The following is a 113,758-nucleotide window of genomic DNA, read 5'->3' as shown; positions in this document are numbered from 1 at the left end:
TAGCGCAGATGCGCGCGCTGCGGTCCCTTCAGGTCGAACTCCTGCAACATCACGCGCGCTTCCTCGCCGAGCTTCATGAGTGTGAGCCCCGCGTCGAGATAGAGCGGAAGCGCGTCGGCGCGTACCTGGTAGAACGCCGCGCGTCCGCCGTGCGCATGGGCGAGCGTGACGAATTCGCGGATCAGCGCGGGCCACTCTTCGCGCGGGCCGACCGGATCGTGCAGCGCGGCCCACGTGCGCCCGCGCTTCGCATACATCAGGAAGGCTTTGCGCGAGGCGGAGAAGAGGAAGCTCTTGTCGCCCATCAGCGCGAGGCCCGCGTCGCTGCGTTCCTGCGCGCGCACGATGAGCGCGGCCTGTTCGAGGTCTTCGCTCGCGGGCATGACGAAGCGGCCCGCGGCGGGGCGCAGCAGTTGCCACAACGCGAGCGCGGCGGCGAACACCCCTGCGCCGAGCGTGGCGCGCAGCGCGCGCGGGGCGCGGCTGTGGAAGGCGAATTGCCACCACAGATGCTGCGAATATTGCACGTCGCGGAACGCGAACAGCAGCATCCACACGGCGAGCGCGATCACGCAGCCGACCGAGGCGAGCCAGGCGGGCGTGAAGCGTTCGGCAAAGAGCGACGAGTGGCGGTTGAAGCGCTTGCGCGTGGCGATGAGCAGCACGATCAGCACGCAGAGCACGCCTGCTTCGACGAAGGCGAGGCCCTTGGCGAGCGAGAGCGCGAGGTTGGCCACGGCGATCACGAGCGCGAGCCACCACGCGGCGTCCAGCCGCCGCAGCAGGCCGCGCGCGACGAACAGCAGCAGCACGCCGAACAGGCTCCCCATCAACTGCGAGCTTTCGAGCACCCAGAGCGGCAGGAAGGTTTGCAGCAGCGCGATGCGCTTGGAGAACGCGGGTGTCGCGCCCGAGATCACGAGCATGCTGCCCGTGACGAACGTGACGATGGCGAGAAAGAGCGGCGCGAGCTGCGAAACGCCGTCCGCGCCGCGCTTTGCGAAGCGCGCGCCGAGCGGCGTCTTGAGCGCGCGGCCTTCGAACACGGCGAGCACGGCCGCCGCGAGCGCGAGCGGCGCGCCGAAGTAGATCGCGCGATAGGCGAGCAGCGCGGCCAGCACCTTCGAGGTGGGCACGCTCGGGCCGAGCGCGTAGACCATGGCGGCTTCGAACACGCCGATGCCGCCCGGCGTATGGCCGATCAGGCCGAGCAGCATGGCGGCGCTGTAGACGGTCAGGAAATCGGTGAAGCCGATCTGCGCGTGCGGCATCACCGACCAGAGCGCGAGGCCCGCGCCGACCACGTCGAGTGCGGCGAGCAGCAACTGCGCGACGAGGTCGCGCCGCGCGGGCAGCGAAAAGCGCAGCCAGGCGCGCCCGAACGGCTCGATCTCGCGCGCGCTGGCGGGGCACAGCGCGACAAGGACGGCACCGCAGCCAAGCAGCGCGCCGCCGATCACGCGCAGCGCGTCGGGCGGCAGGTGCAGCAGGCCGGCGAGCGTGCCGGCGGCGCCGACCATGCCGAGCGCGGTCATGAACACGAGCGCGAGGGCGAGCGTGACGCTCGTGAACACGGTCATGCGGCCGACCTGCGCGGCGGTGACGCCCGCGCCGCCATACACGCGGCAGCGCACGGCGCCGCCCGTGAGCGCGCCGAAGCCGGTGACGTTGCCGAGCGCCGAGCCGGCGATCGCGCCCGCCCACAGTGCGCCGCGCGAGACGCGCACGCCGAGGTAGCGCAGGCCCACGGCGTCGCGCCCGACGAGCGCGAGGAAGCTCACGGCCGTGGCGGCGAGTGCGCCACTCCACTGCGCGGGCGTGAGCGTCCAGAGCTGGCGGATCACCGAGTGGTAGTCGACCGAGCTGGAGAGATGCTGGAATACGAGCAGCAGCAGCGCGCAGATGCCGAGTGCGAGCACCGGCGCGACGAAGCGCTGCGGGCGCCACGCGCCGGCACGGCGGCGCAGTGCCCCGAGGGCACGCGCCGCGCGCGAAGAATGCGATTGAGACATGGATCGGCCTGGTGACTCTCTGCGGTGTCGCCGTAGCTGTTACAGCTTCCCCGGCGGTGACATCGCGTCTATTCGTTATGTACTTTCGAAGCGGCTGCGCACACCTGGCGCGCCGATCCCGGAATTCGAGCCAAAACGTAAACGTTTGGTAAAGGGCTGGTAAAACTCAGGAAACGCATAGGACTCGCCAGCGGTTGACGCCCCAAGGCAAGAATCTGTTATTGGGTAAGGATGGGTGCGCATGCGCGCGGCGGGTTTGCGGGGAGGAAGTTCGCGGATTCCAGCGGCGGAAAATGTTCCGACGATTGATGTTTGCAAAGCGGATTGTAAAGCACCATTCGCTGAGGCATTGAAACGCGAGTCCGCCGCGGCGTCCCGAATCATGGTCGTTGCAGCAACGCCGCCCGCAAGCGCCCGCGCGCTACAAGCCTTATAGAACGGACGATTGCCGCCGATGCTGCGCGCATTGTTTCACTCCGGGAGCGAAAGCTCGGGGGCGGCTGAATGCGGTTTCAGAAATCGCTGTTACTAATTCGAGACATCTCGTTTAATCCTTTTACAAGCCTCGAACGGAGAGTTAGTCTGCTTTGGTCAAGAGTTGTTTTACTGCGCCAGGAGAATGACGTGAAAAGACTCGCCTTGACTTCCCTTTCGCTTGCCGCGCTCGGGGCTGCCGGCCTGGCTCAGGCACAGACCAGCGTGACGCTCTACGGCACCATCGACACCTCGATCACGTACGTCAACCACGCCAACGACAACAAGAACCTCTGGACGCTCGGCAACAGCAGCTATGGCAATCTCTCCGGCTCGCGCTGGGGTTTGAAGGGTGCCGAAGACCTCGGCGGCGGCCTCAAGGCGATTTTCCAGTTGGAAAACGGCTTCAACCCGTCCACGGGCTCGCTCGGGCAGGGCGGCAAGCTGTTCGGCCGCCAGGCCTATGTGGGGCTGACCGCCGAGCAGTACGGCTCGCTCACGCTCGGCCGGCAGTATGACCCGCTCATCGACCTCGTGCAGGGCATCACGGCCGACAACTATTTCGGTTCCGTGTTCGCGACGGCGGGCGACGTCGACAACTACGACAACAGCTTCCGCGTGAACAACGCCGTCAAGTACACCACGCCCGTGTGGAGCGGCTTGCAGGTGGCGGCGATGTACTCGTTTGGCGGGGTGGCGGGCTCGACGGGCGCGGAGCAGTCGTATTCGGCGGCGATCAACTACACCAACGGTCCGCTCGCGCTGGCGGGCGGTTACTTCTACGCGACCAACAGCCAGGCCACGAACGCCATTCGTACCGACGGCTGGTCGAGCACCTCGGACGGCACGTTCGACGGCCCGATCAACTCCGGCTATACCACGGCGCACTCGCTGGCGATCGCGCGCGCGGCGGCGCAGTACCAGCTCGGCCAGTTCACGTTTGGTCTGGGCTACAGCAATGCGCGCTACGCGCCCGACGGCAGTTCGGTGTTCCGCGATACGCAGAAGTACAACACCGGGCAGGGCTTCATGAACTATCAGTTGAGCCCGGCGCTGCTGCTCGGCCTGGGTTACAGCTACACGCACGCCAACGGCGATACGACGGCGAGCTACCACCAGGTCTCGCTCGGCGCGGACTACAGCTTGTCGAAGCGCACCGACCTCTACATGACGGCGGCGTGGCAGCACGCGAGCGGCGACACCGGCGACGGCGCAGGCGGCTCGATGCCGGCCGAGGCCTCGATCGGTTCGTATGGCTACGCAGGCACCTCGAACCAGACGATCGTCAACCTCGGGTTGCGGCACAAGTTCTGAATCTGTGCGGGCTCCGTACAGCGCCGGATGCGCCAGTTGGTGCATCCGGCGTTTTGCCGTTTACTGGCCGGCGCGCGCCGGTTTCCTGCCCGACCTTATGTCTGGCTTGCGCGCCGCAGCGTGAGCAATGCAAGCCAGGCGCCCATGCGCTCGATGCCGCGCCGCACGCCCGCATACGGCGGACGCCACGCGCTGGTGACGCTCACGCGAGCCGGCACGGCAGCCTCGGTGCTGAGCCAGATGCGCTCGCCGCGTTCGAGCCGCAGCGTCTCCCCCGGTTGTAGCCAGTGGTCGTACGGCGAGCACGCGCGCGTGACCCAGACGTGAGCGGCATGGATGCGCAGCGTGGCCGGCGCGTTCACACGCCATGTGAGCGTGCGCATGGGCGGCACGGCGAAATGGATCGATTGCGTGGGCAACGGGTCGTCGAAGCGGCTGGCTTCGTCGGCGAAATGAGCGAGCGTGGCGCGGGCCGCCTGTGAGGCGGATTGTGAAGCGTCATCCATCGTTTTCTCCAGTTTTTGGAGCCGACGAACGGAGCGCTATTACCCAGAAATGCAAAAAGCCCCGTCGATGCCGGCGGGGCTTTTGATTTGCGTGACGACAGACTGCTAGTACGCACACCATCCCCGAGGATCGCCCGTATGGGTTTTCCACGGATGATTCATCGCGTTGGCGACGATGAGGAGGGTGTAGGAGGTGTGCATGGGTCGAGTGTGCGGGGCGCCGGCTTGCACTGTCAACCGGAAATGATTTGAAGTGCTGTCTGTGCATGCTTTGTGTTGCGCGCAAGGCGCACTCGCGATATTGCATGACACGATCGTGCCCTTCGACGCTATTGCCACTTGCCGACAGCACCGGTTTCTCACTAGCATTGGTTGTTTTCAAGGCAGACCAGCCCGTAGTTCCATCGGCGTGTTGTGCGGGAACGACTATATCTGATATATCACATACAGAATATTGCTTTTTGTCGCGACGCAACATATGATTGAGTCATTCGATGACTCAATCTTGCGGAGCTTCAAATGGATTTCGTTTCTCTCGCACTCTTCGGGGCGGCAGTCGTGGCTCTGGGCGCCGCCGCTACGGTCCTGATCGCCAGGTGGCTGCCGCAGTCGGCTATTGAACAGGCTGCGCGGCATGGCCGGTACGCAGGTTTGGGCGAGGCGCCGCGCGTTGCGACGGCGCGGCGCGCGAAACCTGGTGCACAATTCGGTCCGCGAATCCGGCCGCAGGTCGGAAAAGAGGCAATCAATGTCGTCAGAACACACTGAAGAAGCGGTAGCAACCCGGGACGCGGCGCCCCTGAAACTGGCGCTGCAACCCATCAACGCAACGCTGAGCCTGCGCGATCAGGCTTATGCGATGCTGCGCCAGGCCATTGCCGACGCCGACATCTACCAGTCGCGCGAGGAAATCCGGCTCGACGAGCGCGTGCTGAGCGAGACGCTCGGCGTGAGCCGTACGCCGGTGCGCGAGGCCATGACGCTGCTGGAACAGGAAGGTTTTCTGCGCATGGTGCCGCGCCGCGGCATCTATATCGTGCGCAAGAGCAAGCGCGAAATCGTCGAAATGATCCAGATGTGGGGGGCGCTGGAAAGCATGGCAGCGCGCCTCGCCACGATCCACGCCACCGACGAGGAAATCGCGCGGCTGCGTCACATGTTCGACGACTTCCGCGACAGCACGCCCGCGGAGCATATCGCCGAGTATTCGGACGCCAACATTGCGTTTCACCAGGCGATTGTCGAGCTCTCCAGGTCTCAGATCATCCTCGACACGATCAAGAACATCTTCGTGCATGTGCGCGCCATCCGCCGCATGACGATCTCGCAGAGCGACCGCGCCTCGCGCTCGATCGTCGACCACCTGCGCATTATCGAAGCGCTGGAAAAGCGCGATACCGAACTGGCCGAAAAGCTCGTACGCCAGCATTCGCTCGATCTCGCGGTGTACGTCGAAAAGAACTGCGACTTCCTCGACTGAGGCGGGCGGCAACCGCCCCGGCCACAGCAAAACGGGAGACCTCAGGGTCTCCCGTTTTGCGTTTACCGGCTCACGGCCGGCGGCCGAAGCCCTCGCGGCGTCCGACTTTATGCGCATCAACCCCTGGCATCCCTGACGAATTAGTCGGCCGAAACCGGCAACCATTGCCGCCATCCTTCACACGGAATCTGGCATATCAGACCCGCTGCGCGCTCGGTGTTTTCCCTTGTGTGCGCCGCATCAAAGCCTGCGAAATCACAGCAAAGCCACGCGGCGTAAGGCTTTGGCGCATTTCTAAAGGCATTCCCGATGGGCAAATCCCCTCTTGCTTCACTGTGATATATCACATACCGTATTGCTCAAGGACGCAGATGACTCGCCTCTGCCCACGCAACCCCACCGATTTCTGAAAACTCGCCCGGCCACGACGATTAAACAAGGAGACATGACATGGGCAAGGCATTGAACGGCGTGCGTATCCTCGATTTCACGCACGTGCAGTCGGGACCCACCTGCACGCAACTGCTCGCCTGGTTTGGCGCGGATGTGATCAAGGTAGAACGCGTAGGCGGCGGCGACATCACGCGCGAGCAGTTGCGTGACCTGCCGGACGCGGACAGCCTCTACTTCACGATGCTCAACGGCAACAAGCGTTCGCTCACGCTCGACACGAAGAACCCGCAAGGCAAGCGCGTGCTGGAGCGGCTCATTCGCGACTGCGACGTGCTCGTGGAGAACTTCGCGCCCGGCGCGCTGGAGCGCATGGGTTTTAGCTGGGAGCATATCCAGACGCTGAACCCGCGCATGATCGTCGCTTCGGTGAAGGGCTTCGGCGCGGGGCCCTATGAGGACTGCAAGGTCTACGAGAACGTGGCGCAGTGCGTGGGCGGCGCGGCTTCCACGACGGGCTTCGACGACGGGCCGCCCGTGGTTTCCGGCGCGCAGATCGGCGACAGCGGCACGGGCCTGCATCTCGCGCTCGGCATCGTCACGGCGCTCTATCAGCGCACGCATACGGGGCGCGGCCAGAAGGTGCTCGCGGCCATGCAGGACGGCGTGCTCAACCTGTGCCGCGTGAAACTGCGCGATCAGCAGCGCCTCGAGCGCACCGGCGCCATGAAGGAGTATCCGCAGTACCCGAACGACGGTTTCGGCGAAGCCGTGCCGCGCGCCGGGAATGCGTCCGGCGGCGGCCAGCCGGGCTGGATCCTCAAGTGCAAGGGTTGGGAGACTGATCCGAACGCGTATATCTACTTCATCGCGCAGGCCCCTGTGTGGGACCGCATCTGCAAGCTGATCGGGCGCGAGGAGTGGATCGACGATCCGGACTATGCGACGCCGAACGCGCGCCTGCCGCGCCTGAAGGCAATCTTCGGCGAGATCGAGCACTGGACCATGCATCGCACGAAGTTCGAGGCGATGGCCGTGCTCAACCGCTACGACATTCCGTGCGGCCCCATTCTCTCGATGAAGGAGATCGCCGGCGACGAGTCGCTGCGCGCGAGCGGCACGATCGTCGAGGTGGAGCACCCGGTGCGCGGCAAGTACCTCACGGTTGGCAACCCGATCAAGCTCTCCGACAGCCCGACCGACGTCACGCGCTCGCCGCTGCTCGGCGAGCACACGGACGAGGTGCTCGCGGAATTCGGCTACACGAAAGACGAGATTCAATCGCTGCGTGCTTCTGGCGCCGTCTGACACGAAAGGAGCGAAGCATGGAAACGTGGATGCGTTTAATGGCGAGCGACGGCAGCATTGTGTTCGGTCGCGTCGAGAACGGTTACCTGCACGAATACGAAGGACTGGATCAGCCCGTTCCGACTGGCGCGGTGTTGTCGCTGCGCGCGCTCACGCCGCTTGCGCCCTGTGCGCCCGGCAAGGTCGTGGCGCTCTGGAACAACTTTCACGCGCTCGCCGCGAAGCTGGAAAAGCCGGTGCCCGCGCACCCGCTTTTTCTCATCAAGCCGGCGGCTTCGGTGATCGGGTCGTCGGAATCGATTCGGCGTCCTGCCCACTATGCGGGAAAAATCGTGTTCGAAGGCGAGCTTGGGATCGTGATCGGCAAGCGCTGCCGCGACGTGAGCGTGGAAGAGGCCGAGGCCTCGATCTTCGGCTACACGGTCGTCAACGACGTCACGGCGGCGGGCCTCATCACCGAGAATCCGCACTTCCCGCAATGGTGCCGCGCCAAAGGTTTCGATACGTTCTGTTGTCTGGGCCCGGCCATCGTTTCGGGCTTCGACTGGCGGCGCGCGCGCGTTGTCACGCAACTTGACGGCGTGGAGCGGCAGAATTATCCGCTTGACGACATGGTGTTTTCGCCGGCGCAGCAGGTGAGCCTCATTTCGCAGGATCTGACGCTCGAACCCGGCGATGTGATTGCGTGCGGCACCTCGCTCGGCGTAGGCTCGATCGTTGATGGCGCAACCGTCGAGGTCACGATCGAAGGCATTGGCACGTTGAGCAATACGCTGGCCGCCGCACGCGGCGAAACGCAGCCGCTAGCCGCCGTAGAGGGCGCGGCCTGAGCGAGTGAACCGGAAACGCGCGCGGCTCGCATGCCGCGCGCGAGGAGGAGAGATGCCGGACCTACTGGCTGGCGACCTGGCATGGCTGGGCGCCGGCGCGCTGTTCGCATGGCTCGGCTGTGCATTTGCACAACTGGCGGCGCTCGCACCGGTGCGCTCGCGCCGCTCGCCCGCCGCGCCGCGCTGTGCGCAGCGTGCGGGTGCGCCACACAAGCGTCGCTTCGGTTTCGCAATTTCGTTCGCATTGCTACTTACCGTGCCGCCGGGTGTGCTGGCGGCCGGCTGCTCGCACGCAACCCAGGCGGCGGTGGCCGTCGAAGCCGGCGTGCTGGCCGGGCTTTACGTTGCGGGTCGGCGCGATCTCACGCGGCGGGCGCGCACGGCCGCGCTGGCGGGCGGCGCGTTGGGCGCGGCGGCGCTGACCGGCGGCTTCGCGAGCTGCCTGCTCGAGCCCGGTCGCGCGCCTTTCGAACGTGCCGCGCTGTTCATCGCAGTGGTGACAGGCGCGCTGCTGGTTGGCGGCGCGTTGAGCCTCCTTGGCCGCGGCCCGGTGCGCAGGCGCGTGCCTTTCGGGCGCGGCGATCGTGCGATTCATCTCCTGGCGCTGCTGCTCGGCGTCGCGCTCGGCTATGGCTTCGTGAGCGCGCGCGCCTCAGCCGATTTCGAGCTTTCCGTGCTGGTGGCCGCGAGCGTTCTGGCTGCGGCTCTGGGCGCCCGGTTGATGAGCGGCGCCCGCAAGCCTCGGCCCGCGCGCACGGGTGCGCAGCCTCGTGAATCGCTTGAGCCCTTTGGCGCGACATTCAACGCGAGCTTCGCGGGCGTGCCGGACGAATTACTGGTCGCGGCCTGCGGCAGCGGTGCGTTCGAGCCCGCGTGGCTCGCGCCGGGCGACACGTCACCCGGCGGGGCGGGGCGCTCGGGCCAGCACGCGTCGCAGGACTTGCCGCGTCGGCGGCGCAGTCGGCATGGCGCGTTGCGGCAGCGGCAAGGGCCGCACTGAGATCGCGCTGAGTCCGCACCGAGGCCGCACGCCGATGCGCTGTGCCCGCCATTCGCGGGCGCGAGTCATGCGCGAAACGGACGAACGATTAGCTATCCTTGAAGGTAAGGTGCGTATCCATAGCACCTTACTTATGGAGGCTCGCTTCTGACACCCGTGTAATGTTCTCGATGAGCGGCGCGCCTTCCTCCATGAGGAAGCGCTTGAACGCGAGCGCGACGGGGGGCAGCCGCTTGTTTTTGCGGTGCACGACGTACCAGTTGAGCATGACCGGGAAGCCTTCGACATCGAGCACCGTGAGGTGGCCGACCTGCAATTCGAGGCTGATGGTGTGCGCCGAAAGAAACGCGATGCCCATGCCCGCAATCACGGCCTGCTTGATCGTCTCCGTGCTCTGGATCTCCATGGCGATCTTGAGGTTCGTGATCTTGCCCGCGAAGCCTTCTTCCATTGAATTCCACGTGTCCGAGCCGCGCTCGCGCACGATGAACGCCTCGTTGGCGAGCGTGCTGAGCTTGATGCCGCGCTTGTTCGCGAGCGGGTGCGTGGGCGCGGCGACGATCACGTAAGGGTGCGGCGCGAACGGCTCGTTGATGGCGTCGGTCGCGTGCGGCGGCCGCACCATGACGGCGAGATCGGTCTGGTTGCTGGCGAGCTGGTGGAGCAACTGCTCGCGGTTGTGCACGGAGAGATTGAGCGAGACGCCCTTGTAGCGGCGCGTGAATTCGGCCAGCAGGCGCGGAAAGAAGTAGTCGCCCGCGCTGATCACGGCGACGTTGAGCTTGCCGCCCGAGACGCCCTTCAACTGGCTCATCGCCTCGTCGACTTCATGGAACTGCTGGATGATCGCGCGGCTGTAGTGAAGCATCTCCGTGCCCGCGGGCGTGAGATAGATCTTCTTGCCGAGCTGCTCGAAGAGCGGCAAGCCCGCGTGGTCTTCGAGCTGCCGAACCTGCGTGGAGACGGCCGGCTGTGTGAGATGCAGCTCCTCCGCGGCCCGCGAAAAACTGAGGTGACGCGCCACGGTCTCGAAGACCTTGAGCTGGCGCAGCGTGGCGTTTCGCATCGTCATGGCCGAACCATAAAGGATACTGAATCCACATAATAACAAACTTTAATTGTGAGTAATTCAGCAATCACCCTAGCATGAGTTGAAAGGAGTCCGAATGCCGCGTGGAATGCCCGAAACGATGTCCGGGTTAACGCTCGGAAATACGATTTCATAAGGGGTAACGCGTAGAAAAACCCTTGTTTAACGATGCTTTAAGGGATGTGACGTAGGAGTCGGGTGAACGGGGATTGGCGAATTTCCATTCGCATTTTTCATTCATCCGGCGAATAAAAGACAGAGTGCAGCGCAGCAAAATTTAAAGACCATAAGTTGATATTTATGCAGACCGGCAATCAGGCAGGCTGCAATGAATAGATAGCGGAGACAAGCGAGATGAATGCAATCAGTCAGAGGAGCGAGGGCGGTCCGTTCTGGACGAACCGCTGGTTTCAACTGGTGGTGGGCATGCTATGCATGGCGCTCGTTGCCAACCTGCAATACGCATGGACGCTGTTCGTCGCACCGATGAACGCGCGGCACCACTGGGGCCAGGCCGAGATTCAACTGGCGTTCTCGATCTTCATTCTGACCGAAACCTGGCTCGTGCCGGTGGAAGGCTGGCTCGTCGACAAGTTCGGTCCGCGTCCGGTCGTGGCGGGCGGCGCGGTTTGCGCGGGTCTTGCCTGGGTGATGAACGCGTACATCACGACGCTGCCGATGCTCTATGTCTCGGCGGTGATCGCGGGCATTGGTGCGGGCGGCGTGTACGGCACCTGCGTGGGCAACGCGCTCAAGTGGTTCCCGGACCGCCGCGGCCTCGCCGCCGGCCTCACGGCCGCGGGCTTCGGCGCCGGTGCCGCCGTCACGGTGATTCCGATTGCGAACATGATCACGCGCTCGGGCTATGAGCACACGTTCTTTTTCTTCGGCATCCTCCAGGGCGTGTCGATTCTCGTGCTCTCGTTCCTGCTCGTGAAGCCCGTGCCGCGCGCCGTCGCCGCGGCTGGCCGCCGTCTCGTCTCGCGCGTCGACTACACGCCGGGGCAGATGGTCAAGCAGCCGGTGTTCTGGGTGATCTACGTCTGCTTCGTCGCGGTGGCCGCCGGCGGCCTGATGGCAACGGCGCAAATCGGGCCGATCGCGAAGGACTGGGGCCTCGCCACCATTCCGATGACGGTGTTCGGCGCGACGCTGCCGCTCCTCACGCTCACGCTCTCGATCGACAACATCTGCAACGGCTTCACGCGTCCGCTGTGCGGCTTCATTTCCGACAAGATCGGCCGTGAAAACGCCATGTTCATCATCTTCGTGGGCGAAGGGCTCGCGCTGCTCGGCATGATGCAGTTCGGCACCAACCCGTATGCGTTCATGACGTTCGCCGCGCTCATCTTCCTGTTCTGGGGTGAGATCTTCTCGATCTTCCCGGCGATCTGCGCGGACACCTTCGGCAGCAAGTACGCCGCATCGAACGCCGGCACGCTGTACACCGCCAAGGGCACCGCTGCCCTGCTCGTACCGGTAGCGTCCGTACTCTCGGCCACGGGCGGGTGGAGCGCCGTGTTCATCGCGGCGGCGGTCATCACGATCGCGGCGGGCGTGAGCGCCAAGTTCATCGTCGCGCCCATGCGCAAGCGCTTGATCGAGCAGAGCGCCGAGGAGAGCAACGAGCCTTCCGTCACGCTCGCCACCAGCACGGGCCCGGGCTTGCAGCCGTGGTCCAACCCGCGCGGCGAATGAGGCGCGCGAGCCCGCCATGTCGATGAACGTATCCCTCCAGCAACTCAAGGTGTTCGTCGCAGTGGCGCGGGCGCGCAGCTTCACGCGCGCCGCGCGCGAGTTCGGTCTCACGCAGTCGGCGGTGAGCCGCTGCGTGCGCGAACTGGAAGAAGCGGTCGAGCTGAAGCTGTTCGATCGCACCACGCGCCAGGTCGAACTCACGCTTGCGGGCAGCGGCTTCGAGCGGCGCATCGGGCGCCTGCTCGACGAGATCGAGATGGCGCTCAGCGAAGGCCGCGACGCGCACCAGGCGCATAGCGGCGTGGTGCTCGTGGCGAGCAATCCGGTGCTTTCGTCCACCTGGGTGCCCGCCGCGCTCGCGCGCTGCGCAGCGGCTTTTCCGTCACTCACGCTGCAATTGCAGGACTTGCCGCAAGCGGCCGTGCTTCAGGCGGTCGAGCAGGGCGAGGCCGACTTCGGCGTGATCGCCGAAACCGTGCCGTTCGCGAGCGGCAATCTCGACGTGCAGCCGCTTTCGGCCACGCCGCTTTGCGCGCTGTTGCCCGCGCACCATCCGCTGGCGCTACAGGGGGCGCTGCGATGGGACGATCTCGCGCGCGAGCCGCTTGTCACGCTCAATCGCGACGCGGGTTGCAGGGGCGCGGTGATGCGCGCGCTGGACGGCTTGCGGCCCGAGGGGAGGCCGCTGCAAGAGTTCGCGCACGTCGCGGGCGTGGCGCGCATGGCGCAGCTCGGCATGGGCATCGGCGTGCTGCCGGTGTGCGTGGACGGCGCGCACGCCGCGTGTCACTGGCCCGCGCCTGCGGGCCCGCTCGTCACGCGCTTGCTGCATCCGGTCGTCAACGTCACGACGATGCTCGTGCGGCGTCGTCATCGCTCGCTGCGGCCGAGCGCTCAGGCAGCGTGGTCGCAGTTCATGCCGGACGGCTCGGTCGCGCACGACACGGCACCGGAATCTTCACTCGATGGCTCGTCCGCGCGCAACACGCATGGCGCGCCCATGCGCGTCACCTTGCGCGATGGCTCCGCGCCCACGCTCCAGACCACGCACACCCACGCGCGCATTGAATAGCGCGCGCTGCGCACATCATCGTTTCATCGCCAGAAAAGCAAAACGGATCGCCCTCGCGCGATCCGTTTTGTCTTCCATCCATTCAGGGCGGCCTGCGCGCCGCCCTTAGTCCTGCCGCCCTTCGCCCTGCATTACGCCGGTTGCATCGCCATGCGTTCACGCTGCTTCACCAGCGCGAGCACCGTGTCGATCGTCGGGGTGGGCTCGCCCACCAGCGCGCCCATTTCCTGCACGACGGTGAGCAGCGGATCGATCTCCATCGGCCGACCGGTTTCGAGGTCGACGAGCATCGAGGTCTTGTGCGCGCCCACTGCGCCCGCGCCGTCGATGCGACGCTCCACATCCACGCGGAAGTTCACGCCGAACCGCTCGGCAATGCGCTTGCCTTCCAGCATCATCGTGCGCGCAACGGCGCGCGTGGCCGGGTCGCCGGTGATGACGTCGAGCGTGGCGTGCGTGAGCGCGCTGATCGGGTTGAAGCAGAGATTGCCCCACAGTTTCAGCCAGATTTCGTCGCGGATATTCTCGCGGATCGGCGCGTCGAACCCGGCCGCCTGCATGATTTCGTGCAGCGCGACGATGCGCGGCGTGCGCTCGCCCGAAGGCTCGCCAATGGGAAACTTTTTGCCGTACACGTGGCGGATCACGCCGGGCGCGTCGATTTCGGCGGCCGGATAGAGCACGCAGCCAATCGCGCGCTCCGGCGTGAGGCGGGTCCATTGCGAGCCGTCCGGGTCGATGCTTTCGAGCCGCGTGCCCGCGAACTTGCCGCCGTGCTGGTAGAAGTACCAGTAGGGAATGCCGTTGGTGCCCGTGACGATGGCGGTGTGCTTGCCGATGAGCGGCTGCATCGCGTCGATCACGCCCGCCACCGAATGCGCCTTGAGCGTGACGATGATGACATCCTGCACGCCCAGCTCGCGCGGGTCGGACGTGCAGCGGACCTTCGCCACATACTCCTCACCGTCCATCAAGAGGCGCGCGCCGTTCTCGCGCATGGCGGCCAGATGCGGGCCGCGTGCGATGAAGCTCACGTCGGCGCCCGCGCGCGCGAGTTGCACGCCCATCATGCCTCCGATAGCGCCCGCTCCATAGATGCAGATCTTCATGTTGAAACCCCAATGACGTTGAAAACCGCGTGTCCCTGGCGGCGCGTTTCATGATCGTGTGCGAGCGTTGGGGAAAAGCAGCCCGCTCGCCGCGGCGCCGGACGATGGTTTGAGCATAGGGGGTGCTGTCGATTAACGACAGTTAAAGTTTCTCGTGAAAATCATCAAGAGAAGCTTATGGATTCGACCCGCAGTGCAGCACTTTTTGCAGCACGATCAAGCGCGCCGCACGAGCAGAAAACTCACGCCGATCAGGCCGAGAAATGCGCCACAGGTGCGATTGAACCAGCGGCGCACCGTGGCGCGCGTGAGCCAGCGGCCAAGGTACATGCCCGCGAGCGAATAGAGCGCGATGGCCACGCATTCGAGCACGAGAAAGCTCGCGCCGAGCACGCCGAACTGCGGCGCGATGGGTCTTGCGACATCGACGAATTGCGGCAGGAACGCCGTGAACACGAGAATCGCCTTGGGGTTGCCCGCCGCCACGAGGCACTCGCGCCACGCAATGCGCGCAAGCGAGGCGTCGGCGTCGAGCGTCATGCCCACCGGGTTGGCGTCGCTGCGCCAGAGCTGCACGGCGAGCCATACGAGGTACGCGGCGCCCGCGAGTTTGATGACGAAGAACACGGCTTCGGACGCGCGCAGCACGACGGCGAGGCCCGTGGCCGCGAGCGCGATCATCGCGGCAAACGAGACCAGCCGTCCCGTGCCGCCGAGGAACGCGCGCAAAAAGCCGTGACGTGCGGCCACGTTGATGGACAACAGGTTGTTCGGCCCCGGCGCCATGTTCAGCGCGAAGCAGGCGGGCAGGAAAAAGAGCCAGGCGGTGAAGGACATGATGACGCTCGAAGGTTTGCGCCCCGCGAAGACGCTCAATGAATCCGCGGTGAATCGCGTCATTCTAGCGCGACTGGCGCGCGCCGCCTGGCGCGCCCATCTGTGGCGTTTTCTAGTGAAATATCGGCAACGCGAGAAAGAGCTTGATGACGATGGCGTTGGCAATGTCGATGAAGAAGGCGGCCACCATCGGCACGACGAGAAACGCGAGATGCGAATGGCCGAAGCGCGCCGTCACGGCCTGCATGTTCGCGATCGCCGTGGGCGTCGCGCCAAGGCCGAAGCCGCAGTGCCCCGCCGAGAGCACGACGGCGTCGTAGTTCGATCCCATCACGCGAAACGTGACGAAAATCGCATAGACCACCATGAGCACGGTTTGCGCGGCGAGGATCGTGAACACGGGCAGTGCGAGCGAGGCGAGGTCCCACAGGCGCAGCGTCATGAGCGCCATGGCGAGAAAGAGCGCGAGGCTCACGTTGCCGATGAGCGCGACGGCGTGCTCGGCCACGGGGCGTCCCGCGAAGGCAAGCCCATTGGCGAGCAGCACGGCCACGAACAGCACGCACACGAACGTGGGCAGCTCGAACGCGGTCCCGGCGATGAGTTCGGAGAGCACGTCGCCCACCGCGAGGCTGATGGCGATGAGCGTGAGCGTGTTGATGAACGCGCCCGGCGTGGTCGGCTGCTCGGCCTTGGGTTCTTCGAACGCGTAAGGGTCGGGGGCGCTTTGCGGGACAGCCGTGCCCGAGGTATCGCCGCGCGCGCCGAGGCGCTTCATGAGATGCTGCGCGACCGGGCCGCCGAGTATGCCGCCCATGATGAGACCGAACGTGGCGCACGCAATGGCCGCCTCGGTGGCCGACTGCAAGCCGTGATGCTCGGTGAACACCGCGCCCCATGCCGCGCCCGTGCCGTGCCCGCCAGCGAGCGACACCGACCCGCCGAGCAGGCCGAACAGCGGATCGACCCCGAACGCCAGCGAGAGCGCGATCCCCAGCACGTTTTGCAGCACGAGCAAGCCGATCACCAGGGCGAGAAAGCGCACGAGCACCGGGCCGCCGTGCTTCAGGTTGGCGATGTTCGCGTTCAGGCCGATGGTGGCGAAAAACGCGAGCATGAGCGGCGCTTGCAGCGAGGTGTCGAAGACCACGTCCACGTGCGCGTAGCTGTGCAGGCCGAACACGATCAGCGCCGCGACGATGCCGCCCGCCACGGGCTCCGGAATCGTCCACTTGCGCAGCAGCGGCACTGCGGCGACGAGCCACTGGCCGACCAGCAGCACGAGCGAAGCGACAACGAGCGTTCCATAGACTTTGACGTTCATGACCGAGGTCTCATTCGAGGTCTCGCAGGGCGGCAGCGGAACGCGTTGGGCTGCCGGGGGCTGCGCCTGCAATAGCGGGGACGCATCTCCGCGTCACGGTACACCAGGCGCGCGGGCGTTGCGCTCATGGTGCGCAATCGGGTGCCTGATGGTGTGCCTTCGGGCGCAATCGTCCGCCGCCGCCGGCCACGTTGCTTGCACGAAACGGGGCCGCACGCTTAAATACGCAGGCTGCGGCCACGGCGCGCGAGGCCGCCGCGTATGCAGAACGAATTTCCCCGTATTCCCCGCGATGCACGTTGCCACGAGGCAGGTGCGAGACCGTACAAGAACCGGAGAAGGTCATGAATGGGAGCACCGTTGCTGAACGCGAGGCGGCCGGGCGTGCCGCGCGCGAGCGCTCGAAACGTTCGAGCCACAAGGAAGTGGGCGAGATCCGGCGCGACCCGCTCGAACTGCTGCGCCTGAGCAGCGAAGGCCGGGTGCCCAACCTCGTGCAGTTGCGCTATGGGCGCATGATCGTCTCGCCCTTCACGTTCTTTCGCGGCAGCGCGATTCTCCAGGCGCACGATCTCGCGGGCGTGCCGAACACCGGCATGACGATGGAGATCTGCGGCGACGCGCATCTGCTGAACTTCGGCGCCTTCGCCACGCCCGAGCGCCAGCTCGTGTTCGATCTGAACGACTTCGACGAGGTGGCGCCCGGTCCGTGGGAGTGGGACCTCAAGCGCCTCGTGGCGAGCTTCGTCGTGGCGGCGCGGCACATGCGCTATTCGCGCGGCGTGGCCGAAGAACTCGTGATGACCGCCGTGACGCACTATCGCGACCGGCTGCGCCAGTATGCGGAGTACGGCGCCCTCGATCTCTGGTACGACAAGATCACCTTCGACCGCATGGTCGAGACGGCGCTCACGCCCGAAGGCCGCCGGCTGATCCGGCGCGGCATGGAAAAGGCCGCCAACCGCACGCACGAAAACCTGCTCGAAAAGCTCGCCGAGCGCCACAGCGACCACTGGACGATCCGCGACGCGCCGCCCGCGCTCTTTCACGTTCACGGCGTGAACACGCTGTTCGAACCCGAGGACGACTGGTTCACGCTCGGCGACTGGCGCACGCTGATCGAGCCGATGTACGCGGCCTATGCGAAAACGCTCGCGCCCGACCGGCGCGAACTGCTCGACCACTTCGCCATCCAGGATCTCGTGTTCAAGGTGGTGGGCGTGGGCAGCGTGGGCACGCGCTGCCTCGTGATGCTGCTCGTCGACCATCACGAGAAGCCGCTGTTCCTTCAGGTGAAAGAGGCACGGCGTTCAGTTATTTCGCAGTACTTCAAGTCGCAATCGCCGAAACACGAGGGCGAACGGGTCGTGCGTGGCCAGCGGCTGCTGCAAGCCGCGAGCGATATCTTTCTTGGCTGGACCACGGGCCCTTCCGGCCGCAACTTCTACGTGCGCCAGTTGCGCGACATGAAACTCTCGGTCGACCTCCAGTTGCTCGACAGCACGCTGCTTATCGGCTATGCGCGCCTTTGCGGTTGGGCGCTTGCGCGCGCGCATGCAAAGTCGGGCAGCGCGGCCATCGAAATTTCCTCGTATATTGGCCGCAACGACCAGTTCGGGGAGGCATTGACGAGCTACGCGTTCGCCTACGCCGACCAGGTGGAGCGCGACTACGACGTGTTCGTGAAGGCGGCGCGCAGCGGCGCGATCATGGCGCGTAGCGACGAGGACATGGCGGCGGACTTCCGCGTGTGACGTGTGGTGACGGGGGGCGACGGATGGTGACGAGCGCGAGGCGCGGCCAATGCGCCGCGCCGAACGCGCTATGCTTGCGCTTTTGTTTCGCCGCGCATGAGCGAGCTACGCCTGCGCGGCACGCGACCTTATGCGTCTACGTCACATCGAAGTCTTTCACGCGATCATGCGCACCGGCTCGCTTTCGAAGGCGGCCGAGCTGCTGTGCGTTTCGCAGCCGGCGGTCAGCAAGGTGCTCGCGCACGCGGAGCGCAGCGCGGGCCTGAAGCTTTTCAGCCGTGCGCACGGCCGCCTGCAACCCACGCGCGAGGCCGAGCTGCTGTTCGCCGAAACGCAGAAACTTCAGTCGAACCTGGACGGCATTCGCGACCTCGCGCGCAATCTCGCGCTGCGCCCGCAAGGGCTGCTGCGTATCGGCTGTCTGCCGAGCCTCGGCATGAGCCTGATGCCGCCCGCCGTGCAGGCGTTTCGCGCGAGCTATCCCGAGGTCTCGCTGAAGATCCAGACGCGCCACACCACCGAACTCCTCAACGCATTGCTCACGCGCGAGCTCGATCTCGCCGTCGCGCTCAATCCGCCTGCGCGGCCCGGCATCGCCGCGCACGAACTGGCGCGCACCGCCGTGGTCTGCGTCGCGCCGCCCGACGAGCCCTCGCCTGAACATGAGGCGCTTGCGCTGCGCGATTTCGTCGATGGCGAATGGATCAGCATCGGCAACGTCGACCCGCTTGGCGAGGCGATCGGCAACCTGCTGGAGGCCGAGGGCGTGGACGACCGTCTCGCGGCCGTCGAAGCGCAAACGTGGCACGTGGCGCGCGCGCTCGCGGCGCGTGGCATCGGCCGTGTGCTGCTCGACGAGATCACCGCGTGCAGCGCGGGCGAGCCGGTCGCGATACGGCGCGTGGAACCCGCGCTCACGATCGGCGTGTTCGCCATGTGGCGCGAAGGCGGCATGGACTCGCAGGCGGGCAATGCGTTCGTCGACGTGCTGCGCGGCTGCCTCGCCGAAACGTGCCAGGCGTGAGCGCGTCGGGCATCGGATCCGGCGCGGGCCGCCGGTACAATCGGGCGCAGGGGAGGCTTCGCCGCGTGCGTGCTTCATGCAATCGGGAAACGGGATGGAGACTGTGTTGAAGTGCTTTGGCATCGCGGGACGTTCGCGTCATCATGCGCGCGCCGCGAGGGCCGCGCGTTCGTTGTCGGTCACGTTGGGCGGCGCGCTTGCCTGCGCCTGCATCCTGGCGGGCGCGGCCCACGCGCAGGAACTGGAAAGCCCCACGCTGCGCAAGATCCGCGACACCGGCACGATCGTGATCGGCGTGCGCGAAGCGGCGGTGCCGTTCTCGTACATGGCGGGCGGCGCGCACGCCACGGGCTACTCGTACGAGATCGCGCAGCGCATCGCCGGGGCCGTGCGCGACTCGCTCCAGCTTCCTGCATTGCGGGTGCGAGAGCTCATCGTCACGCCGCAAAACCGCATCACGCTCGTGCAGAACGGCACCGTCGATCTCGAATGCAGCACCGCGACGCACACGCACGAGCGCGAGAGCGACGTGACGTTCTCGGACAGTATTTTCGTGTTCGGCGTGCGCATGCTCGTGAAGCGCGGCTCGCCGGTGCGCGACTTCGACGATCTCGCGGGCCGCACCGTGGTCACGACGGCGGGCACGTCGGAGGAACGCATGCTGCGGCGCTGGAACGTCGAGCACGCGATGAACATGCACATCGTCGTGGCCAAAACGCACGGCGATTCGGTCGAAGCCGTGCGTTCCGGCCGCGCCGCGGCCTTCGTGATGGACGAGCCGCTCCTGCACGCCGCGCTCGCCACCGGCTACGTGGCGAGCGAAACGCCGGGCTCGGCCGTCGCGCAAAGCGCGCGCAACATGAACGGCGCGCAGGCGTTCGCGATTGTCGGCGGCGCGGCGCGGCCCGCGGTGTACGGCTGCATGTTCCGGCGCGGCGACGTGGCCTTCAAGCGCATTGCCGACGACACCATCGCGAAAATGGAGCGCTCGGGCGAAGCGTGTGCGCTCTACCGGCGCTGGTTCGAAATGCCGATCCCGCCGGCGGGCGTGAACCTGGACTATCCGATGTCGGCGCAGATGAAGGCGCTTTTTGCAAACCCCAACGACCAGCCGCTCGATTGAACGCGCCCGAAAACGGTCGCAAGCGATCAAGCGGCGCAACGCATGGAGAGACCTAACGATGAGTGAAACGCAAGAACGCGCAGTGACACCCGACGCAAACACGCCCGCTCGCAAGATCGCGCTCGTCACGGGCGCGGGCAGCGGCATCGGCCGGGCGTGCGCGCGCAGACTGCTCGCGAACGGCTTTGCCGTCGTGCTGACGGGCCGTCGCGCCGAGCCGCTCGAAGCGCTTGCGCAGGAAGCCCGCACGCGCGGCGAAGAGGCGCTGGCCGTGCCTTGCGACGTGACCGACGCGGCAGCCGTCGAGGCGCTCTTCGAGACGATCCGCGCGCGTTACGGCCGGCTCGACCTCCTCTTCAACAACGCGGGCCGCAACGCGCCGGGCGTGGACATCGACGAGCTTTCCGTCGACGACTGGCGCGCCGTGGTCGATACCAACCTGACGGGCGTGTTCCTGTGCACGCGCGCGGCGTTCGGGCTGATGAAGCGGCAAACGCCGCGCGGCGGCCGCATCATCAACAACGGCTCGATTTCGGCGCACGCGCCGCGGCCTTCCAGCATCGCCTATACGGCGACGAAGCACGCCATCACGGGGCTGACCAAATCGGTGTCGCTCGACGGGCGGCGCTACGACATCGCGTGCGGGCAGATCGATATCGGCAACGCGGCGACGGAGATGGCCGAGCGCATGGCGCGCGGCGTGCCGCAGGCGAACGGCGAGATCGCCATCGAGCCGCTGATGGATGTCGAACTCGTGGCCGACGCGCTCCTGCACATGGCGCAACTGCCGCTGGAAGCGAACGTGCAGTTCATGACGATCATGGCGACGAAGATGCCGTTCGTGGGGCGCGGCTGAACGGGGCGGCCCGGGCGCAAGACCGGGCACTGGACGGGACACAGCGGCGGGGGCGCGCAGACGCTGGCGCACGCGAGCGCGCCGCCTCCCGTATACTGGCCGCTGAACCATCACGACGCCCGAGCGCCCATGCCTGCACACCCGCGTCCGGACGACGATCCGCGCCCCCAGCCGCCCGAATGCCCCAATAACGACGACTGCTGCCATAGCGGCTGCGACCCCTGCATCTTCGATCTGTACGACGAGGAGTACGGCCGGTATCGCACCGCGCTGGCCGCGTGGGAAGCGCGCGAAGCCGAGCGGCAGACGCAGGCGGCGGCCAAGCCGGCCGCCGGTTCGGCCGAACCGCCGCACGGCAAGACCTCACGCCAGTCGCACTGACCGGGCCGAACCGCACCGAATGCACTGAACCGCACCGAAGCGCGCCGAAGCGTATTGCCCCTCCGCCATGACCGAATCCGCTCTCGTACCCAACGCCCCCGTTCTCGACGCCGCCGTGCTCGACGCGCTGCAAGCTTTCGTCGAGCGTCACCCGCGCCTCTTCGTTCTGACCGGCGCGGGCATCAGCACGGACTCGGGCATTCCCGGCTATCGCGATGAGAACGGCGCCTGGAAGCGCTCGCCGCCCATCACGTTGCAGGAGTTCCTCGGCTCCGAGGGCATGCGGCGGCGCTACTGGGCGCGCAGCCTGATCGGCTGGCCCACGGTGGGGCTTGCGCAGCCCAACGGCGCGCATCGCGCCCTCGCGCGCCTGGGCGCGGCGGGCTACGCGCGCGCGCTCGTCACGCAGAACGTGGACGGACTGCACCAGCGCGCGGGCAGCCACGACGTGATCGAGTTGCACGGCAGCATCGCGCACGTGCATTGCCTCGACTGCGGCGCGCAGTATTCGCGCGAGTCGATCCAGCCGGAACTCGTCGCGCGCAACCCCGCCGTTGCGGCGGCAAGCGCGGAGCCCGCCGCCGACGGCGACGCCCATCTCGACTTCGACGGCGCCAACGCCTTCCATGTGCCCGCGTGCGCGGCGTGCGGCGGCATGCTCAAGCCATCGGTGGTGTTTTTCGGCGAGAACGTGCCGCGCGAGCGCGTGGCGGCCGCTTCGAACGCGCTCGATGAAGCCGACGCGGTGCTCGTGGTCGGCTCCTCGCTGATGGTGTATTCGGGCTATCGCTTCTGCGCCTGGGCGCAGCAGCGCGGCAAGCCCGTGGCCGCCATCAACATGGGCAAGACGCGCGCCGACCCGCTGCTCGCGCTGAAGCTGGAAGCGCCATGCGCGGCCGTGCTCGACGCGCTCGACGCCCGGCTATGCGCCTGATCTCCCGACTCGCCATTCGCCATTCAACGGAACCGACGCCATGCTGAACACGCTAGCCGACCTCGAAGCGCACTACGGCACGCCGCACGAGCGCGCGTTGCGCAAGGAAATCGATCACGTCAACGCGGACTACCGTCGCTTTATCGAAAGCTCGCCGTTCGTCGTGCTGGCCACGGGTAGCGCCGACGGGCTCGACTGCTCGCCGCGCGGCGACGCGCCGGGTTTCGTGCGCATTCTCGACGAGCGCACGCTCGCGCTGCCCGACCGGCCCGGCAACAACCGCGTGGACAGCCTGCGCAACGTGGTGGCCTCGTCCCAGGTGGGCCTGCTGTTCATGGTGCCCGGCGTGGGCGAGATGCTGCGCGTGAACGGACGCGCCCGCGTAAGCACCGAAGCGTCGCTGCTCGCGAGCTTCGCCGTGGACGGCAAGCCGCCGCGCTCGGTGCTCGTGATCGACGTGCAAAGCGTGTACTTCCACTGCTCGAAGGCCATCGTGCGCTCGAAGCTGTGGGACCCGTCGCGCCATGTCGAGCGCTCGCAACTGCCCAGCGCGGGCGACATGCTGCGCCGCGTGAACGAGGAGCAATATGACGAGACGTTCGACAGCGAGACTTACGAAGCCGGTCTCGCCGAACGCATCAAGCACACCCTGTACTGACCGAACGTTGAAAGAACGCAAGACGATGAACGACCCGCAAGCCGCCCAGCGCCTCAGCGCGCCCGCCGCCGAGCGCAATGCCGCGCCGATCCTCGACGTGCTGCGCGCCGCGTTGCCCTCTCATGGCACCGTGCTCGAAATCGCGAGCGGCACCGGCCAGCATGCCGTACACTTCGCGGCCGCGTTGCCGGACATCACCTGGCAGCCGAGCGACGCCGACGCGCGCTCGCGCGCCTCGATTTGCGCATGGCGCGCCCACACGGGCCTCGCGAACCTGCGCGAGCCGCTCGATCTCGACGTGCGCCGCGAGCCCTGGCCGATCGGCGCGGTGGACGCCATCGTCTGCATCAACATGATTCACATTGCGCCGTGGGAAGCGGCACAGGCGCTCATGAAAGGCGCGGGCGCGCGCGTTGCTTCAGGGGGAGCGCTCGTGCTCTACGGGCCGTACCGGCGCGAAGGCGCACACACGGCGCCGAGCAACGAGGCCTTCGACGCCGACTTGCGCGCGCGCGACGCCGCATGGGGCGTGCGCGACATGGAGGACGTGGAGGCGCTGGCGTTGGCGCAGGGCTTCGTATGCGAGGCGCGCGTGCCGATGCCGGCCAACAATTTCAGCCTGGTGTTCCGCAAACGCTAACGCAGGCGGGGGGCGGTCAGCCGCGCGTGCGCGCGTTCGCGCAGCGCCCGGACGTTTCCCTTATGCTTGCACGGTTGGCGCCTCTTGCGGCGCCGTCTATGAATGAAGTGGAGAATCAACATGAGCAAACAGCCAATCGGCGTTGTGGGTCTGGCCGTGATGGGTAGCAATCTGGCGCTCAACATCGAGAGCCGCGGTCATGCGGTTTCGGTGTTCAATCGCAGCCGCGCGAGAACCGACGAGCTGATCGCTGAGTATCCGGATCGCAAGCTCGTGCCGGCTTACACGCTCGAAGAGTTCGTGGATTCGCTCGAAAAGCCGCGCCGCATTCTCATGATGGTGAAGGCCGGCGCGCCCACCGACGACACCATTGCCGCGCTCAAGCCGCTGCTGGAAAAGGGCGACATCCTGATCGACGGCGGCAATACGCACTTCACCGACACGATCCGCCGCAACCAGGAACTCGCCAAGTCGGGCCTGCACTTCATCGGCACGGGCGTGTCGGGCGGCGAAGAGGGCGCGTTGAAGGGCCCGTCGATCATGCCGGGCGGCCAGCGCGATGCTTACGATCTGGTTGCGCCGATCCTCACCGAAATCGCCGCGAAGGCGCCGGACGGCGAGCCGTGCGTAGCCTACATGGGCCCGGACGGCGCGGGTCACTTCGTGAAGATGGTGCACAACGGCATCGAATACGGCGACATGCAACTGATCGCCGAAAGCTATGCGGTGCTCAAGCAGGTGCTCGGCCTCTCGAACGAGGAACTGGGCCAGGTCTACACCGAGTGGAACGAAGGCGAGCTCGACAGCTACCTCATCGAAATCACCTCGAAGATCTTCGCCAAGAAGGACGAGGAAACGGGCAAGGATCTCGTCGACGTGATTCTCGACCGCGCCGCGCAAAAGGGCACCGGCAAGTGGACGAGCCAGAACGCGCTGGATCTCGGCGCGCCGCTGCCGCTCATCACGGAAGCCGTGTTCGCGCGCGTGCTCTCGTCGCTCAAGACGCAGCGCGTGGCCGCGAGCAAGGTGCTTGCGGGCCCGGACGCGAAGCCGTTCTCGGGCGACCGGAAGGCGTTCATCGAGTCGGTGCGCCGCGCGCTGTACTTCTCGAAGGTCATTTCGTACGCGCAAGGCTTCGCGCAACTGCGCGCCGCCTCCGACGAGTACAAGTGGGATCTGCAATACGGCACGATCGCCAAGATCTTCCGCGCGGGCTGCATCATCCGTGCGCGCTTCCTCCAGAAGATCATGGACGCCTATGCGAAGAATCCGCAGCTCGACAATCTGTTGCTCGATCCCTATTTCCGTGACATCGCGGCCAATTATCAGTCGGCGTTGCGCGACGTGGTGATCCAGGCGGTGAGCGCGGGCGTGCCGGTGCCGGCGTTCTCGTCGGCGGTCGCTTACTTCGACGGCTACCGCTCGGAGCGTGTGCCCGCCAATCTGGTGCAGGCGCAGCGCGACTTCTTCGGCGCTCACACGTTCGAGCGCATCGACAAGCCGGGCAGCTTCCACGCCGACTGGTCGTAAGGAAATCGCAAGTCAAAAGGCCGCACTGTCGTTACGGTCTTTGTTGGAATCGAAAGGTGAGTCCCGTGGACTCACCTTTTTTTGTTGCTGGATTTGCAACGGTGTTTTTATGAATTAGGGTTTTCCCTATGGGCGTCGGGCTACTACACTGTAATCAATCGCTGACGAACACCGTGTTCCGAAGCGGAAATAAAACAGATGGAGGTCCGATCATGAACAAGCTTATCCCCGCAGTTGTTGTTGCCGCCGCTCTTGCCATCCCGGCAATCTCGTTTGCCCAGTCGAGCCAGCAAGGCCTGACCCGCGCCCAGGTGCGTGCGGAACTGGTCGAACTCGAGCACGCCGGTTACAACCCGTCGGCTGACCATGTGAACTACCCGGAAAACCTGCAAGCCGCGCAAGCCCGCGTGACCCAGGAAAAGCTGGCCGCAGGCGACACCAGCGGCTACGGCGCACCGGCCGTGGGTACGTCGCAGTCGGGCGCAGCAGTGCAACCCGCACACCTCGCGCCGCACCAGCAGGTTTATTTCGGTCACTAAGCGGTGACCGGCCGGGGCCGCCACAAGTGGCTCCGGCGCCCCAACCCCTGTAGTTGATGTTGCAGTTCGTTGTTGCAGCAAATCCTCGCAGTTTGAAGGTGTTGTGAGTTCTCGCAGTCGGTAGTGAGCTGTTGCACCAGGCCGTTGCAGTACGCAGTGTGTAGTTGTCGTGGAAGTTGCAGCACGCAGTACGCAGTGAGTTGTTGCAGTTGAAGTTGCAGGAGCCGTACCGCAGCACGCAGTGAGTTATTGCAGTTGAAGTTGCAGGAGCCGTACCCGCAGCACGCAGTGAGTTATTGCAGTTGAAGTTGCAGGAGCCGTACCGCAGCACGCAGTGAGTTGTTGCAGTCGAGAAGTTGCAGTGAGCGTTGTGAGTTGTTGCAGTACGCAGTAGAAGCACGCAGAGAGCAGTAGATGGATGTAGTTGGCTGGCGCAGTGAGAGGTGCAGCCTTGCAGTAGCAGTACGCAGTTGTTGCAGGCAGTAACGCAGTAGGCAGTCCAGCACGGGCCGGTTCTCCACCGGCCCGTACTTATTTGTGCGCCGCGTTCGCGCTTTCAGCGGCCACGCAGATGAGGCACGCCCTCGCTCGTCGCGACCTTGAGCTGATGCAGCGACCTGTGCGCCTTGTTCAGTTGCGCCTGGGCGGCAATGCGCTGCGCCTCCAGTTGCGCCACTTCCTTGCGCACCTGATGCTGGCGGCCCGTCACGGTCTGTTCCTGATCCGCGTGCCGTTGCAGGTCCACGCGCAGCCGTTCGGCCTGTGCTTCCGATTCCTCGATCAGCCGTGTGAGCTCCGCATTCTGCGCGATGAGCTGTGCGCGGCGCGCTTCGCCGTCCGCAAGGCGCGTGGCTTGCTCCTGCATGAGATGAAACGCCGAGCCGGCCGCGTCGAGGTCGTTGGCCTTGAGCGCGCGCCAGAGGATGCTTTCCTGATGGAGCGCGACGTAGTAGCCGAGCGTGGGCGGGTGGAAAAACAGGCTTACGCTATAGGCGAAGCAGCGGTAGACGCGAAACGTCATCAGTTCCTCACCGGCTGCGAGCGCTTCGAACGCGGCGCCGTCGGCGATCTGCACCGGGCGGCCGTTCAGGTGCGCGGGCATGACCGGCACCGCATGCAGCGTGGACACCGGGCGCGGGCCGCCATCGGCCGGCATGGCAGCACTTGCGGACGGTTCCGTGCGAGACTCGATGTCGACCACGGACTCGGCGGGCGCATGGGCGGCGTTGGCGGGATCGGCATCGGCGGTGGCGGCGTCGCGCGAGAGCGCGCGTTGTGCGGCCGCGTCGTGCGCCACGGCGAGCAGGCGCGACGGACCGCCGGACAATGCGGCGCTACGGCGGTTCAAAATGGATTTCACGGCGGTTCCCCCAGATTGGCGCGCCAAAGCCCACACGGTCCGCGCGAGACGGCGTGGACCTTTGCGCAGGCGCGCAGGCAAAAAGGGGCGGGCGATGCGAGGCGGGCGCCGTCCGCTCCGGGTTGGCTTCCTAGTGCAGCAGGCGGGGCCGGCGCGCGATATCGTCGAAGAGCGCACGGCCGGGTTCGAGCGCGAACAGCCAGGTTTCGTCATAGCCGCTCAGCGTGTCGAGCGCATCGCGCAAACGCTCGATCACCACGGCGGGAATTTCCACGCTTGCCCGCGTCGCGCCCGAAAGGCGTGCGATGCTGGCATGCTGCACCAGTTCGTCCGCGGCTTCGGCCACGTCGGCCGCGAAGATGAGATGGTTGTTCAACAATTCGACGAGGCCGGGCGACGCCGCGACGTCTTCGACATTGAGCTGCAACGAAAGGAAGGTGGCTTTGTTCATTCTCGGATCCCTCAGGGCCATGGGACTGAAGCGAGAGGCCTTTCATCTGATTATCGGGTCACGCGTGAACCAGTATAGGCGTTGCCCCGCGCAAACGTAGGCGGGGCGCGCATGACGCCGAAAAAAGGCCGACGGGGCATGAACGATATAATGGGGGCCGTTCGCCAATTCCGGCTTAATCCGCGGAATGTGGCGCGCAAGCGAACGCCTGCGGCCCGCCGCGCATCCAATATGCGTATTTCCGACGTACGCGAGGACCAAGCGAGGAACAGCAACATGAATCGACAACGGCGAAATCCGGGCGCATATGCGGCGCTGGCCGCCCTCACGCTCGTCTGTAGCGCCTGTAGCACCCCCTTCGCGCCTTGGGCCGAGTCCACGCCGGCGCACACCGTGTCGTCGAGCGGCGTGCCCGCAGGCTACTACCGCGTCAATCCCGGCGACACGCTCTCGCGCATCGCCTCGGCCTACGGCCAGCGCCCGCAGGACATCGCGAGCTGGAACCAGCTCTCCAGCGCCAACGCCCAGGTGTTGCCGGGCCAGGTGCTGCGCGTCGCGCCGCCGCCAAGCTATGCCACGGCCGCCCCGCAGGTGCCGGGCGGCGCGCCCGCGGCCGCCGGCGTGGCGACGCCCGCGCCGGTCGCGCCTTCCATCGCGCTCGCCTGGCCGGCGCGCGGGCCGATCCTCCAGCGCTTCGTGCCCGGCAAATCCACGGGCATCGTGATCGGCGGCACGGCCGGAGAGCAGGTCAAGGCCGCCGCCGCCGGGCGCGTGGTCTATGCGGGCACGGGCATCGAGGCCTATGGTCCGCTCGTCATCATCAAGCACAACGACCAGGTCGTGACGGCCTACGGCCACAACGGCAAGCTGCTCGTGAAGGAAGACGACGCGGTCACGCAAGGCCAGCCGATCGCGGAAATGGGCACGGACGAGCGCGGCGTTGCCGGTGTTCAGTTCGAAGTCCGTAGCGACGGCAAGCCCGTCGACCCGCTGCCGCTGCTTGCGCGTTAATCAACGCACCAACCAGAGCGCCAGGGGCGACGGCGGTTTTTTCCGCAGCCGTCGCGCCCCGGTTGCCGCCGGCCGGGCGTCCGCTCCGGCATTGCGCTGCCCCGCCGTTTGAAAATACACTCGATGGTTCTCACGCCGCGCGGCGCGCGCCCCGACAAGGCGCGCCCATTCGTCCCGCGCGAGCGCCAACCACGAGGATTTCATCGCAATGATCGACCTGCGTAGCGACACCGTCACCCGTCCGAGCGAAGCCATGCTCGCCGCCATGACCCGCGCCGAAACCGGCGACGATGTGTGGGGCGACGACCCGACCGTGCTGCGCCTGCAAGCGCGCGTGGCCGAGGAGTCGGGCAAGGAAGCGGGGCTTTTCTTCCCGAGCGGCACGCAAAGCAACCTCGCCGCGTTGATGGCGCATTGCGCGCGCGGCGACGAGTACATCGTCGGCCAGGCGGCACATACCTACAAGTACGAGGGCGGCGGCGCCGCGGTGCTCGGCAGCATCCAGCCGCAGCCGCTCGACAACGCCGAAGACGGCACGCTCCCGCTCGAGCGCATCGCCGCGGCGATCAAACCGCTCGACGACCACTTCGCGCGCACGCGCCTGCTCGCGCTCGAAAACACCATCGGCGGCAAGGTGCTGCCGGCGCAATACGTTGCCCAGGCCACGCAGCTTGCGCATGAGCGCGGTCTCTCCACGCACCTCGACGGCGCGCGCGTGTACAACGCGGTCGTCGCCTCGAACCAGTCTTTGAGCACGGTGACGGCGGGCTTCGATTCGGTCTCGATCTGCTTTTCGAAGGGGTTGGGCACGCCGGTGGGGTCGGTGCTCGTGGGCAGCCGCGCGCTCATCGACGTCGCGCATCGCTGGCGCAAGGTGCTCGGCGGCGGCATGCGCCAGTCGGGCGTGCTCGCGGCCGCGTGCCTTTACGCGCTCGATCACAACGTTGCGCGTCTCGCCGACGACCACGCGAACGCCGCGCGCCTCGCCGCCGGTCTCGCGCAGATCGATCAGGTGAAAGTGATGTCGCAGGCCACGAACATGGTGTTCGTGCAGTTCCCGCAGGAGCATTGCGCGCCGCTGGAGGCGTACCTGAAAGAGCGCGGCATCCTCACGCAAATGCTCTACGCTTCGCGTTTCGTCACGCACCTCGACGTGACCGCCGCCGATATCGATACGTTCGTGGCGGCCGTGAAGGGGTACTTCGCGCGTTAAGCGTTAGCAGTCAGGCGCAAGAAGGGCGGCAGCGCGCTGCCGCCCGCGCTTCACCCGCGCCGCACCGCCCGGTGCGACGGCGCGAACAGCCGCAGCCCGCTCGCAATGGCCGCCGCGCCCGCAAAGGCGCAGCCAAGGCCCAGCGCGAGCGCCGGGCCGCGCTGACCCACGATCCCGAAGCACAGCGCCACCAGCGCCGCCCCCGTGGTCTGCCCGAGCAGACGCGAGACGGCGATGGTGCCGCTCGCACCGCCGCTGCGCTCGGGCGGCGCGCTCGCCATGATCGCCCGCAGGTTGGGCGACTGGAAAAAGCCGAAGCCCGCGCCGCAAATCGCCATGCGCACGGTGATGTCCACAATCGACGGGTGCGCGGGCAGCAGCGCGAGCGAAGCCATGCCCGCCGAGAGAATGGCGAGGCCGATCGCGCCGAGCAGGCCTGGCGGATAGCGGTCGGAGAGCCGTCCCGCGATGGGCGCGGCAGCGGCCACGACCACGGGCCAGGGCGTCATCAGGAAGCCGGTTTCCACCTGGCTGCGCATCAGCACGGTTTCGAAATAGAACGGCAGCGAAACGAACGCCAGGCCCTGGGCCGCGAACGAGCACACGGCGGTGAGCGACGAAAGCGCGAACACCGGCCGGCGGAACAGGTCCACGGGCAACATGGGTGCGGGATGCCCGGCCTCGCGCAGGATCAGCAGCGCGCCGAACACGAGCGCCACCACGGCCGCAATGCCCACTTCGAAGCCCGGCGCGCGCTGCGCGGCCTCGCCGAGCGCGAAGATCAGCGCCGCGAACGTCACCACGTTGAGCAGCGCCGCGAGCGGGTCGAACGCGTGCTTGCCGCGCGCCGTCTGCGGCAGCGCGGGCAGGGCGAACACGAGCGCCACCACGCCGAGCGGCACGTTGATCGCAAAGAGCCACGGCCAGGTGCCCGCCGAGAGGATCAGCGAGGCCATGGTCGGACCCACGGCGAACGACACGCCCACGATCAGCGCGTTCGTGCCGAGACCGCGCCCGAGCCGGTGCGGCGGGTAGAGAAAGCGGATCAGCGCCGTGTTCACGCTCATGATGGCGCTCGCGCCCAGCCCCTGTAGCACGCGCGCACCCGCGAGCGCGGTGAGCGTGGGCGCGAGCGAGCAGGCGAGCGAGGCGACCGTGAAGATCGCAAGCCCGCTGATATAGACGCGCCGGTGGCCGATGATGTCGCCGAGCGCGGCCAGCGGCAGCAGGGTCGCGACCATCGCGAGCTGGTACGCGTTGATGATCCAGACCGAGGCGGCGGGGGCCGCGTGCAGGTCGGTGGCGATGGCGGGCAGCGCGGTGTTGGCGATGGCGGTGTCGAGCGTCGCGAGCGCGACGGCGAGCATCACCGCGCCCATGGCGCGGCGGTTCTTCGCCGTCATGGGCGCGTCGGCGTGGCCGATTTCGTGGGCCTCGCGCTGCGCGGAAGATGTTTCGGACAAGACGGTCTCGGGCGGGTAGGACGATGAAGGCCGCGGCGCGGGCCGTACGGGCGAATTCTGCGATTGTTGCAGAGCCTGCCCGGTTTTGCAGGAGACGCTTCAAAGCGTGGGGAGTCTGTAAGGCGGCAGTGAGCTTCCGACGGCGCGTATGCGCGGTCATATCGCAACTAACCGCCAAGTCTGGCACGCGTCCGCGTGCCGCCGCGCTGCGCGCGCGGAACCGTCCGCATGGCAAGGGATCGAGGCGGGCTGTGGGTTCCCGGCGCTGCGCGGGCGCGCCCGGCGTGCTCCTGACGCGCCGCCGCACGTCATTTAGAAATGCACTACTCTGCAAACTGATCTGCGCTCGCCGGCCAGCGGTGATGGTGCTTCGCGTCGCGACGCCGAGGTGCCGCCGCCGCACCTCGCCTCCCGCGACGCAGCCCCAGGAACAACCGCGCGCTTGGCACTGGTTGTTGGCGCGCCGCCATTTCCAGCGCTCTGCGTGGGACCGCACCAGGCGCTAACGCGCCCGGTGCGATCGACAGGAGTTCGTAAATGACAGCCGTTGGCCTCGAGTTCGATCAATTGCAAAGCAGCGTCGAGGCGCTGCGTCGCTCTCTCTCCAACCGTCTGATGTACGGCGTCGGCAAGGACGCCGTGACCGCGCGGCCGCAAGACTGGCTGCACGCCGCGGCGCTGGCCGTGCGCGACCGGCTCGTCGAGCGTTGGATGATCACCACGCGCCGCCAGTACGACCAGGACGTCAAACGCGTCTATTACCTTTCGATGGAGTTCCTCATCGGCCGCACGTTCTCGAACGCGCTGATCGCGCTCGGCATTCGCGAGCAGATGAAAGAGGCGCTCGCAAGCGTGGGCGTGGACATGGACGCCGTGGTCGACTACGAGCCCGACGCCGCGCTCGGCAACGGCGGCCTGGGCCGCCTCGCGGCGTGCTTTCTCGACTCGATGGCGACGCTCGGCATTCCCGGCTTCGGCTACGGCATTCGCTACGACTACGGCATGTTCCGCCAGCAGATCATGAACGGCGAGCAGGTCGAGGCGCCTGACTACTGGCTGCGCTACGGCAACCCGTGGGAGTTTCCGCGGCCCGAGGTCCAGTATCCCGTGCACTTCGGCGGGCGCACCATGCAGCGCGACGGCCACGTCGAGTGGGTCGACACGCAGCACGTGAACGCCATGGCCTACGACACCGTGATTCCCGGCTACGCCACGAGCGCGACCAATACGCTGCGCCTGTGGTCCGCGCGCGCGGACGAAGAACTCGATCTTTCCGCGTTCAACCAGGGCGACTATCAGCGCGCGGTGGAGGCACGCAATATTTCGGAGAACGTATCGCGCCTGCTGTACCCCGACGACTCGACGATGGCCGGTCGCGAACTGCGCCTGCGCCAGGAGTATTTTTTCGTCTCGGCGACGATGCAGGACCTGATTCGCCGCTACCTGCGCACGCACAGCACCTTCGGGCGATTCTCGGACAAGGTCGCGGTGCACCTGAACGACACGCACCCGGTGCTGGCCATTCCCGAGTTGATCCGCCTGCTCGTGGACGTGCATCACCTGCCCTGGGACGAGGCGATGGGTCACGTGCGCCGCGTGTTCTCGTACACGAACCACACGCTCATGCCCGAAGCGCTCGAAACCTGGGACGTCGAACTCCTGGCGCGTCTGCTGCCGCGCCACCTCGAAATCATCTTCGACATCAACGCGGCGTTCCTGCGCGAAGCGAGCGACCGTGGCGAGCACGACCTCGACCTGATCCGCCGCATCTCGCTCGTGGACGAATACGGCCAGCGCCGCGTGCGCATGGCGTATCTGGCGATCGTGGCGAGCCACAAGGTCAACGGCGTGTCGAAGTTGCACTCGCAACTCATGACGCGCGACATCTTCGCGGACTTCGCGCGCCTTTTTCCCGAGCGCTTCACGAACGTGACCAACGGCATCACGCCGCGCCGCTGGCTTGCGCAGGCGAGCCCGCCGCTCGCGCAACTCGTGGACGAAGCGATCGGGCCGCGCTGGCGCAGCGATCTATTCGAACTGGGCGCGCTGCGCAAGCTGCGCGGCGACCCGGCATTCGAAGCCGCGTTTCACGCGGCCAAGCGCAGCAACAAGGTGCGCCTCGCGCAGCGCGCGCTGGAGCGCACGGGCGTTGTGTTCAATCCCGACGCGCTGTTCGACATGCAGGTCAAGCGCATTCACGAGTACAAGCGCCAGTTGCTCAACGTGCTGCACGTCATCACGCGCTACAACCGCATTCTGGAAGCGCCCGGGCGCGACTGGGTGCCGCGCGTCGTGCTGTTCGCGGGCAAGGCCGCTTCGGCCTACCGCATGGCGAAGATGATCATTCACCTCATCAACGACGTGGCCGCGAAGATCAATCACGACCCCGTGGTGGGCGACCGGCTCAAGGTGGTGTTCGTGCCGAACTACGGCGTGAGCGTGGCCGAAGTGCTGATTCCCGCGGCGGATCTTTCCGAGCAGATTTCCACGGCGGGCACCGAGGCTTCGGGCACGGGCAACATGAAGCTCGCGCTCAACGGCGCGCTCACGATGGGCACGCTCGATGGCGCGAACATCGAGATCGGCGAGGCCGTGGGTCAGGACAACATCTTCATCTTCGGCCACACGTCCGACCAGGTGGATGCGCTGCGCGCCTCCGGCTACCGGCCGCGCCAGGTCTACGAGGAAAACGCCGAACTGCGCCGCGCGCTCGACCAGATCCGCACGGGCTTCTTCTCGCCGGGCGATACGGCGCGCTACACGGACATCTTCCACACGCTCGTGGACTGGGGCGACCACTACCTCGTGCTGGCCGACTACTCGGCTTTCGTCGCGGCCCAGGAGGCCGCCGACCAGCGGTTCGTGGACGTGCCCGCATGGACCGCGAGCGCGATCGAGAACGTGGCGGGCATGGGGAAATTCTCGTCGGACCGCGCCATCGCGGAGTACGCCCGCGATATCTGGCACGTGAAGTCGATCGAGATGGAGTGAGGCAAAAGCCGCCGCGGCGGCGTGGTGAGCTTCGGCGGCTTCAGTGGCTTCAGTGGCTTCAGTGGCCTCAGTGGCCTCAGGGCGCGGCCGGCCGCGCCTTGCCGCTTTCCGCCTGCGCGCCTTGCGCGGCCTTGGCGGCGCGCACCGCCTGCTCCACGCGATCGAGGAACGCGCGGTCGCCGCTCGTGACCGCTTCGCGCAATTCGCCGCCCGTCACGACATAGAGCCGGTGGATCGTCTCCTGCCAGATCCACGCGAGCCAGCCCACCACGATCACCATCACGCCGCACGCAAGACCTGTCGCCGAGCCCAACGCGCCGCCCACGGCGGCGCCGGCCGCGCCGAGCAGGCTGATCGCGATCGGCACCACGCGGCTGCGCCGCCCCGTGACGATGCGCACGTCCTCGATGTCGCGCAGGGGAAAGACCTGGCCCGCGGCGGTGAGCGCGCTGCGCGTGACCGAGACGGCGGCTTCGTTGAAAGGGAGTTCCATCGGTTCGATAGCTGCGAGGTGAGAGAGCGCAGCGTACCAGAAGCGGGGCCAGGGTGGGGCGACGGCGGTCATCACGTCGCAGGGCGGGCGCGCACGCAAAAAAAGCGGGGCATCCCAAAGGGATGCCCCGTCCGGTAAAGCACAGCGGGAGGCGTGAGCCGCCCGCTGCCGCTGTTGCGTAGCGTGTGCTGCTTAGAACTTGTGACGGATTGCGACGCGCACCGCGACTTGATCCTGCGAACCCGTGCCCGACGTCGGGAAGATGTTCGAGGTCGAATCGCCGATCTGTGCCTGCACGTTGGTCGTGCCGACGCGGCCCGAAGCGTCCTGGTACACGGTGAGGAAGTACACGTCGGTGCGCTTGCTCAGTGCGTAGTCAACGGCTGCGTTGATCTGGTTCCAGTGAGCCGAAGCGCTGCCCGAAGCGCGCGAGTACGTGTAGCCGAGCGCGCCCGAGAGAGCCGGCGTGAAGGCGTACTTGCCGCCTGCTTCATACGCGTTGTAGAGCGTCGACGAACCGGCGATCGGCGAGATCAGCGTGTTGGTCCACAGGGCCCACAGCGTTGCCGGACCGACGATGTAGCGGCCACCGACGCCGAACGAGCGCAGGTCGTGGATCGTCAGCGCCGTTGCCGGCAGGTTCGAGATCGAGGTCGACATCGACGGCGTGGCTGCGCCCGGGTACGTGATGTTCGTGTACGCGGCGCCGAGGCTGAACGGGCCGTAGCCGTAGTTCGCGCCGAAGCTGTATGCGCGCGACGAAGCCGTCGACGTGCCCGTCGGCGAGCCGGCGAACGAGGTCGAGTTCGAGAAGCCGTACAACGCGCCGAACGTGAGGCCCGAGAAGTTCACGCTCTGGAACTTCACCGAGTTGTTGATGCGGCTCGACGTGAGCTGGTCGACGTCGTTGAAGTGGTAAGCGTAGTTACCCGCGACGGTGTTGCCGCCGGTCGAGTAGTTCGCGCCCAGCACGTCCGTGCTGAACGAGTACTGGCGGCCGAACGTCAGCGAACCGATGTTCGACTGCGTCAGACCGACGAAGGCTTGACGGCCGAACATCGCGCCGCCCTGGCCTGCCGTGCCGTTGCCGCTGTTGAAGCCGTTTTCGAGCACGAAGATCGCCTTCAGGCCGCCGCCCAGGTCTTCCGTGCCGCGCAGGCCCCAACGGCTGCCCTGTGCAACGCCGTCGCCGTATTGCCACAGGCTGCTGCTGCCGCCCGTCGAGTTCTTGACGTTGCTGTTGTAGCTGATACCGGCGTCGATCAAGCCGTACAGGGTGACGCTGCTTTGTGCGTGTGCCACGCCCGCGATAGACGCAAGAATAGCGGTGGTCAGAATTTTCTTTTTCAACTGTTTCTCCGGGTAAAGGAAAGATGACTACCCCCGCCTCTAACGGGCAGGTGGATGCGACCGGCTGCAATTTAAGGGTCGATAACGAAAGGAATGTGACAGTAAGGCTATGTAGGGAAATTGTCGCCATTGTGTTGTGCGAATGCGACACCCGGGTTGCGCGCCCTTCGGATTTCCCGCGATGCCCGCCGCTATTGGGTTTGCGGCCGAATATGGGGGGTTATTCGGCATGCCGGATTGGAAAAAGCGGCCTTATAAAATTTTTTTCTAAGCTTCTTCTTGTTTACCGCGATTATCGATCTTTTGATTCCGGCTTCAAGCTCGGATTGATTAACACCAGCAACGCATTAACGGCCGATCAATGCGCGCTTTACATGGCTTATTAGCGTTCATTCCTGAAATCGAAAATTAGTTACCCGAAATAAATGAAATGGGGAGGAGATCCATGAAAAAGGGCTCGCGCTGGCGGCGCGAGCCCTTTTCAATACCGTGGCGTTACAGGGAGAGCAGCGAACCGGTGCGAATGGGCTTTTCACCGGCAATGCGCGCGACTTCCATGCCGGCCGTCGCGAGGCGCGCGCTGTGGCGCGCGTATACCACGCCGCTCACGCCGGCGTGCAGCGTGGTCACGGTGTCGGCGATCGGATCGACGATGTCCGCAATGGCCGCGCCGCGTTCCACCCACGTGCCGCATTCCACGCGGAACACGAGCACGCCGCTTTGGGGCGCGACGATCGGCTCCGTGCCCGCGAGCGGCGTGGCCGGGTAGGCGAGCGGCGGCAGCGGCGCGGCCGTGCCTTCGATCACGCCGCGCCCGATCAGATACTCGATGATGGCCTGGGCGTCATGTTCGGCGAATTCGTGCGACACGTCGCGCTGGCTGCGCAATTCGACCGTCACCGAAATCGAGCCGTGCGAAATGGGGTAGTGCGCGCCGAAGCGCTCGCGCAGCTCCGACCAGCAGAAGCTGTGGATCTCGTCGAACGGGTTGCCGATCGAGTTGAGCGCGAGCAGCGACGCCTTGGCGTCGAGGTAGCGCGCGAGTGGCTCGACCTCGGGCCAGAGCTCGGGGTTCGTGTAGATGTGCATGGCGGCTTCCCAGTCGCAATGCAGGTCGAGCACGATGTCGGCGTCGTACGAGAGGCGTTGCAGCGCGAGGCGCATCGAGTCGAGCTCGGTTTTCGGCTGTTGCGCGGCCAGCGCCTCGCCCATGGCGGCGCGGATCGCGGTGCGGTTCGCGGCTTCGTCGGGGCCGAGTTTCGCCTCGATGTCGGGCAGCACGAGCGCCGTGAGTTCGTGGAAATTGCGGTTGAAGTTCTGCGCCGTGTTCGATTCGAAGCGGCCGATCAGATGCCCGAGCCAATGCTGATTCAAGCCCACCGGATTGGGCACCGGCACCACGACGACTTCGCCGCGCATGCGGCCCGCGGCTTCCAGTTCCGCGAGCTTGCGCCGCAGCGCCCACGAGACGAGCATGCCCGGCAGTTCGTCGGCGTGCAGCGAGGACTGGATATAGACCTTCTGGTTGCCGCCGGGTTTGCCGTAGTGAAAGCTGGCGATTTGCCTGGCGGTGCCGAGGGCGGGCGCGATCAACGGATGGTTTCGGGTTTGCATGATGGATGCGCGAGGCGCGGGGGACCGCGAATGGCGGTCAGGTTGACGAGAGGCCCGTGAGTGGCGCTAAGCGGGCGATATGCCGATCTTAGCGGATTCGCCGTTGGCCAGGAACCCGCGTGCCCGCGCATGCCGTGGGTGCCGTGCGCGCAATCAAAACGATTCGGAATCCGGATTAAATCGCAAGAAAAAAAGCCCGGACCGAAGTCCGGGCTTGCGTACCGCGGTGCTTAGCCGCCGTAGACGTCGAAGTCGAAGTACTTGGCTTCGATCTTCTTGTACGTGCCGTCCTTGATCATGTCGGCGATCGCCTGGTCGATCTTCGCCTTCAGGTCGGCGTCTTCCTTGCGCAGGCCGATGGCCGCTGCGCCCGTCGGGATTTCCTTGCCCGCGAACTGGAAGCCCGCGCCGCGCGGGGTCTTCAGGAAGCCGAGGTCGGCTTGCACTTCGTCTTGCAGCGCGGCGTCCAGACGGCCCGAGATCAGGTCGGCGTAGACCTGGTCCTGGTTCTGGTAAGGCACGACGTTCACGCCCTTCGGCGCCCAGTTTTCCTTGGCGTAGGTTTCCTGGATCGTGCCTTGTTCGACGCCAACCGACTTGCCCTTGAGCGAATCGGCCGTCGGCTGGAAGGTCGAGCCCTTCTTGGCCACGAGGCGCGTCGGCGTGTTGAACAGCTTCGCCGAGAAGGCGATCTGCTGTTCACGCTGCGGGGTGATCGTCATCGAGGAGAGCACGCCGTCGAACTTCTTCGCCTTCAGGCCCGGGATCATGCCGTCGAAGTCCTGCTCGACCCACACGCACTTGGCGTTCAGGCGCTTGCAGATCTCGTTGCCAAGGTCGATATCGAAGCCGACCAGCTTGCCATCGGGTGCTTTGGATTCGAACGGTGCGTAGCTGGCGTCAACGCCGAAACGCACGGTGGACCAGTCCTTCGCATGAGCGACGCCGGCCGAGACGGCGAGCAGGGCGACCGTGAGGGTGGCAAGCAGTTTCTTCACTATGGGTACTCCTCGAGATGGTTCAGGGCGCGCCGCGTGCGGTTGTGCCACCGCAGCGCATTGTCCGGCGCGGCTCGCACCGGGATTTTTTTTGGACCCGCCGGCCTGCGGCCAGCGAAGCGCGGCAAGCTTACCAGGTCAAAATTGCTGCGTCGCTAGTGTAATACCGGATGGCGGGAAAGGGCGCGGATAAGTGTACGCCCGTGCGCTTGTGCGACGCGGCGCAAAGCCTTGTCCGGCAAGGCTTGCGGGGAAGCGAGCCGGGCCCGCCGCGGGGCTCGCCGGCGCGTCGTGCGATGCTCCGCCGCAACAGTCGGAGGAATGCGAAATCCCGCCGGCGCGGCGCCGGCAGGGGAATGAAGGGTGGTTGAAATCGAATCGACGGCGCGCTGTTGGCTACGCGTAAAAACGAGGGCAATTGCGGCGCGCCTTCGCTGCCGCAATGCAGCAGCGAAGGCGGCGAGAGCGGACGTTCAGACCACGCGCACGCCCGCGCGCCAGGTCGCGCGCGGCACGGGCAGCGAGTCGAGCATCGTCACGCGCACGAAGTCGGCGCGCAGGCCCGGCTCGATCGCGCCGCGATCGGTCAGGCCCGACTTGTGAGCGGGCTCCCACGAGACCGTGGCGAGCGCACGCGGCAGCGTCCAGTCGGCCTGGGTCACGAGGTCGAACGCGGCGGTCAGGAGGCTCGACGGCACGTAGTCGGACGAGAGGATGTCGAGCAGGCCGGCCTGCGCGAGTTCCAGTGCCGAGACGTTGCCCGAGTGCGAGCCGCCGCGCACCACGTTCGGCGCGCCCATGATCGTCGCGATGCCGCGCTTTTTCGCTTCCTCGGCGGCCACGCGCGTGGTCGGGAATTCGGCCAGCACGATGCCTTCGGCGGTGGCCTGCTCGACGTGTTCCACGAGGGTGTCGTCGTGGCTCGCGAGCGGGATGCCGCGCGCGCGGCAGCGCTGCACGATTTCAAGGCGGTGCGCGTCGGCGTAACGCTCCTGTTCGGTGGCCATTTCGGCGAGCATGGCGTTCGTCTGCTCGTCGGTCCATTTGCCGTGGCGCTCCTGGAAGCGCCGCCACTGCGCGCGGTCGTGCCACTGGCGCTGGCCCGGCGTGTGGTCCATCACCGAGGCGAGGCGCAGCAGCGGATGGTCGCTCAGCGTGTCGAACAATTCGATCACGTCTTCGGTGGCGATCTCGCAGCGCAGGTGCAGGAAGTGGTCGGCGCGCAGCAGCTTGCGTTCGGAAAAGCGCTTGAGCGCGGCGGCGCTGGCAAGCTGCACGTCGCGCCCGCGCACGCCCACGGCGAGACGCGTGCCGATGGCGAGCGCGTCGAATACCGTGGTGATGCCGGCTGCCGCGATCTGCGCGTCGTGAATGACGAAGGCGGCGTCGGTGTTCCAGTGCACGCCGGGGCGCGGCGCAAGGTGCTTTTCCAGGTTGTCGGTGTGCAGTTCGACGAGGCCCGGCAACAGGAAGTCGCCTTCCCAGTCCTCGGCCTCGGGCGCGGCGGTCGAGCCGCGTGAAATGTCACGGATGATGCCGTCTTCCACGCTTAGCGTGCCGGTGAAAACGTCGTCTCGCGTTACGATGCGAGCGTTTTTGATCAACATCGTCAGGCTCCCTAATCAGAAATCGCAGATATCGCAGATATCGGTTTGCGCCATTCTGGCGGTATTCAGGCCGCGGCGGTGAGCGGCGCTTGCGCGCGCGGCGCGGTGAGTTCGAGTACGCGCGTGGCGACGCGCTCGCGCGTGTCCTCGTCGTGGAACACGCCGACGATCGCAGCGCCCCGTTCGCGCGCCTCGCCGATCAGGCTCGCCACGACTTCGCGGTTTTCCGCGTCGAGCGAAGCAGTGGGCTCGTCGAGCAGCAGCACGCGATGCTGCGCGATCAGGCCCCGCGCGATGTTGACGCGCTGCTGCTCGCCGCCCGAGAAGGTGGCCGGTGCGAGCGGCCAGAGGCGGCGCGGCACGTTCAGGCGCGCGAGCAGCGTTTGCGCGCGCTCGCGGGCTTCGTCTTCCTCCACGCCGCGCGACACGAGCGGCGCGGCCACGATGTCGAGCGCGCTCACGCGCGGAATCACGCGCAGAAACTGGCTCACGTAGCCCATCACGTTGCGGCGCAGCCGCAGGATGTCGTGGGGCGCCGCGCCCGTGATTTCCAGGTGGCCAAGCGGCGCGCCTTCGTCGCGGATCGCGATCGAGCCGCCGCTCGCGAGATAGTTGCCGTACAGGCAGCGCAGGAACGTGCTCTTGCCCGCGCCCGAGGGCCCGACCAGCACGATGCATTCGCCGCGCTCCACGTCGAGCGAAACGCCCGCGAGCGCTTCGATGCCGATGCCGCCCTGGCCGTGCAGCGTGAAGGTCTTGCGCACGTCCTCGGCGCGCAGCATGAGCGCGGGGCGCTCGATGAAGGCGCGCGTGCCTTTCGTGACGGGGGCGGCCGGTGTTGAGGTGAAAGTCATGTCGATCATCCTAGACCGGCAGCACGGATGCCACCAGCGTCTGCGTATAGGGATGTTGCGGGTCGTCCAGCACCTGGTCGGTCAGGCCCGATTCGACCACCGTGCCGCCTTGCATCACCATCAGGCGATGCGCGAGCAAGCGCGCCACGCCGATGTCGTGCGTGACGATCAGCACCGAAAGATGCAGCGTGGTCGTGAGCGTGCGCAACAGGTCGAGCAGGCGCGCCTGCACGGACACGTCGAGGCCTGCCGTGGGCTCGTCCATGAATACGAGGCGCGGCCCGGTCACGAGATTGCGCGCGATTTGCAGACGTTGCTGCATGCCGCCCGAAAACGCGGAGGGCAGCTCGTCGATGCGCAGGGCGTCCAGTTCCACGCGCTGCATCCATTGCTGCGCCGTGTTGCGGATCTGTCCGTAGTGGCGTGCGCCCACGGCCATGAGCGGCTCGCCGATATTGGCCCCGGCCGAGACACCCGCGCGCAGCCCGTCGCGCGGATTCTGCTGCACGAAGCCCCATTCGGTGCGTGCAAGCAGGCGCCGGCGCGGCTCGGAAAGCGTGCGCAGGTCGAGCGTTTCGCCGTTCGCGCTCGTGTAGTGCAAGTCGCCCGAATCGGCTTCGGTGCGCAGCGCGAGCGTGTTGAGCAGCGTGGTCTTGCCCGAGCCCGATTCGCCGACGATGCACAGCACCTCGCCGGGGTACAGGTCGAAGCTCACGTCGCGGCAGCCGTTGCGGCCGCCAAACTGCTTCGTGAGCGATCTTGCGCTTAGCAGCGGCGTCATGCGTTTTCTCCGGCTTGATTCGTTGCGCGCGCATCGACGTCGTTTTCGCTTGCGTCGTCGCTTGCATCGTCGTCTGCGCGGCGCTCGTGGCAGTAGTCGCTATCCGAGCAGACGAACATGCGCTTGCCCGCGTCGTCGACGATCATCTCGTCGAGGAAGCTCTCGCGCGAGCCGCACAGCGCGCACGCGTGCTCCCAGCGCTGCACTTCGAACGGGTGATCGTCGAAGTCGAGGCTCTTGACCGGCGTGTACGGCGGGATCGCATAGATGCGGCGCTCGCGGCCCGCGCCGAACAATTGCAGCGCGGCGTTCATGTGGAGTTTCGGATTGTCGAACTTCGGAATCGGCGAAGGCGAGGTGAGGTAGCGCCCGTTCACCGTGACCGGATAATCGTAGGTCGTGGCGATGCTGCCGTGCTGCACGATGTCCTCGTAAAGCTTCACGCTGATCAGGCCGTAATCGGCGAGCGCGTGCAGCTTCTTGCATTCGGCCACGCGCGGCTCGAGACGGAACAGCGGCTCGGGCATCGGCACCTGATACACGAGGATCTGCTTGTCGGTGAGCGGCGTTTCGGGAATGCGGTGGCGCGTCTGGATGATCGACGCTTGCGTTGTGTGGCGCGTGGTGGCCACACCCGTGGTGCGTGCGAAAAAGCGGCGGATGTTCACGGCGTTCGTGGTGTCGTCCGAGCCCTGGTCGATCACCTTGAGCGTGTCGTTCGCGCCGATGATGGCCGCCGTCACCTGAATGCCGCCCGTGCCCCAGCCATACGGCAGCGGCATTTCACGCGAGGCGAACGGCACCTGGTAGCCGGGCACGGCCACGGCCTTGAGCAGCGCGCGGCGCAGCATGCGCTTGGTCTGCTCGTCCAGATAAGCGAAGTTGTAGCCGGAGGCGGCTTGTGTTTCGTGCGAGGCGACGTGCGAGGTGGGATGCGAGGTGAGATGCGAGGTGAGATGCGAAGCGGCCGGCGAAGCGGCAGCGGCCGCGCTGGCCTGCAAGGTATCGGGCGCGTTCATGCGGCCTCCTGGTTCGGCTCGCCGGCGTCTTGCTCATGCCGCGCGCGCAAGCGCCGCACGAGTTCCAGCTCGGCCTGGAAGTCCACGTAGTGCGGCAGTTTCAGATGCTGCACGAAACCCGAGGCTTCCACGTTGTCGCTGTGCGAGAGCATGAATTCGATGTCCTGGGTGGGCGAGGCGATCGTCTCGCCCAGTTCTTCGGCGCGCAGCGCGCGGTCCACCAGCGCCATCGCCATGGCCTTGCGCTCCGCATGGCCGAACGTGAGCCCGTAGCCCTGCGTGAACTTCGGCGGCACGTCTTTCGCGCCCGCGAACTGGTTGATCATCTGGCACTCGGTCAACTCGATTTCGCCGATCTCGACGGCCTCATCGAGTTCGTCCAGCACCATTTCTACGCACACCGAACCAAAGCGGATCTCGCCCGCGAACGGGTGCGAATGCGCATAGCCGCGCTGGGTGGCATAGCCCATTGCGAGCAGGAAGCCTTCGTCGCCGCGCGCGAGGTTTTGCAGGCGCAGCGTGCGATCGGCCGGGAACGCCAGCGGTTCGCGTGAGAGGTCGCCGGGCTCGCGCGCCCCGGACGCGGGCGTTTCCTGCTCGATCAGGCCTTCCTTGTCGAGCAGCGAGAGCACGCGCGGCATCGGTTCCTCGGGCGGCGTGGCGAGCGGCGCATGTGTTGCGCTGTGTTCGCCGTCGGTGCCATCGGTGCCATCGGCGAGCAACGCGAAATCGAGCAGGCGCTGCGTGTAATCGTAGGTCGCGCCGAGCACCTGGCCGCCGGGCACATCCTTGAAGGTCGCGGAAATGCGGCGCTCCACCACCATGTTTTCGGTTTCGACGGGCTCCGTATAGCCGAAACGCGGCAGCGTGGTGCGATAGGCGCGCAGCAGAAAGATCGCTTCGACGAGATCGCCCGCGGCCTGCTTGATCGCGAGGGCGGCGAGTTCTTCGTCGTAGACCGAACCTTCGGCCATCACGCGCGCCACGGCGAGGCGCATCTGCTCGCGGATCTGCGCGACGCTCAGCTCCGGCACGCCCGTGTCGCCACGGCGCGCTTCGTCGAGCAGACGCCACGACGCTTCGATCGCGCGCTCTCCCCCTTTGACGGCGACGTACATCAGTGCATCTCCACGAGAGTCGTGCGCGGCAGGCCCATCAAACGGTTGCCGCACACGAGATAGAAGTCGATGCCGCACGGGAAGTGCGGCGCAAAAGCGGCGCGTTCGCGCCAGAAGCGCTCGGGCAGGCCGACCGGCGCGATGCTGCAAGTCGTTTCGATGCCGGGGCCGCGCAGCGAGAGCGGCGCGCCGCCCGTGAACGCGCTCACGCGCACGAACACCATGGCCGCCTGTTCCGGCGACTCGGGCGTGCCGCTTGCGAAGGCTTCGAGCGGCGGCAGTTCCGCGGCGTCGTGCACGTAAGCGAACGCGGCCGTGCGAGGTTCCGGTGCAAGCGGCGCGCCCGCGTGAAAGCGCAGTGCGGCGGCAAGCGCCGCGTCGGGCTGCGCGAGCCAGACCGGTGTGGCGTAGTCGGCCAGCGCGAGCAGCGAGGCGAAGGCGGCGAGACCGGCGCGCGTGGTGGAAGCCTCGGCGGCGGCGCCCGGCAGCGGCGTTTCGATCAAGCCGATCGTGCCGGGGCGCGCGAGCGCGTCGAGCAGCGTGCGGAACACGGCCTGCGTGTCATGGACGGGGTCGCCGAAGCCGGGCGCGAGCGCCGCGAGCAAATCGGGCGTCATGGCGCCGTTGTTGGCATTGCGTTGGTCGCTCATGCGTCACCTCGAACCATCGTGAAGAACTCGACCCGCGTGCCGGCCGCTTTGGCGCGGCGCGTGTCACGTTGGGCGGCCAGGCGCGCGGCCAGCGGCTCGATCAACTGCGCATGCAGCCGCTCGTGGCGGGCGGGCAACTGGAGCAGGGCGTCGGCGAGCGCGGCCAGCTCGGCGCGGCGCTTGTCGCGGCCCAGATGGCAGGCCACGCCGACCGGGCCGGGCAGGCTTGCATCGGCGCGCCCGGCGGCTTCCGAGGCGGGTGCGGCTTCGGCGCCGACGGCACCCGAGGCGCGCAGGCGCAGCGTGGCGCGCGTGACGGTGGCCTCGCCCAGATTGAAGGCGTCGCCGGTGCCGCCAATGCGCCCGCGCACCATGGCAACGCCGGTTTGCGGCGGGCGCAGCCAGTCGAAGGCGGGCGCGGGGACGCCTGCGAGCGCCGCGCCCAGCGCCGCTTCGAGCTCGGCGCGCGGCGTGTGCGCGAGAACCACCATCCATGCGCGCCGTGCGGCGGGGGAGGACGAGGTGGAGGAAGCGTTCATCGGAGTTCCTGTGTCGTGAACGAGGGGAGAGCGGACATGGCAACTGGTTCTGTGAAGCGGGTCAATTGAACCATCTATTCATCTAAACGTCTAGACGTTTAATGGTACAGTCGTTTCACGCGGGCGGATTCGAGGTTTTCATATTTCCATCACGCCCTGCGCACTACAATGCACAAAACGCTATTGGAACCGAGAGGAATGACAGCACCATGACATCGAACGACGAGGCGCCGGCCAGCCTGCTCGAACGCGGCGCGGGCGTGGCGGTGTGGCGGCAGATCGAGCAGATCCTCGCGGCCGAGATCGCGGCGAAGGGCTTCGGCGAGGACGGCCGCCTGCCGAGCGAGGGCGAACTCGCGCGCCGTTTCGACGTGAACCGCCATACCGTGCGGCGCGCAATGCTGGGCCTTGCGGCGCTCGGCCTCGTGAGCGTGGAGCAGGGGCGCGGCACCTTCGTGCAGCCCGGCGCGATCGACTACACCATCGGCAAGCGCACGCGCTTCACCGAAAACCTGAAGCGCCATCAGCATTCGGCGGCGGGCAAGCTGCTGGCCTCGTCGCGCGTGAAGGCGGACCCCGCGGTCGCCAAGGCGCTCGGCCTGCGCGCGGGTGCGCTCGTGTACCGGCTCGAAACGCTGCACGAGTCGGACGGCGTGCCGCTCACCTACGCGCGCAGTTGGTATCCGGCCGCACGCTTCGCCGACCTGCCCGCCGTCATGGAGCGCGTGGACAGCACCTCCAAGGCGCTCGCCGAATTCGGCGTGAAGGATTATCTGCGCAAGTGGAGCCGTATCGGCAGCGTGCTGCCCGAGGCCGAGGTGGCGCGGCGCCTGAACATCAACCGGCAGCAGCCGGTGCTGTGGGTGGAAAACGTCGACGTCGATCTCGACGGCGTGCCGATCAAATATGGCGTCACCCACTTCGCGGCCGATCGCGTGCAGCTCATGGTGGAGCACGACCTATGAGCGTGCCGCAGCAGGACTGGAGCGAAGCCACGCGCTTCGCGCTTTACTATGCGCCGCCGCGCGGGTCGGTCTGGTGGCAGGCGGGTTGCGCCTGGCTTGGCCGCGATCCGGAAACGGGCGAGACGCTCGCGTCGCCGCGGATCGCGGGACTCGCGCAACCGCTCGCCGGCCTGAGCGTTGCGCCCCGCCGATATGGCTGGCACGGCACGCTCGTGCCGCCGTTCCGGCTCGCACGAGGCGTGAGCCCCGAAGCGCTGTGCGCGGCCGCCCAGCAGTGGGCGCTAGAGCAGGCGCGCTTCGAAGCCAACGTCGAGGCGGCGACGCTCGGCCGCTTCGTCGCGCTGCGTCCGGCCGACGAAGCCGGCGAAACCGCGCTGCGCGAACTCGCGGCGAGCGCCCTGCGCGCACTCGGTTCGCTGCGCGCCCCACAAACGCCCGCCGAGCTTGCGAAGCGCCTGGACGCGCCGCTCACGCCGCGTCAGCGCACCTATGTCGAAGAATGGGGCTACCCGTACGTGTTCGAAGAATTCCGCTTTCACATGACGCTATCCGATTCGCTGAACGACGCGCAAACGTGCGCGCAACTCGTCGAGGCCTGGAACACGCAGATGTGCGATGCGCGCGCGCTGCCCGTGGAGGGCGCGGCCCTCTTCGTCGAGCCGCAACCGGGCGCGCCGTTCGCGCTGTGGCGCCGTCTTGCGTTCGCGCAGGTGCGCGCATGAAGGGCGGCCTGATCTATGTAATGGGGCCTTCGGGCGCGGGCAAGGACACGCTGCTGCGCTATGCGCGCGAGCGTCTCGCCGGGGAAAGCGTGGTGTTCGCGCATCGCTACATCACGCGCGAGGACAGCGGCGGCGAGAACCACATCGCGCTCAACGAGGCCGAATTCGAAGCGCGCTCGCAGCGCGGCCTCTTCGCGCTGCAATGGCGCAGCCACGCGCTGCGCTACGGCGTGGGCGTGGAGATCGACCAGTGGATGGCGTTGGGCTGCACCGTGGTGGTGAATGGCTCGCGCGCCTACGCGGGCGAGGCATTCGAGCGCTATGCGCGCATGACGCTCGTGCATGTCGAGGCCGCGCAGCACGTGCTCGCCGCGCGCCTCGCCTCGCGGGCGCGCGAAACGCCCGAGCAGGTGGCGGCGCGCCTCGCGCGGCGCGCGCCCTTCGAAGTGCCGCAGGGCGCGGCGTTCTCGCGCATCGACAACTCGGGGCGACTGGAGGAGGCGGGCGAGGCGTTCGTCGAACTCGTGAGGCAGGTGGCGGCGGGCTAGCGCCAACGCCGGGCGGTGCGCGTACGACTTCGCCGCAACCTCGCCTTAACAGCCGCTTAAGGGCTCGCGCAGGCAGGGGGGATTTTTGGTCGAGGGCGGTTGCCATGAGAAGATGAAGGCGACTCGCGAACTCATAGAGAATGCCCTTGGACCGTTTCCAGGAGATGCAGATTTTCACGCGCATCGTCGACCGCCGCAGCTTCACGCAGGCGGCCGAGGATCTGAACCTGCCGCGCGCCACGGTCACCAACTCCATCAAGCGGCTCGAAGCACGCCTCGGCGTGCGCCTGCTCGAACGCACCACACGCCAGGTGAAGCCGACGCTCGACGGCGAAGCCTATTACCAGCGCTGCACGCGCCTGCTCGCCGACCTCGAGGAAACCGAGGAGGCCTTTCGCGACCCCGATCCGCAGGGGCGCCTGCGCGTGAACATGCAGGGCACACTCACGCAGTATTTCGTGATGCCGCGCCTGCCCGACTTTCTCGCGCGCTATCCGCGCATCGACCTCTTCATCGGCTCGGGCGATCATTTCGTCGACCTCGTGCGCGAGGGCGTGGACTGCGTGCTGCGCGCGGGCGAACTGGCCGACTCCTCGATGATCGCGCGTCGCGTGGCGCTGCTGGAGCAGGTGACTTGCGCGAGCCCCGCCTATCTCGAACGGCACGGCGACCCGGCGACGATCGAGGCGCTCGACGGCGCGGCTGCGGGCATTGCGGAGCATGAGAACAAAGGAGCAAGCGTGTCCGGCTCGGGGCATCGCGCCGTGAATTATGTTTCGTCGGCCACGGGCCGCGCGCTGCCGCTCGAATTCACGACGCCGCAGGGCGTGGCACGTGTGACGCTGCCGGGGCCGGTGGCCGTCAACGGCGCGGAGCTTTATACGGCGGGTGCGCTGGCGGGGCTGGGCATCGTGCAGGTGCCGCGCTACCGCGTTCGCGAGCACCTCGCGAGCGGCGAGCTGTGCGTCGTGTTGCCGGCGTATCCGCCGCCGCCATTGCCGGTTTCGGTGCTGTATCCGCAGAACCGCCAGTTGTCGCTGCGCGTGCGCGCTTTCGCAGACTGGCTCGTGCAGGTGTTCGCCGACGTCGCCTGAGCGTTCAGGTGCGCCGCGCGACCATGCCCGACACGCGCGCGGCCGCTTGCTGAAGCGGTTCGAGAAAGGTCTTCACCATCTGCTTGGCGGACGTGCGCTGCGCGTTGCCGCTGATGTTCATCGCGGCGATCACGCGGCCGTGGCGGTTGCGAATGGGCGCGGAGATCGAGATGAGGCCGCCTTCCAGTTCCTGATCGACGATGGCCCAGCCTTGCTGGCGCACCTGCGCGATGATCTTCTTGAGCTCGCCGATATCGGTGACGGTGCGCGGCGTGTGCGCGTAGAGCGGCGTGGAGCCGAGCGTTTCCTCGAGCGCGCCTTCGTCGAGCGAGGCGAGCAGCACGCGCCCCATCGAGGTGCAGTACGCGGGCAGGCGGCTGCCGATCGAGAGGTTGATCGTCATGATCTTGTGCGTGGGCACGCGCAGCACGTAGACGATCTCCGTGCGATCGAGCACGGCCGCCGAGCAGCTCTCGTGCACTTCCTGCGAGAGCTCCTCCATCACCGGTTCGGCGAGGTTCCAGAACGGCATCGACGTGAGGTAGGCGAAGCCGAGATCGAGAATGCGCGGCGTGAGGCGAAAAAGCCGGCCCTCGGCTTCGACGTAGCCGAGCGTCTGGAGCGTGAGCAGGATGCGGCGCGCGCCCGCGCGCGTGAGGCCGGTTGCGGCGGCGACGTCGGTCAGGGTCTGCTCGGGATGCTCGGCGTTGAACGCGCGGATCACCGAAAGCCCGCGCGCGAACGACTGCACATAGGAGTCGCCCGGCTTTTCGGGGATCTCCGGCGGTTCGGCGGAACGGCCGGGCGAGGCATTGGAAGCAGAATTCATGGGCGTGGCGGTCGGTGTGGCTGCGGCGCTTGGAGAACCTGTCAAGATAGCGCAAGCGACCGGTTTCGCCAACACGCGGCGCGCCGGGGGCGGGGCAACGGGGACGAGCGGGACGGACGTTTCCCGCGACGATCGACCGGTCTGTTGCTGCTTGCGACAAATGCGCGCATTATGCCCATTCGATTCCGTTTATTTGACTTCCATCAATTTATTTTCGCTAAATATATAGGCGGAAAATCTGAATGAATTGATTCCAATCCGGATCGCCGTGTCATTCATTTGCGAATAAAAAACGGCACAGGGATTCGAATGAATCGAAACACTTTCTGAAGATTTCGCAATTGACCCAATCACGCCTTCGTGCCCTTTGAGCGCGCGTGCGCGCAGGTCCCGCCGGGCCGGAATCAGCGCCCCACAGGGCGCCCGCAAAACCGAAAGGTTCTAGAAAGATAATTGCGGCTTTACGCCGCGCTTGCCTGAGCGAGATTTGACCCGCTCGCGAATCCTTAGCAAAGATCAAATTTCGCGATTACTCCTTTCCGTAAAATCGCGCTGCATACGATACGGGTGCATTTTGCGTGGCGATTTTGCGATGCAAATGTGTTGGGTGTTACGCGTTTTGGTGGACAACGGAAGAACAGGCAAACATGAAAGACAGAAAAGCCTTTAAAAGGTGGTTAATCCCCCTCGGCAGCGGGCTGCTCGTTTCTCTTGCGGGGTGCAGCGGCAATTTCGCCGTGCTGGACCCGAAGGGCAGCGTGGGCGCGGCCGAGAAGTCGCTCATCCTCACGGCCACGTGGGCCATGCTGCTGGTCGTGGTGCCCGTCATCATCCTGACGCTGCTGTTCGCGTGGCGTTACCGGGCTTCCAACCGCAACGCGACCTACGCGCCCAAGTGGGCCCACTCCACGGCGATCGAAGTGGTGGTCTGGGCCATTCCGGCCGCGATCATTCTGTTCCTCGCCATCCTCACGTGGCGCACCTCGCACGAACTCGATCCGTACAAGCCGCTGGAGTCGAGCGTGAAGCCCATCAACGTCGAAGTGGTCGCGCTCGACTGGAAGTGGCTCTTCATCTACCCGGACCTCGGCATCGCTTCGGTGAACCAGCTCGCCGTGCCGGTGGGCACGCCGGTCAACTTCCGCATCACGTCGGACTCGGTGATGAACTCGTTCTTCATCCCGCAACTGGGCACCCAGGTCTACGCCATGGCGGGCATGCAAACGCGCCTGCACCTGATCGCCGACGAAGCCGGCGATTTCGACGGCCTCTCGTCGAACTACAGCGGCAAGGGCTTCTCGGACATGAAGTTCCGCACGCTCGCCACGAGCCAGCAGGACTTCGACGCCTGGGTGCAGAAGGTGAAGACGTCGTCCACCCAGCTTTCGATGGACGAGTACGCATCGGTTTCGAAGCCGCAGGAGAAGGCGCCGGTCCAGTACTTCTCGACAGTCGACCCGAAGCTCTTCAACAACATCATCGCGAAGTACAACAACGGGCACGTGACGAATTTTGACCCGTCCTGCGTGACCAAGGGGTAAGCAGCATGTTCGGAAAACTCACATTAGAGGCGATCCCGTTCGATCAGCCCATCATCATGGGCGCGGCAGCGTTCATGGCGCTGCTCGTCCTCGGCGTGCTCGGTCTCGTGACCGTGACCGGCAAATGGAAGTACATCTGGACCGAGTGGCTCACGAGCGTGGACCACAAGCGCATTGGCGTGATGTACATGATCGTGGCGGTGCTCATGCTCGTGCGCGGCTTCGCCGACGCGGTCATGATGCGTATCCAGCAGGCCATGGCGTTCAATTCGCCGGGCTATCTGCCACCGCACCACTTCGACCAGATCTTCACGGCGCACGGCGTCATCATGATCTTCTTCATGGCGATGGCGCTCATGGTCGGCTTCTTCAACCTCGTGGTGCCTCTCCAGATCGGTGCGCGCGACGTGGCGTTCCCGTTCCTGAACTCGCTCTCGTTCTGGATGACGGCGATCAGCGCGATCCTCATCAACCTGTCGCTCGTGATCGGTGAATTCGCGAAGGTGGGCTGGCTTGCGTATCCGCCGCTCTCCGAGTTGCAGTTCAGTCCGGACGTGGGGGTGGACTATTACATCTGGGCGGTCCAGCTCTCGGGCGTCGGCACCTTGATTACAGGCGTGAACTTCTTCGTCACGATCATCAAGATGCGCGCGCCGGGCATGACGCTCATGAAGATGCCCGTGTTCACGTGGACGGCGCTGTGCTCGAACGTGCTGATCATGGCGACGTTCCCGATCCTCACGATCGCCGTGGCGCTGCTCGGCCTCGACCGTTACGTCGGCACGCACTTCTTCACGAATGAACTCGGCGGCAACGCCATGCTGTATCTGAACCTGATCTGGGCGTGGGGCCACCCCGAGGTGTACATCCTCGTGCTGCCTGCGTTCGGCATCTATTCGGAAGTGATGGCCACGTTCTGCAAGAAGCCGCTGTTCGGCTACAAGACGATGGTCTACGCCTCGTGCGCGATCATGGTGCTGGCGTTCCTCGTGTGGGCCCACCACTTCTTCACGATGGGCTCGGGAGCCGACGTCAACGCGTTCTTCGGTATCGCGACGATGGTCATCGCCATTCCGACCGGCGTGAAGATCTTCAACTGGCTGTTCACGATGTATCGCGGCCGTGTCCACTTCACCGCACCGGTGCTCTGGACCGTGGGCTTCATGGTGACGTTCTCGATCGCGGGCATGACCGGCGTGATGCTGGCTATTCCGGGCGCGGACTTCGTGCTGCACAACTCGCTGTTCCTGATTGCTCACTTCCACAACGCCATTATCGGCGGCGTGGTGTTCGGCTACCTCGCGGGCCTGCAATACTGGTTCCCGAAGGTGTTTGGCCTGAAGCCCAGCGAAAAGCTCGGCAAGGCGTCGTTCTGGTGCTGGTTCGTCGGCTTCTACGTGGCCTTCGTGCCGCTCTACGTGCTCGGCTTCATGGGCGCAACGCGCCGCACCAACCACTACGACGTGCCCGAATGGCATCCGTACTTCGTGATCGCCGCAGTGGGCGCCGTGATCATCGCGCTCGGCATCGTGTTCCAGGTGCTGCTATGGGTGATGGCCTTCGTGGACCGCAACAAGGCGGCGTGCAAGGACGTGACGGGCGACCCGTGGGACGGCCGTACGCTCGAATGGGCAACTTCGTCGCCGCCGGCAGTCTATAACTTCGCGGTCATTCCGCACGTGGACGACATCGACGCCTTCGCGCACATGAAGGAAACGGGCCGTGCTCCGGGACTCGCCGCGAAATACACCGACATCCATATGCCGTCCAACACGGCGGCGGGCTTCATCATCGGCATGTTCAGCCTCGTGCTGGGTTTTGCGGCCGTGTGGCACATCACGTGGCTTGCCGTGCTCGGTTTCGTCGGCGTCGTGCTGACGGTGATCATCAAGAGCTTCGGCAACAACGACGGTTATTACATCCCGGCCGCGAAGGTTCGCGAGATCGAGGAAAAGCGCTTTGGCGCCGGCGCTGCCGTGGCCAAGCGTGATCTGGTCGCCGAGGAGGCAATCTGATGTTACAGAAAACCAATGCGGCAACCCTTGCCGAACTCGATCATCACGATCACCCGGAGTCGCACTCGGTATTCGGCTTCTGGGTCTACCTGATGACCGACTGCCTGCTGTTCGCGGCGCTGTTCGCCACGTTCGGCGTGCTCGGCCACCAGTTCGCGGGCGGCCCGACGGGCAAGGACCTGTTCGATATTCCGGGCGTCGCGCTCGAAACCGCGGTGCTGCTGCTCTCGAGCATCACCTACGGCTTCGCGATGCTCGGCGCGCACCAGCGCAAGAACAGCGTCGTGCTCGGCTGGCTGGCTGTCACCTTCGTTCTGGGTGCGTCGTTCCTCGTGCTCGAACTGCGCGAGTTCTCGCACCTGATCGCTGACGGCGCCGGTCCGCAGCGCAGCGCGTTCCTCTCGTCGTTCTTCACGCTCGTCGCCACGCACGGCCTGCACGTGTTCTTCGGCCTGCTGTGGATGCTCGTGATGATGATCCAGGTGATTCGCGCGCCGCAACTGGGCGAGCAGGAAGTCCGCCGCCTCACGTGCCTGAGCCTGTTCTGGCACTTTCTGGACGTCGTGTGGATCTGCGTGTTTTCTTTTGTCTATCTGGGGAGCGTGCTCTAAATGGCTCAAGCACATACTCATGCTCAGTCCCACGGCAGCCTTGGCAGCTATGTGGCGGGCTTCATCCTCGCGGTGCTGCTGACCGCAGGCGCGTTTGGCGTCGTGCTGCACGGCACGCTCGACGCCACCACGGCCATCATTGTGATCGCGGTGCTCGCGTTCGTGCAGGTGGTCGTGCACCTGGTGTTCTTCCTGCACCTGAACGTCTCGCCGGGGCAGGGCTGGAACGTGCTCTCGCTCGCGTACACGGTGCTGGCCGCCGCGTTCCTGATCTTCGGCACGATCTGGGTCATGCATAACGTCGGCATGCTCATGATGTCGCGTTAAGCGCATTCCCTGGCGTTTGAAGGCCGCACGGACTCGTGTTCCGTGCGGCTTTTTCGTTTCTGGCGCCAGTTTCGCGTGCTTGACACCCGTCCCGCGCGACGCCTATCATGGGCGCCAAATGTTCGATTATCGATCATAGGTTCGACAGTCGAACAAAACGCACGAGGACGTGCGCGTTCGATCGCCCTTTTTTCGCCCGCGCAGTCCGTCAAGCTCAATCATCTGGAGACTCACATGACGGAAGCATTCATCTGCGACGCGATTCGCACGCCGATCGGCCGCTACGCGGGCGCCCTTGCCCAGGTTCGCGCCGACGACCTCGGGGCCGTGCCCCTCAAGGCGCTGATGGAGCGCAACAAGGACGTGGACTGGACGGCGATCGACGACGTCATCTACGGCTGCGCGAACCAGGCCGGCGAGGACAACCGCAACGTCGCACGCATGTCGTCGCTGCTGGCGGGCCTGCCGCAGGCCGTGCCGGGCTCGACCGTGAACCGTTTGTGCGGCTCCGGCATGGACGCCGTGGGTATCGCCGCGCGCGCGCTCAAGTCCGGCGAAACCGGGCTGATGATCGCGGGCGGCGTGGAAAGCATGAGCCGCGCGCCGTTCGTCATGGGCAAGTCCGCTAGCGCCTTTGCGCGCGACGCCGCGATTTACGACACGACCATCGGCTGGCGCTTCGTCAATCCGCTCATGAAGCAGCAGTATGGCGTCGATTCGATGCCGGAAACGGCCGAGAACGTCGCCGTGGACTATAACGTGAGCCGCGCCGATCAGGACGCATTCGCGGTGCGCAGCCAGCAGAAGGCAGCACGCGCACAAGCGGACGGCACGCTCGCGCAGGAAATCGTTTCGGTCACGATCGCGCAGAAGAAGGGCGACCCGATCGTCGTTTCGCGCGACGAGCATCCGCGTGAAACCAGCCTCGAAGCGCTCGCGCGCCTCAAGGGCGTGGTGCGCGCCGACGGTTCGGTCACGGCTGGCAATGCTTCGGGTGTGAACGACGGCGCTTGCGCCCTGCTGCTCGCCAATGCGGAAAACGCGAAGCGCTTCGGGCTGACGCCGCGTGCGCGTGTGCTCGGTATGGCGACGGCCGGCGTTGCGCCGCGCGTGATGGGTTTCGGACCTGCGCCGGCGACGCAAAAGCTGCTCGCGCAACTGAACATGACGATCGACCAGTTCGACGTTATCGAGCTTAACGAAGCGTTTGCTTCTCAAGGTCTTGCCGTGCTGCGTGCGCTCGGTGTCGCTGACGACGATCCTCGCGTCAATCCGAATGGCGGCGCGATTGCGCTGGGCCACCCGCTCGGAATGAGCGGCGCACGCCTCGTGACCACCGCCATGTATCAGTTGCATCGCACGCAAGGTCGCTTCGCGCTTTGCACGATGTGTATCGGGGTGGGGCAGGGGATTGCGATTGCTATCGAGCGGGTTTGAGCGCCGCTTGCGCTAGTTTCGCTTCGATAGAGGAAGCCGCGAATCGTTTGATTCGCGGCTTTTTTTACGTCTGTTTTGCGTCTCTTGGGCGGGCACGTCCTGAAGCGCACTTCATTGCGCTTAGCCCTGCCGTTACCCCGTTGTCCCCGTTAGCCCGGAACACCCATGTGGGGTTGCGCCTGCAACGACGCGCGGTCCGCCGCGCGATCCACGCCCTTGTCGCGGTCCGCGGCAACGTGGCTGTTCGTGTTGCTCAATCCTTTCTCGCTCATGTGGCTGGCTGACTTCCCGTCAGCGTGAAGCCCGTGGCCGCGTGCGTGCAGTCCTGCGCGGTCAGCCGCCCGCTCATGCCCCTTGTCGCGGTCCGCCGATACGTGGCTGTTCGTGTTGCTGAAGCCCACGCTGCTCATGTGACCCAGCGATTGGCCGTCGGAATGGCCCAAGCCCGCGTGTCCGGCTCCCATGCTCGCGCCCATCCCGGCGCCGCCACCGTTGCCACCGCCATTGCCGCCGCCGCTACCCCCGCCGCCGCCGTGTGCATAAACCGGCGCCGTCGCGCACGCCAGCAAACACGCTGCCGCCACAATCATCGTTCGTGCTGCTTTCATTGTTGTCTCCCCAAAAGAGTCGCCTTCGATGCGTCGATTGTATGAGGGCCGTCATCGGCTCGATATGGCACAGGTGTAATCGTGTGTAAGTGCTGTATCTGCTGTTGCGGAAAGTCCTCGTGCGTCGCCGCCGGCGGGCGGAAATCCATGAGGAGTTCTGACTTTCACCGTGCTTGCGTTTTGCTATCAAGGTTGAAATACATATAATTCTCAATACACCTTCGCCGCCTTTTGAAAATCATTGGCGAGTGTATTTCGCACGCACGCTCATATCGTTAATGCTTGATTCGTCATCGATATAGCGCTGAGAAGCACGGGACATTGCCATGCAAAAATCCGCCGGCGCAAACGCCGCGAACGGGCAGGCGGCACCACGCTGAGTGACGTTGGCGCCGTCACGTCGCCAGGCCTCGCACAACGGCCGTCGAACGCATGGTACTGACAGCGTGCGCCCCTCACCGCAAAGGGACGCATGAAATCAGTATTTCGTGCAACGCAACAAACTCGCGATTTGTTTCAATTCAATATCGAACGCGAATTTGCGGCCCAGCAAACCCCACTGAAATTCGCGTGATTCACCCTGAATAACTTGATCGGACTCCGGCCAGTTAGCGCCCTGTTTTTAAAAGCCGCGCGTAGAATCGGTCGCACTTCGGCGTGACAGGCACGATACGCCGATGCCATGCATCAAAAGCAAATTCGAAACTCTAGACCGGGAGAATGTGAATGAGGAAGGCAGCGATTCTGGCAGCGGCATGGGTGGTGGGCGTTGGCATTTCGCAGGCGGCGCTGGCGCAAAACGACCAGGCCGCTTCGGCACCGCAAGCACAATCGGCGCTTGCAAGCGCCGCGCAGGATATCGTCGCCAACGCGCAACCGGTGCATATTCAGGCGAAGATCGTCGGCATCGATCGCGCCGCGCGCGTGGTCACGCTGCGCGGTCCGCGCGGCAACGACGTCGATATCGCGCTCAGCCAGCAGGTCGGCAACTTCGACCAGCTCAACGTGGGCGACACCGTGGACGTGCTCTACAAGAACGCGTTGCTCGTCACGGCCGACAAGGTCACGGGCAAGGACAAGGGCATTCGCAAGCGTGTCGATACCAATGTGTATCTGCCGGCGTCGTCGGGTTATGACGCCGCGCGCCAGGTCGAAGTGCAGGCGACCGTGCAGCACATCAACGCGAAGAAGCGTGAAGTCACGCTGCGCGGCGCGTATCAGACCGTTACGCTCCAGGCCACGCCGGACGTCGATCTGAAGCATCTGAAGGTCGGCGACACGATTCACGCCGTATTCGTTTCCGCTTATGCAACGCAGGTGACGCCGGTTGGCGCCAGGCAGTAAGCGCGCATAAAAAAAGCCGGCGCGTCGCAACGAAGTCGCGAGGCGCCGGCTCACAGCGTTTCCCGAACGGGCGCCTTTTCAGGCGCCCGTCGTTCGTCTGGCTTACATGCCTGCCATGCACATGTACTTGATGACGACGTAGTCATCCACGCCGTAGTGCGAACCTTCGCGGCCGAGGCCCGACTGCTTCACGCCGCCGAACGGTGCGACTTCGTTCGAGATCAGGCCGGTGTTGATGCCCACCATGCCGTATTCGAGCGCTTCCGCCACGCGCCACACGCGGCCGATATCGCGGCTGTAGAAGTAGGCGGCGAGGCCGAATTCGGTATCGTTCGCCATCCTGATCACTTCTTCATCCGACGAGAAGCGGAACAGCGGCGCGAGCGGGCCGAACGTTTCGTCGCGCGCGACCTTCATCGCGGGTGTAACGCCGGTCAGAACGGTCGGCTCGAAAAAGCCGTGGCCGAGCGCGTGGCGCTTGCCGCCCGTGATCACCTGCGCGCCCTTCGCGAGCGCGTCTTCGATATGCGATTCCACCTTCAGCACGGCCGCTTCGTTGATGAGCGGGCCTTGCGTCACGCCCGACTCGGTGCCGAGACCGACCTTGAGCTTTTCGACCGCATCGCGCAGCTTCGTGGCGAACGCGTCGTACACGGCGTCGTGCACGTAGAAGCGGTTCGTGCACACGCAGGTCTGACCGCTGTTGCGATACTTCGAAGCGATCGCGCCGGCTACGGCTGCGTCGAGATCGGCGTCTTCGAACACGATGAACGGTGCGTTGCCGCCCAGTTCCAGCGACACCTTCTTGACAGTCGATGCGCACTGGCTCATGAGCAGGCGGCCCACCGGCGTCGAGCCCGTGAACGAGAGCTTGCGCACGGTCGGGTTGCCCGTGAGTTCGCCGCCAATCGCCTTCGGGTCGCCGGTCACGACGCTGAAGATGCCGCGCGGCACGCCCGCGCGCTCGGCCAGCACGGCCAGCGCGAGCGCCGAGAACGGCGTGGCTTCGGCGGGCTTGAGCACGATCGGGCAGCCGGCCGCGAGTGCGGGGCCGACCTTGCGGGTGATCATCGCGGCCGGGAAATTCCACGGCGTGATCGCGGCGCACACGCCCACGGGTTCCTTCGTCACGACAATGCGCTTGTCATTGGCGACAGTCGGAATCGTGTCGCCGTAAATGCGCTTGCCTTCTTCCGCGAACCATTCGAGGAACGACGCCGCGTAGCCGATCTCGCCCTTGGCTTCCGCGATCGGCTTGCCTTGCTCGGTGGTGAGGATGAGCGCGAGGTCGTCGGCGTTTTCCATCATCAGGTCGTGCCACTTGCGCAGGATGACGCTGCGCTCCTTCGCGGTCTTGGCGCGCCATGCGGGCCATGCGGCGTTAGCGGCGGCGATCGCGCGACGCGTTTCGGCCGCGCCCATGCGCGGCACCGTGCCGATCAGCGCGCCGGTGGCGGGGTTGTTCACTTCGAGCGTGGCGCCGTCTTCAGCGCCTTGCCATTCGCCGTTGATATAGGCGTTGTGTTGCAGCAGCGATGCGTCTTTCAGGTTCATGCTGGAACTCCGGACTCAATTCGAATCGTTTAGAACGACGAACGGCACAGCGGCAAGCGCCGGTGTGCCGTTTCGAGGATGGCTCGCTGCACGCGAGCCAGTCTGTGTGAAGGCTTACGCCGGCACGCCCACTGCTTCCTTGATCGACTCTTCGAGAATCGCGAGCGCTTCGTCGAACACGTTGTCCTGAATCGTGAGCGGGAACAGGAAGCGCACGACGTTCGAGTACACGCCGCACACGAGCAGCAGCAGGCCGCGATTCAGGGCTGCCGTTTGCACGCGCTTGGTGAAGTCGGCATCGGCATCGCTCGTGCCCGGCTTGCAGAACTCAACGGCGTTCATCGCGCCGGGGCCGCGCACGTCGGCGATTTGCGGCACGTCGGCCTTGAGCGCGTTGAGCTTGGCCTTGAGCTTGTCGCCGAGCTTCGTGCCGCGCTCGCACAGCTTTTCTTCTTCGATGATCTCGATCACCGCGTGCGCCGAAGCGACGGCCAGCGGGTTGCCGGCGTACGTGCCGCCGAGACCGCCAGGCGCTGCCGCGTCCATCACTTCCGCGCGGCCCACCACGCCCGAGAGGGGCATGCCGCCCGCCAGGCTCTTGGCGATCGTCATGAGGTCGGGCGTGACGTCGTAGTGTTCCATCGCGAACAGCTTGCCGGTGCGCGCGAAGCCCGTTTGCACTTCGTCGGCGATCAGCAGGATGCCGTGCGTGTCGCAAATCTTGCGCAGGCCGCGCACGAAGTCAGCCGGCGCCTGGTAGAAGCCGCCTTCGCCCTGAACCGGTTCGAAGATGATCGCGGCAACGCGCTTCGGATCGATGTCGGCCTTGAACAGCATCTCGATGTGCTTGAGCGAATCGGCCGTGCTGATGCCGTGCACCGAGTTGGGATACGGCGCGTGGTACACGTCGGCCGGGAACGGGCCGAACGCGAGCTTGTACGGGGCAACCTTGCCCGTGAGCGCCATGCCCATCATCGTGCGGCCGTGGAAGCCGCCCGCGAAGGCGATCACGCCCGGACGGCCGGTGTGGGCGCGAGCGATCTTGACGGCGTTTTCAACCGCTTCGGCGCCCGTCGTGAAGAAGGCGGCCTTCTTCGCGAAGCTGCCCGGCGCGCGCTGGGCGACCTTCTCGGCCAGCGAGACATACGACTCGTAGGGGACGATCTGGTAGGCCGTGTGCGTGAACTGGTCGAGCTGCGCCTTGATGGCGGCGACGATCTTCGGATGGCGGTGGCCCGTGTTGCACACGGCGATACCGGCCGCGAAGTCGATGAAGCGGCGGCCTTCCACGTCCCACAGCTCGGCGTTCTCGGCGCGCTCGGCGTAGAAGTCGCACATCACGCCCACGCCACGCGGGGTAATGGCGTTCTTGCGGCTTTGCAGATCGGCGTTCTTGCTCACGTTCATCTCCTTCGGAATCAGTGTCAGTTCTGAGGTTGGCAGGCGGACCAGACATCAGGTCCATGCCGCGACTATACTCACGTTTGGCTCTAAATTTCAGAGCCATTCAGTGCAATCTTTAGGAGCCAATTTCGATGCGCGCGAGTGTCCTGTCCGACTGGCTGGCCCAACGGCTCGATCGCGGAAGCGCCCAGCCGGTCTACCGTCAACTGCACAAGCTGCTCCAGCAGGCGATCCTCTCCCGGGAACTGCCGGCGGGCGCGCGGGTGCCGTCGTCGCGGCTGCTGGCGGCGGAGCTTGGCATTGCGCGCAATACCGTGACGCAGGTCTACGAACAATTGGTGCTCGAAGGCTATGTGACGTCGGCAACGGGGCGCGGCACCTTCGTGGCCGATACGTCGCCTGACGAGATCGTCGGAGCCGCGGAAATTGGCTCCATGGAAGCGGTGAAAAAAACGAGCAATTCAGGAGCCGTCGCCGTCGAAAATGCGATCGCAACTAACAGCCCAAGTTTGGGCGGTACGGGAGTGCACGCTATCGCGGCGGGCGGCCCGGCAGTGGGCGCAGTTGGCGCCCAGCCGCCGCGCGCAGCGGCTCGGGCGCTCTCCACACGCGGCGCGCGCCTGGTTGCGGGCGCGGGCGTTTCCAAGCGCCAGGGCGGCGCGTTCATGCCCGGCGTGCCCGACGTCTCGCGCTTCCCCGCGCGCATCTGGACGCGCCTGCACAACAAGTACTGGCGCAGCCTGCGTCCGGACCTGCTGACCTACGCGCCCGGCGGCGGCCTCGCGCTCCTGCGCCACGTGCTCGCCGACTATCTGCGCACCTCGCGCTCGGTGCGCTGCTCGCCCGAGCAGATCATCATCACGACGGGCATCCACCAGTCGGTGGACCTGGCCGTGCGCCTGCTCTCCGACCCCGGCGACACCATCTGGACCGAAGACCCGTGCTACTGGGGCGTGCGCAGCGTGCTGCACGTTTCGGGCCTCAGCGCGCGGCCCATCGCCGTGGACAGCGAAGGTCTCAATCCCTCGCCCGCCGACTTTGCCGCGCCGCCGCCCAAGCTCATGCTCGTCACGCCCTCGCATCAGTACCCGCTTGGCATGGTGATGAGCCTCGCGCGCCGCCGCATGCTGCTGGAGTACGCGCGCCAGCATCAGTGCTGGATCATCGAGGACGATTACGACAGCGAGTTCCGTTACGGCAGCCGCCCGCTCGCGTCGTTGCAGGGGCTCGATACGGCGGGGCAGGTGATCTACGTGGGGAGCTTCGGCAAGACGTTGTTTCCCGGCTTGCGCGTGGGCTATCTCGTCGCGCCGCAAGCACTCGCGGAAAGCTTCGCGACCGCGAGCGCCGAGCTGTATCGCGAGGGGCAGTTGATCCAGCAGGCCGTGCTCGCCGAATTCATCGCCGAGGGGCATTTCACGTCGCATATCCGCAAGATGCGCGCGCTCTACGGCCAGCGCCGCCAGGTGCTGCTCGACGCCGTGTCGCGCCGCTACGGCGACGCCTTGCCCGCCATGGGCGGCGACGCGGGCCTGCACGTCGTCATGCAGTTGCCCGAAGGCAGCGACGACCGCGCCGTGGCCGAAGCCGCGCTTGCGCGCAATATCGTCGTGCGGCCGCTTTCGGGGTACTACTCGGCGCGCGAGCGCGCGGCGTCGGGTTTGCTGATCGGCTACGCGTGCGTGCCCGACGAGGAGATCGCGCCGGCGTTCGAGACGCTGGCCGAGGCGATCGATACGACCTTGCCCGCGTTCGCGTGAGCGCCTCTATGCCTAGAGCCGGATCAGCACCGCGCCGCACGTGACGAGCGCACACGCCACCATGCGCCGCGCCGTGAGCTTCTCGTTCATGAACAGCCAGCCGATCAGCACGGCGAAGATCGACGAGAGTTCTCGCAACGCGGAAACCATCGCGATAGGCAGAAAACGGAACGCTTCGATCACGAGGCAATATGCCGTGAGCGCGAGCACGCCCGCGAGCATGCCGCGCGCGACTTCGGCCTTTGACGTGAACATCCGCGCCACGCCGCCGCGCAGCTTGCAGACCACGAAAAACTGCGGCACGTTCCAGAGCAGATACACCCACATGATGTAGCTGAGCGCGTTGCCGGCGAGGCGCGCGCCGAGGCCGTCGATGATCGAGTACATCGCGATGAAGAGGCCCGTGAGCAGCGCATAGGGCACGCTCTCGCCGGAAAAGCGCATGCCGCGCCGGAACGCGAGCGACATGATGCCGAGCGAGACGAGCGTGACGCCCGCGGCCGCGAGCCCATGCAGTTCCTCGTGTGCGAACACGAGCGCGCCCACGAACACGAGCAGCGGCGAGAGCCCGCGCGCGATGGGGTAGATCTGCCCGAAGTCGCCGCTGCGATAGGCGCGGATCAGCGTGAAGCAGTACGCGAACTCCAGCACCGCCGAAGCCGCGATATACGGCCAGCTTGCCTGCGCGGGCAGCGGCAGCACGCACACGCCGATCGCGCTCACGACGATATACGGAACCGAGAACATGCCGAGCAGCCAGAGCCGGTCGCCCGAAAGATGGAGGAAGGCGTTCCAGCTCGCGTGCATGAGTGCCGAGAGCAGGACCAGCAGGACGACGAAACTGGCCATTGGGATTGCGAATCGAATCGACTTGTTGGAGGCGCGGGCCGTTGCGGCCGCAATCGTGTGATTATTCCAGCGAACGCGCACGTCCGCCAGAAAGAAAGTAAAACGGGCGCGAGCCCGTATTGTGATTCTGTAGAGGCTCGCGCGGGCTTTGGAGGGAGTGCGTCAGATCACGCGTGCGCGCAGTCGCGCGGAAATCAGGTCGATGACCGTGACCACGGCGATCACCATGATGAGCACGGCGCAGGTTTGCGGATAGTCGAACGAACGAATTTCCTCATACAACACCACGCCGATGCCGCCCGCGCCCACCATGCCCACCACCATCGCCGAGCGCACGTTCGACTCGAACCGGTAGAGCGCGTACGAGATCCACAGCGGCATGACCTGGGGCAGCACGCCATAAATGATCTCGTCGAGCGGCGAGGCGCCCGTGGCGCGCACGCCTTCCACGGGGCGCGGGTCGATGGCCTCCACGGCTTCGGCGAAGAGTTTCGCGAGCACACCCGTGGTGTGGACCCACAACGCCAGCACGCCCGCGAACGGTCCGAGCCCCACGGCCACGATGAACAGCATCGCGAACACCATCTCGTTGATGGCGCGGCAGGCGTCCATCAACCGGCGCACCGGCTGGAGGACCCAGTTGGGTGCGAGATTGTGCGCCGACATCAGGCCGAACGGCACCGCGCAGACGATGGCGAGCGCCGTGCCCCACAGCGCCACGGCCAGCGTCACCCACATTTCGCCCACGTAGGTGCGCCATTCCGTGAAGTCGGGCGGAAAGAAGCCGCGCGCGAACGTGCCCATGTTCGCCGAGTCGGCGAAGAGGTCGAGCGGGCGCATGTCGGCGCCGCGCCACGCCACGCCGAGCAGAGCGAACACGATGGCCCAGAGCACGAGCGAGGACCAGCTGCGCTTGCCCGTGGGTCTCGCCGCCGGGCTGGGAGCCGCAGCGGCGGTGGCGGATTGCGCCTCGGTGCCGTGCGCCGCGACGCGTGAGCTGTCGAAATCCATCGCGCCCATTACTGCTTCGCGGGTGCGGCGAGTGCGCCGATCTTCGCGTCGATGGCCGCGATCTGGCTCTTGCGGTCGTCGTCGGAGAGATGCGTGTCGGCGGCGATCTTTTCCTTCTGCTGGAACAGCGCGACCTGGCGGATCGGCTGCAACTGCGCGTCGCTGGCGGGCGCGAAGCCGGCATAGCCCGTGATGTCGGCCATGATCTTCTTCTCGCGCGGGTCGGTCTTGGCGTAGTGGTAGAAGAAGTCGCGCAGCTTCTGCTTGGTGGCTTCAGGCAGGTCCTTGCGGTACACGAGCGGATCGGACGGAATGATCGGCGAGGTCCACAGCACGCGCACCTGCGCGAAGCGATCCGGGTGCTTCTGCTGGAGCGTGGCGAGTTCGATGGTGTTGTTGGTGGCGATATCCACCTTGTTGTTGACCACGGCGAGCAGGTTCGCTTCATGGCTCGACGGCAGCACCGTCTTGAAGTTCGAGCCGTTCACCGAAACGCCGTGCTGCGCGAACAGGTAGTAGCCCGGAATGAGCGTGCCCGAGGTGGAATTGGGGTCGCCCCAGCCGAGCGTGAGATCCTTAGTATTCTTGAATACATCGTCGATCGTCTTCACGCGGCTGTTCACGTTGGTGATGAGCACCGACTTGTAGCCCGCGTCGCCGTTCGCGTAAAGCACCTTCGCGAAGATCTCGCCGTTCGAGCGGTCCACGGCTTCCATGGCCGAAGCATTGCCGAAGTAGCCGATCTGCACCTTGTTGAAGCGCATTGCCTCGATGATGCCCGAGTAGTCGGTGGCGAAGAACGCCTTCACGGAGAGGCCGGTCTGCTTGTTCAGGTCGTCGATGAACGGCTGCCAGCGCTGCTTGAGCACCGCCGACGAATCCGTCGAAATGATGCCGAAATTGAGGTCTTCCGCATGGGCGGCCGCGCTGCCGAGCGAGGCAAACGCGACGGCGCCGGCGGCGCACCAGGAGAGCATGGAGCGGAGCAGTTTCATGGGAGCGGTCCGTGGAGAGAGGAACGTCAAGGGTTGAGAATGCGTGGCCGGGTCAGGCCGCGCGAGGTTGTGCGCCAAAGCGCTGTACGGCGGACGGCGCCGCATCGGGTTCGAGCAATTCGCGCGCGGCGCTGCCATAAAGCTGTTGCAGCAACGCGGGCGTGAGCGCCGCAGAAGGACCGTCGTACACGACGCGCCCTTCGCGCAACGCAACGGTGCGCGGGCAATACTGCATGGCGATATCCACTTGATGCAGCGAGACCACCACCGTGAGACTGTGGTCGCGGTTGAGCATGCGCAGCATGTCCATCACGCGGCGCGATGATTCGGGGTCGAGCGAAGCAATCGGCTCGTCGGCGAGAATGAGGCGCGCGCGTTGCACGAGCGCGCGTGCAAGCGCCGCGCGCTGCTGCTGGCCACCCGAGAGATTCGAGGCGCGTTCCGCAGCCTTGTGCGCGATGCCCACTTCGCCGAGGGCGGCCAGCATGAGTTCGCGCTCAGCGCGCGGAAAGCGGCCCGTGAGCCTGCGCCACAGCGGCAAACGCGAGAGCGCGCCGATCAGCACATTGGTTTCCACGGTAAGCCGATGCACGAGGTTGAACTGCTGGAACACGAAGCCGATGTCGCGGCGAATGCGGCGCACCTCGCGCACGATGCGGCCGTCCTGCTGGATGGGGCGGCCGAGAATGTCGATGCGCGACGGCTGCGGATCGGAGGCCGTGAAGCCTGCGATCTGGCGCAGCAAGGTCGATTTGCCCGAGCCCGATGCGCCGATCAGCGCGACCATTTCGCCCTCGCCGATGCGCAGGTTGATTTCGTCGAGCGCCTTGCGGCCGCTCTCGAAACTTTTCGATAGGCGTTCGATGCGTATGGCTTCCATAACAATCCGTCGCGGGTGAAGTCGAGGCTCATTCTAGGAAGCGACTGTGACGGTTGAGTGAAGGTGTCGCGACGTCTAGACGACTACACGTCTTATATTTTTTGGTCGGAGGAATTGAGGCGCACGATGTGACAGACACATGACGGAAAACATCTGTCATGCTTAATGTCAGAGGAAGCGGCTATATTGTGGGGCAGTGCGTGTGGTGTCCCTGGTTTCGCTGACTTATTGCTGACACACACGCCGAAACTCATGCTGTTGTAGACAATGCGGCCGCACACAACGGTCCCGATCCGAACAAGTAACGAAACCCGGCGCCATGCAGGCACTGAGCTTTCTACCCGACAGTTTTGCGGAATTCGAGGACCTCAAGACGATCCTCGATGCGGGCGCACGCTGGTTCGACATTCGCAGCGAAGGCGAAGTCGAGGTGCGCGGCCGCACGTTCGCGCTCTATGTGGCGTCCATCGGCTCGCGCGATCCGGCGGCGCCCGCCATTGGCTTCTTCGGCGGCATTCACGGGCTGGAGCGCATCGGCTCGCAGCTCGTGCTCGACTATATGCGTGCGCTGGTGGGGCGGCTCGCGTGGGACGAGTTATTGATGAGCCAGCTCGAATCCGTGCGCATCGTGTTCGTGCCCATCCTCAATCCCGGCGGCATGTGGCTGGCCACCCGCGCGAATCCGAACGGCGTGGACCTCATGCGCAACGCGCCGCAGGACGCCGACGAACACGTGCCCTTTCTTGCGGGCGGCCAGCGCGTGGGCTCATGGCTGCCGTGGTATCGCGGCAGGCGCGGGGCGCCCATGGAGATCGAGGCGAAGGCGCTCCTGAAGATCGTCGACGAAGAACTCACGCGCCGTCCTCTCTCATTCGCGCTCGACTGCCATTCGGGCTACGGCTGGAGCGACAGCATCTGGTTTCCGTATGCGCGCACGCGCCGCCTCATGCGTCATTTGCCCGAGATGTACGTGCTCAAGACGATGTTCGAGCGCGCGCATCCCCATCACGGCTACACGTTCGAGCCGCAGAGCCATCAATACCTGCTGCACGGCGACCTGTGGGACTGCGCATACGACCATGCGCCCGCGAGCAACATCTTTTTGCCGCTCACGCTCGAACTCGGCTCGTGGCTGTGGATCAAGAAGAACCCGCGCCAGATCTTCTCGCGCCAGGGCATGTTCAATCCGCTGATGGCGCATCGCACGGCGCGCGTCTTGCGGCGCCATGCGAACCTGTTCGAATTCCTCACGCGCGCGGCGTATTCCGCGCCGCGCTGGCTGCCCGAGGGCGTGACGCGCGAGCAGGTGTTGCAAAGCGCGATTAGCCACTGGTATCAAGGGTCCGCGGGATGAGCGGCCCCTGGCTCCTGCTGCGCGGCCTCACGCGCGAGTCGCGCCACTGGGGCGCGTTCGCCCCGCTGCTCGCCGCACGCGAGGGCGCGCTGGCCATCGACCTGCCCGGCAACGGCGCGGCCGCGCACGTACGCTCGCCGCTTGCCGTCGACGCCTACGTGGACGCGTTGCGCGACGAAGCGCGGCGGCGCGGTGCACGCGCACCTTACCGCGTGCTGGCGATGTCGCTGGGCGGCATGGTGGCGACGGCATGGGCGCTGCGCTATCCCGATGAGATCGCGCGGCTCGTACTCGTGAACACGAGCATGCGACCGTACAGCCGCATGCATGAACGGCTGCGGCCCTCGGCGTGGCCCGCGCTCGCGCGCGCGGCGCGCCATTGGGACGGCCGCGACCCCGATGGCATGGCCGAAGCGCTGATCCACGGCCTCACGTGCGCGCGGCGCGACACGCTCGCCGCCGACCTCGACGCCTGGCGCGCGATTCGCGCGAGCGCGCCCGTGAGCCGCGCGAATGCGCTGCGCCAACTGGCCGCCGCGGCGCGCTTCAAGGCGCGCGGCGTGCCGCGCTGCGCGGTGCTCGTGGTGTCGTCGCGCGGCGACCGGCTCGTCAATCCCGTTTGCTCGGCGCGGCTCGCGCAGGCGTGGGGCGCGCCGCACGTGGCGCACCCGTGGGCGGGGCACGACCTGCCGCACGACGATCCGCACTGGCTGGCCGATGCGCTCCACGCCGGCGACGTCACCGCCCACGCGGCCGCCGGGCGCGCCTGAGCGCGCGCAGCCCGCATCGTCCTCGCGGCGATTGCCCCATAATGTGGGGATTAATCCGGCACTTTCAGGACGATTCCCCGACATGAACGACAAACCCGCCATCGGCGCCGCCGTGCCGCGCCTCACGAGCCTTTCGCACGGCGGCGGCTGCGGCTGCAAGATCGCGCCGGGCGTGCTTTCGGCATTGCTCGCGCGCAGCACGCCGCTCACCACCGTGTTTCCGAACCTGCTGGTCGGCACCGAGACCGCCGACGACGCCGCCGTCTACAAGCTCAACGACGAGCAGGCCATTGTCGCGACCACGGACTTCTTCATGCCGATCGTCGACGACCCGTACGACTTCGGCCGCATCGCCGCGACCAACGCGCTCTCGGACGTCTACGCGATGGGCGGCAAGCCGATCCTCGCGCTCGCGCTGGTGGGCATGCCCATCAACGTGCTGCCGCACGACGTGATCGCGCAGGTGCTGCGCGGCGGCGAGGACGTATGCGCGGCGGCGGGCATTCCGGTGGCGGGCGGGCATTCGATCGACTCCGTGGAGCCCATCTATGGCCTCGCGGCGCTGGGCGTGGTGCATCCGGAGCGCGTGAAGCGCAACGCGTCGGCGCGCGCGGGCGACGTGCTCGTGCTCGGCAAGCCGCTTGGCGTGGGCGTGCTCTCGGCCGCGCTCAAGAAGGAAATCCTCGGCGACGCGGGCTACAAGGCGATGGTGAGCGCCGCCACGATGCTCAACAAGCCGGGCGCCACGCTCGCGGAATTGCCGGGCGTGCACGCCATGACCGACGTGACCGGCTTCGGCCTGCTTGGCCACACGCTCGAAATCGCGCGCGGCGCGAATCTCACGGCGCGCGTGCAGTATGCGGACCTGCCGTGGCTGCCGGGCGTTCAGAAGTTCGTGGAAGAGGGCGTGTTCACAGGCGCGTCGGGCCGCAACTGGGCCTCGTACGGCGAGTCCGTCACGCTCGCGCCCGGCCTGCCCGAAAGCGCGCGCACGCTGCTCACCGACCCGCAAACCTCGGGCGGTCTGCTCGTGGCGTGCGCACCCGAGAGCGTGGACGACGTGCTGGCGATCTTCCGCGCGGACGGATTCAGCGACGCACGCGTGATCGGCGAGTTGAGCGAAGGCCCGGCACGCGTCGAGGCGCTATGAGCGGAGAATCGCCGAAAGCCATCTTCTACGCGCTCGCTGCGAACTTCGGCATTGCGGTCTGCAAGTTCGCAGCCGCCGGGTTCACGGGTTCGGGATCGATGTTCGCGGAGGCGATTCACTCCACGGCCGACTGCGGCAATCAACTGCTGCTGCTGTTCGGCCTGCGCCAGTCGCGCGAGCCCCCCACGCCCTTGCACCCCATGGGCACGGGCCGCGCGATCAACTTCTATTCGCTGCTCGTCGCGCTGCTGCTCTTTTTCGTGGGCGGTGCGTTTTCGGTGTACGAAGGCGTGCACCGGTTGATTGCTCGCGAGCCGCTGCAATACGTGTATGTCGCGCTGGTCGTGCTCGGCATTTCCGTGGCGCTCGAAGCGTTTTCGCTTTACGGCGCGATGCGCGAGATCCGCAAGGGCTCGCCGAAAAAGTCGCTGTGGCGCTGGGCGCGCGAGACGCGCGATTCGGATTTGCTCGTCGTGGCGGGCGAGGACATCGCCGCGCTCGCGGGCCTCGCCATCGCATTCGCCGCGGTGCTGCTCACCGTCATCACCGGCAATCCGGTCTGGGACGCGTGCGGCTCGATTGGCGTGGGCGTGCTGCTCATGCTGATCGCGTGGTTTATCGCACGCGAAGTGAAGTCGATGATCGTGGGCGAGTCGGCAAGCCCGGAAATGCGTCGCGATATCGAACTGTTCCTGCGCGCGCGGCCGGAGATTCGCAGCATCATCAGCCTCATTACGCTGCAATGGGGTAAGGAGGTGATGGTCGCGGTGCAGTGCGAAATGCTCGACTACGAGCATAGCCGCACGATGGTCGAAGCGATCAACGAAATCGAAGCCGCTTTGCAGGCGCGCTTTCCGCTGGTGCGCTGGGTGTTTTTCGAGCCGGATTTCGTGAACCGGTAATGCATGAGGCCGGCGGTCGCGAGACCGCCGGGCCTTTTTGCTTCAATGCCGGAACGGCGCCCACACAGGCGTGGTGTTGTCCCAGTCGTCGAGTTCGGAGGGTACGGTCGGTTTCATATCGGACTCCTACGTTTATCGTCTTGCCATCGAAATATCAATGCGGTGCCGAGCTTATTCGCCGGCTTGCGCGACGTGCGCGGCGCTATTGGCGCGGCTTTCCTGAAGCGCGATGCGTTGCGCTTGCGTGCGGCCAATCAGGCTTTGCTCGGGGTAGCTCGTCTTGTTCAGCGAGGGCAGCGTGCCGTCGCGATACGCGGCGACGAGTTCGGCCTTCACTTCGGCGCGCGTTTTCGGCGCAGCGCTGGACGATTGTGCGAAAGCCGAGGCGCTTGCGGCGAGCGAAAGAACCAGCGTGGCTGCAATGGCGGTTGCGAGAGTGCGTTTCATGATCTGCTCCTGTGTACGGTTGCCACGTAGGTTGCGGCGACAGGAGCCAATGTAGTTGCGCAGCCGTTTGCGATAAACGGTCTTATTGCGAAAGCAATTGTCGAAAATCCGGAACAATCGCCGCGCCGCGCCCGCGAAAGCCTTTGCGGACGCGGCTTTGAGGGCGCGCGCTATGCGGCCCGGCCTATGCGGCCCATTCCGAAATCACCGGCGTTTCGAGCGCCGGCGCGTTTTCGCGCTCTTCGATCGTGCGCATCGTGCACGTCTTGTCGAGCGAGGCGCGGCCGCTCAGGAGCGGGCAGCGGTCGAACACTTCGGCAATCCAGTCCACGAACACGCGCACTTTGGGTGACAGATGACGGCTGTGCGGGTAGACGGCCGAAATCGGCATCGGCAGCGGCTTGTAATCGGGCAGCACCTCGACGAGCGCGCCCGAGCGCAGATGCGGCAGCACCATGTAGCGCGGCCCCTGAATCAGGCCAAAGCCTTCGATGCCGCAGGTCACGTAGGCGTCCGCATCATTGACCGAGACCATGCTCTTGAGCTTGATCTCCACTTCCTTGCCGTCGACGAGAAATGCCCAGTCGATCACACGCCCCGTGCGCGACGAGAAGTAATTCACGGCGCGATGCTCGGCCAGTTCTTCGAGCGTTTGCGGCGTGCCGTGGCGCTCCAGATACGAGGGCGCCGCGCACGACACGCCTTCGAAAATCCCGATGCGCCGCGCGACGAGCGACGAATCCTGAAGCGCACCCACACGCACCACGCAATCCACGCCTTCCTGGAGCAGATCGACGGGACGGTCGCTCAATCCGAGTTGCAGGTCGATGTCGGGATAGCGCTGGTGGAATTCGCACAGCGACGGAATCACGATGAGCCGCCCGATCGAGCCGGGCATGTCGATGCGCAGTTTGCCGTGCGGCTTGCGGTTGCGATCCTGGAATGTGGTTTCGGTTTCCTCCACGTCCGCGAGAATGCGCACGCAGCGCTCGTAATACGCCGCGCCGTCGGGCGTGAGCGAGAGGCGCCGCGTCGTGCGGTGCATGAGGCGCACGCCGAGAAACGCTTCGAGATTCTGGATGATCGTCGTGACCGAAGCACGCGGCATGTCGAGCGTTTCGGCGGCTCGCGTGAAGCTGTTCGTATCGACGACGCGGGTGAACACCTGCATGGCCTGAAGGCGGTCCATTGCCACTCTCCAAAAAGCTTCGGCCGCACGGCGCGCGGCGTTTGAAGCAAACGCCCGCGCACAAAGAGGAGACAGATTGTTCAGGTGCGCCGAATTGTGTTGCCGGATTATAGGCATTTATTTGCAAGTCTGCCGAACCCACAATTCGCTCCATTCGAATCTACTCTCGCGCATTGCGCCGATTTGACATGGATGCCTTTAAACGCCCGACGTCGTGGATCTCCGCCGTGGAAATGCCGTTTGCCGATGCGCCGGCGGCCGCGCCCACGGCCGCGCCGGCCAGAACCGGCACGGCGCGCACGCTGGTCACGACCGATGTGACGATCGAAGGCTACGCCCAGCCGATTGCGTTGCGCGTGTACCGCCCCGAGGGCGCAAACGGCCTGCCGGTGCTGCTGTATTTCCACGGCGGCGGTTTCGTGCGAGGGTCGATTGAAGAAGCGGAAACGGCGGGGCGTTTTCTCGCAGAACGCTTACCTGCGCTGGTCGTGAGCGTGGGTTATTCGCTCGCGCCGCAGTTTCCGTTTCCCGCCGCGCCCGAAGACGCGCACCGCGCGGCGCTCTGGGCGCTCACGCGGGCCCGCGCGTTTGGCGGCACGCCGAAACGGCTGATTGCGGCGGGCCATGACGCGGGCGGCCAGATCGCCAACGTGCTCGCCTTCATGGGACGCGATCGCGGCGATGTGCGGCTCGCCGCGCAGGCGCTGTTCGCGCCGATGCTGGACCCGAGCCTCACGCGCCTCGGCGATGCGGCGCGCCTCGGCTCCGACATCACCGCGAGCGAATGCGCGGCTTGTTATCGCGCGTACCTGCCCGAAGCGGCGCAACGCCTGCATCCGTATGCGGCGCCGCTCGAATCGCTGCGCCTCGCCGGTCTGCCGCCCACGCTCATCGTGACCGCGCAGAACGACGTGCTGCACATCGAGGCGGAGAAGTACGCGAGCCGCCTGATCGACGCTGGCGTGCGCACGCAGGTGGTGCGTTACCCGAGCGTTTCGCATGCGAATCTCGCCGCGCATCCGGCCGCCTTGAGCGAAGCCGTACGGTTTTTCCAATGCTGCTTCGACGCGGGCACGGTGTAGCGGGCAACGCGCACAAGCAGGGGAAGCGCTGAAGCCGCGGTGCTGCCGAACCAGTCAAGAACAACCAACCATTATTTCTGGAGTCCGACATGTCACTTTTTTCGCAATCCCGTTCGCGCATGGCGCTCGCGGTAGTCGGCGTGCTGGTCATCGCGGGGCTGGGCACGCTCGGCGCGATCCGCCTCGACTCGCACCCCGCGGTGGCCGCTGAAGCGCCGCCCGCGCCGGAAGTCGATGTCGCCGCCGTGGTCAATCGCACGATTACCGACTGGCAGAGTTATTCCGGCCGCATGGCCGCGGTCGAGAAAGTGGAGATACGTCCGCAGGTTTCGGGCACGATCGTCTCGGTGAACTTCCGCGACGGCGCGCTCGTGAACAAGGGCGATACGCTGTTCGTGATCGATCCGCGCCCGTACCAGGCCGCCGTCGATCAGGCCGCCGCGCAGCTTGCCGCCGCGCAGGCGCGCACGGGCTACGCGCAAAGCGACTGGGAGCGCGCGCAGCGCCTCATTGGCGACAACGCCATCGCCAAGCGTGACTACGACGAGAAGCAGAACGCCTCGCGTGAGGCGAGCGCGAATCTCAAGGCCGCGCAGGCCGCGCTCGAAGCCGCGCAGATCAACCTGGGCTACACGCGCATCGTCGCGCCGGTGGCGGGGCGCGTGTCGCGCGCCGAGATCACCGTGGGCAACGTCGTGTCGGCCGGGGCGAGCGCCGCGCCGCTCACCACGCTCGTGTCCGTTTCGCCCATCTACGCCGAGTTCGACGCCGACGAGCAAACCTATCTCGACTACATCAGCCGCATGAAGGATGGCTCGAAGGTGCCGGTCGAACTGGGTCTTGCGAACGAAACGGGTTACTCGCGCCAGGGCACGATCGAGTCGGTGGATAACCGCCTCGACACCTCGTCGGGCACGATCCGCGTGCGTGCGCGCTTCGACAACGCCGACGGCGCGCTCGTGCCGGGCCTCTACGCACGCATCAAGGTGGGCGGCAGCGCCCCGCACCCGGCGCTGCTGGTCGACGACGCCGCCATCGGCACCGATCAGGACAAGAAGTTCGTGTACGTCGTGGACGGCGGCGGCAAGGTCTCGTACCGCAACGTGCAGACGGGCGGCCAGCAGGGCAACCTGCGCGTGATTCTCGGCGGCCTGAAGGCGGGCGATCACGTGGTCGTGAACGGCACGCAGCGTGTGCGCCCCGGCGAGGCGGTGCGCTCGCATATGGTGCCGATGAACGGCGACCCCGACGCCGATGCGGCGAACGCGGCGGCGAATGCAGCGGCGAAGACAGCAGAAAACCCGGCGGCAAACCCCGCCGCGAAGGCAGCGAAGACGACGTCCTGACGAACGGCGGGCGCACCTGGCATCACGGTGCGTCCCCCAGACGATAAGGAACCCTAATCGCTTAAGAGCCTCAAGAACACGAGCAACCCATGAACATATCGAAATTCTTCATCGACCGGCCGATCTTCGCGGGCGTGCTGTCCGTGCTGATCCTGCTGGCCGGCGTGATCGCGCTGTTCCAGTTGCCGATCTCCGAGTACCCCGAAGTCGTGCCGCCTTCGGTGGTCGTGCACGCGCAGTATCCGGGTGCGAATCCCAAGGTGATCGCCGAAGCGGTGGCCGCGCCGCTCGAAGAGCAGATCAACGGCGTGGAGAACATGCTGTACATGCAGTCGCAGGCCAATAGCGACGGCAATCTCACGCTCACGGTCACGTTCCGCCTCGGCACCGATCCGGACAAGGCCACGCAGCTCGTGCAGAACCGCGTGAACCAGGCGCTGCCGCGCCTGCCGGAAGACGTGCAGCGCCTGGGCATCACGACCATCAAGAGCTCGCCCACGCTCACGATGGTGGTGCACTTGATCTCGCCGAACAACCAGTACGACATGACGTACCTGCGCAACTACGCGCTGCTCAACGTGAAGGATCGTCTTTCGAATATCCAGGGCGTGGGCGAGGTGCAACTGTGGGGTTCGGGCGACTATGCCATGCGTATCTGGCTCGATCCGCAGAAGGTGGCGCAGCGCAATCTCACCGCCAACGACGTGGTCAATGCGATTCGCGAGCAGAACGTGCAGGTGGCGGCCGGTGTGATCGGCGCGTCGCCCAGCGTGCCGGGCACGCCGTTCCAGCTCAACGTGAACGCGCGCGGCCGTCTGCGTACCGAAAGCGAGTTCGGCAACATCATCATCAAGACGAACCCCGATGGCGGCGTGACGTATCTGCGCGACATCGCGCGCATCGAGCTCGCGGCTTCGGAATACGGCCTGCGCTCGCTCCTGGACAACAAGCCCGCCGTGGCGCTCGCCATCAACCAGGCGCCGGGCGCGAACTCGCTCGCGATTTCCGACCAGGTGCGCGCGGCAATGAAGGACCTCAAGCAGGACATGCCGGCGGGCGTGGACTACCGCATCGTCTACGACCCCACGCAGTTCGTGCGCTCCAGTATCGAGGCCGTCGTGCATACGCTGCTGGAAGCCATCGCGCTCGTGGTGATCGTGGTGATCGTCTTCCTGCAAACGTGGCGTGCCTCGATCATTCCGTTGATCGCGGTGCCGGTGTCGATCGTCGGGACGTTCTCGCTCTTGCTCGCGTTCGGTTTCTCGATCAACGCGCTATCGCTGTTCGGCATGGTGCTCGCCATCGGCATCGTGGTGGACGACGCGATCGTGGTGGTGGAGAACGTGGAGCGCAATATCGAAAGCGGGTTATCCGCACGCGACGCGACTTATAAGGCGATGCAGGAGGTGAGCGGGCCGATTATCGCCATTGCGCTCACGCTCGTGGCCGTGTTCGTGCCGCTCGCGTTCATGAGCGGTCTCACGGGCCAGTTCTACAAGCAGTTCGCCATGACCATCGCCATTTCCACGGTGATCTCGGCGTTCAACTCGCTCACGCTCTCGCCCGCGCTTTCGGCGCTGCTGCTGCGCGGCCACGGTGCGAAGGAAGACTGGCTCACGCGCGTGATGAACCGCGTGCTCGGCGGCTTCTTCCGGCGCTTTAACCAGGTGTTCCATCGCGGCTCGGAAAGCTATGGCCGCGGCGTGAACGGCGTGCTGCGCCACAAGGGCGCGATGCTCGCGGTGTATGTGGTGCTGATCGGCGCGACGGTACTGATGGCGCGCCTGGTGCCGGGCGGCTTCGTGCCCGCGCAGGACAAGGAGTATCTGATCGCGTTCGCGCAACTGCCCAACGGCGCCTCGCTTGACCGCACCGAAAACGTGATTCGCGACATGAGCGCCATTGCGCTCAAGCAGCCCGGCGTGGAAAGCGCCGTGGCGTTCCCGGGCCTTTCGGTGAACGGCTTCACCAACAGTTCGAGCGCGGGCATCGTGTTCGTCACGCTCAAGCCGTTCAAGGACCGCAAGGGCAAGGCGCTTTCGGCCGGCGCGATCGCGGGTGCGCTGAACCAGCAGTACGCGGGCATCAAGGACTCGTTCGTCGCCGTGTTCCCGCCGCCGCCGGTGCTCGGCCTCGGCACGCTCGGCGGGTTCAAGCTGCAACTGGAGGATCATGGCGCACTGGGTTATGAGGCGCTCAACCGCGCAACGCAGGACTTCGTCAAGCGCGCTTCGCAAACGCCGGAGCTGGGCCCGACGTTCACGAACTATCAGATCAACGTTCCGCAACTGAATGTCGATCTCGACCGCACGAAGGCCAAGCAGCTTGGCGTGCCGGTCACGGATGTGTTCGACACGATGCAGATTTATCTCGGCTCGCTCTACGTGAACGACTTCAACCGCTTCGGGCGCGTGTACCAGGTGCGCGTGCAGGCCGATGCGCCGTTCCGCCAGAAGGCCGACGACATTCTGCAACTGAAGACGCGCAACGCCGCGGGCGAAATGGTGCCGCTCTCGTCGCTCGTCACGGTCACGCCCACGTACGGCCCCGAAATGGTGGTGCGCTACAACGGCTACACCGCGGCCGACATCAACGGCGGCCCGGCGCCCGGTTACTCGTCGGGTCAGGCACAGGCGGCGGCCGAGCGCATCGCGGCCGAAGTGCTGCCGCGCGGCGTGAAGTTCGAATGGACCGACCTCACGTACCAGCAGGTGCTGGCGGGCAATGCGGGCGTGTGGGTGTTCCCGATCAGCGTGCTGCTCGTGTTCCTCGTGCTGGCCGCACTGTACGAGAGCTTGACGCTGCCGCTCGCGGTGATCCTGATCGTGCCGATGAGCGTGTTGTGCGCGCTGACCGGTGTGTGGCTCACGCAGGGCGACAACAACATCTTCACGCAGATCGGCCTGATGGTGCTCGTGGGCCTCGCTTCGAAGAACGCCATTCTGATCGTGGAGTTCGCGCGTGAGCTGGAACACGACGGCCACACGCCGCTTTCCGCCGCCATCGAGGCAAGCCGCCTGCGTTTGCGCCCGATCCTGATGACGTCCATCGCGTTCATCATGGGCGTGGTGCCGCTCGTGATCTCCAGCGGCGCGGGTTCGGAAATGCGTCATGCCATGGGCGTGGCCGTGTTCTTCGGCATGCTGGGCGTGACCGCCTTCGGCCTGTTGCTCACGCCGGTGTTCTATGTGGTGCTGCGCACGCTCGCGGGCGGCAAGATTCATGTGGCGCAGAAGGACAATGCGCACAAGCCGCAGTCGATGGTGGACGCCTGAGGCGCCAAGGGAGAATGATGAATATGACTAACGAATCCATCTTGCGCCAGAGCGCGCGCGAGACGCCGGGAGGCTGGCGTCTCGCGCGGATCGCGGCGAGCGTCGCGCTGTTCGCGTGGCTTGCCGCGTGCTCGGTCGAGCCGACCTACAAGGCGCCCGACGCGGGCGTGCCCGCCGCGTACAAGGAAACGCCGCAGCAGACGCAGAGCGCGAACCCGCACGACGTTGGCACGTGGACGCCCGCGCAGCCCGCCGACGACGCCCATCGCGGCGAATGGTGGACGGTGTTCGGCGATCCGACGCTCGACAAGCTCGAGCAGCAGGCCTTCGACGCGAACCAGGACCTCAAGGCGGCAGCCGCGCGCGTGCAGCAGGCGCGTGCCGTGACCCAGGCCGCGCGCGCCTCGTGGTTCCCGTCGATCGACGCGGGCTTCGGCCCGACCTACGAGCGCGCCTCGCCGGCTTCGCAGTATCAGCCGCAGAACTACAACGTGCCCGCGCAAACGCTGTGGCGCGCGCAGGCCACGGCGAGCTACGAGGTCGATCTGTTCGGCCGCGTGAGTTCGAACGTCCACGCCACGCAGGCGGACGCGCAGCAGAGCGAAGCGCTGTTCCGTTCGGTGCAGCTCGCCTTGCAGGCCGATGTCGCGCAGAACTACTTCCAGTTGCGCCAGTTCGACTCCGACGTCGATCTGTACCGCCGCACGGTGACGCTGCGCGCAGACGCGCTCAAGCTCGTCGAGCGGCGTTTCAAGGAGGGCGACATCAGCGCGCTCGACGTCGCGCAGGCGCGCAATGAACTGGCGAGCGCGCGCGCCGACGCCGTAGGCGTCGCACGCCAGCGCGCGGCCTCGGAGCACAGTCTCGCGATCCTGCTGGGCAAGGCGCCCGCCGACTTCACGTTCCCGGAAACGCCGCTTGCGCCGGTGCTCGTGCAGGTGCCGCCGGGCCTGCCTTCCACGCTGCTGGAGCGCCGCCCCGACATTGCCGCCGCCGAGCGCGCGATGGCGGCCGCGAACGCGCGCGTGGGCCTTGCGAAGTCGGCGTTCTTCCCGAAGCTCGACATCACGGGGGCGTTCGGCTATGAGTCGGCTACGCTTGGCGACCTGTTCATGTGGTCGAGCCGGGCCTTCCTGCTCGGGCCGCTCGCGGGCACGGCGCTCACGCTGCCGCTGTTCGACGGCGGCCGCCGCAAGGCCAATCTCGCTCAGGCGCGCGCGAAGTACGACGAGGACGTGGCGCAGTATCGCCAGCAGGTGCTCGTGGCGTTCCGCGAGGTCGAGGACAATCTCTCCGACCTGCACCTGCTCGACGACCAGATCCGCGAACAGAACGACGCGGTGGGCGCTTCGCAGCAGTCGGCGCACCTTTCGCGCACGCAGTACGAGGAGGGCGAGGTGAGCTACCTGAACGTGATCGACAGCGAGCGCACGGTGCTCGTGTCGCAGTTGCAGGCGAGCCACCTGCAAGGCTCGCAGGCCGTGGCGACCGTGAACCTGATCCGCGCGCTGGGCGGGGGCTGGGGCGACGCGAAGCCCGGCGACGCCACGCCGGGAGATCCGGTACCGCCGCCGGCGCCGCTCGCCGCGCGCTGAGCCGAGCGCCGGGTCAATCCGCAAAACCGAAGCACGTTCGCCGCCCGCGCATATATCGCGGGCGGCGATTTCCTTTGCGCAATCCGTTCGTAGACCCCGCGCCGCCGCGCCCCTATCATCGCTTGGACCCATCTGGAGCAAACGCGATGGGCGGCGCGCGTCCCGCGCGCGGGCGTTCTTTCCGTTGGCCTCATCGCGTCGCTCCTCACTGAACGAAGTGCAACTTCCATTCGAGGACCGCGATGAAACGTGCCGTGCGCGCCGTGTGGCGCCATTCCCTTCTCCAACGTTTCGGCGTGCTGACGGCGGTGGCCGTGACGCTCGCGGCGGCAACGCTCAATGCGCACGCGGACACGCCCACGCTCAAGATCGGCATTGCCACCACGCCGCAAACGCCCGCGCTCCAGGAAGCCGCGCGCGAGGCGAAGGCCCAGGGCGTGGACGTAAAGATCATCGAATTCACCGACTGGAATACACCCAACGCCGCGCTCGCGAACAAGGACATCGACGTCAACTACTTCCAGCACACGCCGTTTCTGGAAAACGCCGAGAAGCAGGGCGGCTACAAGTTCGTCGCCATCGCGCCGGGCACGATCATGAAGATCGGCCTGTATTCGAAGAAGGTAAAACGTTTCGAAGACCTGAAGGATGGCGCGACCGTCGCCATCGCCAACGATCCGGTGAACGGCGGGCGGGGTCTCCTGCTGCTGCAACGCGCGGGCTTCATCAAGCTCAAGCCGGGCGTGGATTATCGCGCGACGACGCTCGACATCGTGTCCAATCCCAAGCACCTCAAGATCGTGCAGCTCGAAGCGTCGCAACTCGCGCGCTCGCTCGACGACGTCGATCTCGCGCAGGGCTACCCGAGCTTCATCAAGCTCGCGGGCACCACCGATCCCAATAGCGCGCTGCTTTTCGACGGCGTGGAGAACAAGGCGTTCGCGATCCAGTTCGTCGTGCGGCCTGAGAGCGTGAACGATCCGCGCATCCGCAAGTTCATCGATATCTATCAGCATTCGCCGGCCGTGCGCAAGGAACTCGACAAGGCCTTCGGCAATCTTTACGCGGTCGCGTGGTAACGGGCGACGCGCACGCGATTCACGCACGAGGAGCAGCGATGATGAAATGGTTCGGGGCGGCGCGCTTCATCGAGGCGGGCCCGGCGGCGGGCGAGGCGGCGCGCAACGCGCAGGACTCGCAGCCCGCCGTGGTGTTCGGGCAGGTCGGCAAGGTCTATGCGAGCGCCCAGTCGAAAGCTGCGCACGCCGCGCTTTCCGGCGTCGATCTTCAGGTGGCGCGCGGCGAGGTGTTCGGCATCATCGGGCGTAGCGGCGCGGGCAAGTCCACGCTGCTGCGGCTCGTGAACGGGCTGGAAAAGCCCACGACCGGCAGCGTGCGCGTGAACGGCGTGGACGTGGGCGCGCTCGACGAGCGCGGGCTCGTCACGCTGCGGCGGCGCATCGGCATGGTGTTCCAGCACTTCAACCTGCTTTCCGCGAAAACGGTGTACGACAACATCGCGCTGCCGCTCAAGATCGCGGGCGTGCCGAAGGCGACCATCGAAACGCGCGTGAACACGCTGCTCGACCTCGTGGGCTTGAGCGAGCGCCGCGATGCGTGGCCCGCGCGACTCTCGGGCGGTCAGAAGCAGCGCGTGGGCATTGCCCGCGCGCTCGTGCACGAGCCCGATATCCTGCTTTGCGACGAGGCGACCTCGGCGCTCGACCCGGAAACCACGCGCGCCATTCTCGCGTTGCTGCGCGACATCAACCGGCGCCTGGGCGTCACCATCGTGCTCATCACGCACGAAATGGAAGTGATCCGCGACGTGTGCGACACGGTCGCCGTGATCGAGCGCGGCGAAGTGGTCGAGCAGGGGCCCGTGTGGCGCGTGTGCGGCAATCCTCAGCACGAGGCGACGCGCGCGCTCTTGCATACGCCGGGCCACGAGCTTCCCGACGACCTGGCCGCGCGACTGCGCGCGACACCGCAAGCCGGTGCGCACGCGTTGTTCGACGTGCGCTTCACCGGCGAGTCCGACGAGGAGCCCGAGATCGCCACGCTGGCGCAGGCGTTCGGCGCACAGGGCGTGCGCTTCGTGCACGGCGGCATCGAACGCATTCAGGGGCGTGCGCAAGGGCGGCTCATCGTGTCGGCGCCGGTGGCGAGCGCCGACGAGGCGGCCACGCTGGCCGTTCAGGCGCGCCGTTACGCGAGCCGCGTGGAGGTGCTGGGCTATGTCTGATGTGTGGATTTCCGAACTGCTCGAAGGTATTCGCGACACGGTGCTGATGGTCGGCGTATCGGCGATCTTCGCACTCCTGATCGGTATTCCGCTCGCGCTGCTGCTGGTCACGACCGCGCGCGGCGGCATTTTCGAGCGGCCCGCGCTCAACACGACGCTCGGTGCGCTCGTCAACGCGTTCCGCTCCACGCCTTTCATCATTTTGCTGGTTGCGCTGCTGCCGCTCACGCGTTTTCTGGTCGGCACGACCATCGGCGTGTGGGCGGCCGTGGTGCCGCTTTCCATCGCCGCGATTCCGTTCTTCGCGCGTGTGGCCGAAGTGAGCCTGCGCGAAGTGGATCGCGGTCTGATCGAAGCCGCCCAGGCCATGGGCGCGCAGCGCCGCCACATCGTCTGGCACGTGTTGTTGCCCGAGGCGCTGCCCGGTATGCTGGGTGGCTTCACCATCACCGTGGTGGCGATGATCGGCTCCTCGGCCATGGCGGGCGCCGTCGGAGCGGGCGGCCTGGGCGATCTCGCGATACGCTACGGCTACCAGCGCTTCGACACGACGGTCATGGTGACCGTGATCGTCTTGCTGATCGCGATCGTGGCGGCCGTGCAATTCGTGGGCGACCTGCTCGTGCGGCGTCTCTTGCGGCGAACCTGACGGGCGCAACCGTTCGACATGACGCGCGCAGCCCATCGCTGCGCGCTTCGCTTTTTGGGCATCACTTTCGGGAAAAACGGGTATGAACGAAACACTGCGGCCGCGCGGTCGGGAACAGGAGGAGGCGCGTCTTGCCGCGCTGCTGGAAGCGCTGCGCGCGAGCGCCCCGCAACGCGACCTGGCCGGCGGCCACGCGGCGGCCGAAAAGCAGCGCATCGCCGACGCCGGGCTGCTCACCATTGCAGTGCCGCGCGAGTTCGGCGGGCAGTTTGGTGCGGCGTCCGGTGCGCAGTCAGGCGACACGGCCAGTGCCGGCCTGCGCTGGAGCGACGTCTACACGATCATCCGCAAGCTCGCGCGCGTCGACAGCGCGCTTGCGCATCTGCTCGGCTTCCAGTGCCTGCAAGTCGCGAGCGTCGAATTGTGGGGCAGCCCGGCGCAGCGCGCGAACTGGCTGCAAGGCACGGTCGAGCACCGCTGGTGGTGGGGCAACGCCGTGAATCCGCTCGACACGCGGCTCGTTGCGCAGTCCGATGGCGCGGGCGGCTGGCGTCTGCACGGCAAGAAGGGATTCTGCTCGGGCACCTACGGCTCGCAGATGATGACCGTGAGCGCGCACGATCCCGCCACCGGCAACCCGGTGTTCGCGGTCGTGCCCACCACGCGCGCGGGCATCGCCGTGCACGACGACTGGGACCCGATCGGCCAGCGGCAGACCGACAGCGGCACGGTGTCGTTCGAGAACGTCGAAGTGCGCGCCGCCGAAGTGCTCCAGCGGCCCGACACGCCGCGCGCCACGCTGCGCACGCTCGTTTCGCAAGGGGTGCTCACGAACCTGTTCGTGGGTCTCGCGGAAGGCGCGCTCGAAGAAGCGCGCGCTTATGTGCTCGCGAACGGGCGGCCGTGGATCAACGCGGGCGTGCAGCACGTGGCCGACGACCCGTATTTGCAGCAGCGCTTCGGCGAGATGCGCGTGCAGTCGCTCGCGGCGGCCGTGCTTGCCGACCGCGCAGGCGCGCTGCTCGACGCCGCGTGGCAAGAGGGCGAGGCGCTGGGCGCGGCCACGCGCGCGGAAGTCTCGCTGGCGATTTCGGAGGCGAAGATCGTTGCGCATCGCGCCGCGCTGGAAACCGGCGAGCAGTTGTTCGAAGCGTGCGGCGCGCGCGCCACGGGCGCGGCGCTCGCGCTCGACCGCTTCTGGCGCAACGCGCGCGTGCACACGCTGCACGATCCGCTCGACTACCGCGTGCGCGACGTGGGCCGCCACACGCTCTTGCAGGAACTGCCGCAGCCGACGCTGTACACTTGAGGGCCCGATCGCGGCGCTTCGCCGCGTCACGTCAACCGTTGACGTCAACCCTTGAGGATCGAACCGTTGGAGTTCCGACTACCGACCACGGCGACGGCGCCGTTTTGCCCTTCCGAAGTGCAGGGCAGCATCGAGGTTTCGCCGCGCGCGCCATTCTGGAAGAAGTTCTGGCAGTTCGCGGGCCCCGGCCTGCTGGTGTCGATCGGCTATATGGACCCCGGCAACTGGGCCACCGACATCGAGGCGGGCTCGCGCTATGGTTACAGCCTGCTGTTCGTGGTTGTGCTCTCCAGCCTCGCGGCCATCGCGTTGCAATGCCTCTCCATGCGCCTTGGCATCGTCACGCAGCGCGATCTCGCGGAGCTTTCGCGCGAGCGCTACTCAAAGCCCGTGGCGCTCGGCCAGTGGGCGCTCGCCGAGCTTTCGATCATCGCCTGCGATCTCGCCGAGGTGCTGGGCGGCGCGCTCGCGTTCCACCTGTTGCTGGGCTGCTCGCTGATGGTGGGCGTGGTGCTCACCGCGTTCGACACACTCATCGTGCTCGGCCTGAAGGGCAAGAACTTCCGCTCGCTCGAAGCGATCATGGCCGGGCTCATCGCCACCATCGGCCTGGGCTACGTGATCCAGCTCGCGCTCGTGAAGCCGCACTGGCCCGCCGTGTTCGCGGGCGCCGTGCCATCGTGGCACGCCATTGCCTCGGCGGAGCCGCTTTATCTCGCGATCGGCATTCTCGGCGCGACGGTCATGCCGCATAACCTCTACCTGCATTCGTCGATCGTGCAGACGCGCGCCGTCAAGCGCGATCGCCAGAGCCTCGCGCAAGCCATCAGCCTTTCGCGTCTGGACACGATCGTCTCGCTCCTGCTCGCGCTGCTCATCAACGCGGCCATCCTGATCCTGGCCGCGGCGGCGTTCCACGCCAACGGGCACACCCAGGTCACCGATATCGAAGAAGCCTACAAGCTGCTCGCGCCGATCGTCGGCACGGGCCTGGCGGCGGTGCTGTTCGCGGTGACGCTGCTCGCCTCCGGGCAAAGCTCGACGTTTACGGGCACGGTGGCGGGCCAGGTCATCATGGAAGGCTTCCTGCGCATGAAGATTCCGTGCTACCAGCGGCGGCTCATCACGCGCGTGCTCGCGCTGATCCCGGCGGTGGCGGGCGTGGCGCTGCTGGGCAACGGCGCGGTGGGCAAGCTGCTGGTGGCAAGCCAGGTGGTGCTGAGCCTGCAACTGCCGTTTGCGCTCTGGCCGCTCATTCGCATGACGAACGATCGTGCGCTGATGGGCGAGTTCGTGAACCGGCTGCCCACGCGGCTGATCGCGTGGTTCCTGTTCGTGGTGATCTCGGCTGCGAACCTGTGGCTCGTCTGGCAGACGTTCGCCGGGAACTAGAAGAGGGAGGGGTGCTGGCGCGCGCCCTGAAGTGGCGGCAAGTAGAATGCGCTTCGCCGTCCGGTGCGCTCAGGCACCGGACGGTTTCGCGTCTTGGTCTCGAGTCCGGTTGATCCGGATCTGGCTCTCCTACGCTTATGCAGCCTCGGCAATGCCATCCGACGTTACCACTGCCGGAAGGTCGCTCTCGGTCTGCTCTGCGCCCCGTCGCGCTGCAGCCGCCTTTTTCGTCTTGCCGGCTCGCGATGGAGGCTGGCATGCGCCGCACACGACGTTGTGCTGAAGGTCGTGGCGATGCGCGACGAACTTACCGCCGCAACGGCAGCAAGGCGTCAACTGCAGAATATCGGCATCAAAAAAGCGCACCAGGGTCCACGCACGCGTGAGGTCGAGCACCGGCTCGGCCCCGCTGTGGCGGCAGTGTTCCAGATACAGCCGGAACCCCTTGGTGAGCGCGTCGAGATGCGAGCAACGCGCTTCATTCTTCAGGAACAGGTACGTGTTATAGAACAGCGAGGCGTGGATGTTGGCCAGCCACGTCATGTACCAGTCCGCCGAAAACGGCAACATACCCTTGGGCGGCGACACGCCGCGAATCTCGCGATACAGGCGGATCATGCGGTCACGCGAGAGCGTGAGTTCGCTTTCCAGCACCTGCATGCGCGCGCCCAGCTCGATCAACGCGATCGCGCGGAACACTTCCTGGGCGTCTTCGGTGAGGCTGCGCCGCGTTGTCATGGACGTCACCCTCAGGCGAATTGGCCGGCCGGCTGTCCTGCAAGCAGGATGGCCGCGTGAGTGGCCGCCACGTCGGCATGCTTGGATGTCTGCGTGAGCGCGGACAACATCGCATGATCGTCGAAGCGGAAAAAACAGAGAAGCTGGTCGGAAGAGGCCAACCTGACGATCTGCGCGAGCGACAGTCCGCCAAGCAGATCGGCCAATTCCGACGACAGTCCCAGTCGGAACATGCCGACCGGCTTGTCCTCGCGCAGCATGCGCTGTGCGAGCATCAGATACGACAAATTAATTTCGCGGATAGAATCCAGCGTCTCGCTGCTACGGTCCATTTCTCTAGTTTCCGAAGCCCCGAATTTAACCCCCCGGCTTTTTCGCCGTGTATCTTTTCTGGTCTTGTGGCCGGCCCTAGCTCATTGGCTGGGCCTGACTCTTTGATACAGGTTGTTACATCTCGTAACAACCTTGGAGGGAATTGTATGAGGGCTTATCTCAGAAATCAATCCCTCGGATCAAAAAATAATCAACTGTTGTAAATTATTTTCGGTAATTTTTTCTGCTATTTGATGCCGTGCTTGCGGCAATCTGCCGCAACGCCCGCCCAGCCCCGGCAATTCGGTCTGAAGGCCTTGGTGCTTGGGCTCTCGGTCCCGGCATCCGGTGCATGCGCAACGAATGTGCGGGTGCCGCGCAGGGAGGCTTGCAGGAATAAACGTTTTGAAAGGAATTACGTTGACAGGTAAAAAATACGTGTCTGGGGATTAATTCCGATGAGGATTAATATGTAACAGCCGATTCGACCCCAAAACAATTGTAACAGCCGAATGTGTAACTAAGGTGTAACCAGCGCGAGTGCGTGCTATCGCGGGATATGCTCAGTGAGTAAAGCCGGGATTTGCACGAGGAAATATTTATTAAACGGACGCATCAAAGCGTCTTTGGTTACAAATTGGGCTCCGGCGAGAAAGCCGGTAAAGAAGAGACGAAAGCGGTGCGGTGGCTCAGATGAATCGGCGAGGTATCCGTTCATTCAGGTGAGCAGCGGCACCGCTTCGATGAGAGCGGCGCCCAGCAGCAGGCCGACCAGCGCGCCGACGAGCCGTGGATGCCATTTGTCGAGGTGGATCGCGCTGACGAGGGCGCCCACGAGGATGGCCCCGAGCAGGGCGAAGGCGACCAGCAGGTAGGCGATCTCGAAATCATTGTCGATGATCATGGCGCCTCCTTAAAGGCGATCTGGCGAAAGCCCATATGCCAGTTATATCACAACGTGATATAACTGGCATAATGAAAGCATCATTCCGGGGTGAACCGCGAGGGAGAAAGCTCATGGCCTCGTTTAAACGCATTCTGCTGTGCTACGACGCGACGCGCGAAGGACGGCGCGCGTTGCGCGAGGGCGCCGACCTCGCGCGCGAGTGCCACGCCCAGACGCACCTGCTCGCGGTGCTCGACCAGGCGCCGCTGCAATGGGGCACGGATATCGCCTCGGCGGTGCCGTTCGAGGCCGCCGAGGAGGCGGCGCGCGAAATCCTGCGCGACGGGGTGGCGTGCCTCCAGGAAAAGGGGCTCGCGGCGACCGGGCACTTCGTGGTGGGGCGGCCTATCGACGTGATTGCGAGCTACTGCGCCGAGCTCATGCCCGACCTGATCGTGCTGGGCCACCACCGGCGCGGGCCGTTCAAGCGCTGGTGGGACGGGCGCGACGACCGCCTGCTGCTCGACCGGGTGTCGTGCAGCGTGCTCGTCGTGACGGCGCCCGAGCCTCAGGCGGCAGCGGCCGCCGCTTGAGGTGAAGGCTCACGTGGGCGTCAGGCGCTGCTCTGGCCGAGAATCGGCGTGCGCTTGACCTCGGAGATGTAGAGCAGGATCAGCGAGACCCAGACAATGCCGTAGAGCAGCATGAAGCAGCTCGAACGGATCTTGAGCCAGTCGAGCAGCATGCCGAACAGGATCGGCAGCAGAAAGCCGCCGAGGCCGCCCGCCAGGCCGACAATGCCGGTCACGACGCCCATGTTGGTGGGAAAGTCGTCGGCCACGTACTTGAACGTCGAGGCCATGCCGAACGCGAACACCGCGCCCAGCACGAAGGCCACCGCGACGAAGCCGAACAGCGGCATGTTGATGTGGAGTGCCGCCTGACCATCGATCGTGTGGATCACGAAGTCCGTGGGCGGGTACGAGAGGATGAACAGGCAGATCCACGCCACCCACAGGCCCCACCAGGTGACCGTATGCGCGCCCAGCTTGTCGGCGAGTACGCCGCCGACCGCCCGCAGGATCGAGCCTGGCAGCGAGAAGCCCGCGGCGAAGGCCGAAGCCATGACGAGCGACATGCCGTACTCGGCCTTCAGGTATTGCGGAATCCACAGCGAGAGGGCGGTGAAGCCGCCGAAGGTGATCGAGTAATACTGGCACAGGCGCCATACGCGCGGGTCGGCCAGCACCTTGAATGTGTCCAGCAGCGAGCCGCCCGACTTGCCCGCGCCGGGGTCGCGCGCGGAGCCTAACCAGAAAATGACGGCGGTCACGAGCAGGGCGACGGCGTAGACGCGCGGCACGAAGCGCCACCCGTAGAGATTTTCGAGCTGCGGCGTGACGAACAGGTTGACGGCCGCGCCCACCGTGCCCGCGCCGAAGAAACCCATGGCGAAGCCGCGCTGGCTGGGCGGGAAAAAGCGCGCGACGTAAGGTGTGCCTACTGCGAACGACGCGCCCACGCAGCCGAGAAAGAGGCCGATGAGCAGGAACTGCCACAGCTCGCTTGCGTAGCTGACGATATACACGGGCACCGCGCACACCACGAGCAGCGTGGTCATGACGATGCGCCCGCCGAAGCGGTCGGTCCACGCGCCGAGCGGCAAACGCATGATCGCGCCGGTGAGCACGGGCGTGGCGGTGAGCAGGCCGAACTCGGTGCTGTTGAGCTGGAGTTCCTCGCGCAACTGCACGCCGAGCACGCCGAACATCATCCACACCACGAAACATACGAGAAACGCGAGCGTGCTCACGAGCAGGACGGACCAGGCCTTCGCGCCGACCTTCTCCGGTTGCGCGGCGCCCGTCACGGGGCGCGCCGATTCGCTACGCAGATTCATGTTGCCTCCATCGCGTGGGGGTGCACGTCGACTTCACTGGACGAGGGGACTCGTTGCGGCTTCCAGTGCCGCGTTTTCGAGTGTCGCTTCGGATGCGAGTATCGATACGTACTGCTGAATGGCCTTGTGGCGCACGCGCTCGCTGAGAAAGCGCGCGATGTCGCTGGACACCTCGCTATACGCTACGGGGTCGCCCGGCACGCGCCGGTCCACGCGCACAAGATGAAAGCCGTAGCGCGTGCGTACGAGGCGCGGCAGGATGCCGATGTCGGTGGCGTCGAACAGCGCCGTTTCGAACTCGGGTACGGTGTCGCCGCGCGCGAGCTGGCCGAGGCTGCCGCCCACGCCCGCCGAAGGGCAGTTCGAGAACTGCCGCGCCAGCGCCTCGAAGGTGTCGGGCGTTTGCTGGAGTTCGCGCAGCGTTTCCTCCGCCTTCTGGCGCAGCAGCGCGAGCGGCACACGCTCGGTGATGGCGAAGAGAATGTGGCTCGCGTACACCAGTTCGTTGCGCACGAAACGTTTGGCGTGTTGCGCGTAGTAGCGTTCGCAGTCCTCGGGCGTGGGCTCGGGCACGCGCAGTTCGCGCGCCAGCAGCGTGTCGAGCACGGCGTCGTCGAGCTCGGCGTCCGGCGCGATCAGGCCGAGCGCCGTGGCGCGCTGGCGCAACAGCTCGTGCACGACGAGCGCGCGCCGTGCGGCGAGCGCGGGGTCAGGGTCGTCGGTGTGATTGCCGCGCTCGGTCTCGATCGCCGCGAGGCCGATCTCGACGTCGTTTACACGCGCGGGCTGGTCGAGGGCAAGGTCATGCGGGGCCGCGTTCGTCATCGATTGCGCTCCTGGTTCCGGTGGAGGGAGGATTAGCGCTTGCGCACGAGCTGGTACGGGCGGATCAGATAGAAAACCGAAGCGATGCCGCTCCAGATATGGACCATGCGCGTGAACGGCGAAACGAGGAAGATGGTGAAGCCCAGCGCGATGTGCGTCTGGTACACGAGCGGCACGCCGTCGAGCAGGCCAGCGATGTTGGGCCGGAAGGTCACCACGCCTTTCACGTAGTCGGTGAGCTGTTCGAACATCATGCCGTCCATGTGGCGCGCGGAGAGCACCACGGTGGCGAGCCCGAGCGCGAGCTGCGCCCACAGCATGAACACGATGACGATATCCGACGTCTTGCTGTTCACGCGGATACGCGTGTCGCCCAGCCGCCGCGCGATCAGGATCGTGAGGCCGACAATCGCGAAGCTGCCCGCCACGCCGCCCGCCACCATCGCGAGCAACTGGTGCACGGTGGCGGAGATGAAAGGCGCGACCAGCCAGTGCGGTGCGAGAAAGCCGACGAAGTGGCCCATCACCACGACCAGAATGCCCCAGTGGAACAGGTTGCTGCCAAGGCGCAGCGAGCCGCGCCGCAGCAGTTGTGACGAGTCGCTCTTCCACGTGTACTGCTCGCGGTCGAAGCGCACGAGCGAGCCGAACAGCAAGACGGCCAGGCAGATATACGGATAGATGCCGAACAGAAACTGATGGAAGTAGTTGCCCATGACGGCTCCTTGCTTGCTGTTTGCCAACGGCGTTCGAACGGTGTATCCGGATTGCGTGTTGCGTGTTGCGGCTGTCTAGCGCGGCGCGCGGCGCGGGTGAAACTCCACAGGCGCAACCGCAGGCCGTTCCGCGCCCATGAATTGCACCGGTTCGTCGGCCCAGGCGGCGTCGAGCGCTTGCAGGTGGTCCTTGTCGTGCGGCTTGCCCGCGTCGTCGTCGTGCGCGGCGTCGGGCAGGTCGGCGCCGCCCGCGCCCGCGAGCGGCAGCAGCGCGCCGATTACGTACGCGTAGTGGCTGTTGCGGCGGCTCAGCTCGGCCGTGATCGACTGGAGAATCGCCGTGGTTTCGGCCAGCAGTGCGCGCGCCTCGTTCGGCTCCAGAATCGAGAGGTATTCGAGGAACACGGGCAGATAGTCGGGCAACTGGCCCGGCTGGAGCAGCATGCCGTGCTTCTCGTAGGTCTGAACGAGGTCGATCATCGCCTGGCCGCGATCGCGCGATTCGCCGTGCACGTGCTCGAACAGATGCAGCGAAGTCGCGCGGCCGCGATCGAACAAGGCAACGTAGTTCTCTTGCAGCGCGAGCAGATCGCGCGAGCCGAGATAGTCGATGAAGCGTTCGAGCTTCTCGCGCGCCTCGGCGCCGAACGCACGCTCGCTGCGCACGATCGCGCGCAGTTCATGCACCGCCTCGACGAGCGGCGTATCGGGATACTCGAGCAGCGACGCTACGAGCCGGTAGGTCATGGGCTGGGGACGAGCCGCGAACATGGTCAGATCTCCTGAATGGGAATCTGGCGATGTCCGCTTTTCGGCGCGAACAGGCTTGCCTCCGATTTGCCGTCCGAACAGCCGTTGCCGAACGAGAAGCCGCACGACGAGCGCAGGTCGAAGGCGTTCTCCGCATACTCGCGGTGCGTGGTGGGAATCACGAAACGGTCCTCGTAGTTCGCGATCGCGAGATAGCGATACATCTCTTCCACCTGGGCAAGCGAGAGCCCGACTTGCGTGAGCACCTGCGGAGCGTCCACGCGGTCCACGTTGCGCGCGCGCATGAAAGCGCGCATGGCGAGCATGCGTTCCAGCGCGAGCTGCACGGGCTTTTCGTCGCCGGCCGTAAGCAGGTTCGCGAGGTAGCGCAGCGGAATGCGCAGCGAGTGCACGTCGGGCAGCCAGCCGTTCATGCCCAGCTCGCCGCTGTTGGCGGCCGAATTGATGGGCGAGAGCGGGGGCACGTACCAGACCATCGGCAGTGTGCGGTACTCGGGGTGCAGCGGGAAGGCGATGCGCCAGTCGATCGCCATCTTGTAGACGGGCGAGCGTTGCGCGCCGTCGATCCACGCTTGCGGAACGCCGTCGCGCGCGGCCTGCTCGATCACGGCCGGGTCGAACGGGTCGAGGAACACGTCGAGCTGCGCCTGGTAGAGGTCCTTCTCGTCGGCCACGCTTGCTGCGTCGCGAATGCGGTCGGCATCGTAGAGGAGCACGCCGAGATAACGGATGCGCCCGACGCACGTTTCCGAGCACACGGTGGGTTGCCCCGCCTCGATACGCGGATAGCAGAAGATGCACTTTTCGGCCTTGCCGCTATGCCAGTTGAAGTAGATCTTCTTGTAAGGGCAGCCCGAAACGCACATGCGCCAGCCGCGGCACTTGTCCTGATCGATCAGCACGATGCCGTCTTCCTCGCGCTTGTAGATCGAACCGGAAGGGCAGGCGGCCACGCAGGCGGGGTTCAGGCAGTGCTCGCACAGGCGCGGCAGATACATCATGAAGGTGTTTTCGAACTGCCCGTAGATATCCTTCTGCACGTTCTCGAAGTTATAGTCCTTCGAACGCTTTTCGAACTCGCCGCCCAGAATCTCTTCCCAGTTCGGCCCCCACTCGATCTTCTCCATGCGCTGGCCGCTGATGAGCGAGCGCGGCCGTGCAACGGGCGTGGCCTTCGTGTTGCCCGCTTCCTGCAAATGCGCGTAATCGAAGGTGAAAGGCTCGTAGTAGTCGTCGATTTCGGGCAGATGCGGATTGGCGAAAATTTGCGCGAGCAGCCGCCACTTGCCGCCCAGGCGTGGCTCGATCTGGCCGTCGGCCTTGCGCACCCAGCCGCCGCGCCAGCGCTCCTGGTTCTCCCATTCCTTCGGGTAGCCGATGCCGGGCTTGGTTTCCACGTTGTTGAACCACGCGTATTCCATGCCTTCGCGGCTCGTCCACACGTTCTTGCAGGTGACCGAGCAGGTATGGCAGCCAATGCACTTGTCGAGGTTCAGGACCATCGCGATCTGCGCACGCACTTTCATGAGCCTTCTCCTTCGCGAACGGCCGCGCTGACGGCGGCAGGCAGGGGGCCAACGGGTGTTTCCTCGGCGTCGAGCCAGTCGACGTTCTTCATCTTGCGCACGATGAGGAACTCATCGCGGTTCGAGCCGACCGTGCCGTAGTAGTTGAAGCCATAAGCGAGTTGCGCGTAGCCGCCGATCATGTGCGTGGGCTTGAGCGAAATGCGCGTGACCGAGTTGTGAATGCCGCCGCGTGTGCCCGTTATTTCGGACCCCGGCGTATTCACGATTTTTTCCTGGGCGTGGTACATCATGACCATGCCGCGCGGAATGCGCTGGCTCACCACGGCGCGCGCGCAGAGTGCGCCGTTCGCGTTGAAGCATTCGATCCAGTCGTTGTCGACCACGCCGATCTGTGCCGCGTCCTTCTCCGAGATCCACACGATCGGGCCGCCGCGCGAAAGCGTGAGCATCAGCAGATTGTCGGTGTAGGTGCTGTGAATGCCCCACTTCTGGTGCGGCGTGATGAAGTTCAGCGCCAGCTCGGGATTGCCGTTCGAGCGCGAACCGGCCATCTTCTCGTAGCTGCCGGTGTCGATAGGCGGCTTGTAGACGCACAGCGCCTCGCCGAACGCGCGCATCCACGCGTGGTCCTGGTAGAGCTGCTGGCGACCGCTCAACGTGCGCCAGGGGATCAGCTCGTGCACGTTCGTGTAGCCCGCGTTGTACGACACGTGTTCCGACTCGATGCCGCTCCACGTGGGCGACGAAATGATCTTGCGCGGCTGCGCCTGGATATCGCGGAAGCGGATCTTTTCGTCGGCGCGCGCGTCGGCGAGATGCGCGTGTTCGATGCCCGTGAACTTCGAGAGCGCTTCCCACGCCTTCTTCGCGACCGCGCCGTTGGTTTCGGGTGCGAGCGAGAGGATCGTTTCGGCGGCATCGATCGCGGTCTCGATGCGCGGGCGGCCCTTCGCGTCGCCGGCGTCTTCCGCCTGATCGCGATAGTTCAGCGCGCCGAGTTCGTGGACTTCGTCCTCGGTATTCCAGCTAATGCCCTTGCCGCCGTTGCCGAGCTTGTCCATGAGCGGCCCAAGCGAGGTGAAACGGTGATACGTCTCGGGGTAATTGCGCTCGAGCATCACCACGCCCGGCATGGTCTTGCCCGGAACCGGCTCGCATTCGCCGCGCTTCCAGTCGTCCACGCCGAAGGGCTGGGCGAGTTCGCCCGCCGCGTCGTGCGCAATGGGCGCGAGCACCACGTCGCGCTCCACGCCGAGATGGCCCACGCTCAATTCGGAAAAGCGCTTTGCGATGGCCTTGAAAATGTCCCAGTCGCTGCGCGCTTGCCACGCGGGGTCCACGGCGGCGGAAAGCGGGTGAATGAACGGGTGCATGTCGGACGTGTTCATGTCGTCCTTCTCGTACCACGTGGCGGTGGGCAGCACGATGTCCGAGTACATGCACGTCGTCGACATGCGGAAGTCGAGCGTGCAGAGCAGGTCGAGCTTGCCTTGCGGCGCCTCTTCGTGCCAGACGACTTCCTCGGGACGCGGCACACCGTCTTTCACCACTTCCTCGCCTTGCACACCGTTCGTTGTGCCGAGCAGATGCTTGAGGAAGTACTCGTGCCCCTTGCCCGACGAGCCGAGCAGGTTCGAGCGCCACACGAACAGATTGCGTGGGAATACGGCGGGATTATCGGGGTCTTCGCAGGCGAGCTTGAGGCTGCCGTCCTTCACGCGTCGCGCCACTTCGGCACCGGCTTTCGCGGGGTCTTCGAGCGATCGGCCCAGTTCCAGCGGATTGCTCGCGAGCTGCGGGGCCGAAGGCAGCCAGCCCATGCGCTCGGCGCGCACGTTGTAGTCGATCGGCGCGCCGTGAAAGTCGGCCTTGTTCGCGAGCGGCGAAAGCAGATCCGTTGGGTTCATCGGATCGTAGCGCCACTGGTCGGTGTGCGCGTAGAAGAACGACGTGGCGTTCATCTGGCGCGGCGGCCGGCTCCAGTCGAGCGCGAAAGCAAGTGCGGTCCAGCCCGTTTGCGGACGCAACTTTTCCTGGCCCACGTAATGCGACCAGCCGCCGCCGGACTTGCCGATGCAGCCGCACATCACGAGCATGTTGATGATGGCGCGGTAGGCCATGTCCATGTGGAACCAGTGATTGATGCCCGCGCCGATGATGACCATCGAGCGGCCTTCGGTCTTGTCGGCGTTCTCGGCGAACTGGCGCGCGACGTTGATGACGTCCGCGCGCTTCACGCCCGTGATCGCTTCCTGCCACGCGGGCGTGTAGGGCACGTCGTCGTCGTAGCTGTGCGCGATGTCCTTGCCGCCCAGGCCCTGGTCGAGCCCGTAGTTCGCCACGAAAAGATCGTAGACGGTGGCCACGAGCCGCTCGCCGGCGGCCGTCGCCACGCGCCGCACGCCAATGCGACGGTTCAGCACCGGCCCGTGCGAGGTGTGCGGGAAATGTGGATGCGCGACGTTGCCGAAGTAGGGGAACAGCACGTCCACCACATCGTCGTGCTTTTCGACGAGCGAGAGCGCGGGCTTGAGCGGCGCGCCGTTGACGCCTTCCTCGCGCAGATTCCACTTGCCGCGATCGGCGCCTTCCTGCTGGCCCCAGCGAAAGCCGACCGAGCCGAGCGGCACCGCGAATTCATTCGTCGCGCTGTCGATCACTACGGTCTTCCACTCGGGGTTGTTGTCCTGCGCGAGCGCGCCGTCGAAGTCGGAGGCGCGCAGATAGCGGTCGGGCACGTACTGGCCGTCGCGCTCGACGAGCGTGACGAGGCAGGACATGTCGGTGAAGCGGCTGCAATAGTCGGCGAAATAGGCGCTCTTGCCCGCGAGGTGATACTCCTTGAGGATCACGTGGCCCATGGCGAGCGCGAGCGCCGCGTCGGTACCCTGCTTGGGATGCAGCCAGATGTCGCCGAACTTCGCGCCTTCGGCGTAGTCGGGGAAGATAGAAACGATCTTCGCGCCGCGGTAGCGCGCTTCCACCATGAAGTGCGCATCGGGCGTGCGCGTTTGCGGTACGTTCGACCCCCACATCACGATGAACGACGAGTTGTACCAGTCGGCGGACTCGGGCACGTCGGTCTGCTCGCCCCACGTTTGCGGCGAAGCGGGCGGCAGGTCGCAGTACCAGTCGTAGAACGAGAGGCACACGCCGCCGATGAGCGAGAGATAGCGCGAGCCGGCCGCATACGACACCATCGACATGGCGGGAATGGGCGAGAAGCCGATCACGCGGTCTGGGCCGTGGCGTTTGATGGTATGCACGTTTGCCGCGGCGGCGATTTCGAGCACTTCGCTCCAGTCCGCGCGCACGAAGCCGCCCAGGCCGCGTCGCGTTTGATAACTTTTGCGCGCGGCATCGTCGTCGACAATGGCCGCCCACGCGGCAACGGGGTCGAGCGTGCGGCGCTTTTCGCGCCACAACTTCACGAGCGCGCTGCGCACGAGCGGGTACTTGAGCCGATTGGCGCTGTACAGGTACCACGAATAGGACGCGCCGCGCGAGCAGCCGCGCGGTTCGTGGTTGGGCATGTCGGGGCGCGTGCGCGGGTAGTCGGTCTGCTGCGTTTCCCACGCGACAATACCGCCCTTCACGTAGATCTTCCACGAGCACGAGCCCGTGCAATTCACGCCGTGCGTGGAGCGCACGATCTTGTCGTGCTGCCAGCGCGTGCGGTACGCCTCCTCCCATTTTCGGTCTTCGTCTGTGACGGCGCCGTGACCATCGGCGAATTGCGTGCGTGCCGCCGTGAAATAACGCAGACGATCCAGAAAATGGCTCATGTCATCTCCAGCTTGTACGTCGGGGACTACCGTAATTTAGGAGAAGGATTGAGAAGATGTAAAGGGGATGAATGAAATCTATTTCGACGTATATGAATGGATATAACGAATTCCAGAAATCTTTGACAGAAAGTTGGCAAAATGTCGGATATGCAATATGCACAATAACGATGAATATGTTTGAAAACGAATGGTGTTTCAAATTTTTCATCAAGTGCAAGAAAGTTGTGGGATTTCTGGGGAAAACGCAGTGAATCGTGAGGCTGTGTGTTTCCGGGATTTAAATATGGAGTTCGAAGCATGTGGTAAATCGGCATCGAACGTGGAGGCTGTCATCGGGAAATGAGGCGCGTTATACGCCAGGGCAAGAATTGGATTGGGATGAATGGGGCGATTGTTGCGTGCGCATGAATCCAGAATCTTTATTCCAGTTTCATTTCATGACGTGGACATATTCCCGAGATCGGCCGGCTGCCAACGGCTGAGGCCAACTTCACGCGCGCCCCCGCTTTGCCCGACAATACCGGCATCAGCCGTCATGCAAACCACTGGAGTGACTTCGATGCCGCGCTTTGCCGCCAATCTCTCGATGATGTATACCGAGCACGCGTTTCTCGACCGCTTCGCCGCCGCGGCGCGCGACGGCTTCGATGCCGTGGAGTATCTGTTTCCGTATGAACATCCGGCCGCGGAAATCAAGGCGCGGCTCGACGGTGCGTCGCTCGTTCAGGCGCTCTTCAACGCGCCGCCCGGAAACTGGGCGGCGGGCGAGCGCGGCATGGCTTCGCTGCCGGGGCGCGATGACGAGTTTCGCCGCAGCATCGACACCGCGCTCGACTATGCGCGCGTCCTTGGCAACCGCAAGATTCACGTGATGGCGGGGCTCGTCGCGCATGAGGCGTCGCGCGCGGCGCAGCGCGATCTGTACCTGGAGCGTCTTGGCTACGCGGCACGCGTGGCTGAGGCCGACGGCATCGACGTGCTGATCGAGCCGATCAATACACGCGACATGCCCGGCTACCTGCTCAACCGTCAGGACGACGCGCACGCGATCTGCGCGGAAGTGGGCGCGCCGAATTTGCGCGTGCAGTTCGATTGCTACCACTGCCAGATCGTCGAGGGCGATCTCGCCGTGAAACTCGCTCGCGACATGGCGGGCATCGGTCACATTCAGATCGCGGGCGTGCCCGAGCGCCACGAACCCGACAGCGGCGAGCTCAATTACCCGTGGTTGCTCGCGCGCATCGACGAACTGGGCTACGACGGCTGGATCGGCTGCGAATACCGGCCGCGCGCCGATACGTCTGCGGGCCTTGGCTGGATTCGGCCGTGGCTGGCGGCACGCGCTTGACGTTGCGAGGAAAGCGACCGCCTGCGCATCAGCGCATGGCGTCGCGCAACGCCTGCGCCGTTTGCGGGTCGGCGGGGAAGAACGCTTCGATCGCGAGCTCGGAGAGCGTGATGTCGACGGGCGTGCCGAATACGGTGGTCGTGCTGTAGAACGCCAGCTCGCCTAGCGCCGTGCGCACGCGCAGCGGCACGGCGATGTGATGCGTGAGCGGCTCGATGCTCGCGGCCGCCACGCCGGCCGGCGTCGGGTAGGCCGCGAGTTCTTCGTGCAGGGCGGCAAGCGCGGGGTCGCCGCTCGCATCGATCTGGCGTTGCAGGCGCGTGAGCAGATGCGCGCGCCACGCGTGCCAGTTGACGATGCGCGGCGCGATGCCTGCGGGATGCAGCGAAAGCCGCAGCGCGTTGATCGGCGCGTCGAGCAGGGCGGGCGACGCGTCGCCGATAAGGGGGGCGAGCGCGCCGTTCGCGGCGACGATGTTCCAGTGGCGGTCCACCGCCACGGCGGGATAGGGCTCGTGCCCGCGCAGCACGAGATCGACGGCCTCGCGCGCGGCGGCAAGTTGCGGGTCGTCCAGGGCGCGCTCGCGGTAGAGCGGCGCATAGCCCGCCGCCATGAGCAGCGCGTTGCGCTCGCGCAGCGGCACGTCGAGCTGCTCCGCGAGATGCATGACCATTTCGCGGCTCGGCAGCGCGCGGCCCGATTCGACGAAGCTCAGATGGCGGGTCGAAATCTCCGCTTCGGTGGCGAGCAGCAACTGGCTCATGCGGCGGCGCATGCGCCAGTCGCGCAGCATCTCGCCGACGCTGCGGCGCGCGGCGCCGGCCGCGGAGGCCGGCAGTGTGGAGGCGAGCGTGTTCATGCCGCCGATTCTAGCGAAACGCGCGCGCAAGACCATTACGTCTGAGGTAAAGTCCGCGCCGCGCGCGGCCGTTATCGAATATATGAAAACCTCCGTAACAAGTCCCTGCGGCATTTATGGAGGACGTATACGCTGGACCGCGCGATCGCCTAGAATGAAAAGTCTCACGTACTGTGGCTGTGGCGTCGCGCAGAGGAGACCGCCATGAGGGAAACCGTTGCTGCTTACCTGCTCGGACCAGCCGTGATGGTGCTGGTGTGCGCGGCCATGTGGGCCGTGTCGCGCCGCAGCAGGGGCTTGCTCGAGGAGCGCTTCACGCGCTGGCTCGACGCCCATCGTCCGCACGGCATGCGTCACAAGCATTGAGCGTGCCAGAGCGGCGACGGCGTGCGCGCAGGCTCCTCGCCGGATCGCTCGCGCAACGGTTTCGCCGCCCGGCTCGTTGCTCCAATTCCATAGCATTCCGAATCAATTCCCGAGTGGTCCCGAGTGGCATCTGCACGTAGCCGTTCGCTCTATCGTGCGCGGCCCGCTTTCGTCCATCGGGGTTTGCCTGCTGTCTCCGTTTCATGTTGTGGGAATGTTGGGGGAACTGAGCGCAAGCGCCACGGTCATTCCGATATTGCATACCGGAGCCCTTCATGACCCGTCCCGCCGATTCCCTCATCATCTTCATCGCCCGTGTCGCCCTTGCCATCCTGTTCCTTTGGGGTGGGGCCATGAAGCTGCTGGGGTATGCGGGGTTCGTCGGCTACCTTCATTCGAAGGGCGTGCCCTATGCCTCGTATGCGGCGATCGTGGCGACGGTCATCGAACTGCTCGGCGGCATTGCGCTCGTGCTGGGCGTGCGCACGCGCGCTGTGGGCTTCCTGCTTGCCGTGTACGCTGTTGTCACGGCGATATTCGGCCATGACTTCTGGAACATGACGCAAGCCGCGTTGCAACAGGACGCAGTGGTGCACTTCTGGAAGAACGTGGCGATCGCGGGTGGTTTCCTGCTGCTCACCGTAACGGGCGCGGGACGTGCTTCTGTCGATGGCTTGCGCGCGCCGCGCGGCGGCCTGCGCGGCTAGGCGCCCACGGCAGCGGGCAAAACGGCACAACCACCGGGCAACCGGACGACCAGGGAGCAGGCCTTGATACAGAACTTCGATTACAACGTGGCGGGCAAGCCGGAGCAATTCTGCGCGAGCCTCGCCGAAGACGGCACGCGGCGCGTGTTCATCAGTTATGCGGATACGGCCAAGACGCTCGTGATCCTCGACGCCACCGGCCTGCTCGGCGCACTCAAGGCCGAGCTGGAGGAGCCGGACCAGCTCATCGCGCACGCCATTCGCAAGGCGCAGAACGAAGGGCTGATCGAACGCGCGATCGACTCCGGCGCGATTCAGGAGGCGTCGCTGTAGCCGCCTTGCAGGGCGTCAGCGCGACTCGTTCAGGCGCGGCGCCGCAGCCGGGCGCGCCCCCGCGTGCGCCGCAGCGGTCCTCACGAACCACGCCAGCCCCGCCGCCGTGAGCAGGAGCGCCGTCGAGATCGCGGCCTCCGCTCGCAGGCCGGCCACCACCTGCGCCGCGAACGCGCCGCCCGCGAGCGCGCCGAACGCCGCCACACCCACCGCACCGCCCGCCTGACGCGCCGTATTGAGCAGCGCCGAGGCCGTGCCCGCGCGCGCCGGTTCGACCGAGGAGAGCACCGCTGTCGTCATCGCCGGGACGGCCAGCCCCATGCCCGAGGGAATCAGCAGGAAGGCGAGGAGCACGAAGGCGAGCGGCGTCGCGGCGTCCACCGTCGTTAGCAACGCGTAACCGGCCCCGGCGAGGAGCGCGCCGACGACCATCGGCCGGCGCGTGCCGTAATGCGCCACCACATGCCCGCTCACGATGTTCGACAGCAGGAAGCCGCCGGTCAGCGGCACGAACGCGAGCCCCGCCTGCAATGGCGTCTCGCCGCGCGCGTGTTGCAGGTAGAGCGCGAGCACGAACACGGTGCCGTAATAGGTGAGATTCACGCAGATGCCGAACAGCACCGCCGCGCTGAACGTGCGGTTGCGCAGCATGGCGAGCGGCAGCATCGGATCGCGCACGCGCGCTTCGAGCGAAACGAAGGCGAAGCCCGCGGCGAACGCGAGCGCGAAGCCGCCCGCCACCGCCCAGTGCATGAAGCCGAGCGGACGCCATTCGATCACCGCGCCCGTGAACGCCGTGAGCGCCACCACGGCGAGCACCTGGCCGCGCACGTCGAGGCTGCGCGCGGCCGCCGCTACCCCTGCCGTGCCCGCCGCGCCGGGTTCACGTGCATGGCGGCGCGGCGCCGGAATCCAGGCGAGCGTGGCCGCGAGGCCGGCCGCGCACAGCGGCAGGTTCACGAGAAAAATGCTGCGCCAGCCGAAAGCCGCGATCAGCAGGCCGCCCGCCACCGGCCCGGCGGCGATCGAAATGGCGCCCGCGGCGGTCCAGAAGCCCACGGCGCGTGCCCGCAGCGCCCGGTCATGGCGGCACGCCTCGTTGAGCAGCGCAAGCGAGTTCGGCAGCATGGCCGCCGCGCCCGCGCCTTGCAGCGCGCGGGCGGCGACCAGCATCGCCGCATTGGCGGCAAGGCCGCACGCGAGCGAGGCGAGCGCGAACACCACGAGCCCGGCGGCATAGAGGCGGCGCGCGCCGTAACGCTCGCCGAGCACGCCGCCCGAGAGCATCAGCACCGCGAAGGCGAGCGTGTAGGCGTCGACGATCCATTGCAGGCCCGCGACCCTCGTGTGGAGGTCGGTAGCGATGCGCGCGAGCGCGATATTGACGATGGTGACGTCGAGCTGCGTGACCACGAAGCCCACGCTGACTGTCGCGACGATGCGCGTGAGGGCGGGCGTGAAGTGGACGGGGGCGGGGGTGGGGTGTGAGGTATTCATGCACCCATCGTAGGGCGCATGCCGGCTGCGACGTTTCGGCCTGGGGTGAATCGTCGAAGCCGCCGGAAAAATGGCGCCGGAACGGCGGGGCCGTCCCGTGCGCCTTCAGTGCGCACTGAAGGCGCACGGAGTACGTGCTTACTCGTCGCGCTGCGGGTCTTTGAAGAACAGCGTCGTGATCGCGCCGAGCACGCAGATCGCAGCGACGTAGTACGCGGGCGCGAGCGGCGCGGACTTCATCATGAGCGCGACGACGATCGGCGTGAGGCCGCCGAACACGGCATACGCCACGTTGTACGAGAACGAGATGCCCGAGAAGCGCACCACGGGCGGGAACGCGTTCACCATCACATAAGGCACCGCGCCGATAGTCCCGACCAGCAGCCCGGCCACCGCGTAGAGCGGCATGAGCAGCGAGCTGTCCACGGCGATCTGGCGGAACAGCGTGTAGTACGAGATGGCCAGCGCAATGCCGCCGATGGCAAGCACGCGGCGCGCGCCGAAGCGGTCCGCGAGCGCGCCCGCGGTGACGCAACCGACCGTGAGGAAGAGCGTCGCCACGCAGTTGGCGAGCAGCGACGTGGTGGCGTCGAGATGGAACTGCTTTTGCAGGAGCGGCGGCGTCATCAGGATCACGACGACGATGGCGGCCGACAGCATCCACGTGAGCAGCATCGAGACGATCACGGCGCGGCCGTGGTCGCGCAGCACGGCCTTGAGCGGAATTTCGTCGGCGAGCGACTTGCGCGCCTGCATCTCCGCGAATACCGGCGTTTCGTGCAGCCACTGGCGCAGGTACACCGAGAACATGCCGAACAGCCCGCCGATCAGGAACGGAATGCGCCACGCATACGCGGCGATGTCGCCCGGCGCGTAGTGATGGTTGACCGCCGCGGCGATCAGCGAGCCGAGCAGGATGCCGAACGTGAGGCCCGCCGTGAGCGTGCCGCACGCATAGCCGATGTGGCGGCGCGGCACGTGCTCGGAGACGAACACCCACGCGCCCGGCACCTCGCCGCCCACGGCCGCGCCTTGCAGCACGCGCAGCGTGAGGAGCAGCACCGGCGCGAGCACGCCGATCGTCGCATAGGTGGGCAGGCAGCCCATGGCGAGCGTGGGCAGCGCCATCAGCAGCACGGAGAGCGTGAACATGCGCTTGCGGCCGAGCAGGTCGCCGAAGTGCGCCATGACGATGCCGCCGAGCGGGCGCGCGAGGTAGCCCGCCGCGAAGATGCCGAACGTCTGGAGCTGACGCAGCCAGTCGGGAATCGTTGCGGGGAAGAACAACTGGCCGATGGCCGGCGCGAAGAACACGAAGATGATGAAGTCGTAAAACTCCAGGGCCCCGCCGAGCGCCGCGAGCGCCAGCGTCTTGTAGTCGCTGCGTGTGAGCGCGCGCGCGGCGGCTGGCGCGCGCACGTCGATGTCTGTTGCTTGCATTTCCGAAAAACCAGGGTGTTTGTTATGTACGACGTTGTAAGGAACGCGTGTGGACGTCCGTGATGGCCGAATTTGCCTGGTGCGCGCGTGGCGCGGGGGCGGCGGTCGTCGGAAAGTGGGCGCGAGGGTGGGGCACGGCAACAGCGCGTCCGTACGGGTGGGCGGACGCGCCGACGAGTTCAGGCCAGCGCGCAATTCTACAGGAAGCTTGCAGGGGGCCAGGCACGCCGGGGTAGGCGGCTGTCAGGGCGTGTGCCGATCGCTGTCGGAAATCAGCCGAGCGAGGGCGAGTCTGGGTGCAATTCGGACTCGTCCGATGGGCAGCCTTTGCACATATCCACAGAATTGCCCGGCTTGATTTTCGATCCATGAGAGGACTTCATCATGCGTATCGCGATTTTTCAGCGCGACGCTGTACACCGCCAGCAAATCGAGCGGGTTCTGACGCAATGCGGCCACGCGTGCATGCCGTTCAGCGAGCCGCTCATGCTTGCCCGGACGCTCGCCGCATCGACCGTGGACATGCTCGTGCTCGACTGGCAGGGTTCGCGGCTGGCGGGCTCGGAGCTGGTGAAAACGTTGCGCGCCGTGAACGGCAGCCAGATTCCGGTGCTGTTCGTTTCGGAGGACATGTCGGACGAGAGCGTGGTGCGCGCGTTCTCGGTCGGCGCCGACGACTATGTGTGCCTGCCGGTTTGTCCTTCCGTGCTGCGCGCGCGCGTGAACGCGCTCCTGCGCCGCGCGTTCCCCGACCGCTACGACAACACCACGATCCACGCCGGGCCGTACCACTTCGACATGCGGCGCCAGGCGGTCAGCGTGCACGGCAAGCCCGTGCTGCTGTCCAGCACGCAATACCGGCTCGCTTCGCTGTTTTTTGCGAACATCGGGCGGGTGCTCTCGCGCGACCACATTTATGCGATGGTGTGGGGCCGCGAGTTGCACACGCTCACGCGCACGATCGACAGCCATGTGTCGCGCCTGCGTCTGTTGCTCGAGATCGACGAGCCGAACGGTTTCCGGCTGCAACCGGTATACAAGAGCGGCTACCGGCTGCTGCGCCTGCAAGACGAGGCAGCGGCGCTCACAAGCGAAGGCGAGGAACTGGAGCCGGCCTGATCCGGGTTCAGGCAAGCGCGGCTCGCGCAGCTTGAGGCACACAACAAGCAAACAAAAAGGGCGGCGGCACGTCAAGCGTGCCGCCGCCCTTTTGCGTAATGTGTGCCGGCGCGGTGCCGGGCGCGTCAGCGCGCGAGGCCGAGCCCTTGCAGAATCGCGTTGCCTTCCGAAGTGAGGCGGATACGCGATGCGCCGGCATCGTCCATGACCGGCTCGACGAGGCCCGCTTCCTGGAGCATCGGAATTTCGGGTTTCGCCTGCGCGTCGATCGGCGCGTGCAGCAGCAACAGGAGCGTGGCGAGCTCGTGGTGGCTCAGCAGCCGGCGCAGCAGCGTGCGGCGTGCGGGCTTCGCTGCCGGCGTAGCGGCGCTCGTTGCCTGGTTCTGCGGTTCTTGCTGGTTCACGGGACCTCCTGCTGCGTTCGTTTCTTTTCGGTCAGCGCATGATGCTGACGAAGACTTAAGCGATTCTTAAAACCGCCCGCCAAAATGTGTCACGGCGCTACAGCGCGTAACGTCACGTAAGAAGATGTAATCGAACCAGGCGCGCTGCGCCGCGCTGAAAGCCCGGCGTCAAAATTTCAGGGCGCGCAGGTTTTGCTCGCCCCCTCGATCCACAGGTTCGAGGCGTGGCGCTTGCCCGCGTAATAGCGGTAGGTGGTCGTGCCGTTGTCGGCGCGGATCTTGATCACGTTCGAGTCGCCGAACTCGAGCATCTGGCCTTGCGGCAGCGGCGAGGTCGAGAAGCTGGCGCCGTGGTGCGTCGCTTCCACGGTCAGGCAGGAGATCACGTCCTGAACCGACCGGTTAGTCGTGGAATCGATCACCGGCTGGCCTGCATCCGGATTGCTCTGGAACCACGCGCACGCGCCGAGGGTGAGCGAGAGGGCAAGGGGTACAGCGAGCTTCTTCATATTTCTCTGATCTCGTACGAAGGCTACGGGAAGCCGATCATTATATCGGGAGCATCTCGCGTGCCACGTCCCCGACGTCAAACTGTCACGCGCCAGGCATAGGTGTTGCGGCAGTGCGACGTGCGTGCGCCGCCCGTCATACCGGCACGCAAGAACTTACGGAGCGAGATAGACTATCTTAGGGGTGCCGTCTCGAAGTCTGACGTGACGTCAGGAGAATACGCATGAACCGCCCGTCGGTACGCTTTCCTCTCCGCGCCACTGGCGCTGGCTCACTCTTGCGGTGGGTCAAGTGGGGATTCGTCGTCGCGTTTCTGGCCGCCCTCATCATCGTCGCGCGCATTGTCCAGATCGAGATCGACACGTCGCGCCTCCAGGCGCGCTACCTCTCCGAACTCACGCGCGACATCGGCTACACCGTCGAGAGCGGACCGAGCCACAGCATCCGTTTTCCCACCACGAACGGCCCGTATGACGTGCGGCTCGGTTACGCGCAATTGCCCGTATTCGAGAGCCGGCTTGCCCAACGCGGTTTCACGATCGCCGCCCAGGCGCGCGATTCGGATCGCATGATCGCCGTGGCCGACCAGGGGCTTTTCCTGCCTTACGAAGAAAAGGATCAGGCCGGCATCGTGCTGCGCGATTCGACCGGCGCGATGCTGTTCCATACGCGCTATCCGCAGCGCGCCTACGAGAATTTCGACGCCGTGCCGGCGGTCGTGCGCAATTCGCTGCTTTTCATCGAAGACAAATACCTGCTCGCCGAAGACCAGCCGAACCGCAACCCCGCCATCGACTGGGGCCGCTTTAGCCGCGCGCTCGTCGACCAGGGCGTGCGCATCGTCGACCGCCATCAGCAGACGCCGGGCGGCAGCACGCTCGCCACGCAAATCGAGAAGTTCCGCCACTCCGCGGGCGGGCGCACCGCCACGCCGCCGGAGAAGCTGCGCCAGATCGCGTCGGCCTCGGTGCGCGCCTATCTGGACGGCCCGCAGACCATGCCCGCGCGCCAGCAGATTCTCGTGCACTACCTGAACTCGGTGCCGCTTTCGGCCAAGCCGGGTGTGGGCGAAGTCAACGGTCTCGGTGACGGGCTCGCCGCGTGGTACGGGCGCGACTTCCGCGAAGTCAACCGCATCCTGCGCGCGCCGATTTCGGAGGGCACGCTCGACGAGCAGGCGCTCGCATTCCGCCAGGTGCTCTCGCTGCTGATCGCGCAGCGCGCGCCTTCGTACTTCCTGCAAAAGAACAACGAGGCGCTGGCGAAGCTCACCGACAGCTACGTGCGCCTGCTCGGCGCGGGCGGCGTGATTCCTCCCGCGCTGCGCGACGCCGCGCTCTCCGCGCAACTCACGCTCGACCGCTCGAAGCCGCAACCGCGTGCGCCGGTTTCGTATGTCGAGCGCAAGGCGGTGCTGACGTTGCGCACGCAACTCATGCAGGCACTCGGTCTGACGACGCTCTACGACCTCGACCGACTCGATCTCTCCGCCACGGCGACGCTGAACGACAGCGTGCAGCAGGCCGTGAGCGACCGTCTTGCCGACGCCGCGACGAAGGACGGCGCGCGCCAGGCGGGCCTCGTGGGCTTCGAAATGCTGCGCCCCGCCGACGACCCTTCGAAGATCGCCTACAGCTTCACGCTGTTCGAGCGCAGCAACGGCGAGAACCTCGTGCGCGTGCAGACGGATAGCGTGAACGAGCCGTTCGACATCAACTCGGGCGCGCGGCTGAACCTCGGCTCGACGGCCAAGCTGCGCACGCTCGTGACGTATCTCCAGATCGTGACCGCGCTGCACGACAAGTACGCCGACCAGGACGCGAAGACGCTGCGCGCCGCGCTGCCGCAGGTCGATCCGAGCGATGCGCTCACGCGCTGGGCGATCGACTATCTCTCGAAGACATCGGACCGCTCGCTGCCCTCGATGCTCGAAGCGGCTGTGGAGCGCAAGTATTCGGCCAGCCCTGGCGAGACCTTCTATACGGGCGGCGGCGCGCAGAGCTTCAACAATTTCGAGTCGAGCGACAACGCGCAGATCCTCACCGTGCACCGCGCGTTCCAGCACTCGGTGAACCTCGTGTTCGTGCGGCTCATGCGCGATATCGTGCACTACGAAATGATCCAGACTTCGGGCCCGCCCGCGCAGTGGCTCGACGACCCCGCCGTGCGCAGCCGCTTCCTCACGCAGTTCGCCGACGGAGAAAGCCAGGTCTACATGAAGCGCTTCTATACGCGCTACGCGGGCAAGAGCAACGACGAGGCGCTGGCGACCCTGTTGCAGCACACGCGCAAGGGTCCGGCGCGCATTGCCACCGTGTTGCGCAGCGTGAACCCTGGCGGCACGCAGCCGTGGTTCAACGCACAGATGCGCGCGCAACTGAAGAACACGAAATTCCAGTGGCTCGACGACGAAGACCTCGCGCACTATTACGACAAGTACGCGATCGACAAATTCGACCTCAATGATCGCGGCTATATCGCGGGCATTCATCCGCTCGAACTGTGGCTCCTGAACTATTTGCGCGCGCACCCGGATGCGACGCTCGCACAAGTTCAGCAGGAGAGCCACGATACGCGCCTTTACACCTATAAGTGGCTGTTCAAGACGAAGTACCACGCCACGCAGAACCGGCGCATTCGCCACATGATCGAGTTGCGCGCGTACGACGCAATCGGCAAGTCATGGCGCGCGCTCGGCTATCCGTTCGACAGCATCACGCCTTCCTACGGTGCGGCGATCGGCGCTTCGGGCGACCGGCCGGCGGCGTTGGCGCAGCTCATCGGCCTGATCTCCAGCAACGGCGAAAAGCTGCCGACGCATAGTTTCGATTCGCTCGAATTCGCGCGCGGCACGCCTTACGAAACCCGCTTCGTGCACGCGGCTACGCCGCCGCAGCCGCTGGTCTCGCCGGAGATTTCACAGGTGGTGCGCGAGTTGCTGACATCCGTGGTGGAGGGCGGCACGGCCAAGCGGCTCGCTGAAGGCTTGACGCTGCCCGACGGCAAGACGCTGCCCGTGTACGGCAAGACCGGCACCGGCGACCAGCGTTTCAATGTGTATGCGCCGGGCGCGCGGCTCATCGAGTCGCGCAAGGTGAACCGCAGCGCGACCTTCGTGTTCGTGATCGGCGACCGCTTCTACGGCACGCTCACGGCCTGGGTGCATGAGCCGTATGCGGCGCGCTACACGTTCACGAGCGCGTTGTCGGTGCAGTTGCTCAAATCGCTCGCGCCGGTGTTGCAGCCGCTGCTCGAAACGAAGTCGAAACCCGACGGCGGCGGCAAGCTCGATGCCGTGCATGCCGCCCAGCAGATGACGCTCATCGACACGCAAACGGGTGAAATGCGCCGCGTGGTGTGGAACGGCAAGACGCTCGACTTACCCGCGAAATAATATTCGGAATGCAAAGTAAAACGCGCGCTCGCAGCAAGCGTGGCGCGCGTGAGTTTGACCGCTGCACGAAACGCGAGGCCGGCGCATGCGCGCTTGCCTCGCGTTTTCCTTTACAGCGTCAATACCCGCTCGGCGGCGGCGGGGGCGACCCTGGCGGGGGCGGCGGCAAAAAGCGCTGCTGCGGCGCGCTCTGGAATTGCTGGGGTTGCGTCATCACCATGTTGCCGGGCGCGGGAATGCGGTTGCCCGATGCATACATGCATTGCAGATAAGCGTAGTCGTAACGGCGTTGCACGTCCCACGACGACCCTTGTGCGTTGCCCATGCCGACCGCGCTGCCCGCGAGCAGGCCCGCGCCCGCGCCGATGGCCGCGCCCTGCCCGCCGCCGAATGCCGCGCCCGCGGCGGCGCCAAGCGCCGTGCCGACCACGGCGCTGCCTACGCCGGAGGCCGTGGCCGCCTGGTTGGTGGAGACGCCGCCCACTTGCTGGAAGGCGAACTGGCGGCAGTTGAAGTCGTCGGCGCGGAACTGGTCGAAGGTCTTGCCTGTGCCCGGCAGCGCCATCACGCTCGGCCCGGTTGGGACCACGGCGCAGGCGCTCAGCAGCCCTGCCGTGGCGAGTAGCGCGAGATAGGTGTATTTCATGTGCGGCTCGATATCGTCAAGGTGTTCAGTTCGAGGGCGCCGGCTGGGCGGGAACCGCGCGCCAGCCCGACGTGCATTGCTTCACATACGGATAGTAGGTTTTCGTGGCGTCGCAGTAGAACCAGGTGTCGCTGTTTTCCTGCTGGTTGTCCGCCATATCGGGGCCTTGCGGGTCCATTGCGGGCGCGCCGCCTTGCGGATCGCCCTGCTCGATATAGTCGGGCGCCTGCGGCGCGGGCGGCGCGACGATGACGGGCGGCGGCCCGTAGTAGTAGGGCGCGGGCGCAACCGGGTAGTAGTAGGGTACGCCGCCGCTGACGAACACGCCGACATGCGCCGCGTGCGCCGCGCCCGTCGCGCCGGCGAGCGCGGCCGCAACGGCGCCGAGTAACAGTTTGGACCTTCTCACACAGGATCTCCGGAAACGGGCGGGCAGGGGCAACGGCGCACGCCCGCCAATTATGAAACGCTATGACATTGGCGCGATCAATGCAATTACGCGCGTTGCACCGATTTTTCGAGTTGTTACAGGTTTTGCCGTGATTGCGGCGCCAAAAGCCGCCCGCGTTGTGAACGGCGCGCAACGGCTTGCTTCGTGGTCTCTGTTTGCGCAAACGCGCGCCGCCTGCCTGTAACAATTGGATAGCGAAGTCCCCGCTGTCTGCTGACCCGGCTATGCGGGTCCGCACGACGCGTCATACCCAAACATATCAAAAAGCAATTTCGACTTTCTGCATGTAGGCCGTCCGTCAGCTTGACATAGACTCTTGACGCTTGACGGTCAGAGCGCGACGTCGTGCGCTTCTATAAATAATAAGGACTACGACATGAAGAAAAATCTTACTTGTCTTATCACGGGATCGCTGCTCGCGGCGTCGCCGGCCTGGGCGGCGCTAGGCGGTGCGCCGACCTACGCGGGCGTGCGCAGCGCGCCCGAGGCTCGTCTCATGGCTGCGGGCAAGACCGCGACCGCCCCCTACACCGTCAATACCACGACGCTCGCGAACGGCACGACGATCCGCGAATACCTCGACGCGAAGGGCGTTGCTTTCGCGGTGTCGTGGCGCGGCCCTCGCATCGGATCGCTCGAAACGCTGCTCGGCGGATATTTCCCGGCCTGGCAGAAAGGACTCGCCAGCGCACAGGCCGCACGCGGCGGCGGCTATGGACCCGTCGCGGTGCGTGAGGACGATCTCGTCGTCGAGTCGGGCGGTCATATGGGCGCGCTGACCGGCCGCGCGTGGCTACCGAAGGCGCTGCCGCAGGGCGTCACAGCCGACCAGATCCAGTAATGCAACGGGGAACGCAATGAAACGAATCGCAGTGATTTCGGCGCTCATGCTGAGCGTCGCGCTGGCCGCATGCGGCGGTGGCGGGGACAGCGGCGCACCGGCGACAACGGGTGCGGGCACAACCGGCGGCAAGAACGCAGCCGGGCCGGCCGATGGCAGCTCCGGCGCCGCGGCGTCAGCGCCTTCGGGGGCATCGGCAGCGGGTAACGGCAGCGGCGCTCCGGCCGCTGGCGCTTCAGGTTCGGATAACGCATCGGGCGCGGCATCGGCGGGTGGCGCATCCGGAAGCACCGCATCGGGAAGCACCGCATCGGGAAGTACCCCATCGGGAAGTACCCCATCGGGAAGTACCCCATCGGGCGGCTCCGGCACGGGCGATTCCGGCTCGGGCGCGCCCGACGCCGCTGCTTCCGGCACCGCCGCCAACCCTGGCGGCGGCGCAACCGCCGATCCGGGCAACACGGTTCCCGTGCTGGTTTCCTCGGCAACGGGCGTGCGCAACTTCCCGCTCGTGAGCGTGACGATCTGCCAGCCGAACAGCAGCGCGCGCACCAACTGCGCCACGATCGACAACGTGTTGCTCGACACCGGGTCGTTCGGCCTGCGCCTCTTTGCGTCGACCATCCCGCCCGCGACCCTGGCCGCGCTTCCGGTGCAAACCGATGCCGCTGGCGGGAACCGCGTAGGCGTGTGTGCGGCGTTCGGCTCCGGTCATACGTGGGGCAGCCTGCGCAACGCCGACGTCAAGCTCTCGCAGGAAATCGCGGCCGCCGTGCCGATCCAGGTGATGAGCGACCCGGCCATTGTTTCCGCGACGCCGGACGCCTGCGTGTGGAACACGGCGCTGAGCTCGCCGGCCGTGCTGGGCGCGAACGGCATTCTCGGCATCGGCACGGCGCGCTACGACTGCGGCCCCGCATGCGCCGCTTCGCCGCTCGCGGGCTACTACTATGCCGATGCCAATCCGGCCAAACCCGTTGCGATACCGCTCGCCCGCCAGATCATCAATCCCGTCGCGCTGTTTCCGCTCGACAACAACGGCGTGATCGTCGAAATGCCCGCGGTCGCGTCGCGCGGCGCGAGTTCGGTAAGCGGCACGCTCACGTTCGGCGTCGATACCCAGGCGAACAACGCACTGAGCGGCGTAGGCGCCACGGTGCTGGCGACGGACAGCTACGGCAATTTCGTCGCGAAGTACAGCGGCACGAGCCCGGTGCCGGGGTTCATCGATTCGGGGTCGAACGTGATATTTTTTGACGACACCTCGATCATGCAGTTCAACGGATTCTTCGCGCCGCCGGGCGAATGGACGCGCAACGTCGTGCTGAACGACGCCACGGGCGCAAGCGAAAGCGTGACGGTGAATATTGGCAACGCGATCGCGCTGCTTGCCTCGCCCAACTTCGCCTTCAACAACCTCACCGCCTACATGGCGCAGACGGTCGATCTCGGCTTCCCGTTCTTTCTGGGCCGCAAGGTCTACTACGGCATCGAGGGTTCGCGTTCGGCAGGCGGCGGGACCGGTCCCTATGTGGCCTACATGACCCGCTAACCGCACGGCTCATCCCCAGCACTGAAAGCGCACTGAAAAGTGCGCTTTTTTCTTTATGAAGGACTGGAAACATACCGCTTAATGAGTTTCGAATATTAATTATGCAAAATGATATTTATATTACGAATCGTTCATTGAATGAGAGGCTGCAATGCGGCGCCCGCATCCGTGGACAAATCAACCATTCGTGCGCTTTTCCGGGGGCGAAGAAAACGTTTGCCCTGGAAGAACCCCTGGTCAAGTTGACTGTGGAAGCGCCGTTATAGCACCGGTAAGAGAGGGCACGTTCGCGTGTGAGAAGCACACAAAATAATCTGAGAGAAACCGACCGCACAGTGCGGGAGGCTCGCCGGAATCCGAAGCGATTCGAAAGCAAAACCAAAGCGAGGGAAGACCATGGAACAATCGACGCCGGACCGGCAGCTCGAATTTCTCGAATTGAGCGCGGTCAATGCCGCTTTGCATCGCGTGCAGGCCGTAATCGAATTCGATCTTCAAGGCAACATTCTCCACGCCAACGACAATTTTCTCGCCACGCTCGGCTATACGCTCGAGGAAGTGCGCGGCAAGCATCACCGCATTTTTTGTGATCCTGACTATGCTCGAACCGAGGCCTACCGCCAGTTCTGGGAACGCCTGGGCCGCGGCGAGTACGATCGCGGCGAGTACCGGCGTTTTGGGCGCGGCGGCCGGGAAATCTGGATCAACGCCTCGTACAACCCGGTGATCGGCGACGACGGGCGGCCTTACAAGGTCATCAAGTTCGCCACGGACATCACCGCGGTCAAGCAGCAGCATGCCGAATACGAGGGGCGCTTGCGCGCCATCGACAAGGCACAGGCGGTGATCGAGTTCGACACGGGCGGCATCGTGCTCCATGCGAACCAGAATTTCCTCGACACGCTCGGCTACCGCCTGGAGGAAATTCTCGGCAAGCATCACCGCTTGTTCTGCGAAGAGGCGTACGCGGGCAGCCCCGATTATCGCGAGTTCTGGGCCAAGCTCAATCGCGGCGAATTCGACTCGGGGCGCTACAAGCGCATTGCCAAGGGCGGGCGCGTGGTGTGGATCCAGGCGACCTACAACCCGATCTTCGACGTGAACGGCCGCCTCTACAAGGTCATCAAGTTCGCCAACGACGTGAGCGCCCAGGTCGAACTGGAAGAGAGCGTGAAGCTGCGCGCGCAGGACGATCAGCGCAAGGTCGAGAAACTGCTCGCGGTCGTGAGCCGCGCGGCGGCCGGCGACCTGACGGGCGCGGTCGAGGTGAGCGGCGAGCAGCCGATCGACCAGCTTGCCGCCGGGATCAAGGGGATGATGACCGATCTTGCGGGCGTGATCGGCAAGGTGGTCGAATCGGCCGGCACGTTCAAGGGCTCGTCGCAGGATATCGCGGCGCGCGCGGACACCGTGGCGAGCGGCGCGCAGTTGCTCGGCGCGACCGTGGAGGAAATGAACGCGTCGATCGAGGAGCTGACCGCATCGATCAATTCGATTGCCGACAATTCGCGCGGCGCCGATCAGCTTGCCAAGGACACCCAGCAGGAAGCCGAACGCGGCGCGAAAGCCGTGACCCGTTCGATCGAGGCGATGGAACTCATCAACCGCTCGTCGGAGGACATTGCCGAGATCATCAAGGTGATCGGCGAGATCGCGAGCCAGACCAACCTGCTCGCGTTCAACGCCGCGATCGAGGCGGCGCGCGCGGGCGAGCACGGCTTGGGCTTCTCCGTGGTCGCCGACGAGGTGCGCAAGCTGGCGGAACGTTCCTCGCAGGCCACCAAGGAAATCTCGAAGCTCATCAACGAGTCGGTCAAGCGCGTGGCGCAGGGCAGCGAGATTTCGAAGCAGGCGGGCGAGGCGTTCGAGAAGATCGTGGCCGGCGTGAGCCGCACGACGCAAGCCATTTCGGAAATTTCCTGCGGCGCCGACGAGCAACTCATCGCCGCGCGCGAAGTGAGCGCCGCGATCCAGCAGGTGGCGGAGGAAACCGAGAAGTCGGCGGGCGCGTGCGACACGATCGCGCGCGCTGCGGCCTCGCTCAGGGGCGGCGCGGAAGGGCTCGACACTACGGTGGCGCGCTTCGTGGTGTGAAGCCCGGAGGTGGCAGTGGATATCGATCAGGATGCCGAACCGGCGGTGCGCCGCGCGCTGTTCGAGCAGGTGCGCCGTCATACGGGCATTGCGATGAACGAGCGCAAGTGGACCATGCTCAAGGGCCGCTTGCGCCGC

General features: G+C 65.8%; 103 protein-coding genes (2 of these 103 only partly in view). 57 read left to right on the top strand and 46 right to left on the bottom strand.

The features are described 5' to 3' along the window. A protein-coding gene (gene mprF, locus C7402_RS26380; RefSeq protein ID WP_112170877.1) for a bifunctional lysylphosphatidylglycerol flippase/synthetase MprF crosses the window boundary here: on the bottom strand, positions 1-2,012 show its 5' portion. 598 nt of this gene lie to the left of the window's left edge; 2,012 of the gene's 2,610 nt are visible here — the first part of the coding sequence; its start codon is at positions 2,010-2,012; the stop codon falls past the left edge of the window. A gap of 624 nt (positions 2,013-2,636) precedes the next feature. Between mprF and C7402_RS26375 the strand changes: the two genes are divergently transcribed. Further along, on the top strand, positions 2,637-3,800 hold the full coding sequence (locus C7402_RS26375; protein WP_112170878.1) for a porin: 1,164 nt from the start codon (positions 2,637-2,639) through the stop codon (positions 3,798-3,800). 95 nt (positions 3,801-3,895) lie between these two features. Here C7402_RS26375 and C7402_RS26370 read toward each other — a convergent pair whose 3' ends face one another. After that, positions 3,896-4,306, bottom strand: a complete 411-nt coding sequence (locus C7402_RS26370) for a DUF2917 domain-containing protein (protein WP_116612747.1) — start codon at positions 4,304-4,306, stop codon at positions 3,896-3,898. Between the two features lie 748 nt (positions 4,307-5,054). Here C7402_RS26370 and C7402_RS26360 point away from each other — a divergent pair. The 4 genes from C7402_RS26360 (at position 5,055) to C7402_RS26345 (ending at position 9,314) form a co-directional block, all read left to right on the top strand. Further along, entirely contained in the window at positions 5,055-5,786 is a 732-nt protein-coding gene (locus tag C7402_RS26360) for a GntR family transcriptional regulator (protein ID WP_112170881.1), read from the top strand. A gap of 450 nt (positions 5,787-6,236) precedes the next feature. Beyond that, complete coding sequence (gene frc, locus C7402_RS26355; protein ID WP_116612745.1) at positions 6,237-7,484, top strand: formyl-CoA transferase; 1,248 nt, start codon at positions 6,237-6,239, stop codon at positions 7,482-7,484. A 17-nt stretch (positions 7,485-7,501) separates the two neighbouring features. After that, positions 7,502-8,314, top strand: a complete 813-nt coding sequence (locus C7402_RS26350) for a fumarylacetoacetate hydrolase family protein (protein WP_116612744.1) — start codon at positions 7,502-7,504, stop codon at positions 8,312-8,314. Between the two features lie 52 nt (positions 8,315-8,366). Further along, positions 8,367-9,314 carry a hypothetical protein gene (locus C7402_RS26345; protein ID WP_116612743.1) on the top strand — a complete coding sequence of 316 codons (948 nt, stop codon included), beginning with the start codon at positions 8,367-8,369 and terminating at the stop codon, positions 9,312-9,314. 127 nt (positions 9,315-9,441) lie between these two features. Here the strand turns inward: C7402_RS26345 and C7402_RS26340 are convergent, their stop codons facing one another. Continuing rightward, positions 9,442-10,386: a LysR family transcriptional regulator gene (locus C7402_RS26340; protein WP_112170885.1), complete on the bottom strand. Its 945-nt coding sequence runs from the start codon at positions 10,384-10,386 to the stop codon at positions 9,442-9,444. A gap of 372 nt (positions 10,387-10,758) precedes the next feature. Here C7402_RS26340 and oxlT point away from each other — a divergent pair, with 372 nt between their 5' ends. Together oxlT and C7402_RS26330 are read left to right on the top strand one after the other, a co-directional pair. Beyond that, complete coding sequence (oxlT, locus tag C7402_RS26335; RefSeq protein WP_116612742.1) at positions 10,759-12,102, top strand: oxalate/formate MFS antiporter; 1,344 nt, start codon at positions 10,759-10,761, stop codon at positions 12,100-12,102. 22 nt (positions 12,103-12,124) lie between these two features. After that, positions 12,125-13,174 (top strand): LysR family transcriptional regulator, encoded by a 1,050-nt coding sequence (locus tag C7402_RS26330; protein WP_112171116.1) that lies wholly within the window; start codon positions 12,125-12,127, stop codon positions 13,172-13,174. A 131-nt stretch (positions 13,175-13,305) separates the two neighbouring features. Here the strand turns inward: C7402_RS26330 and C7402_RS26325 are convergent, their stop codons facing one another. The 3 genes from C7402_RS26325 to gltS form a co-directional block, all read right to left on the bottom strand. After that, positions 13,306-14,283: a 2-dehydropantoate 2-reductase gene (locus C7402_RS26325; RefSeq protein WP_112170887.1), complete on the bottom strand. Its 978-nt coding sequence runs from the start codon at positions 14,281-14,283 to the stop codon at positions 13,306-13,308. A gap of 216 nt (positions 14,284-14,499) precedes the next feature. Beyond that, positions 14,500-15,120, bottom strand: coding sequence for a LysE family translocator (locus C7402_RS26320; protein WP_112171117.1), 621 nt, complete (start codon positions 15,118-15,120; stop codon positions 14,500-14,502). Between the two features lie 112 nt (positions 15,121-15,232). Then, on the bottom strand, positions 15,233-16,444 hold the full coding sequence (gene gltS, locus C7402_RS26315; protein ID WP_116612741.1) for a sodium/glutamate symporter: 1,212 nt from the start codon (positions 16,442-16,444) through the stop codon (positions 15,233-15,235). A gap of 344 nt (positions 16,445-16,788) precedes the next feature. On the opposite strand from gltS, the gene C7402_RS26310 reads away from it, so the two are divergent. From C7402_RS26310 to C7402_RS26265, 10 genes are all read left to right on the top strand, one after another. Continuing rightward, a complete protein-coding gene (locus tag C7402_RS26310) occupies positions 16,789-18,198 on the top strand; it encodes a DUF2252 domain-containing protein (RefSeq protein WP_112170889.1) in 1,410 nt (469 codons plus the stop codon). Positions 18,199-18,328: 130 nt separating this feature from the next. Beyond that, positions 18,329-19,222: a LysR family transcriptional regulator gene (locus C7402_RS26305; protein ID WP_116612740.1), complete on the top strand. Its 894-nt coding sequence runs from the start codon at positions 18,329-18,331 to the stop codon at positions 19,220-19,222. Between the two features lie 94 nt (positions 19,223-19,316). Further along, a complete protein-coding gene (locus C7402_RS26300) occupies positions 19,317-20,345 on the top strand; it encodes a transporter substrate-binding domain-containing protein (protein ID WP_116612739.1) in 1,029 nt (342 codons plus the stop codon). Between the two features lie 58 nt (positions 20,346-20,403). Continuing rightward, the gene (locus C7402_RS26295) at positions 20,404-21,201 is read left to right on the top strand and encodes an SDR family oxidoreductase (protein WP_116612738.1); all 798 of its coding nucleotides are present in this window, start codon (positions 20,404-20,406) and stop codon (positions 21,199-21,201) included. Positions 21,202-21,330: 129 nt separating this feature from the next. Continuing rightward, positions 21,331-21,582 carry an oxidoreductase-like domain-containing protein gene (locus C7402_RS26290; RefSeq protein ID WP_116612737.1) on the top strand — a complete coding sequence of 84 codons (252 nt, stop codon included), beginning with the start codon at positions 21,331-21,333 and terminating at the stop codon, positions 21,580-21,582. Between the two features lie 67 nt (positions 21,583-21,649). Then, positions 21,650-22,516 (top strand): NAD-dependent protein deacetylase, encoded by an 867-nt coding sequence (locus C7402_RS26285; protein ID WP_116612736.1) that lies wholly within the window; start codon positions 21,650-21,652, stop codon positions 22,514-22,516. Positions 22,517-22,556: 40 nt separating this feature from the next. After that, a complete protein-coding gene (locus C7402_RS26280) occupies positions 22,557-23,174 on the top strand; it encodes a pyridoxamine 5'-phosphate oxidase family protein (RefSeq protein ID WP_116612735.1) in 618 nt (205 codons plus the stop codon). Between the two features lie 25 nt (positions 23,175-23,199). After that, positions 23,200-23,814 carry a DUF938 domain-containing protein gene (locus C7402_RS26275; protein ID WP_116612734.1) on the top strand — a complete coding sequence of 205 codons (615 nt, stop codon included), beginning with the start codon at positions 23,200-23,202 and terminating at the stop codon, positions 23,812-23,814. A 120-nt stretch (positions 23,815-23,934) separates the two neighbouring features. Continuing rightward, entirely contained in the window at positions 23,935-25,344 is a 1,410-nt protein-coding gene (gndA, locus tag C7402_RS26270) for an NADP-dependent phosphogluconate dehydrogenase (RefSeq protein ID WP_116612733.1), read from the top strand. A 212-nt stretch (positions 25,345-25,556) separates the two neighbouring features. Further along, a complete protein-coding gene (locus tag C7402_RS26265) occupies positions 25,557-25,883 on the top strand; it encodes a DUF4148 domain-containing protein (RefSeq protein ID WP_112170898.1) in 327 nt (108 codons plus the stop codon). 556 nt (positions 25,884-26,439) lie between these two features. On the opposite strand, the gene C7402_RS26260 is transcribed toward C7402_RS26265, so the two are convergent. Both C7402_RS26260 and C7402_RS26255 read right to left on the bottom strand, forming a co-directional pair. Continuing rightward, positions 26,440-27,243, bottom strand: coding sequence for a DUF2968 domain-containing protein (locus C7402_RS26260; protein WP_116612732.1), 804 nt, complete (start codon positions 27,241-27,243; stop codon positions 26,440-26,442). Between the two features lie 130 nt (positions 27,244-27,373). Next, positions 27,374-27,694: a hypothetical protein gene (locus C7402_RS26255; protein WP_112170900.1), complete on the bottom strand. Its 321-nt coding sequence runs from the start codon at positions 27,692-27,694 to the stop codon at positions 27,374-27,376. Between the two features lie 276 nt (positions 27,695-27,970). Here C7402_RS26255 and C7402_RS26250 point away from each other — a divergent pair, with 276 nt between their 5' ends. Both C7402_RS26250 and ltaE read left to right on the top strand, forming a co-directional pair. Next, positions 27,971-28,705, top strand: coding sequence for a M23 family metallopeptidase (locus C7402_RS26250; protein WP_244314945.1), 735 nt, complete (start codon positions 27,971-27,973; stop codon positions 28,703-28,705). Between the two features lie 208 nt (positions 28,706-28,913). Further along, the gene (gene ltaE / locus C7402_RS26245; protein WP_116612730.1) at positions 28,914-29,918 is read left to right on the top strand and encodes a low-specificity L-threonine aldolase; all 1,005 of its coding nucleotides are present in this window, start codon (positions 28,914-28,916) and stop codon (positions 29,916-29,918) included. A 50-nt stretch (positions 29,919-29,968) separates the two neighbouring features. Here the strand turns inward: ltaE and C7402_RS26240 are convergent, their stop codons facing one another. Continuing rightward, positions 29,969-31,321 carry an MFS transporter gene (locus C7402_RS26240; RefSeq protein WP_244314949.1) on the bottom strand — a complete coding sequence of 451 codons (1,353 nt, stop codon included), beginning with the start codon at positions 31,319-31,321 and terminating at the stop codon, positions 29,969-29,971. A gap of 597 nt (positions 31,322-31,918) precedes the next feature. On the opposite strand from C7402_RS26240, the gene C7402_RS26235 reads away from it, so the two are divergent. Beyond that, positions 31,919-34,372 carry a glycogen/starch/alpha-glucan phosphorylase gene (locus C7402_RS26235; protein WP_112170904.1) on the top strand — a complete coding sequence of 818 codons (2,454 nt, stop codon included), beginning with the start codon at positions 31,919-31,921 and terminating at the stop codon, positions 34,370-34,372. Positions 34,373-34,448: 76 nt separating this feature from the next. Here the strand turns inward: C7402_RS26235 and C7402_RS26230 are convergent, their stop codons facing one another. Together C7402_RS26230 and C7402_RS26225 are read right to left on the bottom strand one after the other, a co-directional pair. Next, positions 34,449-34,865 (bottom strand): DUF6232 family protein, encoded by a 417-nt coding sequence (locus C7402_RS26230; protein WP_112170905.1) that lies wholly within the window; start codon positions 34,863-34,865, stop codon positions 34,449-34,451. Positions 34,866-35,057: 192 nt separating this feature from the next. Next, positions 35,058-36,215 carry a porin gene (locus C7402_RS26225; protein ID WP_112170906.1) on the bottom strand — a complete coding sequence of 386 codons (1,158 nt, stop codon included), beginning with the start codon at positions 36,213-36,215 and terminating at the stop codon, positions 35,058-35,060. A gap of 23 nt (positions 36,216-36,238) precedes the next feature. On the opposite strand from C7402_RS26225, the gene C7402_RS46410 reads away from it, so the two are divergent. Next, positions 36,239-36,601, top strand: a complete 363-nt coding sequence (locus C7402_RS46410; RefSeq protein ID WP_133254559.1) for a hypothetical protein — start codon at positions 36,239-36,241, stop codon at positions 36,599-36,601. Between the two features lie 109 nt (positions 36,602-36,710). Here C7402_RS46410 and C7402_RS26220 read toward each other — a convergent pair whose 3' ends face one another. From C7402_RS26220 to phnG, 9 genes are all read right to left on the bottom strand, one after another. Then, on the bottom strand, positions 36,711-37,829 hold the full coding sequence (locus C7402_RS26220; RefSeq protein ID WP_112170907.1) for a succinylglutamate desuccinylase/aspartoacylase family protein: 1,119 nt from the start codon (positions 37,827-37,829) through the stop codon (positions 36,711-36,713). Positions 37,830-38,059: 230 nt separating this feature from the next. Beyond that, positions 38,060-38,827: an ABC transporter substrate-binding protein gene (locus C7402_RS26215; protein WP_112170908.1), complete on the bottom strand. Its 768-nt coding sequence runs from the start codon at positions 38,825-38,827 to the stop codon at positions 38,060-38,062. Between the two features lie 473 nt (positions 38,828-39,300). Beyond that, positions 39,301-40,434 carry an alpha-D-ribose 1-methylphosphonate 5-triphosphate diphosphatase gene (locus C7402_RS26210; protein ID WP_116612728.1) on the bottom strand — a complete coding sequence of 378 codons (1,134 nt, stop codon included), beginning with the start codon at positions 40,432-40,434 and terminating at the stop codon, positions 39,301-39,303. A 65-nt stretch (positions 40,435-40,499) separates the two neighbouring features. Then, positions 40,500-41,288 carry a phosphonate C-P lyase system protein PhnL gene (phnL, locus tag C7402_RS26205; RefSeq protein WP_112171118.1) on the bottom strand — a complete coding sequence of 263 codons (789 nt, stop codon included), beginning with the start codon at positions 41,286-41,288 and terminating at the stop codon, positions 40,500-40,502. A 10-nt stretch (positions 41,289-41,298) separates the two neighbouring features. Further along, positions 41,299-42,069 (bottom strand): phosphonate C-P lyase system protein PhnK, encoded by a 771-nt coding sequence (gene phnK, locus C7402_RS26200; RefSeq protein ID WP_112170910.1) that lies wholly within the window; start codon positions 42,067-42,069, stop codon positions 41,299-41,301. Beyond that, entirely contained in the window at positions 42,066-42,920 is an 855-nt protein-coding gene (locus C7402_RS26195; protein ID WP_244314948.1) for an alpha-D-ribose 1-methylphosphonate 5-phosphate C-P-lyase PhnJ, read from the bottom strand. The genes phnK and C7402_RS26195 overlap by 4 nt, the downstream gene beginning before the upstream one ends. A gap of 164 nt (positions 42,921-43,084) precedes the next feature. Then, positions 43,085-44,206: a carbon-phosphorus lyase complex subunit gene (locus C7402_RS26190; protein ID WP_116612727.1), complete on the bottom strand. Its 1,122-nt coding sequence runs from the start codon at positions 44,204-44,206 to the stop codon at positions 43,085-43,087. Beyond that, entirely contained in the window at positions 44,206-44,856 is a 651-nt protein-coding gene (gene phnH, locus C7402_RS26185; protein ID WP_165842002.1) for a phosphonate C-P lyase system protein PhnH, read from the bottom strand. Before phnH ends, C7402_RS26190 begins: the two co-directional genes overlap by 1 nt. Beyond that, on the bottom strand, positions 44,853-45,395 hold the full coding sequence (gene phnG / locus C7402_RS26180) for a phosphonate C-P lyase system protein PhnG (RefSeq protein WP_116612726.1): 543 nt from the start codon (positions 45,393-45,395) through the stop codon (positions 44,853-44,855). Before phnG ends, phnH begins: the two co-directional genes overlap by 4 nt. A 209-nt stretch (positions 45,396-45,604) precedes the next feature. Between phnG and phnF the strand changes: the two genes are divergently transcribed. The 4 genes from phnF to C7402_RS26160 all read left to right on the top strand — a co-directional run bounded on the left by phnF (position 45,605) and on the right by C7402_RS26160 (position 48,724). Continuing rightward, complete coding sequence (gene phnF, locus C7402_RS26175) at positions 45,605-46,360, top strand: phosphonate metabolism transcriptional regulator PhnF (protein ID WP_112170914.1); 756 nt, start codon at positions 45,605-45,607, stop codon at positions 46,358-46,360. Next, the gene (locus C7402_RS26170; RefSeq protein WP_116612725.1) at positions 46,357-47,082 is read left to right on the top strand and encodes a DUF1045 domain-containing protein; all 726 of its coding nucleotides are present in this window, start codon (positions 46,357-46,359) and stop codon (positions 47,080-47,082) included. The genes phnF and C7402_RS26170 overlap by 4 nt, the downstream gene beginning before the upstream one ends. Further along, positions 47,079-47,630, top strand: a complete 552-nt coding sequence (gene phnN, locus C7402_RS26165; RefSeq protein ID WP_112170916.1) for a phosphonate metabolism protein/1,5-bisphosphokinase (PRPP-forming) PhnN — start codon at positions 47,079-47,081, stop codon at positions 47,628-47,630. The genes C7402_RS26170 and phnN overlap by 4 nt, the downstream gene beginning before the upstream one ends. A 146-nt stretch (positions 47,631-47,776) precedes the next feature. Next, complete coding sequence (locus C7402_RS26160; RefSeq protein WP_116612820.1) at positions 47,777-48,724, top strand: LysR family transcriptional regulator; 948 nt, start codon at positions 47,777-47,779, stop codon at positions 48,722-48,724. A 4-nt stretch (positions 48,725-48,728) separates the two neighbouring features. Here the strand turns inward: C7402_RS26160 and C7402_RS26155 are convergent, their stop codons facing one another. Beyond that, complete coding sequence (locus C7402_RS26155) at positions 48,729-49,553, bottom strand: IclR family transcriptional regulator (RefSeq protein ID WP_116612724.1); 825 nt, start codon at positions 49,551-49,553, stop codon at positions 48,729-48,731. A gap of 647 nt (positions 49,554-50,200) precedes the next feature. Between C7402_RS26155 and cyoA the strand changes: the two genes are divergently transcribed. The 5 genes from cyoA (at position 50,201) to pcaF (ending at position 55,484) form a co-directional block, all read left to right on the top strand. Further along, positions 50,201-51,094, top strand: coding sequence for a ubiquinol oxidase subunit II (gene cyoA / locus C7402_RS26150; RefSeq protein ID WP_112170918.1), 894 nt, complete (start codon positions 50,201-50,203; stop codon positions 51,092-51,094). Positions 51,095-51,099: 5 nt separating this feature from the next. After that, positions 51,100-53,109, top strand: coding sequence for a cytochrome o ubiquinol oxidase subunit I (cyoB, locus tag C7402_RS26145; RefSeq protein ID WP_112170919.1), 2,010 nt, complete (start codon positions 51,100-51,102; stop codon positions 53,107-53,109). Next, complete coding sequence (cyoC, locus tag C7402_RS26140; protein WP_112170920.1) at positions 53,109-53,720, top strand: cytochrome o ubiquinol oxidase subunit III; 612 nt, start codon at positions 53,109-53,111, stop codon at positions 53,718-53,720. Before cyoB ends, cyoC begins: the two co-directional genes overlap by 1 nt. Then, on the top strand, positions 53,721-54,047 hold the full coding sequence (cyoD, locus tag C7402_RS26135; RefSeq protein ID WP_112170921.1) for a cytochrome o ubiquinol oxidase subunit IV: 327 nt from the start codon (positions 53,721-53,723) through the stop codon (positions 54,045-54,047). It begins immediately after the preceding gene. A gap of 234 nt (positions 54,048-54,281) precedes the next feature. Beyond that, positions 54,282-55,484 carry a 3-oxoadipyl-CoA thiolase gene (gene pcaF, locus C7402_RS26130; protein ID WP_112170922.1) on the top strand — a complete coding sequence of 401 codons (1,203 nt, stop codon included), beginning with the start codon at positions 54,282-54,284 and terminating at the stop codon, positions 55,482-55,484. Between the two features lie 149 nt (positions 55,485-55,633). Here the strand turns inward: pcaF and C7402_RS26125 are convergent, their stop codons facing one another. After that, positions 55,634-56,092, bottom strand: coding sequence for a hypothetical protein (locus tag C7402_RS26125; protein ID WP_133254558.1), 459 nt, complete (start codon positions 56,090-56,092; stop codon positions 55,634-55,636). A gap of 726 nt (positions 56,093-56,818) precedes the next feature. Here C7402_RS26125 and C7402_RS26120 point away from each other — a divergent pair. Further along, the gene (locus tag C7402_RS26120) at positions 56,819-57,436 is read left to right on the top strand and encodes a hypothetical protein (RefSeq protein ID WP_116612722.1); all 618 of its coding nucleotides are present in this window, start codon (positions 56,819-56,821) and stop codon (positions 57,434-57,436) included. Between the two features lie 102 nt (positions 57,437-57,538). On the opposite strand, the gene gabD is transcribed toward C7402_RS26120, so the two are convergent. Together gabD and gabT are read right to left on the bottom strand one after the other, a co-directional pair. Further along, entirely contained in the window at positions 57,539-58,990 is a 1,452-nt protein-coding gene (gene gabD, locus C7402_RS26115) for an NADP-dependent succinate-semialdehyde dehydrogenase (protein ID WP_116612721.1), read from the bottom strand. A 114-nt stretch (positions 58,991-59,104) separates the two neighbouring features. Next, complete coding sequence (gabT, locus tag C7402_RS26110; protein ID WP_112170926.1) at positions 59,105-60,397, bottom strand: 4-aminobutyrate--2-oxoglutarate transaminase; 1,293 nt, start codon at positions 60,395-60,397, stop codon at positions 59,105-59,107. A gap of 128 nt (positions 60,398-60,525) precedes the next feature. Between gabT and pdxR the strand changes: the two genes are divergently transcribed. Continuing rightward, on the top strand, positions 60,526-62,154 hold the full coding sequence (pdxR, locus tag C7402_RS26105; protein WP_116612720.1) for a MocR-like pyridoxine biosynthesis transcription factor PdxR: 1,629 nt from the start codon (positions 60,526-60,528) through the stop codon (positions 62,152-62,154). Positions 62,155-62,166: 12 nt separating this feature from the next. On the opposite strand, the gene C7402_RS26100 is transcribed toward pdxR, so the two are convergent. The 4 genes from C7402_RS26100 to phnC all read right to left on the bottom strand — a co-directional run bounded on the left by C7402_RS26100 (position 62,167) and on the right by phnC (position 65,889). Next, a complete protein-coding gene (locus C7402_RS26100) occupies positions 62,167-63,003 on the bottom strand; it encodes an EamA family transporter (protein ID WP_112170928.1) in 837 nt (278 codons plus the stop codon). Positions 63,004-63,165: 162 nt separating this feature from the next. Further along, positions 63,166-64,014, bottom strand: coding sequence for a phosphonate ABC transporter, permease protein PhnE (phnE, locus tag C7402_RS26095; protein WP_112171121.1), 849 nt, complete (start codon positions 64,012-64,014; stop codon positions 63,166-63,168). An 8-nt stretch (positions 64,015-64,022) separates the two neighbouring features. Next, positions 64,023-65,009 (bottom strand): phosphonate ABC transporter substrate-binding protein, encoded by a 987-nt coding sequence (phnD, locus tag C7402_RS26090; protein WP_112170929.1) that lies wholly within the window; start codon positions 65,007-65,009, stop codon positions 64,023-64,025. A gap of 52 nt (positions 65,010-65,061) precedes the next feature. After that, positions 65,062-65,889, bottom strand: coding sequence for a phosphonate ABC transporter ATP-binding protein (phnC, locus tag C7402_RS26085; RefSeq protein ID WP_112170930.1), 828 nt, complete (start codon positions 65,887-65,889; stop codon positions 65,062-65,064). Positions 65,890-66,208: 319 nt separating this feature from the next. Between phnC and C7402_RS26080 the strand changes: the two genes are divergently transcribed. The 4 genes from C7402_RS26080 to C7402_RS26065 all read left to right on the top strand — a co-directional run bounded on the left by C7402_RS26080 (position 66,209) and on the right by C7402_RS26065 (position 70,065). After that, the gene (locus C7402_RS26080) at positions 66,209-67,243 is read left to right on the top strand and encodes a M14 family zinc carboxypeptidase (protein ID WP_116612719.1); all 1,035 of its coding nucleotides are present in this window, start codon (positions 66,209-66,211) and stop codon (positions 67,241-67,243) included. Further along, positions 67,240-68,013 carry an alpha/beta fold hydrolase gene (locus C7402_RS26075; RefSeq protein ID WP_116612718.1) on the top strand — a complete coding sequence of 258 codons (774 nt, stop codon included), beginning with the start codon at positions 67,240-67,242 and terminating at the stop codon, positions 68,011-68,013. The genes C7402_RS26080 and C7402_RS26075 overlap by 4 nt, the downstream gene beginning before the upstream one ends. An 82-nt stretch (positions 68,014-68,095) precedes the next feature. Beyond that, the gene (gene selD / locus C7402_RS26070; protein WP_112170933.1) at positions 68,096-69,163 is read left to right on the top strand and encodes a selenide, water dikinase SelD; all 1,068 of its coding nucleotides are present in this window, start codon (positions 68,096-68,098) and stop codon (positions 69,161-69,163) included. Continuing rightward, positions 69,160-70,065: a cation diffusion facilitator family transporter gene (locus C7402_RS26065; RefSeq protein WP_116612717.1), complete on the top strand. Its 906-nt coding sequence runs from the start codon at positions 69,160-69,162 to the stop codon at positions 70,063-70,065. The genes selD and C7402_RS26065 overlap by 4 nt, the downstream gene beginning before the upstream one ends. Before the next feature lie 171 nt (positions 70,066-70,236). On the opposite strand, the gene C7402_RS26060 is transcribed toward C7402_RS26065, so the two are convergent. Then, positions 70,237-70,512 carry a DUF4148 domain-containing protein gene (locus C7402_RS26060; protein ID WP_116612716.1) on the bottom strand — a complete coding sequence of 92 codons (276 nt, stop codon included), beginning with the start codon at positions 70,510-70,512 and terminating at the stop codon, positions 70,237-70,239. A gap of 184 nt (positions 70,513-70,696) precedes the next feature. Next, complete coding sequence (locus C7402_RS26055) at positions 70,697-71,701, bottom strand: LysR family transcriptional regulator (protein ID WP_112170936.1); 1,005 nt, start codon at positions 71,699-71,701, stop codon at positions 70,697-70,699. 188 nt (positions 71,702-71,889) lie between these two features. Between C7402_RS26055 and C7402_RS26050 the strand changes: the two genes are divergently transcribed. From C7402_RS26050 to C7402_RS26010, 9 genes are all read left to right on the top strand, one after another. Further along, complete coding sequence (locus C7402_RS26050) at positions 71,890-72,783, top strand: alpha/beta hydrolase (RefSeq protein ID WP_224038409.1); 894 nt, start codon at positions 71,890-71,892, stop codon at positions 72,781-72,783. A gap of 89 nt (positions 72,784-72,872) precedes the next feature. Then, a complete protein-coding gene (locus tag C7402_RS26045; protein ID WP_112170937.1) occupies positions 72,873-74,129 on the top strand; it encodes an efflux RND transporter periplasmic adaptor subunit in 1,257 nt (418 codons plus the stop codon). Positions 74,130-74,218: 89 nt separating this feature from the next. After that, positions 74,219-77,404: an efflux RND transporter permease subunit gene (locus tag C7402_RS26040; protein ID WP_116612715.1), complete on the top strand. Its 3,186-nt coding sequence runs from the start codon at positions 74,219-74,221 to the stop codon at positions 77,402-77,404. 23 nt (positions 77,405-77,427) lie between these two features. Next, positions 77,428-78,999, top strand: a complete 1,572-nt coding sequence (locus C7402_RS26035) for an efflux transporter outer membrane subunit (RefSeq protein ID WP_116612818.1) — start codon at positions 77,428-77,430, stop codon at positions 78,997-78,999. 242 nt (positions 79,000-79,241) lie between these two features. Next, positions 79,242-80,078 carry a MetQ/NlpA family ABC transporter substrate-binding protein gene (locus C7402_RS26030; protein ID WP_116612714.1) on the top strand — a complete coding sequence of 279 codons (837 nt, stop codon included), beginning with the start codon at positions 79,242-79,244 and terminating at the stop codon, positions 80,076-80,078. 38 nt (positions 80,079-80,116) lie between these two features. Beyond that, positions 80,117-81,244, top strand: a complete 1,128-nt coding sequence (locus C7402_RS26025; RefSeq protein WP_116612713.1) for a methionine ABC transporter ATP-binding protein — start codon at positions 80,117-80,119, stop codon at positions 81,242-81,244. Beyond that, entirely contained in the window at positions 81,237-81,893 is a 657-nt protein-coding gene (locus tag C7402_RS26020) for a methionine ABC transporter permease (RefSeq protein ID WP_112170942.1), read from the top strand. The genes C7402_RS26025 and C7402_RS26020 overlap by 8 nt, the downstream gene beginning before the upstream one ends. A gap of 82 nt (positions 81,894-81,975) precedes the next feature. Next, positions 81,976-83,202, top strand: a complete 1,227-nt coding sequence (locus tag C7402_RS26015) for an acyl-CoA dehydrogenase family protein (RefSeq protein WP_116612712.1) — start codon at positions 81,976-81,978, stop codon at positions 83,200-83,202. A 66-nt stretch (positions 83,203-83,268) separates the two neighbouring features. Next, positions 83,269-84,594: an Nramp family divalent metal transporter gene (locus tag C7402_RS26010; RefSeq protein ID WP_112170944.1), complete on the top strand. Its 1,326-nt coding sequence runs from the start codon at positions 83,269-83,271 to the stop codon at positions 84,592-84,594. Positions 84,595-84,729: 135 nt separating this feature from the next. On the opposite strand, the gene flhC is transcribed toward C7402_RS26010, so the two are convergent. The 3 genes from flhC to C7402_RS25995 form a co-directional block, all read right to left on the bottom strand. Continuing rightward, a complete protein-coding gene (flhC, locus tag C7402_RS26005; protein WP_112170945.1) occupies positions 84,730-85,332 on the bottom strand; it encodes a flagellar transcriptional regulator FlhC in 603 nt (200 codons plus the stop codon). Positions 85,333-85,343: 11 nt separating this feature from the next. Continuing rightward, the gene (gene flhD, locus C7402_RS26000; RefSeq protein WP_112170946.1) at positions 85,344-85,664 is read right to left on the bottom strand and encodes a flagellar transcriptional regulator FlhD; all 321 of its coding nucleotides are present in this window, start codon (positions 85,662-85,664) and stop codon (positions 85,344-85,346) included. 698 nt (positions 85,665-86,362) lie between these two features. Further along, the gene (locus C7402_RS25995) at positions 86,363-86,548 is read right to left on the bottom strand and encodes a hypothetical protein (RefSeq protein ID WP_112170947.1); all 186 of its coding nucleotides are present in this window, start codon (positions 86,546-86,548) and stop codon (positions 86,363-86,365) included. 113 nt (positions 86,549-86,661) lie between these two features. On the opposite strand from C7402_RS25995, the gene C7402_RS25990 reads away from it, so the two are divergent. Then, positions 86,662-87,123, top strand: coding sequence for a universal stress protein (locus C7402_RS25990; RefSeq protein WP_112170948.1), 462 nt, complete (start codon positions 86,662-86,664; stop codon positions 87,121-87,123). Between the two features lie 20 nt (positions 87,124-87,143). Here C7402_RS25990 and C7402_RS25985 read toward each other — a convergent pair whose 3' ends face one another. The 6 genes from C7402_RS25985 to C7402_RS25960 all read right to left on the bottom strand — a co-directional run bounded on the left by C7402_RS25985 (position 87,144) and on the right by C7402_RS25960 (position 96,056). Beyond that, positions 87,144-88,430, bottom strand: a complete 1,287-nt coding sequence (locus C7402_RS25985; RefSeq protein WP_112170949.1) for an MFS transporter — start codon at positions 88,428-88,430, stop codon at positions 87,144-87,146. Between the two features lie 33 nt (positions 88,431-88,463). Further along, positions 88,464-89,255 (bottom strand): peptidylprolyl isomerase, encoded by a 792-nt coding sequence (locus C7402_RS25980; RefSeq protein ID WP_116612711.1) that lies wholly within the window; start codon positions 89,253-89,255, stop codon positions 88,464-88,466. A 32-nt stretch (positions 89,256-89,287) separates the two neighbouring features. Beyond that, on the bottom strand, positions 89,288-89,971 hold the full coding sequence (narI, locus tag C7402_RS25975; protein WP_116612710.1) for a respiratory nitrate reductase subunit gamma: 684 nt from the start codon (positions 89,969-89,971) through the stop codon (positions 89,288-89,290). Between the two features lie 75 nt (positions 89,972-90,046). Further along, the gene (narJ, locus tag C7402_RS25970; protein ID WP_116612709.1) at positions 90,047-90,742 is read right to left on the bottom strand and encodes a nitrate reductase molybdenum cofactor assembly chaperone; all 696 of its coding nucleotides are present in this window, start codon (positions 90,740-90,742) and stop codon (positions 90,047-90,049) included. A 2-nt stretch (positions 90,743-90,744) separates the two neighbouring features. Then, positions 90,745-92,268 carry a nitrate reductase subunit beta gene (gene narH, locus C7402_RS25965; protein ID WP_112170953.1) on the bottom strand — a complete coding sequence of 508 codons (1,524 nt, stop codon included), beginning with the start codon at positions 92,266-92,268 and terminating at the stop codon, positions 90,745-90,747. Then, entirely contained in the window at positions 92,265-96,056 is a 3,792-nt protein-coding gene (locus tag C7402_RS25960; RefSeq protein WP_116612708.1) for a nitrate reductase subunit alpha, read from the bottom strand. The genes narH and C7402_RS25960 overlap by 4 nt, the downstream gene beginning before the upstream one ends. A gap of 562 nt (positions 96,057-96,618) precedes the next feature. On the opposite strand from C7402_RS25960, the gene otnI reads away from it, so the two are divergent. Next, positions 96,619-97,407, top strand: a complete 789-nt coding sequence (otnI, locus tag C7402_RS25955; protein WP_116612707.1) for a 2-oxo-tetronate isomerase — start codon at positions 96,619-96,621, stop codon at positions 97,405-97,407. Between the two features lie 28 nt (positions 97,408-97,435). Here the strand turns inward: otnI and C7402_RS25950 are convergent, their stop codons facing one another. Next, complete coding sequence (locus tag C7402_RS25950; RefSeq protein WP_244314944.1) at positions 97,436-98,266, bottom strand: helix-turn-helix domain-containing protein; 831 nt, start codon at positions 98,264-98,266, stop codon at positions 97,436-97,438. Positions 98,267-98,470: 204 nt separating this feature from the next. Between C7402_RS25950 and C7402_RS47080 the strand changes: the two genes are divergently transcribed. From C7402_RS47080 to C7402_RS25940, 3 genes are all read left to right on the top strand, one after another. Beyond that, positions 98,471-98,632, top strand: coding sequence for a hypothetical protein (locus C7402_RS47080; protein ID WP_165842001.1), 162 nt, complete (start codon positions 98,471-98,473; stop codon positions 98,630-98,632). A 275-nt stretch (positions 98,633-98,907) separates the two neighbouring features. Further along, positions 98,908-99,339, top strand: coding sequence for a DoxX family protein (locus C7402_RS25945; RefSeq protein WP_116612705.1), 432 nt, complete (start codon positions 98,908-98,910; stop codon positions 99,337-99,339). Between the two features lie 63 nt (positions 99,340-99,402). After that, on the top strand, positions 99,403-99,672 hold the full coding sequence (locus C7402_RS25940) for a hypothetical protein (protein WP_112170958.1): 270 nt from the start codon (positions 99,403-99,405) through the stop codon (positions 99,670-99,672). 15 nt (positions 99,673-99,687) lie between these two features. Here C7402_RS25940 and C7402_RS25935 read toward each other — a convergent pair whose 3' ends face one another. Both C7402_RS25935 and C7402_RS25930 read right to left on the bottom strand, forming a co-directional pair. Further along, complete coding sequence (locus C7402_RS25935; RefSeq protein WP_116612704.1) at positions 99,688-101,169, bottom strand: MFS transporter; 1,482 nt, start codon at positions 101,167-101,169, stop codon at positions 99,688-99,690. Positions 101,170-101,307: 138 nt separating this feature from the next. Next, complete coding sequence (locus C7402_RS25930) at positions 101,308-102,609, bottom strand: MFS transporter (protein ID WP_116612703.1); 1,302 nt, start codon at positions 102,607-102,609, stop codon at positions 101,308-101,310. Positions 102,610-102,993: 384 nt separating this feature from the next. Between C7402_RS25930 and C7402_RS25925 the strand changes: the two genes are divergently transcribed. Beyond that, on the top strand, positions 102,994-103,728 hold the full coding sequence (locus C7402_RS25925) for a response regulator transcription factor (RefSeq protein WP_116612702.1): 735 nt from the start codon (positions 102,994-102,996) through the stop codon (positions 103,726-103,728). Positions 103,729-103,853: 125 nt separating this feature from the next. Here C7402_RS25925 and C7402_RS25920 read toward each other — a convergent pair whose 3' ends face one another. Together C7402_RS25920 and C7402_RS25915 are read right to left on the bottom strand one after the other, a co-directional pair. After that, positions 103,854-104,132: a hypothetical protein gene (locus C7402_RS25920; protein ID WP_112170962.1), complete on the bottom strand. Its 279-nt coding sequence runs from the start codon at positions 104,130-104,132 to the stop codon at positions 103,854-103,856. A gap of 176 nt (positions 104,133-104,308) precedes the next feature. Beyond that, positions 104,309-104,641 carry a hypothetical protein gene (locus C7402_RS25915; RefSeq protein WP_116612701.1) on the bottom strand — a complete coding sequence of 111 codons (333 nt, stop codon included), beginning with the start codon at positions 104,639-104,641 and terminating at the stop codon, positions 104,309-104,311. A gap of 224 nt (positions 104,642-104,865) precedes the next feature. Between C7402_RS25915 and C7402_RS25910 the strand changes: the two genes are divergently transcribed. Beyond that, positions 104,866-108,036: a transglycosylase domain-containing protein gene (locus C7402_RS25910; RefSeq protein WP_116612700.1), complete on the top strand. Its 3,171-nt coding sequence runs from the start codon at positions 104,866-104,868 to the stop codon at positions 108,034-108,036. A gap of 118 nt (positions 108,037-108,154) precedes the next feature. Here C7402_RS25910 and C7402_RS25905 read toward each other — a convergent pair whose 3' ends face one another. Both C7402_RS25905 and C7402_RS25900 read right to left on the bottom strand, forming a co-directional pair. Beyond that, positions 108,155-108,682 carry a YMGG-like glycine zipper-containing protein gene (locus tag C7402_RS25905; RefSeq protein WP_116612699.1) on the bottom strand — a complete coding sequence of 176 codons (528 nt, stop codon included), beginning with the start codon at positions 108,680-108,682 and terminating at the stop codon, positions 108,155-108,157. A 25-nt stretch (positions 108,683-108,707) separates the two neighbouring features. Continuing rightward, positions 108,708-109,091 (bottom strand): hypothetical protein, encoded by a 384-nt coding sequence (locus C7402_RS25900; protein WP_116612698.1) that lies wholly within the window; start codon positions 109,089-109,091, stop codon positions 108,708-108,710. A gap of 52 nt (positions 109,092-109,143) precedes the next feature. Here C7402_RS25900 and C7402_RS47075 point away from each other — a divergent pair, with 52 nt between their 5' ends. From C7402_RS47075 to C7402_RS25880, 5 genes are all read left to right on the top strand, one after another. Next, a complete protein-coding gene (locus C7402_RS47075) occupies positions 109,144-109,317 on the top strand; it encodes a hypothetical protein (protein ID WP_165842000.1) in 174 nt (57 codons plus the stop codon). 192 nt (positions 109,318-109,509) lie between these two features. Next, entirely contained in the window at positions 109,510-109,974 is a 465-nt protein-coding gene (locus C7402_RS25895; RefSeq protein ID WP_116612697.1) for a DUF2844 domain-containing protein, read from the top strand. Positions 109,975-109,990: 16 nt separating this feature from the next. After that, positions 109,991-111,526 carry a DUF3443 family protein gene (locus C7402_RS25890; protein WP_133254557.1) on the top strand — a complete coding sequence of 512 codons (1,536 nt, stop codon included), beginning with the start codon at positions 109,991-109,993 and terminating at the stop codon, positions 111,524-111,526. Between the two features lie 396 nt (positions 111,527-111,922). Then, complete coding sequence (locus tag C7402_RS25885) at positions 111,923-113,620, top strand: methyl-accepting chemotaxis protein (protein WP_112170969.1); 1,698 nt, start codon at positions 111,923-111,925, stop codon at positions 113,618-113,620. A gap of 15 nt (positions 113,621-113,635) precedes the next feature. Further along, on the top strand, positions 113,636-113,758 hold the 5' portion of the coding sequence (locus tag C7402_RS25880; protein ID WP_116612695.1) for a CheR family methyltransferase. The gene runs 720 nt beyond the window's last position; the window shows 123 of its 843 coding nt (coding positions 1-123); its start codon is at positions 113,636-113,638; its stop codon lies beyond the right edge, outside the window.

It is taken from the genome of Paraburkholderia unamae (genome assembly GCF_003096875.1).
Classification (GTDB): Bacteria; Pseudomonadota; Gammaproteobacteria; order Burkholderiales; family Burkholderiaceae; genus Paraburkholderia; species Paraburkholderia unamae.
Note: the sequence above shows the minus strand (reverse complement) of the source record. Positions and strands in the feature narration are given on the sequence as shown.

Bases quoted from the DNA above. Each gene is read 5' to 3' on its own strand.
- C7402_RS26370 (WP_116612747.1), bottom strand. From the start codon at position 4,306: ATGGATGACGCTTCACAATCCGCCTCACAGGCGGCCCGCGCCACGCTC.
- C7402_RS26360 (WP_112170881.1), top strand. From the start codon at position 5,055: ATGTCGTCAGAACACACTGAAGAAGCGGTAGCAACCCGGGACGCGGCG.
- frc (WP_116612745.1), top strand. From the start codon at position 6,237: ATGGGCAAGGCATTGAACGGCGTGCGTATCCTCGATTTCACGCACGTG.
- C7402_RS26350 (WP_116612744.1), top strand. From the start codon at position 7,502: ATGGAAACGTGGATGCGTTTAATGGCGAGCGACGGCAGCATTGTGTTC.
- C7402_RS26345 (WP_116612743.1), top strand. From the start codon at position 8,367: ATGCCGGACCTACTGGCTGGCGACCTGGCATGGCTGGGCGCCGGCGCG.
- C7402_RS26340 (WP_112170885.1), bottom strand. From the start codon at position 10,386: ATGACGATGCGAAACGCCACGCTGCGCCAGCTCAAGGTCTTCGAGACC.
- oxlT (WP_116612742.1), top strand. From the start codon at position 10,759: ATGAATGCAATCAGTCAGAGGAGCGAGGGCGGTCCGTTCTGGACGAAC.
- C7402_RS26330 (WP_112171116.1), top strand. From the start codon at position 12,125: ATGAACGTATCCCTCCAGCAACTCAAGGTGTTCGTCGCAGTGGCGCGG.
- C7402_RS26325 (WP_112170887.1), bottom strand. From the start codon at position 14,283: ATGAAGATCTGCATCTATGGAGCGGGCGCTATCGGAGGCATGATGGGC.
- C7402_RS26320 (WP_112171117.1), bottom strand. From the start codon at position 15,120: ATGTCCTTCACCGCCTGGCTCTTTTTCCTGCCCGCCTGCTTCGCGCTG.
- gltS (WP_116612741.1), bottom strand. From the start codon at position 16,444: ATGAACGTCAAAGTCTATGGAACGCTCGTTGTCGCTTCGCTCGTGCTG.
- C7402_RS26310 (WP_112170889.1), top strand. From the start codon at position 16,789: ATGAATGGGAGCACCGTTGCTGAACGCGAGGCGGCCGGGCGTGCCGCG.
- C7402_RS26305 (WP_116612740.1), top strand. From the start codon at position 18,329: ATGCGTCTACGTCACATCGAAGTCTTTCACGCGATCATGCGCACCGGC.
- C7402_RS26300 (WP_116612739.1), top strand. From the start codon at position 19,317: ATGGAGACTGTGTTGAAGTGCTTTGGCATCGCGGGACGTTCGCGTCAT.
- C7402_RS26295 (WP_116612738.1), top strand. From the start codon at position 20,404: ATGAGTGAAACGCAAGAACGCGCAGTGACACCCGACGCAAACACGCCC.
- C7402_RS26290 (WP_116612737.1), top strand. From the start codon at position 21,331: ATGCCTGCACACCCGCGTCCGGACGACGATCCGCGCCCCCAGCCGCCC.
- C7402_RS26285 (WP_116612736.1), top strand. From the start codon at position 21,650: ATGACCGAATCCGCTCTCGTACCCAACGCCCCCGTTCTCGACGCCGCC.
- C7402_RS26280 (WP_116612735.1), top strand. From the start codon at position 22,557: ATGCTGAACACGCTAGCCGACCTCGAAGCGCACTACGGCACGCCGCAC.
- C7402_RS26275 (WP_116612734.1), top strand. From the start codon at position 23,200: ATGAACGACCCGCAAGCCGCCCAGCGCCTCAGCGCGCCCGCCGCCGAG.
- gndA (WP_116612733.1), top strand. From the start codon at position 23,935: ATGAGCAAACAGCCAATCGGCGTTGTGGGTCTGGCCGTGATGGGTAGC.
- C7402_RS26265 (WP_112170898.1), top strand. From the start codon at position 25,557: ATGAACAAGCTTATCCCCGCAGTTGTTGTTGCCGCCGCTCTTGCCATC.
- C7402_RS26255 (WP_112170900.1), bottom strand. From the start codon at position 27,694: ATGAACAAAGCCACCTTCCTTTCGTTGCAGCTCAATGTCGAAGACGTC.
- C7402_RS26250 (WP_244314945.1), top strand. From the start codon at position 27,971: ATGAATCGACAACGGCGAAATCCGGGCGCATATGCGGCGCTGGCCGCC.
- ltaE (WP_116612730.1), top strand. From the start codon at position 28,914: ATGATCGACCTGCGTAGCGACACCGTCACCCGTCCGAGCGAAGCCATG.
- C7402_RS26240 (WP_244314949.1), bottom strand. From the start codon at position 31,321: ATGACGGCGAAGAACCGCCGCGCCATGGGCGCGGTGATGCTCGCCGTC.
- C7402_RS26235 (WP_112170904.1), top strand. From the start codon at position 31,919: ATGACAGCCGTTGGCCTCGAGTTCGATCAATTGCAAAGCAGCGTCGAG.
- C7402_RS26230 (WP_112170905.1), bottom strand. From the start codon at position 34,865: ATGGAACTCCCTTTCAACGAAGCCGCCGTCTCGGTCACGCGCAGCGCG.
- C7402_RS46410 (WP_133254559.1), top strand. From the start codon at position 36,239: ATGACTACCCCCGCCTCTAACGGGCAGGTGGATGCGACCGGCTGCAAT.
- C7402_RS26220 (WP_112170907.1), bottom strand. From the start codon at position 37,829: ATGCAAACCCGAAACCATCCGTTGATCGCGCCCGCCCTCGGCACCGCC.
- C7402_RS26210 (WP_116612728.1), bottom strand. From the start codon at position 40,434: ATGTTGATCAAAAACGCTCGCATCGTAACGCGAGACGACGTTTTCACC.
- phnL (WP_112171118.1), bottom strand. From the start codon at position 41,288: ATGACTTTCACCTCAACACCGGCCGCCCCCGTCACGAAAGGCACGCGC.
- phnK (WP_112170910.1), bottom strand. From the start codon at position 42,069: ATGACGCCGCTGCTAAGCGCAAGATCGCTCACGAAGCAGTTTGGCGGC.
- C7402_RS26195 (WP_244314948.1), bottom strand. From the start codon at position 42,920: ATGCTGCGCCGCGCGCTGCTCAAGGCCGTGGCCGTGCCCGGCTACCAG.
- C7402_RS26190 (WP_116612727.1), bottom strand. From the start codon at position 44,206: ATGTACGTCGCCGTCAAAGGGGGAGAGCGCGCGATCGAAGCGTCGTGG.
- phnH (WP_165842002.1), bottom strand. From the start codon at position 44,856: ATGAGCGACCAACGCAATGCCAACAACGGCGCCATGACGCCCGATTTG.
- phnG (WP_116612726.1), bottom strand. From the start codon at position 45,395: ATGAACGCTTCCTCCACCTCGTCCTCCCCCGCCGCACGGCGCGCATGG.
- phnF (WP_112170914.1), top strand. From the start codon at position 45,605: ATGACATCGAACGACGAGGCGCCGGCCAGCCTGCTCGAACGCGGCGCG.
- C7402_RS26170 (WP_116612725.1), top strand. From the start codon at position 46,357: ATGAGCGTGCCGCAGCAGGACTGGAGCGAAGCCACGCGCTTCGCGCTT.
- phnN (WP_112170916.1), top strand. From the start codon at position 47,079: ATGAAGGGCGGCCTGATCTATGTAATGGGGCCTTCGGGCGCGGGCAAG.
- C7402_RS26155 (WP_116612724.1), bottom strand. From the start codon at position 49,553: ATGAATTCTGCTTCCAATGCCTCGCCCGGCCGTTCCGCCGAACCGCCG.
- cyoA (WP_112170918.1), top strand. From the start codon at position 50,201: ATGAAAGACAGAAAAGCCTTTAAAAGGTGGTTAATCCCCCTCGGCAGC.
- cyoB (WP_112170919.1), top strand. From the start codon at position 51,100: ATGTTCGGAAAACTCACATTAGAGGCGATCCCGTTCGATCAGCCCATC.
- cyoC (WP_112170920.1), top strand. From the start codon at position 53,109: ATGTTACAGAAAACCAATGCGGCAACCCTTGCCGAACTCGATCATCAC.
- cyoD (WP_112170921.1), top strand. From the start codon at position 53,721: ATGGCTCAAGCACATACTCATGCTCAGTCCCACGGCAGCCTTGGCAGC.
- pcaF (WP_112170922.1), top strand. From the start codon at position 54,282: ATGACGGAAGCATTCATCTGCGACGCGATTCGCACGCCGATCGGCCGC.
- C7402_RS26125 (WP_133254558.1), bottom strand. From the start codon at position 56,092: ATGAAAGCAGCACGAACGATGATTGTGGCGGCAGCGTGTTTGCTGGCG.
- C7402_RS26120 (WP_116612722.1), top strand. From the start codon at position 56,819: ATGAGGAAGGCAGCGATTCTGGCAGCGGCATGGGTGGTGGGCGTTGGC.
- gabD (WP_116612721.1), bottom strand. From the start codon at position 58,990: ATGAACCTGAAAGACGCATCGCTGCTGCAACACAACGCCTATATCAAC.
- gabT (WP_112170926.1), bottom strand. From the start codon at position 60,397: ATGAACGTGAGCAAGAACGCCGATCTGCAAAGCCGCAAGAACGCCATT.
- pdxR (WP_116612720.1), top strand. From the start codon at position 60,526: ATGCGCGCGAGTGTCCTGTCCGACTGGCTGGCCCAACGGCTCGATCGC.
- C7402_RS26100 (WP_112170928.1), bottom strand. From the start codon at position 63,003: ATGGCCAGTTTCGTCGTCCTGCTGGTCCTGCTCTCGGCACTCATGCAC.
- phnE (WP_112171121.1), bottom strand. From the start codon at position 64,014: ATGGATTTCGACAGCTCACGCGTCGCGGCGCACGGCACCGAGGCGCAA.
- phnD (WP_112170929.1), bottom strand. From the start codon at position 65,009: ATGAAACTGCTCCGCTCCATGCTCTCCTGGTGCGCCGCCGGCGCCGTC.
- phnC (WP_112170930.1), bottom strand. From the start codon at position 65,889: ATGGAAGCCATACGCATCGAACGCCTATCGAAAAGTTTCGAGAGCGGC.
- C7402_RS26080 (WP_116612719.1), top strand. From the start codon at position 66,209: ATGCAGGCACTGAGCTTTCTACCCGACAGTTTTGCGGAATTCGAGGAC.
- C7402_RS26075 (WP_116612718.1), top strand. From the start codon at position 67,240: ATGAGCGGCCCCTGGCTCCTGCTGCGCGGCCTCACGCGCGAGTCGCGC.
- selD (WP_112170933.1), top strand. From the start codon at position 68,096: ATGAACGACAAACCCGCCATCGGCGCCGCCGTGCCGCGCCTCACGAGC.
- C7402_RS26065 (WP_116612717.1), top strand. From the start codon at position 69,160: ATGAGCGGAGAATCGCCGAAAGCCATCTTCTACGCGCTCGCTGCGAAC.
- C7402_RS26060 (WP_116612716.1), bottom strand. From the start codon at position 70,512: ATGAAACGCACTCTCGCAACCGCCATTGCAGCCACGCTGGTTCTTTCG.
- C7402_RS26055 (WP_112170936.1), bottom strand. From the start codon at position 71,701: ATGGACCGCCTTCAGGCCATGCAGGTGTTCACCCGCGTCGTCGATACG.
- C7402_RS26050 (WP_224038409.1), top strand. From the start codon at position 71,890: ATGGATGCCTTTAAACGCCCGACGTCGTGGATCTCCGCCGTGGAAATG.
- C7402_RS26045 (WP_112170937.1), top strand. From the start codon at position 72,873: ATGTCACTTTTTTCGCAATCCCGTTCGCGCATGGCGCTCGCGGTAGTC.
- C7402_RS26040 (WP_116612715.1), top strand. From the start codon at position 74,219: ATGAACATATCGAAATTCTTCATCGACCGGCCGATCTTCGCGGGCGTG.
- C7402_RS26035 (WP_116612818.1), top strand. From the start codon at position 77,428: ATGACTAACGAATCCATCTTGCGCCAGAGCGCGCGCGAGACGCCGGGA.
- C7402_RS26030 (WP_116612714.1), top strand. From the start codon at position 79,242: ATGAAACGTGCCGTGCGCGCCGTGTGGCGCCATTCCCTTCTCCAACGT.
- C7402_RS26025 (WP_116612713.1), top strand. From the start codon at position 80,117: ATGATGAAATGGTTCGGGGCGGCGCGCTTCATCGAGGCGGGCCCGGCG.
- C7402_RS26020 (WP_112170942.1), top strand. From the start codon at position 81,237: ATGTCTGATGTGTGGATTTCCGAACTGCTCGAAGGTATTCGCGACACG.
- C7402_RS26015 (WP_116612712.1), top strand. From the start codon at position 81,976: ATGAACGAAACACTGCGGCCGCGCGGTCGGGAACAGGAGGAGGCGCGT.
- flhC (WP_112170945.1), bottom strand. From the start codon at position 85,332: ATGACAACGCGGCGCAGCCTCACCGAAGACGCCCAGGAAGTGTTCCGC.
- flhD (WP_112170946.1), bottom strand. From the start codon at position 85,664: ATGGACCGTAGCAGCGAGACGCTGGATTCTATCCGCGAAATTAATTTG.
- C7402_RS25995 (WP_112170947.1), bottom strand. From the start codon at position 86,548: ATGATCATCGACAATGATTTCGAGATCGCCTACCTGCTGGTCGCCTTC.
- C7402_RS25990 (WP_112170948.1), top strand. From the start codon at position 86,662: ATGGCCTCGTTTAAACGCATTCTGCTGTGCTACGACGCGACGCGCGAA.
- C7402_RS25985 (WP_112170949.1), bottom strand. From the start codon at position 88,430: ATGAATCTGCGTAGCGAATCGGCGCGCCCCGTGACGGGCGCCGCGCAA.
- C7402_RS25980 (WP_116612711.1), bottom strand. From the start codon at position 89,255: ATGACGAACGCGGCCCCGCATGACCTTGCCCTCGACCAGCCCGCGCGT.
- narI (WP_116612710.1), bottom strand. From the start codon at position 89,971: ATGGGCAACTACTTCCATCAGTTTCTGTTCGGCATCTATCCGTATATC.
- narJ (WP_116612709.1), bottom strand. From the start codon at position 90,742: ATGTTCGCGGCTCGTCCCCAGCCCATGACCTACCGGCTCGTAGCGTCG.
- narH (WP_112170953.1), bottom strand. From the start codon at position 92,268: ATGAAAGTGCGTGCGCAGATCGCGATGGTCCTGAACCTCGACAAGTGC.
- C7402_RS25960 (WP_116612708.1), bottom strand. From the start codon at position 96,056: ATGAGCCATTTTCTGGATCGTCTGCGTTATTTCACGGCGGCACGCACG.
- otnI (WP_116612707.1), top strand. From the start codon at position 96,619: ATGCCGCGCTTTGCCGCCAATCTCTCGATGATGTATACCGAGCACGCG.
- C7402_RS25950 (WP_244314944.1), bottom strand. From the start codon at position 98,266: ATGAACACGCTCGCCTCCACACTGCCGGCCTCCGCGGCCGGCGCCGCG.
- C7402_RS47080 (WP_165842001.1), top strand. From the start codon at position 98,471: ATGAGGGAAACCGTTGCTGCTTACCTGCTCGGACCAGCCGTGATGGTG.
- C7402_RS25945 (WP_116612705.1), top strand. From the start codon at position 98,908: ATGACCCGTCCCGCCGATTCCCTCATCATCTTCATCGCCCGTGTCGCC.
- C7402_RS25935 (WP_116612704.1), bottom strand. From the start codon at position 101,169: ATGAATACCTCACACCCCACCCCCGCCCCCGTCCACTTCACGCCCGCC.
- C7402_RS25930 (WP_116612703.1), bottom strand. From the start codon at position 102,609: ATGCAAGCAACAGACATCGACGTGCGCGCGCCAGCCGCCGCGCGCGCG.
- C7402_RS25925 (WP_116612702.1), top strand. From the start codon at position 102,994: ATGCGTATCGCGATTTTTCAGCGCGACGCTGTACACCGCCAGCAAATC.
- C7402_RS25915 (WP_116612701.1), bottom strand. From the start codon at position 104,641: ATGAAGAAGCTCGCTGTACCCCTTGCCCTCTCGCTCACCCTCGGCGCG.
- C7402_RS25910 (WP_116612700.1), top strand. From the start codon at position 104,866: ATGAACCGCCCGTCGGTACGCTTTCCTCTCCGCGCCACTGGCGCTGGC.
- C7402_RS25905 (WP_116612699.1), bottom strand. From the start codon at position 108,682: ATGAAATACACCTATCTCGCGCTACTCGCCACGGCAGGGCTGCTGAGC.
- C7402_RS47075 (WP_165842000.1), top strand. From the start codon at position 109,144: ATGAAACGCTATGACATTGGCGCGATCAATGCAATTACGCGCGTTGCA.
- C7402_RS25895 (WP_116612697.1), top strand. From the start codon at position 109,510: ATGAAGAAAAATCTTACTTGTCTTATCACGGGATCGCTGCTCGCGGCG.
- C7402_RS25890 (WP_133254557.1), top strand. From the start codon at position 109,991: ATGAAACGAATCGCAGTGATTTCGGCGCTCATGCTGAGCGTCGCGCTG.
- C7402_RS25885 (WP_112170969.1), top strand. From the start codon at position 111,923: ATGGAACAATCGACGCCGGACCGGCAGCTCGAATTTCTCGAATTGAGC.